Source organism: Thermoactinomyces sp. FSL K6-2592 (assembly GCF_038006465.1).
Lineage (GTDB): Bacteria > Bacillota > Bacilli > Thermoactinomycetales > Thermoactinomycetaceae > Thermoactinomyces > Thermoactinomyces vulgaris.
This window is the reverse complement of the sequence record NZ_JBBOVH010000001.1, coordinates 1,290,001-1,405,343: the sequence shown is the minus strand read 5'-3', so window position 1 is coordinate 1,405,343 and position 115,343 is coordinate 1,290,001. Positions and strand designations below refer to the sequence as shown.

The window sequence follows — 115,343 nt, the reverse complement described above, 5'->3', positions numbered from 1 at the left end:
TGGTACTGATTCTTTACGGATTTGGTTGAGGAATGTATCTTGAATATTGATTGTTTGTTTCAAAACCCGTACCTCCTATGTATTTACATTTAACGTTATTGTACTTTATTCTCTGGCCAAAGGAAACTTTCCTGCCACCAGTTCTTCAATTTCTCGAAAAGATTGGGAATTTGTCACATCAAACCAATGAATTTCTTTTAAACGCCGAAACCAGGAGAGCTGTCGTTTCGCGTATTTTCGCGATCCGCGCTTGATGAGATGAATCGCTTCATCCAAAGTGATTTCGTTTTTCAAATAACTTACAATCTCTTTATACCCGATTGCCTGCATGGAAGTCAAATGAAGCCCGTATCCTTGCTCCCACAGTTTTTTCACTTCATCCACCAGGCCTTTTTGGATCATCTCGTCCACCCGCCGATTGATCCGCTCGTACAATTGTTCCCGCGGCATCGTCAGCCCGATCCACAACACGTCATAAGGCGAAGTTCCTTTTCCTTTCAGCTCGGAAAACGGCTTTCCAGTAACATGATAAACTTCCAAAGCCCGAATCATACGTCTGAGATCATTGGGATGCAATTTTTTGGCCTGGACCGGGTCCACTTCTTCCAACCGCCGGTGCAACGCTTCGTTGCCTTCCCGCCGGGCAAACGCATGCAATTCTTCGCGCAGCTTTGGATCCTCTTTGACATGGGGCATCAGATAATCATGGACCACCGCTTCGATGTACAAACCGGTTCCCCCCACCAGCATGGGCAGATGCCCGCGCCGGTTGATCTCGCTGATTTTTTCCCGTGCCAGCTGTTGATATTCCTGAACCGAGAAATTTTGATCCGGCGGGAGAATGTCAATGAGATGATGGGGAACCCCCTCCATCTCCTCCGGCATGATTTTGGCTGTCCCGATGTCCATCCCCCGGTAAACCTGCATGGAATCGCCGGAAATAATTTCGCCATGAACCCGTTTGGCCAACCGTACGCTCAAACCGGTTTTTCCGACCGCCGTCGGTCCGACAATGACAACAAGCTTTTCCTTCACCGGTGACCTCCTTTCCGGATCACACCCCAGGCGTAATTGGATGAAGCTTTAACAATCGTAAAGCCCAGCCGTTCAAACTCCCCGCTTTTTGGCCGCTCTTTTAACAAAACAACCCTCCTGGCCACCCGCACGGCTTCTTCCACCGACTCCGGATCCAAGGGTTCCGGGTTGGCCAGGGGTTTTAACATTTGCATGGCTGACGACTGTTTCACCGTTTCCCGGAACATCGGGTCAAACATCACCACATCAAAGGATTGATCCTCCAATTGTTTTAAGTAGGTCTGATAGCGGGCCTGAACAATTTCAACCCTCCGCATCGCTTCATTCAACGCTTTGCGCCCGGTCCGGTATGTTTGAAGGCCGTGTCCGGCGATCGCCGCGATGACCGGCTCACTCTCCAGCGCCACAACCCGGCCTTTTTCCCCGACCACATAACTGGCCACGATGGAATCCGCCCCCATCCCCAAGGTACAATCCAGGACAAAATCCCCTTCTTTCAATCCGGCCACCGAAACCATGCTGTCCGGCTGCCCGGAAGCCAAATGTTTGATGCGAAGGGCCGACATGTTGGGATGAAAAAAGAAGGAATGGCCTTTTTTGTCTTCATAGCGCCATCCCTCTTTGCTGACAATGACCACCTGATCCGATGCCGTCTGCTCGAAAAGCGCTTGAAGAGACCGGCGCCCGCGCCGGACGAACGGCACCTTCCATGCACGGGCCAATTCTTTTGCTTCGTTTGTTTCCTGGTCTCCCGGGTGAAAAGATGTTGTGACAAACAAAATTACATCACCCTTTTAAACATTTTTTCCAATTCATAAGTTGAAAAATGAACAAAAATGGGCCGTCCGTGCGGACAAGTAAACGGATTTTCACAACGGCTCAACTGGTTTAACAATTCTTCCATCTCCTCTTTCAGCAAATAGCGGTTGGCTTTGATCGCCGCTTTGCATGACATCATTTTGGCAGTTGCATCCCTCAGTTGAGCAGTCTCCACTTTCCCATTTTCTTTCAGCCAGTCAATGATCTCGTGAATCAATTGCTGGGGATCTTCTTTCGGAAACCACGCGGGGTAAGCGCGGATCACAAACGTGGTTCCGCCAAAAGGCTCCATTTCCAGTCCCCACTGATTCAGATAATCCAAATGCATGTTTAATATTTCGGCTTCGGCCGGCGTGCACTCGATCGTCATGGGAATCAAAAGGGAATACTGGTGATGATTTGCTTCCCCCAACTTTTTGGAATAAATCTCGTAATAAATGCGCTCATGTGCCGCATGCTGATCCAACAAAAAAAATCCGTCTTCCGATTGCGCCACGATATAAGTGCCGTGGACCTGTGCCAACGGAGTCATGAACGGCAATCGGTCTTCCCCGTTTGCTTCCGCTTCCGGCTCTTCCGCCGCTGCTTCTTCTGAAACCGGCGGAGCGGAAAGGGTCGCCTTTTCTTCTCCCCGGGGCGTATTCTGTTCCGACCATGCGCTCAAGGCGGATTGATATTTTGAATCTTTGGGCTCCGGTTTGCTTTGGGACGGGGAAGGATCCGGAAAGACCGGTACCGGATCCGTTTCCTTCTCTTCCTCTTTCTTGACCGGCTCCTCTTTCTTGACCAGCGACATCGGGCTTTCGCGCAGTTTCCATGACGGATCGGGACGGTCGGACGGATATGGATTCACGGCAGGTCTTTTCGCTTGGTTCCACTGGAAAGTTTCCTGCTTATACTCCGGTTTTTTCACCGCTGATTCCGCTTTGGGTGTCGCAACCAACCGCTCTTTTTGCAAGGCTTGCCGCACCGTTTCTTCAACCAGCCGGCAACATTCTTTTTCCTTGCTGAGCCTTGCTTCCAACTTGGAAGGGTGAACATTGACATCCAACAATTGCGCATCCATCTCCAAATGCAAAACCCCGACCGGGAACCTTCCCGTCGGCAACAAGGTGCCGTAAGCACGCAAAATGGCTTGGGTGATCGGCAGGGAACGCACATAGCGCCCGTTTAAGATGATGGTCAAATAAGACCGGTTGGAGCGGGTGATTTCCGGTTTGGTGATCCATCCGTAAACCCGGAAGTCCATGTCGCTTCCTTCGATCGAAACCGCCTGTCCGGCCACCTGTTTCCCGTAGATGGAAAGGAGTACATGCTTCAAGTTCCCGTCTCCCGCGGTCTGAAACAACTTCCTCCGGTTATGGGTCAGGGAGAAAGAAATTTCCGGATGGGCAAAGGCCAACCTTCCCAAAACATCGGCAACATGGCTGACTTCGGTATTGACCGTTTTCAAATATTTTAAACGGGCGGGCGTGTTATAAAACAAATCCCGGACCATCACATCGGTTCCCTTGGAACGGGAAGTTTCCTCCACCGCTTCGATGTCGCCTCCGGCGATTTTCACTTTGGTCGCAAGCTGTGAAGGGTCCTTCGTGGTCACCAATTCCACTCTGGCAACCGAAGCAATGCTCGGCAAAGCTTCTCCCCGAAAGCCGAGTGTCCGGATGGAATACAGATCCCGTTCCCGCTTGATTTTGCTGGTGGCATGGCGGGAAAAGGCCAACACGGCATCTTCCCGGTCCATGCCAGAACCATTATCCGACACCTGAATAAAAGAAATCCCGCCTTCTTCTATCATGACCTGCACCCGGGTGGCGCCGGCATCGATGGAGTTTTCCACCAACTCTTTGACAACCGACGCCGGCCGTTCCACCACTTCTCCCGCGGCAATTTGGTTCGTCAAATGTTCATCCAGCACTTGAATGTTGCCCATGATCCACTCCCCTCCTTTTCCATATTGTTTAATTTAATTTTTGTTTGATCTCATGCAAAAACTGCATGCATTCAAACGGGGTCTTATTCATTAAATCCCACTTGCGGACGGCCTCCAAAACTTCTTGTTCTTCGGAGGTCAAAGACGAAGCGGCCGTCTCCCTGGTTGCCGGTTGAATTTCCAACGGATCGAACAAGGACAACTGCCCCGACGAATCCGGGGAAGCACCGGTGTTTGAAGGTGCGGGTGTGCCGTTTTCCAATTCGGTCAACAACTGTTTGGCTCTTGTGATCACTTCTTTCGGCAGCCCGGCCAGCTCGGCCACCTGAATCCCGTAACTGCGATCCGCCCCTCCCGGGACAATCCGGTGCAAAAAGACCACCTTTCCGTTCCGCTCAATGCATTGGGCATGCACATTCTTCAACCGGGACAATGATTCCTCCAGTTTTGTCAACTCATGATAATGGGTGGAAAACAGCGTCTTGGCTCCCACATGGTCATGAATGTATTCCACGATGGCATGCGCGAGAGCCATCCCGTCATAAGTGGATGTTCCTCGTCCCACTTCGTCCAGCAGGATCAAGCTCCTCCGGGTGGCCTCCTTCAGGGCATGGCAGGTTTCAGACATCTCCACCATAAACGTGCTCCGCCCGCCGGTCAAATCATCCGCCGCCCCGATCCGGGTAAACACGCGGTCCACAATGGAAATTTCCGCTTCTTCCGCCGGAACGAAACTTCCGATCTGGCTTAAAATCACAATCAAAGCCACTTGTCTCATGTACGTGCTTTTTCCGGCCATGTTCGGCCCCGTCACCAATAAGACTTGGCGGTCTTCCTGATCCAACTCCGCATCATTGGCCACAAATTCCCCCGTATTGGTAACGGCTTCGACGACCGGATGGCGGCCTGCTTTGATTTTCAGCTGACTGCCTGTATGCACTTTCGGACGGACATATTGATACTTTTGGGCAATCAGCGCAAAGGCGTGCAATACATCCAACTCGGCCACCCGTTCGGCCAGAGATTGCAATCGTTGAACCTGGTCCGCCACCTGATCCCGGACCTTTGTAAACAGTTCATATTCCAGTTCCACTGATTTTTCCGAAGCATTTAAGATGAGCTGTTCCCGTTCTTTTAATTCCGGCGTGATATACCGTTCCGAATTGGCAAGCGTTTGCTTGCGGTGGTACCGATCTTTGGGAACCAGATGCAGATTGGACTTGGTAACCTCGATATAATAGCCGAACACGCGGTTATAACGGATTTTTAGCGACTTGATTCCCGTCGTGTCTCTTTCTTTCTGCTCCAGCTCGGCAATCCAGCTTTTCCCGTCTTTCTGGATCTTCCGCAATTGGTCCAATTCTTCATGGAAGCCTTCGCGGATGATGCCGCCTTCCTTGACGGAAACCGGCGCTTCTTCCACCAACGCTTCGTCGATGAGGCTTTTTACATCCGCCAACTCATCCATTTTTTCCGCCAATTCCTTCAGCGGCCGGGAGTCGGATTGCAACAATTTCTCTTTCAGTTCGGGAATGATGGAAAGCGATCTTTTCACACTGTTTAAATCCCGCGCATTGGCCGATCCGTAAGAAATGCGCGCCGCCAGCCGCTCCAAATCATAAACTTGTTTCATCCGGTCCCGCACTTCATCCAGCAACAAAAAGTCGGAAAGCAACGCTTCCACCATATTTTGGCGCCGGGTGATCTCTTCCAGTGACAGAAGCGGCTTGTCCAGCCATTTTTTCAACAACCGGCTCCCCATTGCGGTGGCCGTTTGATCCAACAGCCACAATAGCGAACCTTTTTTCTTTCCTTCGCCAAGCGTTGCCGTCAATTCCAGGTTTCTTCTCGCCGCTTCATCCAACATCATATACTGCCTGGCGTCATACCGGTGCAACCGCTGCAAATGATGCAGAGCCCGCTTTTGCGTTTGTTTCAGATAAGAGAATAACAAGGCGACCACTTTTCGCAAAAACGGGGTATCGCACAGCTCGGGGTATTGCGGAAACTGCGCCGGCAACTCTTCGGACAGTTTCTTTTCGGAACCGGCATCCATGCCATGCGGCGTGATCAAACATTTTAAGCGGGATTGAATCTGTTCTTTTACCGCCGCTTGATCTGCCAAGGATTCATCCAACACGATTTCTTTCGGCCGATACGAAGAAATTTCATCCAAAATCGCGTCCAGCGAACCGCTCATCTCCGTAATGTGGCACTCTCCCGTGGACAAATCCACTGCCGCCAATGCCATTTGGTTTTCGCTTCCGGTCAGCGTCACCAAAAAATTATTTTCCTGGTCGACCAGCATATTTTCTTCCATGATGGTCCCGGGCGTGATCACGCGAACCACTTCCCGCTTGACCACCCCTTTGGCAGCGGAAGGATCTTCCACCTGCTCACAGATGGCCACTTTATATCCCTGATCAATCAATTTTTCCACATAAGTGTGAGCCGAATGATAAGGAACCCCGCACATGGGAATGCGTTCACTGCCACCATCCCGGCTGGTCAATGTAATCTCCAGCTCTTCGGCTGCTTTTTCGGCATCTTCGAAGTAGAGTAGGAACAAAGCGCCTTGCCGCCTTCTGACGGCAGGTTTCTCTGAACCCCTCTCCGAACCGTACGTACACCTCTCGGCGTATACGGCTCTCCGCTTGCTCAAATCCGGCCTTGGTCCGGCGGTCCGGATCCATCCACCCGGTCGACGTCGCTATGTAAGACGGGGTCTTCCTTGCGCTTAAACCCTTCGTCATGGAATGTGGCAACCGCTTTTTCCCCGTCTCCGGTTTCAACCGGCACCTGAAAGGTCCCCGCATGCATATACTTCTTCAAGAGTTGATGCACGGAACACTTGTATTTCATGGCCAATGTTTTATACATGCTGTATCTCAGCAAATAGGCATACCGTGACAAAGTGCCGACATTCTCCGCCAATTGGTAATAATGGTACATGCGCCGGATCTCCCGGTTATAAACGCGCAGGATCTTTGCATCGGGAAGAGGAACCAGTTCCTTCTTATGTACCGGCTTCAGCTTGCCGTTTTGTTCTTTCACCGCCCCGAATTGATGCAGTCTTTTGATCCGGACATCTTTTGGAAAAAGCAGTTTGCACTGTTCTTTGACGGTGATGTCGTATCCGAGAAAACGCGTATGTTTTTTGGCATGTTTTAAAATAAGTGCTTCGCGGGAAAAAGGAAGATTCAATTCCTGTTTTATAAACCGGACAACCTCATCCCCGATGGCTGAGGATTCCTTCTTGGAACCGATCACCCCCAATAAGATCTCCCCGGCATAACGCGTATACACGAGCCGTTTATAAGCCGGATCCCACGGATCTTCCCGGGGGATTTGTTTCAACCGTTCCGTCCATTGTTGTTGCAGCCGGTTCAAATTCTCTTTTTCCGCTTCGCTTTCTGCATCCCTTTTTCTTTGTTCCACCTGTTTGATACGGGCAAGAAGCTTCTCGTAAGCCGGATTCCTCCTGCGCTTCTTTCCTTTGGAAAACTCATGGATCAGCGTTTCCACATGCCGGTCCAACGCATGGAAATAAATATTGGCCAAAACCGGGCTGATCCATCCGCCCACGGGAGCCCCGCTGCAGGTGCGGTGGAATTGCCAATCCTCTAACCATCCTGCCCGCAAAAACTTGTTGATGAGCCGGATGAATTTTTCATCCTCAATCCTTTTTCTCAGAAGGGAACGCAGCACTTCAAAAGAAATGGAAGGGAAAAAAGAATGCAGGCTTCCGTGCAGCAACCATTTGACACCGGAAAAATTTTTCTTTACTTGCAACAAAGCGGTATGGCAGCTTCGGTGAGAACGATAACCATGGGACAAGTCCGAAAAAGAACCCTCATAGATCGCCTCGAGAAGCATGCGGACAATCCATGCCACCAAGCAATCCCGAAGCGGTTCCGTCTCCCCGGCGCCGGGAAAGGGTGCCGGCTGATAGGTTTCGTTTTTCAATTCCTTCATCAGGGATTCCAGCTGTCCGGGAAGGAGTTTCCGGTGTCTTACCTGAGGGAACCGGCGGATCAGTTCCTGATATGCCTTTTGATAAAACCGCGGGTTATACAAATTTCGGTAAATCCTTTGGAATAAATAGGTTGAATCGCCGGACTTCGCGGCCAGACTGTTCAATACGTACTCAGGATTTCTCATAAAGCCTCACGCTTCTTCCTTTGTCGTATGGAACCCGAGCAAGCTGCCCCCCTTCGCCGTGTGCCGGGCTTTCCCCGGCTCAGACTACTACGGGGGCTCCGTCACCATATCGGATATTCAGGCCCTTGCGGCCATAGCCCGACAGGCAGGCATTCCGACTCAGGTGATCCCCATTTAGACTTATAGAGACAGGCACGTTGTGATGTCGGATGTGACGTTCGCCCTTTTCCTCTGACAGAGGCTGCCCAGCCGCAGGACGCACCGATGACCGCCATGTCTTTCTGCGAATCATCACGGCTGCATGGCGTATACAGCTGCCTTCCGCCATGGGCTACGATCAACCGGCTCGGGCTGTCATTCAAGCAATCCAGCTTTCATCCTCATTCACAACCTTTCATCTCGCCACTCAGTCGCACGATGGCAGCTTCGTGACTCGTGACTTTACCAACATGCTACACTCCCCTTCGGGTTTCCCCTCCGGATCAGTTGGTAGATGATGGGTGTTTTCCGCGTCCCTCACCCACTGCCTTGCCAAGGGCAGATTCCCTATAAGTCCTTATGGGCGCACAAACATCTCGTAAAAATCGCCTAAACGAAAAAATAAGAAGGCATCCGGATATTGTGCCTTGATCGACAAGTATTGCTGAATCATCGGAGTATATTTTGCCAAAGTTCTCTGCCTCCGTTACAATATTTTTCACTGCAATATTTTAACATGAATCGAGGCACCGTCCCACTTTTCCATTATTTTTTCTTCTGGTAAGGCGGCAGTTTCCACACTTTTCGAATATCTTGCGATTCATTCCAAGTCGATCCCGAAGTCAGGTATTTGTAGAATTTATCCAGATATTCCTTATGCCGCCCATAATAAGGGCACTTCTTCAATTCGCTCCACAACACGGGCAACCACTTGGCCAACACCTCTTTATCCCCCTGATAATACGCTTCTTGGACGTCTTCCTCGTCCAGCGGATAATAATTGAAATACCGGTAGTGGATGGCAATCAACTTGGCCACGACAAAGACCCCTTTGGTCAGGGTGGGGGAAATCAGCCAACTGGGTAACGTCCGGTATTCAAACCCGCCGTGGTCCTGATATCGAAAATCCCCCAAAAACCCGTACTTGGGACGGCGCCCGATCCCCTGCGGATCTTCCACGATTGCCAAAAATAACGCCAAATAGTTGTCCAAAGCCCGCAACAATTTAAAGTTTGGTTGAACACCGCTAAAGTGGATATGCCCTCCCAACGGGAAAGCATGGTGCGGCAATGCGCCGGCCAGCCATTTTGCCGGGGCACGCCCTGTTTTTTTGGCTGCGTACAACAACCCTTTAAAGATGTTGATGACCAGTGCGCGCGGATCCGGAGTCGGCTCCGGCCGGATCTCCACAAGCGGCTTTAAGGAACGGTTTTGGTTCATCCAGATCGCATCGCACCCGACCCTCCCTTTCACTGGGAAATATCGGGATGCCATCAGCAATCCCCCGGACCTTCCTTCCATGATAAACTCCGGATCGGCTCCCAGCACCACCTGGTTCCAAGGAATGGCCGGAAGATTTACACACTCTTTCACATATTGCTGTACGGCTTTCACGAAGCTTTGTTTCATTTCTTTGTTTAACTTGGGATCACATACCACCTGCCGGACAAAATATTTCCGGTTGGGCCCCACGGCCAGTCGCACCAGTCCGTAATCCAATCCCAACGCATACAAAGCCCGGACGGCCCATTCTTTGATTTTCCGCACTTCCCTCGACGGATCCTGCAAAGAGACCCGCCGGAAACTGTTTTTCCAATTCCTCTTTTGCTCCGCCAGCCAAGCCCCCTGTTGACGGGAACAATAAACCGCCAACACATTGGTTTGGAAAACAGCGACCATGTACTCCCGCAAGACCAGATGATGATGGGAATGCACGGGAACCCCGTGCATCCTTAAGATCCGGTGGCAAGCCGAAGGATTTTTTGTCCTTTGGACATGTCTTTCATCATTTAAAATCAAAACCGGCTCAGACACGGCCACCGATCCGCTCTTTTCCAGATGAATGGTTGAGGCGAGTCTTCCTTGTTGTTCAATCAAAAGATTTTTGATTGATTGCTGATTGTTAAAATCCATATATGGAAGGGTGACGGCTCCCATAACCTTTCCCCTTTCTGTGCATCCCACTTTCCGTCAAGAGCATTATGATCTATATTATGTCTCGGCTTCTCAATTGGTTAAATGTTGTTTCGGATCCAAAAACAAAAAATAAACTGCTGACTGGGTGCCAGCAGTTCCCGAGGAATATCCGTTAATCAATCTTCCAGGTCATCAATGATCAGATCCGGATCCAGTTCATCAAAAGAATCTTCATCCACATGTTCTTCATAGCTTCCCGCCAAATCTTTTTCATCAGTTTCTGCATATTCTAACGGATAGACCGGTACGCAAATCTTCGTTTGCCCAACCATTTCAACCGCAAATTCTTTTTCAACCCGGACGACAATGCCATCTGCGATTCCGTCCGTGTGTGAAGCGATGGAAGCTTCCACACAGTTGGGAGCCTGCGTCACCGTGGCACTGACGGTAACGGTGGAGTCACGGGTGTTGCGGTCATAATAGCTCAGCGGGACTTGCTCGGTGTAATAAACGGTTTCTTTAATCACATCGGTTTTGGTGTTCCCTTTGGTGGAATACCAGATATTCACATCGTACTTGCCGCTGACTTCCACGGCTTCTCCTACTTTTGTGCATTCGTACTGATGATTAATCACCCATGCCCCCAAGATCGTATGGATATTTTCCGGCGGCTTCACTGTGTGCGTGGACTGTAAAAATCTGCGTCCTTTTCCGCATACAGCCTTGGTAATAATTTGTCGGTATTCCATGGCTCTATCTGGATATGACACCATACTTCCCTCCTCCAAGCATCATTCAATAACAAGTGTATGCAGGGCAACTGTCTAGGGTGCAAAAAAACCCCCGGGAAATCATCCCGGGGGAAAATTTTTTTACCGCGAACAACCACAAGGCCCGCCACTTCCACATCCCTGCCGGATTTCACCACCGGTTTCAACGGAAACTTTTTTGGAAACAGTGGTGCCAATCACTTGCTGGATGGTTTGCAAAAGATCATTCACACCCACTTGCGTCTGCTGATACTCCCGGATGATGGGGAGGTTCTCCAGTTCCTGATTCAACTGTTCCAGTTCTTTTTCCAAGATGCGGGCATATTTGGTTTTCTGATAATGCTTGGCATGGACCAATTCTTTTTGCTTTCGCTTGATGGTGTCAATATAATTTTGGACGGTCTTGCTTTTTTTCACCTGCTCTTCCGCGGCACGAAACCGTTGGATTTCTTCGCTTTTTAAAATCAAGTCCGCAAATTGCCGGGCTTGCACCAACACGGGATGGTTTTCAAACGAAGTGTACATTTTACCCTCCCACTTTCGTCAGAGGTTCCTCTTCCACCCAAACTCCTTTTAACGTCCAGGTTTGCGGTTCATCGATCCGGACATGGGCAAATTTCCCGATCAGATGCTTCGGTCCCGTGAAATTCACCAGCTTGTTGGTACGGGTCCGTCCCGATAACACATCCGGATTTTTCTTGCTTGTGCCTTCCACCAAAACTTCCACCACTTGGCCGCGGAGAGCTTCATTTTTCCGGCGGCTGATTTCGTTTTGCAGATCGTTCAAACGTTGCAGTCGTTCTTTTTTCACTTCCATTGGCACGTCATCTTTCATTTTGGCGGCCGGCGTTCCCTCACGCGGTGAGTAAATAAACGTAAACGCCGAATCAAACTCCACTTCCCGGACAAGGGACAGCGTTTCTTCAAATTGTTCTTCGGTTTCTCCGGGGAATCCCACAATAATGTCCGTGGTCAACACCACATCCGGGATGGCTTCTTTAATTTTGCGGACCAATTCAAGGTAAGACTCCCGGGTATATTTGCGCGCCATCAATTTCAAAATTTGCGAGCTTCCGGATTGAACCGGCAGATGAATGTGCTCGACCAGATTTCCGCGTTTGGCCAAAACTTCGATCAGATGGTCATCAAAATCGCGCGGGTGGCTTGTCGTAAACCGGACACGCGGAATGCCGATTTTACGGACATCATCCATCAAGTCGCCAAACCGGTAATTGATATCGGTGAAATCTTTTCCGTAAGCATTCACGTTTTGTCCGAGCAAAGTCACTTCCTGATAGCCTTTGCGCGCCAGTTCGCGAATCTCATTTAACACGTCTTCGGGACGGCGGCTGCGTTCTTTCCCCCGTGTATAAGGAACAATACAGTACGTGCAGAATTTGTCGCATCCGTACATAATGTTGACCCAGGCACGCAGTCCGTCTTCACGCTTCTTGGGCATGTTTTCAACCACATCGCCCTCTTTGGACCATACTTCCACAACCATTTCCTTGCTGAATAAGGCGTTTTGCAACAAGACCGGCAAACGGTGGATATTGTGTGTGCCAAAGATTAAATCCACATGCTGATAACTTTTTAAGATCCGGTTGACGACCACTTCTTCCTGGGACATGCAACCGCAAACCCCGAGGATTAAATCCGGGTTTTCCAACTTCAGGTGTTTGAGGCGTCCCAATTCGCCAAACACTTTATCTTCTGCATTTTCGCGAATGGCACACGTATTCAGCAAAATAATATCCGCTCGATCTTCCCGTTCTGTCCGTTCATAGCCCATTTGTTCCAGAATTCCGGCGATCGTTTCGCTGTCATGAACATTCATTTGGCATCCGTAAGTTTGAATCAAATATTTCTTTCCTGCGCCGACCCCACGCATATTTTCGGGAATCTGATCAAATTGTATCACTTCCACACCCGACTTCCCCCGCCTTTTGGCGGCTTTCAGATCGGGTGCAACAAAATATTGGCTGTAATCTTTCTCTTTTCGTTCCATTTCATCCACCCTTTCTGGTGAGATTGCTTCTATAATGAATAAATCCATGATTTCGAAGGCTGAACACGAATACTGCAATTTTCTCATTATACACGATGAGTGACATGTGTTCAATAAAGATCCTCGGATGATTCTCCCCCATTATAACATGTTGTTGCGAATTTCCCAGCCGGGGAAAATGAATTTTAGCGAATTGTTTGTGTTGCAAACTTGTTTATTTCAAAACACCAATCAATCAAGCCGGATCTCCCTCATAAAGAGAAATCCGGCTTGACCCTCAGTTTTCTTTGAAATGAACTTTTCCATCAGCCAAAGATGCAATTTCCACCAGCGATTCCACTCGAATTCCCTGCTTGCGAAGATTGGAGCCGCCGGGCTGAAAAGATTTTTCAATCACCGCCCCCAATCCGGCCAACCGGGCCCCTGCCATGCGGACCACTTGAATCAAACCTTCTGCCGCTTGTCCATTGGCCAGAAAGTCATCAATCACCAATACCCGGTCCTTTGGGGTTAAGAACTTTTTCGCCACCACCACGGAAGTCGTCTCTTGTTTGGTGTATGAAAAAACTTTGGCTTCATAATAGGAATCCTTCAATGTCAGCGATTTTTTCTTCCGGGCGAAAACCACGGGAACGTGCAATGCCAATCCGGTCATGACAGCCGGCGCAATGCCCGACGACTCAATGGTTAAAATTTTAGTGACGGATTCATCTTGGAAACGCCTGGCAAACTCTTCCCCGACTTCCCTGATCAAAAAAGGATCGATTTGATGATTCAAAAATGCATCCACCTTTAAGATGTCATCGGACAGCACCAATCCCTCTTTGACAATATACTCCTTCAGTTTCTGCAAACGCTCTCCCCTCTTTCCATCGGCTGATTCAAAACCGTGCTTGTCTCTCCATGATAATGGATGACCGGCCCAAACAAAAGCTACAAATCGACCGTCATGCCGGAATAAGCGGTTTGGCAAACACCGTCAAACACCGCCATGGCTTCCTCCTTCAGGTGATCCGGATCATACCCGGGATACAAATGGGTCAAGATCAACTGCTTGGCCTTGAGCCGGCCGGCAGCAAGCCCGGCTTGTCTGGCCGACAGATGCCCTGTTGGTTGATCCGGCAAATCTTTATGTAAAAAGCTTGCTTCACAAACAAACAGGTCAGGGCTTTTCCCCATCTTTTCCCAATCTGTCTCCGGGCCACTGTCTGCCCCGTACAAGATGGTGCGTTTACCGTCATGGATCCGCATGGCAAAACAAGGGACGGCATGATCGGTGCGGAAAAATTGCACGGTCAACCGCCCGCCCAAATGAATTTTCATCCCTTCCCGGATCCCGTTTCGGTCAATCTCTGTTTTATAACGCAACTTTTCAAACCAACCGGCCGGTTTCTCCGGTGACCAGACCGCAAGGGGGTGTTTCCTTTTCCCTTGTTTTCGGGCGGTCATGACCGCGTACTGCAAAACAAAAAAATCAACGATATGGTCATGATGCAAATGCGACAACAAAACGGCATCCAACGCTTCGATGGCGATCCGTTCGACCAGCCGGGCCAGTATGCCGCTGCCGCAATCAATCAGGATTTTTTTCCCTTCCGCCTCCAACAGATAACCGGGAGTCCCACCTCCCGGCGCCGGATAAGGGGAATGGCAACCAAGCACCGTCCATCTCATCAGGCATCCTCCTTCGCATTCCATTATCACAACAAACTCTCTCCGTCCATTCCACAAAAAAAGCTGTACAGACATTAGTCTGCACAGCTTTTTTACTTTATGCAAATTCGGCAACCAATTCTTCGAAGTCTTGTTCGGAAATTTTCAGCTCTTGTTTTGCCAACGGCTCTTCTTTAAAGCCTCTGATCACGGATTCATAGGAGGGTTGCTCTTTGTTTTGGTAGATGATTCCTGTGACCAATCCTTGATGTTCCATCAGTTTTTGCATGGCCATTTGTCGGTCGGATGAATCATAATCCGGATCATCATCCAAGCTGACCAGATTTTGTTTGAAAAAGTCATACGTGTTGATTTTGTTGTACGTTACACAAGGGCTGTAAACATTGATAAAGGAAAATCCTTTATGCTTGATCCCTTCTTCGATCACACGGGTTAATTGTTTCAGGTCACTGGAAACTGATTGAGCCACAAAACCGGCTCCTGCTGTCAGCGCCATTTCCATTGGATGAATGGGTGCTTCAATGGCACCTTGCGGCGTGCTTTTGGTTTTAAATCCTTTTTCGCTTCGTGGAGAAGTTTGGCCTTTGGTTAATCCGTATACCTGGTTATCCATGACAATATAGGTGATATCCACATTCCGGCGAATGGCATGGATGGTGTGCGACATCCCGATGGCGAATCCGTCTCCATCCCCGCCGGCTGCAACCACCGTTAAATCGCGGTTAGCCAGTTTCAACCCTTGTGCAATCGGCAGCGCTCGGCCATGGACACCGTGAAATCCATACGCATTAATATATCCGGAGATCCGTCCGGAACAACCAATCCCTGAAACAACGGCTACTTCATGCGGCTCCAAACCGGTATTGGCGAAAGCGCGCTGCATGGCGGCCAACACGGAAAAGTCACCGCAACCGGGACACCAGTTGGGTTTTACTTTATTGCGAAAATCTTTAAACGTGGCCATGGACCAACAGCTCCTTACATTGATGATAAATTTCAGAAGGTAGGAATGGGTTTCCGTCATATTTTCCAAAGTGAACCAGTTTTTCAGCCATTCCTACATACATTTTGATGACATTGGTTAATTGTCCTGTAGCGTTGTTTTCAACAACCAATACTTTTTTCGCTCTGTTCATTTGCTCCCGGATGATTTCCGTCGGGAACGGCAACAATTGGCGAATGTGTGCATGGTTGATTTTCAAGCCTTCTGCTTCTGCGCGCTCTTTCGCTTCGGAAATCGTGCCGCGGGTCGAGTTGAATCCGATAACCAAAAGATCGGCATCATCGTGCGGAGCATCCAGGTAAACCGGTGTGTCAAAATCGATGCCGTTTTTCAGTTTCATGAGCCGTTTTTCCATCATTTTTTTGCGGTTTAACGGTTTTTCCGACGGACGTCCGGTTTCGTCATGCTCCACTCCGGTCACATGGTGCAACCCGTTTTTCTGTCCTGGAAGAACCCTTCTGGAAATGCCATCCTCAGTCAGTTCATAACGCAAAAATAATTGGGAAGGCTCCAACTCCGGAAGCTCTTCATCCCAGGAAACCAGCTTTCCGCGTTTAATTTCAATCCGGTCGTATTCCAGCGGCTCAACGGTTTGTTTCCCGAGCGACATCGCCAAATCCGACAGGATAATCACCGGGCATTGATACTGTTCCGCCAGATTGAACGCCTGAATGGTATCGTAGAAGCATTCTTCGGCTGTGCTCGGAGCAATGACAATTTTCGGGATTTCACCGTGGGTGCTGAACAGCATGGACAATAAGTCACTTTGTTCCTGTTTGGTCGGAAGACCGGTACTGGGCCCGCCACGCTGCGTGTTCACGATCACCGCCGGCGTTTCGGTCATCCCGGCCAGCCCAATCGCTTCGGTCATCAGTGACAATCCAGGCCCTGCTGAAGCCGTGAGAGCACGAACACCACCATAGTTGGCCCCGATCACCATGGTGATCGCTGCAAGCTCGTCTTCTGTTTGAACTACCGAACCACCAAATTTCGGAAGTTTTTTGATCAAATACTCCATGATTTCTGAAGATGGGGTAATCGGATATGCAGCCATCAACCGGGCTCCCGCTGCAATCGCCCCCAGTGCAATGGCGTCATTTCCGATCATATATAACCGCTTTTTCCCGTCAGAAGGTTCCAAGCGAAATCTTGTTATTCCATCACCAAGTTCGCCTTCCGCATGCTCGAACCCTCTTGTAATCGCTTCCATATTCCTATCTACCACTTTTTGGCCTTTCCGTGCGAACCTTTCTTCAATCACTTCTTTAAAAGCATCCGCCGGAATGCCCAACAATGCAGCCGAGGCCCCGACAGCCACCATGTTTTTCATTTGGGACATTCCGATTTCTTCGGCAATCTTGGTAAACGGAATCGCAAGAAGGTTTGCGTTTACTCCTTCCGGAACGGTTGGATTAAACTTGGCATCGGCCAAGATGACCCCGCCCACAACCAATTCATGAGCATTCAAGTCAATGGATTCTTGGTCAAATGCAACAAGTATATCCAGCTCGTCGGAAATGGAGCGGATTGGGTTTATGCTGATACGAATCTTGGTGTTGGAGTGACCACCTTTAATTCGTGAAGAAAAATGTCTGTACCCGTATAAATAATACCCTTTTCGATTTAAAGCTGTTGACAAAATCTCTCCTGCACTGTCAATACCTTCCCCTTGTTGTCCGCCCACTTTCCACGAAAGCTGCTTAACCAATGAACTCATCTCCTTTAATACTGCCACACACTACACAATATTAAAATAACTATGAAAGATATCAACTCTTCACAAAGAAAGGAATAAAGCCAACTTTGTGCTGAGTGATAGCATTTTCATGTATCATTCTAGACCTGTATGGTATAAAAAGCAACCGTTTTAAGTTCTCTATCTTTCCAATTTTTCTTTTAATGTTGCAAAAAAAGACCTAAGTAAAAAAAAGATCATTTTTGCTAAACTTTTTTCGGCTTTATGACGGTAAATGATTTAAGTAAAAAGCACAGGCATTTTCCCATGCCCATTTCCTCACCAATGACTCAGGGTAACGGCGCAAAAGCGCTTCTTTCAACCAGTATATATCCCTGTAATTATGTAAATTTTTAATTTTCAAACGGATCCCGTCAAAATCCGATCCAAAACAAAGATTCCGTTCGCCTCCCAGGCTGCATACATGTTCGATATGTAACAAAAGATGATCGATGGTGGCTTCCTTTTCACAAGGATATGTAAACGATGGAACAAAGGTGATCCCGATCAATCCGCCTTTTCGGATCAGCGCCTGGATTTGTTCATCTTCCAGATTCCGCGGATGAGGGGCGATTTTCCGGCAATTGGAGTGAGAAGCAAGCACCGGCAAATCAGACTCCATCACTTCCCAAAACCCTCGCACCGACAAATGGGAAACATCCAAAATCATGCCCAGCCTTTCCATCTCGGTGATCACTTTTTTTCCGAAGTTCGTCAATCCTCCGTTCCGTTCCTCTTCAATGCCGTCCGCCACTTCATTGGCATGGTTCCAAGTCAACCCCAACTGGCGCACACCGAGGCGGAAAAACAGCCGCAGGAAGGCAAGTTCTCCATGCAAGGCGTCGGCCCCTTCCATCGCCAACAGTGCCCCCATCCGATCCGGGGCACATTTTTTTAACGCTTGTTTCGAACCGACAAAATGAACCGCTTCTTCTTTCCTGATAATCTGTTCATAAAACAAATCCACTTGTTTCAATGCGACTGACAACCGGTTTTCTCTGGGTACCGAATCAGGTACCCATATCGCAAAAACCTGCAAAGCCACCAAGGCTTCTTTCAGATGGTGATAAGAACTGTCCAACCGGGAGCGGGGGTCATAAAAAGAATGGTCTTTCAAATTTCGCCACATTTTGCTTAACACATCGCAATGCCCATCCATCCATTGCATCTTGTTCACCCTTCCATTTAAAAAAACCTGTCTATATAAATAAACAGGTTTTTTTGAATATATCGACCAATTTCCCTAACGAGGTTCCACAATCAGTTTGATCGCGGTCCGTTCTTCACCATCGATCATAATATCGGTAAAAGCAGGAATACAAATCAGATCAATCCCACTAGGCGCCACGAATCCTCGTGCAATCGCAACCGCTTTTACAGCTTGATTCAGCGCCCCTGCGCCAATTGCTTGCATCTCTGCTTGACCACGTTCACGCAAGACTCCGGCGAGTGCACCAGCAACAGAATTCGGATTAGATTTTGCTGAAACTTTTAATACTTCCATGTAGGTACCTCCTCGATGGTTGGAGTGAATCCACTACTATCCTATTCGACTCGCAAGTAAAAATTCCTTCCAATTTGCATAGATAGGAGTAAAAAATCATAAATAAATTTATTCTATTTCAACCGATAAGCGGATGCTCCGCATCAATACGAATCCTCGTTAATTTCGTGGCTTTTTTGGTTTGTTTGTCCAAATCGATCAATACAGCATTAAATTGTTCTCTTCCTTTTGCAACAGAAAAGCGAACAGGCATTTGTGTGATAAACCGCTTCACGACTTCCTCTTTTTTCATCCCGATCACGCTGTCATACGGGCCGACCATCCCCACATCCGTCAAATAACCCGTTCCTTTTGGCAAAATTCGTTCATCTGCCGTTTGCACATGCGTGTGCGTCCCGATCACCGCGGAAACTTTCCCATCCAGGTAACATGCCAATGCTTGTTTTTCCGACGTGGTTTCCGCATGAAAATCGACCAATATATACGGGGTTCCTGAAATCCGGCTCAAAATTTCATCCATTTTTCTGAACGGACAATCCAATGGTCCCATATACGCTCTCCCCATCAGATTGACCACAACCACTTTTACGCCTTTTACCGTCAGTAAAACATGGCCTTTCCCGGGCGTCCCCGGCGGATAATTGGCGGGACGGATTAAAAACGGCTCCTCATCGATAAAATCAAACACCTCGGACTGCGCCCAAGCATGATTTCCCAATGTGACACAATGGATTCCCAGATCCATCAGTTCCCTCAGGATGTCCCGTTGAATTCCCCGTCCGTTGCCCGCGGCATTTTCCCCGTTTGCCACAATCACATCGGGCGAGTACATTTGGTTTAATTTAGGCAAATAATTGGCGACCGCTTGTCGCCCCACTTGTCCAACAATATCACCGATCATTAAAATTCTCATCAGTACAAATAGCCTCCAACTCCGCTAAGATGCTTGAAAAAATAAAGCGGCCGCAAGGCCACTTTATTTCGCATATTCGACCGATCTTGTCTCTCGAATCACCGTCACCTTAATATGGCCGGGGTAATCCAATTGACTTTCGATCTGTTTGGTAATTTCTCGGGATAAACGGACGGCTTCCGCATCATCGACTTCATCCGGCTTCACGATGATCCGACATTCACGCCCTGCTTGAATTGCATATGATTTTTCCACGCCGTCGAAGGAATCGCAAATCTCTTCCAATTTCTCCAAGCGCTTGATATATGCCTCCAATGTTTCCCGCCGGGCTCCGGGTCTGGCCGCCGAAAGCGCATCCGCCGCTCTGACCAAGACAGCAATCACACTCGTCGCTTCACAGTCTCCGTGATGAGAAGCAATGCTGTTGATCACCACGGGATGTTCTTTATATTTTTTCGCCAATTCGACGCCAATATCCACATGGGAACCCTCGATTTCGTGGTCAATGGCTTTTCCGATGTCATGAAGCAAGCCGGCCCGTTTCGCCAGATGAATGTCTTCACCCAATTCCGCGGCCAACAAACCAGCCAGATGCGCAACCTCCATGGAGTGCTTCAAAACGTTTTGCCCATAACTGGTACGGAATTTTAACCTGCCGATGATCTTAATCAGATCCGGATGCAATCCGTGCACGCCGGTTTCAAAGGTGGCCTGCTCTCCATATTCACGAATCCGTTCGTCCACATCCCGGCGGGATTTTTCCACCATCTCTTCAATCCGGGCCGGGTGAATCCTTCCGTCAGCCACCAGTTTTTCCAACGCCACCCGCGCCACTTCACGGCGAATGGGGTCAAATCCGGACAAAATCACGGCTTCCGGCGTATCATCAATGATCAGGTCAATTCCCGTCAACGTTTCCAACGTCCGGATATTCCGGCCTTCACGCCCGATAATGCGGCCTTTCATCTCATCATTGGGTAAATTCACTACGGATACGGTCGTTTCCGCAACATGATCCGCCGCGCAACGTTGAATGGCTAAAGACAAGATTTTCCGTGCACGCCGGTCTCCTTCATCAATCGCCTGTTGTTCCATCTCTTTCATGATTTGAGCCGTTTCGTGTTTCATCTCATTCTCGACTTTAGCCAGAATCAACTGACGCGCTTCTTCCGTGGTAAGTCCGGAAATCCGTTCCATCTCTTTGAGCTGTTCCTGGTATAGCCGGTCAATCTCCCGCTGACGTTCATCAATATATTTCTCGCGTTTGGCCAGTTCTTCCTCACGCGATTCCAAATTTAATTGTTTTCGTTCCAGTGTTTCTTCTTTTTGGTCAAGACGACGCTCAATCCGCTGTAATTCATTCCTCTGCTCACGAATCTCTTTTTCCGCTTCGGTGCGCAATTGATGGATTTCATCCCTGGCTTCAAAGATTTTTTCTTTTTTGTTGGCTTCGGCTTCTTTGTTCGCCTTTTCCAGAATCTCGGCAGCTTCCTTCTCCGCACTGCCGATCCGGGCTTCCGCCGTCATTTTGCGTATCCAATAACCCGCACCGATTCCGACACCGAGAGAGGCAAACATCAGAACGATGTCCAATCCGTTAAACACCATTGGATTCACCGCTCACCTCCTCTGTTTCTGTTTACAAAATAAGACCGATGAACTCGGTCTTCTCACGCTCGTCCTCACTCATTTTTTGCTATACCAGGTCAAGGCTGGAAAACCAGCAAACATTTTCAAATTCCTTCAGGTTTCTATTCCAAACTTACTTCGTCAGAAGGTATCTTCCACCGTTAAAAAAGGCAAAGATACAACTAAATTGTATTATTTATACAGTATTGTTGTCAAGATTCCGGCTGCGCTCCACTTCCGACTTACCGGATGACAACCGCACGTAATAGGCCGAATCGGCCGATTCCGTCAGATGCGTATTGTGCGTGACAAGAATGATTTGCCGGCCGAACGTTTCCCCGACCGATTTTAAAAACTCAATCATGGGGACGATATAATCTTCACTCACATGTTTTCCGGGTTCATCCAAAATAATCGGCCCTTGGACACGGGGCTTGATCGTTTCCATGAGCGCAATCCTGAGCGCCAATGAGACAATGTCGACGACACCGCCGCCGCGGGCATCCTGTGGACGGTTTTTCACTTCCTGTTCATCCCACTTCGAAACCACATAAAATTCCGCCGTCGGATTTCCGCCATGATCCGAGAGCTCAATTTGAAAACGAAACGTCGAACCGAAGACATACTTCAAGGCATTGGTCACCAGCGTTTCCAATTGTTGCTTTGCCTGTTGGCGGGCATAGTCTGATGACAGTTGGAACAAAAGACGCACCCGGTCCAACAGATCACGGTGCTCCACGCTTTCTTTCAACCGGGTTTCCGTCTCATTCAACTGACGCAAATGCAGCTCTTTTTCCGCTTTTCGGCGCAACAGTTCATCTCTTGCTTCTTTCAAAGCCTGTTGCAATTCCTCAAGTGATGTGTCTTTCATCTCATTCTCTCAACTCCTTGGGCAAATAGCTCCATGCCTTTTCAATGCCTTCCTCAATCTCTTTTTCCAGCCGCTCAATCTCCCCGGGCAAATCTTCCGGTTCCACTCCCAGCTCCCTGGCTTCTTTGACAATCTCCTCTTCCTGCTTTTCCAAATCTTCCAGACGGGCTTTGGCAACCGTCAATTTGCTTTTGGCATCTTCCAGTTGCGCTTTGAGTTGTTTAATCTTCTCTTCCAGCTGCTGCACGAGAAATTCCTCCTTGATACTCTTCCATGATATGTTGCAAAACAGAGTGGCCGATGGGCGTTCCGCAGGTCGGACACTTTCCGATCTTTTTTAACAGCCGGATCCATTCCCGGGTGCAACGCAAAATTTCCTGTTCTTTTTCCTGGATGTATTTTTTTCCGGTGGCAATCCGTTTTTGGCAATCCAGCCGGCTTCGGTGCAAATCGTCCAGTTTCTTCATCAGCGCTTCTTTCTCTTCTATGTTCGGCACCACTTTTTCCAACACCTCTAAGGCTTCTTGGTTTTGCTTTTGCACCTGCCGCCAGTACTTAAGTTCCCTTGCATTCTTTTCTTTCCGTCGTTTTAAAGGCTGGAGCACTTTGAAACGCTCGTGCTTTTCGGCCAGTTTCTCTAACTCCCGCATGCCTTGCGGCACGTTTTTAAGCCTGAGCACAAAGGTTTCAAGCCCGGCTTTTTTCTCTTTGATCTGATTCCGCTTGTTTTGGAGCCGGAGCAGTTGCTCAAACCTTTTTTGGCTCCTAGACAAACCGGCAAGCCGCCTTTCCGCTTCCGGAATGTGTTCACCCTGCTTGACCGTTTCCAGCGTGCGCTCTTTTTCCTGTTGAAGCCGGATCCACTTTTCGTTTAAACGAATCAACCGGGAAAGCATCGCTTTTTGATACTCCAAGTGAAGCAGCTGCTGTTCGGCATCCGGCAACCGTTTTAATGCCGCAACTTTTTCCTGCCACACTTCTTTTCCCCGCCGTATCTCGATCAAGCTTTCCAGTTTTGCTTCCAAAGACGCTTGCAGACGCTTTTTTTCTTGCACGTCAAGAAAAGCCCGTTCCGCCACTTGAAAATCGGCTTCCAACTGCTGCAGGTTCTCATACGGCTTTAATTTTTCATCCAACCGCTCTTTTTCCTGTTCCAGCTGGCGGATCGTTCCACTTAAAGCCAGCCGGTCGGTGCTCGTTTTTTTCAAGGCTTTGTCGATTAAATGGGCACCGCTGATCCGGCCGATGGTTTTCGCTTTGTTTTGATTCGATTCAAAAAGCAAAAAAGGGCTCTCCAATTGTGTGCCGAAATTCAACAGCAACTCTTTTTGGTCCAGCTCAACCGGAACGATCCGGTGCACGTCGGAGATTTCCTCCGGCACGGAGTTTCCAAATCCTTCAAAGATTTGTTCCTTTCCGTCCGGTGTATTGAGCACATACCGGTTGACCGAACGGCTGCGGATTCTCTCGATCGCCGTCCCGTCCGTCAACACCAGACGAACGCGGCACTCTTTGGCCCCGGTCCGGATAAAATCCGTTCCCCGCGGAGTGTTAAACAACACCCACTTCAATGCGCGCAAAATCGCGCTTTTCCCGCTGTCAGACGGTCCCACAAACACATTGAGCCCGTCGGTGAAATCAATTTCGGTATACTGATGGGACTGGAAATTTTCAATCACGAGCTTTTTAAAACCATTCAATGGTTGCTCTCCCTTTCTGCTTCTTGTTCAATCGCAATCCTCCGCTGGGCTTCCAAAGTGACAACATCCCCGATGTCATGCAACTTGGACATTTCAAAGAGGATATCCATGATGTTGATGGATTGAAAATCGGTCACCGATTTGACTTCACGGATGAATTCGCCCAGCTGTTTTTCGCGGAATTCTTCTTTTTCAATGTAGGACCGGTCCAAAATTTCTTCCCCCCGCTTGGCGCATTGAAGCGGAACCAGCCGGACATCGATGCCCTCTTTGTTCAATTCCAGAAGGGCGACTTGGGGCATCCGTTTGATTTCCGACCGGTGGTTGTTGATACGGGCCAACGCGCCGGGATTGACAATATATTTTCCATTCCGGTGCTGTACGGGAAAGCCTGCATGATAATGCCCAGTCAACAGAACATCGACGGAATCGCTCCAGACTTCGTGAACCGCCGTGTGCGGGATGCTGTCCGGAAGAGCCCTGTCCACCAACATACCGTGAACCATATGCACGCAATATTCGGCTCCGCATTCATTTGGCACTGTATAATCGAGATGCCGCTTTCGTTTGTCCAAATCATAATGGAAAGGTTGGGCGCTGATCTGAACGGTGATGCCGTCTTTCTCCCATTTGATCCGTTCCCCTTCGTTCACCAACCGGATGGCACCGAAGGCATCGAGCAACCCCAGCATCGTCCGCTCCACCGTTGCGGGATTATGTCCGTAAATATCATGATTCCCCGCAACCGCGAAAATGGGGGCCGGAAAACGGCGAAACAGCCCGGCGAATTCCCGGACAATGGCGGGGGAAAGATTGGGGCGGTCAAACAAATCCCCGCCGTGCAAGACCAGATCGACCCGCTCTCTTTCGGCAATGTCAATCACTTCTTCAATCTTTTCGCGAATCGCCTGCTGGAAATCGTCGGTACGGCTTCGTGGTGATGTCCCACGGATATGTGTATCGGTCATATACAATATTTTCATGGACCATTCCCCTTCTCTTCTTCGTGACGGGCCCGGAAAAGATTCAACACCTCATACACCACGCCCATGGAAAATCCCTGCCTGACGAGGTAATTGCCCAGGCGGCGTTCGATCCGGGGCCAAGACTCGTGGCATAAACGCAAATAGCGCCTTTCAGCAATGGATATTGCCAACTGGCGCTCATCTTCCTCCCCGATATGAATCAATGCCTCATCAACGACCGCCGGGTCCATTCCTTTGTTCAACAGCTCCTGTTTCAAACGCCTTTTTCCGTATCCTTTATGATGTTGCCGCTCATTCACCCAGGCTTTGGCAAATTCCAAGTCATTTAAAAATCCGCTTTTTTCCAACTCCAAAATGACTTGTTCGACGGTTTCGCGTTCAAAACCTTTGCGGCCCAAATACATTTTGACTTCATGCGTTGTACGGGGCTTGTAAGATAAATAATGCAAAGCCTTTTGCTTCACCTTGTTGTATTCTTCCGCCTCAAGCCACTCATGAATTTCGCTTTCATCCAGCTCCATGCCTTTGTGAAGCCGGTACTTCACCAAAATATCTTCATGGATGGAGAGGAGAAACTCTCCATCCACATAGATATGATATCGCGGCTTGTTAAGATACGGCTTTTCAATCCGGGTGATTTTTTTTCTCTCTCCCACTTGCCTCATCCATTCTTCAGAACCGGTTTTCAAGCAAGTTCTTCCGTTTTGTCCGCTTTACTTTTCTTCTTTTTTGTGTCTTTTGCCTCTTCCGGTTCACTTGCCTGAATGACGGGCAAGTTGTAATGGGACCGGATCCGGTTTTCGATATTGAGGCAGACATCCGCATGCTCTTTCAAAAATTGTTTGGCATTTTCGCGTCCTTGCCCCAAGCGGTCTCCTTCGAAGGAATACCATGCCCCGCTCTTATTGACAATGTCCAGTTCCGAAGCGATGTCCAAGACACTTCCTTCTTTGGAGATGCCCTCTCCGAACATGATGTCGACATCCGCCTGTTTAAAAGGAGGTGCCACTTTGTTTTTCACCACTTTGATTCTCGTGCGGTTTCCGACCATGTCGCTTCCTTGCTTGATGGTTTCAGCGCGGCGGACTTCCAGGCGTACACTGGAGTAGAATTTCAGTGCGCGTCCGCCCGGTGTCGTTTCCGGGTTTCCAAACATGACGCCCACTTTTTCACGGATTTGGTTAATAAAGATGGCAATGGTTTTGGATTTATTGATCGCTCCGGAAAGCTTGCGCAGTGCCTGAGACATCAACCGGGCTTGCAACCCGACGTGAGAGTCTCCCATTTCCCCTTCAATTTCCGCTTTGGGCACCAGTGCCGCCACCGAGTCAACCACAATGATATCGACGGCACCGCTGCGAACGAGGGCTTCGGCAATTTCCAACGCTTGCTCCCCGGTATCCGGCTGTGACAACAACAACTCCGAAATGTTCACTCCCAGTTTTTCGGCATATACGGGGTCAAGTGCATGCTCTGCATCAATAAACGCGGCTTGTCCGCCTTTTTTTTGCACCTCTGCAATGGCGTGCAAAGCCACCGTGGTTTTCCCGGAAGATTCCGGCCCGTAAATTTCAATGATCCTTCCGCGGGGATATCCGCCCACTCCCAAAGCAATGTCAAGGGCCAGCGCGCCGCTTGAAATGGTCTCCACCTGGCGGGTGGCCTGGTCTCCCATTTTCATGATCGAGCCTTTGCCAAACTGCTTTTCTATCTGTCTCAATGCCATTTCCAACGCTTGTCGTCGATCGGACATGTATCGTTCCTCCTCTTTTTCCCCATTAAATCATATGAACATCATATCGTGTTTTTCTTCATCTGCCAAGATCATTTACGAACATTTATTCGACTCTTTTTTTGGAAATCCTCGTGTAATGCAAAAAAAAGTGTGTTACGTTATAGGTAGAAGCAAAAAAGGAGTGAGGCGCATTGCAAAAGGAACAGATGAAAGAACAAATCATGGAACAACTGGAACAAGTCAATGACCCGGAGTTAAATATTGACATTGTCAATCTGGGTCTGGTCTATGACATAGATATCGATGATGAAGGAAATGTCAAGGTCACCATGACGTTGACAGCCATGGGTTGCCCTTTGGCCGGCATCATCCAGCAGGAAGTGGAACAAGCGTTGAAAAATGTGGAAGGCGTCAATAAAGTGGACGTGGAAATCGTTTGGAACCCCCCGTGGGACAAAAGCCGGATGTCCCGATATGCCAAAATCGCTTTGGGCATTCCCGACTGAAAAAAGAGCTCTTACTTTGTGGTTGATCCACAAAGTAAGAGCTCTTTTGGGTTTTTTGCCCTTTATGAACGGTTGCGGGGACGGGCCGGCTCCATATTGACCCGGGAACCGTTGATTTTGGATTGCCGGAACGCCTCATAAACAAAAGGCGCAACATCCTCTGGAACCTCCACAAAAGAAAAGCGGTCGTAGATGTTGATTTTCCCCACTTGCCTCAAGCTGATCCCCGCATTCTCCGAAATCGCTTTGGCCAACTCCTGCGGATGCAGGTTGGCATTTCGCCCCACATTGATAAAAAAGCGGACCATTCCTGGCGATGCCCCCGTTTCCCCGAAATGGTAAGTGTTGTCAATGCTCTTGACAAACCGGTCGGAAAAAGCGAGATACAACGAAGCCGCCACCACTTTTTCCATGGAAAATTTCTTCGACAATTCCCCGGTCATTTCCTCAAACAATGTCATGTCCACATCGGAACGGATGGTATTTTCAATCTGCGCTATCCAGCTTTCTTGCTGCTTCGCCGCGACCTCCTCCAACGTGGGCAGTTCCCGGGCCTTCAATTTGGTGCCCGTTTCCTGTTCAATCGTGCGAAGCTGTTTCATTTCCCTGGGGGTGACCAGCGTGAGAGCCACCCCTTTGCGTCCGGCTCTGCCCGTTCTTCCAATCCGGTGCACGTAACTTTCCACGTCTTGAGGGATGTCGTAATTGATCACATGGGAAACACTCCCCACATCAATGCCGCGGGCGGCCACATCGGTTGCCACCAAAAGTTCAATTTCCCCGCTGCGGAAGGATTGCATCACGCGATCCCGCTGTTGCTGGGCCAGATCCCCGTGCAGTCCGCCGGCCAGATAGCCTCGTCCCTGCAAGGAATCCGTCAATTCATCCACGCCTTTTTTCGTACGGCAAAAAATAATCGCCAAATCCACTTCTTCACTGTCAAGAATCCGGCACAGGGCATCCACCTTGTAACTGTCCAACACGCGATAATAAATCTGGCGGATCACCGGCACCGTCACTTCGCCCCGGTTGACGGTGATATACTTCGGCTTGCGCATGTACTTTTTCGCCAATTGGCGAATGGCCGAAGGCATGGTGGCCGAAAAAAGCAACAATTGATGATGTTTCGGCATGAAGCGGAACACTTGCTCAATGTCATCAATAAATCCCATGTCCAGCATTTCATCCGCTTCATCCAACACCACGGTTTCAACATGGGAAGGATCGATCGTGCCGCGTCTCAAATGGTCCAACAGCCGGCCGGGAGTCCCGATCACCACATGAACCCCTTGTTGCAGCGCCTTGATTTGGCGCCCGATCGATTGCCCGCCATACACCGGCAATGTTTTCACCCGTTTTTTGCGCCCGATTTTCCGCAATTCTTCCGACACTTGAATCGCCAACTCACGGGTCGGGGCCAAAATGATGCTTTGGACATGCGGCTGTTTCGGATTCACCCGCTCCAAAATGGGAATGCCGAACGCCGCGGTTTTTCCGGTTCCGGTCTGCGCCTGCCCGATCACATCTTCCCCCCGGAGCACGGCCGGAATACACTCCGCTTGTATCGGAGAAGGTTCTTCAAATCCGATATCGTGTATTCCGTTTAATATTTCATTGCTTAATTGAAACTGATCAAAACGATTCATCTTGTTGTTTCACCTTTCTTTAAACATTGCTCAAGAACAAATAAGGCATAATTCGCCGCCAACAGTTGTATACGCCTGCGCGATCCTTTCAAAGCGAACTGATAAACCCGCACCGGCTGTCCTTTTTCGGCCAATCCGATAAATACCGTTCCCACCGGTTTTGCTTCCGCCGGATCCGGCCCGGCGACCCCTGTGACCCCGAGTGCGAAATCCGAATCAAAACGCTCCAACGTGTTTTGGGCCATGATTTCTGCCGTTTGTGCACTGATTGCACCATATTGATTCAAACATTCCGCCGGCACCGAGGCGATTTTTTCTTTGACTTCATTGGTATAGGTCACCCATCCGCCTTTAAACGCCCGGCTGCTTCCCGACACGGAAGTCAAAAGATGAGCCAGTTTTCCGCCGGTGCAACTTTCCGCCACCGCCACTGTTTTCTGATGGCGAATCAACCCGGCCACCACCACTTCTTCCAGCGTCTCACCCTGTTCGCTGTAACAATATTCCCCGATCCGGGTTAAAACTTTCGCTTTTTGCCGGTCAATCAGCTGACGTGCCTCCGCTTCGCCCGGCGCCCAAGCCGTGATTCTCAAAACAACCCCCGATTCTTTGGCATAGGTGGCCAAAACGGGATTATCCTGTTGCCGGATCAAATCGGCAATCTTCTCCTCCAAAAGCGATTCGCCCAATCCAAAAAAAGAAAGGGATTCCGCAAGAATCACCTGCCCCTCCTGAATCACTTCGCGCATGAGGAAAGGACGCACCTGCTCTTCAAACATCGGCACCAATTCCCCCGGAGGACCCGGCAACAGAACATAAGTGATCCCGTCCACCTGCAGAGCCAAACCGGGAGCCGTTCCATGATGGTTTTGGAAAACAACACCGCCGGAAAAAACATAAGTCTGCTTGTAATTATTTGCGGGGACCACCTTCATCCGTCCTTCAAAATACTTCTCCAGACGGCGTTTCACCTCCGGATCCTCAACCAACGGAACCCCCGTCACTTCCGAAACGGTTTCTTTGGTCAAGTCATCCATGGTGGGCCCCAGCCCGCCACAGAGGAAAATCAACTGCGATCGCGTGCGTGCGAGTGAAATCACGTCATGCAGCTTTTGTGCATCATCCCCGACCGATGTGTGAAATTGAACATCAATCCCCAATGAATGGAGTTCCCGGGACAAATAAGAAGAATGCAAATCCACCGTTTCTCCCGCCAACAACTCAGAACCAACCGTAATGATTTCTGATTGCATTTTATCTTTCCTTTCTCTTTAGCCAAATCCCGGACGACACTACTGTGTATTGGTCAATGAAACGATCTTGCGGTTTTTGTAAAAGTAATCCACTCCGGAAATGACCGTGATGATCACGGCCAGCCAGGTGGCGATCATGGAAAACGGAAATGAAATGGTTGAGAACGGAACATTGTTGAGCATCAATGAAACAATCGCCACAATTTGTATGATGGTCTTCAGTTTTCCCAATGGACTGGCTGCAATCACATGGCCTTCGGTGACCGCAATCATCCGGAGGCCGGTCACGGCAAATTCCCGGCTGATGATCACAATGGCCATCCACGCCTCCAGTCGTTGCAACTCCACCAATGAGATCAAGGCTGTTGTCACCAACAGTTTATCAGCCAACGGATCAAGAAATTTCCCCAAATTGGTCACCATTTTTTTCCGTCTTGCTATGTATCCGTCCACCCCGTCCGTAACGGCAGCCAAAATAAAAATAAACGTGGCGATCAATTCGCCCGCGGTCAACTTCGCCGCTCCCACATGGATTTCTCCGATGTCAAAGCGAAACAACAAAAAGATCATCACAATGGGGACTAAAAAAATACGAGCCAATGTAATCTTGTTGGCCAGGTTCATCCTATCCAACCTCCCTGGCAATAACCATTTTGATGTAAAAATTTCATCCGCATTCACACAATCATCATGAATTTAGGAAGAGGATTTTCAAAGCCCCGCACGCACGGGAGCAGCGGAAACACCGCACCATTCATTTCCGGCGTTTCGCATTTTCCAAGAAGGGAATGCCGTCGCTTTTGAAGATGCCCTGGTTGGCACCATCTTGTAAAGCCGTTTTTCGTCTTTTGTCAATCAACTTTATTTTTCTAGTATAAACGCATCCATCCTTTAATATTAAACCCATACCTTCCTCGTTTAATTCTTTCGTAAGTATAAACCAAGCATCTGACGCGTGTCAAAAAAAGCAGAGAGGAAGAGGGATCCTCTCTGCTGAACCGCTTTTATTCATCATCCGTGCTTTCTTTCTTTTTGAATTGGTACAATGAAACTTGCTGCTGTGAAGAGGTGTCAATATAAACCCCGTTGACATAGAGTTTAACATAATGGGGATGATCGACCCGCAAAGAAATCCACTCCGGGTCGGAAAATTCTTCCGCCTGGTTCGGGGACAATGCTTTGGAAGCAATCACTTTCCCCGTGGGTCCCCCCGAACGGATCTGGATTTCAGTTGATTTGTCCGCCACCACTTTCACCGTCACTTTTTCGGCTTTTGAAACACCGTACACATCGCCTTGTTCTCCTTTTTCAGCCGGTTGAATCAATTCCACCTGCGGACGTTCTTTGGGTTCCGGTTTGGCCTCCGGATCCGCCGTTTCCGTTTGCGGTTCCTCCAGCTGAACCGTTTCTGCGTCGGATGAGTCTTGATCCAGAACCAGCCATGTAACCACACCGGCTGCGATCAATAAAACGGCGATGGAAGAAACCAAGAGAGCGTTCGGCCACTTGGCAATCCATTTCTTTTTCGGTTCGGATGATTCTTGTGTCCGGCTGCTTCGGGACGGAAGCGTGGTGACCGGCCGGGACTCTTCGGGACGCTCTTCTTGTTCCCACTTTTTATATGCATCCAACATCGGCTTTGCATCGATTCCCAACAGTTTCGAATACCTGCGGATAAAACCCCTCACATAAAGAGGATCCGGAAGCCCGGAAAATTCAGCATTTTCCAAAGCTGCAAGATATTTTTCATCAATCCGGGTTTTTTCCGCTGCTTCTTCCAAACTCAGCTGCTTCTGTTCCCTGGCCTTTTTTAATTCTTCAAAAGGCTTGGACATCTGCCGTGTCCCTCCCGTTGATTGTTCTGTTCAATTCTAACTTTTACAGTATAGCCCAGAAGAATATGAACGTCAAAAAAGCAAGTGCCGTGCAAGCACTTGCTTCCAAAAAAAAAATCAATCGACTCTGCGGACGTGAATATACCGTGCCGATTTCACAACTTGTCCGTTGACGTAAACAATCGCATCTTCCGGAGCGCTCAATCCGACATAAAAGTCCCGATTGCCTTCATATGTATATTTGTAGCTCCATTTTTCGTCCTTGGGCAACGTCACATCTTTAATCAAATGATCACTTCCGCCCTCGGAAGGAAGATCGGTTCTGAGCTCAACCCGCGATTTTCCACCGGCAGCATGAACCATCACCACGATTTGATCGGTATCCTGGAGACGATAGTGCACCACATTCACATCCTGCTGCGCCAATTGCAGTTTTCCTTTTTTCTCAGGCGGAATCTCAAGCGTTTGGTCATTGGCGGTTTGTGAAGCCGGGTTGGAATCCGGTTGGGAATCATCCCCTGTAAACGACAAAATCGCCCATCCCAGGGGGACACACAAGATTAAACCGGCAACCGCCATCGCAATGGGGCTTTTAAGCTTCAAACCGGATATTTTGAAAGATTTCCGGCTTTTGGACGCACTGCGACTTAAGCGTTCAACGCGACTCAACAGTTGACGCTCCCCTTCTTTTTTCTGAGATCCGTTTTCCAAGTCGTCCGGCAAAACCGATGGAATCGGGACATTGTTTAAATCCAGCTTTTTCATCGCACCCGTAACCCGGGGCACCGGTCCGGAATTTCGGGTTGCCTGATCCGAAACCCGGTTCAACGGCCCGGACACACGCGGCACCGTCCCGGTGTTTGAAAGCAACAAACTTTGGTTCGGTCTGGTTTGTCCGTGCTGGTTTTTCCGTGAAACCGTCGGATACAATTCTTTTTTCGGATTGATTCCGCCAACGTTTCCCTGAGCCGTCTGATCTTTATCCTTATTCAGAATGCCCGCTTGCTGATAACCCATGTCCCGGCGCGCTTTCACCTGATCGCTCACCCGGTTGGGCATGGTCTTGGAAGCCGTCAGCGCCGTTTGGGCATCGATCCGTCCCTTGGTCTGGTTATTCATCGGCAACGTTCTCATGCGCATTGTGTTTTGCGTTGATGGACTTGGATTGACGGCAGGCATTTTGCCCGTTTGCTGGTATTTTTCAAGCGGCGGTAACTTTTGCGTCTGCTGATTTTGATTAAAATCATTCGGATTGACCGCTTTATGTACCCCGGTTAATCTCTCCGCTTGTTCCATCTTTCGGTATTGACGCAAAATATGATGCGGTTCGATTTTTACACAATTGGCATAAGAACGCAGATATGTCCGCACATAAAAAGGGCTCGGCAATTTATCGAATTCACCATTTTCGATCGCAATTAAAAATGATTTTTGGATCCTTGTTTTTTCTTGCAGTTCTTCGAGGGACATTCCAATCGCTTCTCGGGCTTGTCGAAGATATGAGCCAATTTCGACAGACACCCCAGCCACCTCCTGAAAGGCTGTTTGAACAATACGCTTTTGACAACAAAAGACATGCTGCTCAGCAACCCGTTAAATTATCGGTTTTTTCATGGTGTTTGCTGTTTTCCCAGCACTTTTCGATTGGTTGTAAACATTTTTATCGTTAGTTGAAACACCGTCTTCTATCATACTCTTTACCGAAATCAAAATCTATTCTTTTTCTTTGAAACAACATCCCATAAACAAAAAAGAGCCTGAGAGTTGTTGTAAATATATATAAAAAAACAATGATCTTGACGGCGCTGTATAGAAACAACAATTTGTTTCAAGCATACCATGGTCTCCGAAATGTGTCAAAAACGCCTTCTTCTACAGTCCCTCTTGTTGCCGTCCGAAATTAAAACTTTTTTTAAAAACCGTCAATTTTTCCGGTGAAAAACCCCTCGTTAAAATTCAGTATATTCTTATATTTAAAAACCGGCGTCCCCCGGCCTGTCCAAACCGGGAAACCGCCTCTCCGATCAGGCATTGCTCCATCGGAACCATAAAAAACATATGGTTGCAATCACCAATAAAATTGCACCCGATAATAAAAAATACGAGTAGATTTTACCAAAAACGGACGTTTTCTTTTTGGAAGCCTGCCGGCGGCTCCGGCGGCTGTATACACCTTCCCCGGATTCCGTCTCCATCCCCTCTCTCTCCGATCGTCGGTAAACCTGCCTTTGAGGGGGATGATCCTGCTGAGGATAATCCGGTTTCTTATGGGATTGAGAACGTCCGTATCCGTTTGACCGGCGGCGGGACCGGGACAGCTCTCTACCATTTCCCTGCCCGTCCGGAAGATTTCTTCGGACTGTTGGTTCCCTGCGCGTCGTCCTTTCTTGTGCCTGTTGCAACAAATTTAACATCGGTTGCGGATTTTCTCCCACAACCGTTGCATATGCCCGGACACAGGAACGAACAAACGCGGGATTGGGGTGAAAATGAAACCGCCCCTGTTCCATCGCCAACAAATCCCTTTTGGAAATTCTGGTCCGTCTCTCCACTTCTTCCAAAGTCAAGCCCGACGCCTCACGCGCCCTTCTCAGTCTCCTCCCGATTTCCACGGACAACGAAGCACCCTCCCCCAACTAACTTCACGGCTTACTGAACTTTCACCACATAACTTTTTTCAGCATCTTGCGCATCTGTATTAATTTGTTGATCATTCACAAGGATTTCTACATTAGATGGCGTTCCCAATCGGAACCAAACATAGTTTTTTCCGGCTGTATCCAGTGTGACTTCTTGCCCCACACGCAATGTCAATTTTTTGGGCTGATCCTTCGGAGTAGGGGCATACAAAACCGTTGATTCCCCACTTCTCCCTTTTAACACAACATTTAATTTATCGACATTTTTGATCAAATACTCTTGTCCGGCATAAGGATCCGAGGATTCTTCCCCTTCCTCCAAAGTGGGCAAATTTTGCGAAGCGGCATTGACATCCACCATTTGCCCGTTTCCGGCAGGATATTCCGCTGCATTGCGTTTTTCGGGCTGGGAAGTCTGATGACCATGGAGATAAACATACACTCCTCCGCTTAACAATAACAAAGCACCGACAACCATGGCAATCATCGTATGTTTTTTCTTTTTGACATTTTCTTTTTTCTCTTTCATTTGTTGTTTTTTCAATTCCATGGCAACCCGGCGCGGTGTTAACAGATGCTGTTGCGTGGCTTCAAGCGGAGGCAGAGACAGCGTCGTTTGAGGTACGGGTGTTTGGGTTGACGGTTCCGGGTGTTTCATTGGTTGCGGCTCAACCGGTGGTTCCGGGGATTTCGTTACTTCCGGAACCGGCGGAAGCTGATTCTGCTGGTTTGCGGGACGAAAATTCAATCCGGGATTCGGCGCGGAAGACAAAGATTTTTTGGCCGGTTCAGGCTCCGGGTTGTTTGGCTGGCGGAACGGACTCCCGCTCAACACCCCGCTTGGTCTCGGACTTTGCGCTTGTCCTTTCGGAGGAAGAAAATTCCCGCTTGATTTCGGCAACATTTTTGTCCGGGATGCCGGTTTGGGGGGCGTGACGGCTTTGGACTGTTCCTGATTGGGACGCATTTTCATCAACTTGTCAAAATGGTCCAACAATGGTTTCGTATCCACGCCGAGGCTTTTCGCGTAAGTTCTCAAAAAAGCCTTGGCATAAAAAGGGCTTGGCAGCAGATCAAAACGGTCATTTTCAAGCGCATGCAAATATTTTATGTGAATATTCGTAATTCTGTTTACTTCTTCCAGAGAATACCCCCGTTGCTGCCGCACCTGTTTCAAATAGTCTCCAATCCCCGACATTTTTGATCCCTCCCCTTGCAGCAAAGCTTTTGCCACGTTTAAAATCCATGATATTCATCCAATCGATCATACGAAATCACTTCATCCGGATGATTCCGGAGTTCAATGATATAATCAAAATCATCCAATGTATACTCTGTTTCCCTGATAAACACATCCGGATGTTCAATTACTTTGGTTGCGTCCATACGCAAAATTTCCCGAACCAGCATGTCATGGCGTTCGGTCGAGCGGAGCGTGGAAACGATCCCGTCAATAATATACACGTTTTGGCCTGAAAGTTCATCCTGGGCCAATTGGCTGCGGACCGTCTGTTTTAACAATGTGGACGAAACAAATGTCCAGCGCTTATTGGCACAAACACTGGCAGCCACCACGGACTCCGTTTTCCCGACTCTGGGCATGCCCCGGATACCGATTAACTGAGCCCCTTCTTTTTTAAAAAGATGTGCCATGAAATCCACCAAAAGCCCCAGCTCTTCCCTTGTGAATCGATACGTTCTTTCATCGGCCACACACCGTTCCAGGTAACGGCCGTGTCTGACCGCCATCCGGTCCACCAGTTGAGGAGGGCGCAAAGCCGTAATGGTGATGTTATCAACTCTTGTCAAAATTCCCCTTAACGCCTCAATCTTTTCTTTATCATCAGAACGGAGCAGTAAACCCCGCCGGTTTTTCTCCACCCCGTTAATCGTGACGATATTGATGCCAAGCATTCCCAATATGGATGCCAAATCCCCCATTAAACCAGGGCGATTTTTATGAATCTGATATTCCAGATACCATTCCTGGTGATCCATGAAAGCACCCCACCCTCTCCCGTTTCAAACGCCAAACTCAAAAGATTAATATGTTAATTAGTATAGCATAACCGCAAAGTGCCAAAAAAGTATTACATTGAGAATTGAATTTATCAAAAAAATAAAACACCCGTTTTTGGGTGTTTTAAAATAAAAACAAACATTCATCTGTTTCCATCGTTCACCATTTTGAACATTAAATTGGCGATCGTTTGTTGCTCGTTTTCATCCGCCACACTCCAAAGATCTTTTAAAACACGTTCCTGGGTGTTTTGCGGATCCACATCCTTGGCCAGATAATCCCCGAGTTGATGGGCCAATTCTTTGATATCCTGGTCACTCATCCCCAGCTGGCGGGCTTGGTCCACACGGTTATGCAAAAACTCTTTCCAGTCCTGAAAATTGTCTAAAACAGACATTTCTTTTTCCTCCTTTTATCTGATACATGGATCTACTTCTAATATGAATCGAATGATTTCATTTTATGTATACCAACCGCCATTAACAGCAAAGACTTGCCCGGTGATATAGGAAGCTTGGGGAAGACATAAAAAAGCGGCCAGCGATGCCACTTCCTCCGGACTTCCCAAACGGCCGGCCGGAATGTCCTCCGCCAACGAATGCTTCTCTTCCCCGGTCAATTGCCGATCCAACAAAGGAGTGTCAATGGCTCCGGGCGCAATAGCATTCACCGTAATGCCGCTTGGCGCCACTTCTTTCGCCAGGGCCTTGGCCATGCTGATTTGCGCTCCCTTGGCGGCGGAATACAACACTTCCCCCGCACCGCCGGTCTGCCCCCATATGGAAGAGACCAAAATAATCCGTCCATCTTTTTTGCGGATCATGCGGGGAAGCGCGATTTGTGCCAGATAAAAAGCACCCCGCACATGAACATCCATCAGCAATTCATAGTCATGATCCGAAAAATCCTGAATCAATCCCCATTTGGACGTACCCGCCGCATGAATCACGATATCCGGCGGAGACAAATACATGCAAATTTGCCGGTAAGCCTCATCGACAGAAGAACGGGTCCTTAAATCCACCGGAAAGGCAAAAGCCGGAACCCCTTTTTCTTTGCATTCCATGACAACTTTTTGCACTTCCTCCCGCCGGGAATGATAACCGGCGGCAATGTTTGCACCCAATCCGGCCAGTTCGATGCAAATGTCCCGCCCGATTCCCCCGCTGCCTCCAATGATCCAGGCGGTTTTTCCTTTTAACGCTTGCATGTTTTCCATCCTTTCAAACAAAAGCGCCCTTTTGAAAAAGGACGCTTTCACGGTTATGATTTGTAACTTTAATCTTGGGACGGCCGCACGATGGAAACGGCAAACCGGTCCCACTGCATGTGTTCCTGCATGCGGCGGTTCACCTCTTCTAACGTCAAAGCCTCCAAACACGGAACCAGATTAAATAAATCGGCATCATGAAACCGGTAACCGGTAAATTGGTTGGCAATCCATTCCGGAGAATTCAAATAGCGCAAATTCGCACCGATCTTCTTTTTGCGAATCCGTTCAAAAGTTTCCTGGTCCAATCCCTTTTCAATCAAGGGTGGCAATTCCTTTTTGATCCGCTCAAGCAACTGATCGGGATCCGGCGTATCCCCTCCGATGATGGACAACCCGAATCCCCTGTCCAGGGTATAATCCGTCCCGAACCCGTCATCAATCAATCCGTCGTCATACAGGGATTGATACAAGTTGGAAGCCGGGCCGAGCAATGCTTCCAAAGCGATCTGGGTGGCCATTTCTTGTTTGAGAAACTCGTTTCCCTTTACGTTCACCTTGTCCGCTTTTTCTTTAAATCCAAACATGCATTTGGAAATCCCGACACTCAACTCGATTTCCTTGAAGGCTTCGGCCACCTCCTCTGGCTCATCCGGGAAAAAGCGTTCAATCTCCGGCTGATCCGGGAAAGACTTGTTCTTTTGGTTTTCTTTCACCAATTGGATGATGGCTTCCGGATCCACCGGCCCGACAATGAACAGGACCATGTTGTTCGGATGGTAAAAAGTTTCATAGCAAGTGTACAACAAGTCTTTGGTAATCTTCGATATGGACTCCACGGTTCCGGCGATGTCAATCTTAACGGGGTGATGGTGATACATGGCTTCAAACAAGCCAAAATAAGCACGCCAGTCCGGGTTGTCATCGTACATCCGGATTTCCTGTCCGATGATCCCTTTTTCTTTCTCCACATTTTGCTCCGTGAAATACGGCGATTGCACAAAATCAAGCAAGGTTGTCAGGTTTTTTTCCACCTGGCCCGTGCTGGAAAACAAATAGGCCGTCCGGGTAAAGCTGGTAAACGCATTGGCCGAAGCCCCCTGCCGCGAAAACTCCTGGAACACGTCTTCCCCCGATGCCTGCTCAAACATTTTGTGTTCCAAGAAATGCGCAATTCCGTCGGGAACCTCATGCTTTTCTTTCCCCTTTACCCGGAAGGTGTTGTCAATGGATCCGTATTTGGTTGTAAACGTGGCATACGTTTTAAAGAAATTCTTTTTCGGCAGGACATAAACACTCAAGCCGTTGGGAAGCTCTTCAAAGAACAGAGATTCTTGAATTTGATCAAACTCCACTTTTTGCATGTTCATTCCCTCCCCGGTCCCGTAAGAAATAAATCACATCCAACCGGATTTTCTCCGCTATTTTTTGCACGTCTTCCTTTTGCACCGCATTCACTTGCTCCAATAATTTTTCCAGCGGCAAATCTTTTCCGTTCAAAACGGATTGGTAATGGAAATGGATCATCTCATAAGACCGGTCCATTTGAGAACGCAGCTGGTTGGACAACGTCGCCTTGGACTGCTTCAGTTCCTGATCGCTGATGTTTCCTTGCCGGATTTCCTCCAACTGCTCTTTGATGATTTGAACCGCTTGCTCATAGTTGGCGATTTCAATTCCGGATTGAATGAGCAACAGGCCTTTATGACTTTCCAAGCGGGAAGAACAATAGTAAGCGAGGCTCGCTTTTTCGCGCACATTCCTGAACAGCTTGGAATGCGGGAAGCCGCCCAGGATGCCGTTATACATCATGAGCGCCGGATAATCCGGATCTTTTATTGTGGTTTGGGTCCGGCAACCGATGTTCAATTTCCCTTGTTTGACATTCATCCGTTCGGTCACGATCCGTTCTTCCTTCACCGGAAGGGAAGCCGTTTTTGTCTGTACCGTTTTCCGCGTTTTGTCCGCAATGGACGAAAATTCTTTTTCAAGCAATTTCAGCACTTCGTCCACCGATACATTGCCCACGCAATAAAAATCCACCGGGCAATCGGACAAGACCTCTTGATAATATGTATACAACGATGGCGGGTCAATGTTTGGCAAGTCTTCGAGACGTCCATGGTTAAACAACGCATACGGCTCTCCCTGACACATGGCCTCAATCAGGCGATGGGAAGCATAGCGGATTTTATCGTCTTTTAAGCTTTCAATTTTCTGTTTTAAATTTTTCTTTTCCGCTTCCACATAGGACGGCTTGAATGCTTGATTTTCCAGCGCCGGTTTTAATAACACCTCGCTGAAAAACCGGATTCCTTCCGCAAGCAGGGAAGGGGATTCCTTGAGATATTGTTCATTGGCCAGTTCCATGCCAAATTGCATGATATGCCGTTCTCCCCGCTTGAATACATCCCCGAACAAAATGGCCCCATACAACTCATCCAATTTCTGACGGAAGGAAAGGGTGGTCGGATGGGACTGTGTCCCCCTCTGCAACACTTGAGGGAGCAATGCGGTTTTGGTTACGGTTTCCGGGGACAACTCCTGTTGAATAAATGCCATCAGCGTCGTGGTTTTAAACTTTTCGCTGTTACAAACATGGACACGGATATTCCCGATCGAGCCTGTTTCAAACTGAACAAAACCCAAAGTATTCACCTCTTTTTTCATCAAGTCAATTACCCCTATTATAGACGAATACGGCACCGGTTAGAAATGTTCACCATTTATTATGATCGTCTGCCCGGCAAAAAAATTCTTTTCTTTGAAAACTCGGCGGCTTCCCTCTTCGCGACTACTTCACAGCTTCTTTTTTTCTCTCCCCGGTTTCATTGTCAAAGGATGAAACCAACACTTCGCGGGGCTTGCTCCCTTCATAAGGGCCGACAATCCCTTTGGCCTCCAGCATGTCAATCAGGCGGGCCGCCCTGGTGTAACCGATCCGCAACCGGCGCTGCAACAAAGACACAGAGGCTGTTTGCGCTTCAATGACCAGTTTTTTCGCTTGCGGAAACAATTCGTCGTCGACGGATGATTTATTTTTGTCAGGGGATTGGGGAATCATTTCTTCCTGGTAATCCGGTTCTTGTTGTTCCTTGACAAATTTCACCACCCGCTCCACTTCTTCATCCGAAAGGAAAGCCCCTTGGATCCGGGTCGGTTTGGATGCTCCCGTCGGCAGATACAACATATCCCCGCGTCCGAGCAATTTCTCGGCTCCCCCCATGTCCAGGATGGTGCGGGAATCGGCCTGAGATGAAACGGCAAAAGCAATCCGGGTCGGGATATTGGACTTGATCACGCCGGTAATCACATCGACCGATGGACGCTGAGTGGCGATGATCAAATGAATCCCGGCAGCCCTGGCCATCTGCGCCAGCCGGCAAATCGCATCTTCCACATCGGCCGGGGCGACCATCATCAAATCCGCCAACTCATCCACAATGACAACAATGTAAGGGAGAGGGTCTGTATCTTCCAATCCCTTTTCTTTCACCAATTGATTGAAGCGTTCGATGTCGCGGGCCCCGTGCTTGGCAAACAATTCATAGCGCTTTTCCATTTCCGCCACCACTTTTTTCAATGCCATGGCCGCTTTGCGCGGCTCCGTGACAACCGGAATCAATAAATGGGGAATTCCGTTGTATACATTCAATTCAACCATTTTGGGATCAATCATCATCAATTTCACTTCGTCCGGACGCGCTTTGTACAGCAGGCTGACAATGATCCCGTTGATGCAAACGCTTTTTCCCGATCCGGTTGCACCCGCCACCAGCAGATGCGGCATCTTGGCCAGATTATCCACAATGGGTTTGCCGTACACATCACGCCCCAGGGCAATGCTCAACTTGGATTGCGATCCCAAATATTCCGCACTCTCCAATACATCTCTTAACCCCACCAGCGCGACTTTGGAATTGGGGATTTCGATCCCGACCGCCGATTTTCCCGGGATCGGGGCTTCAATCCGGATATCCTTGGCCGCCAGCGCCAGGGCAATGTCATCCGCCAGGTTGACAATCCGGCTCACTTTCACCCCTTTTTCCGGACGGATTTCATAACGGGTGACAGCCGGTCCCCGGTGGATTTCCCCCACCGTTGCTTTGACTCCGAAGCTTTCCAGTTTGTCCTGCAGCGTTTTTGCTTTTTCATGGACGTTTTCCTGCTCCCGGCCCTGCCTTTTCTTTGTCGGATTCAACAAGGTGGCCGGTGGCAATACATAGTGATCCATCTTTTGTTGCGATTGAAAATGGACTTCAATCGGCTCGTCGGAACCTTCTTCCTGTTCGGGTTGTTTCGGTCGTTTCCTATCCGGCTCCGACGGCTGCAATTTCAATTTCATTTGTTCATGGACCGGCTTTTCCCCGTCCTCCGGTTGCTCCCGGCTGTCTTGGTAAGCCACATCTTCAAAGTCATAAACCACCGGATCGATGGGCTCTTTGCTCACTTCCACATCAGGGACGGTTTTTTTCTGCACACGTCTTTGCTTCGATGGCCGCTTCCGGCGGCGGTCATATTGCCTGATCCAATCGATCAGGCAATCTTTTCCCTTCTGTTTTGCTTTTTTGTAAACGGCCTTAGAGATCAGCGCAGCTTTGGTAAATGAAAAGTCGGCGATCAGCAAAAAACCGCAACACACGACGGCAGCCAGCACAATCAAAGCGCCAGTGTCATCGAATAAAAAATGGAGCAAAGCATAGGAAAAAGCCCCCAGCATCCCGCTGCCGACATCCAGTGGAACCGCTGAATTTCTTTCCTCCAACAACATGTACCATGTCTGATCAATGATTCCCTTGTCCGTTTGAATGGTGTGAAAGGTCAAGTAATGATTAAAAGTGATCAGCGCCATGAACACCAAAGCGACTCCCGTCCACCTCGACGACCAATGATCCGGCCACCGGTGATGCGCCATCACATACACGGACAATCCCATTCCCAAAAGCGGAATGATAAAATCCCATGTCCCCACCACAAAACGGGCCAGATACGTCAAATTTCTGCCAATGGCTCCATAACTGGCAATCGTCACCAAAGACAACGCCAATAAGACAATGCCGTAAATCTCAAACAAAATTTCTTTTTTTGTTCCAATCGACTGTTTTTTCTTATTTCTCTTTTTTGTCATTGAAACCACCTTTTCAACCCATCCGTTCCGAAAGTAAATAATGGAAATGATAACCAGTCGGTATTATCTTATCGATATTTATTTCCCAAAACAACATAAAGTCTCCTACCGGATTTTAAAGATTTTTTCTTTTTGTTCTTCTTCCGGCTCCAAAAAAACTGCCGGCAATGGCCGGCAGTTTACTCTGTCACGGTCGGAACGTTTTTGATGGTGTTTCCCGGCTGAAAACGAGGATCCAAAAAATGACCGGGATCTCCGCTCAGCACTTGGACAATGGTCGCTTCTCCTTCCTCTCCTTCATGGACAATCATCTTCACGCCATCCACTTGAATTTGTTTCAGCTTCAACTCATCCGGGCGGTAAAAAGCCATTTCGATCGGGATCGTGGAATAGTAAATCATTGCAAAATCTCCTTTTGCTTGTTGGCCTCCACCATTTTGTTCAATTCGGCAAGCGCTTCGGAAATGCCGCCCACTTCATCAATCAATCCGTATTTCACCGCATCTTTTCCAATCACATTGGTTCCAATGTCCCGGGCCAGATCCCCGGTCTGGAACATGAGCTCACGGATCTTTTCTTCCGTGATGTTCGAATGGGTGGAAATGAAATGAATCACCCGATCTTGCATTTTTTCCATATATTCAAAGGTTTGGGGCACGCCGATGACCAATCCGCTCAGACGGACCGGATGAATCGTCATGGTGGCTGTTTCGGCTATGAAGGATTTATCCGCCGCAACCGCAATGGGAACCCCGATGCTGTGGCCTCCCCCGAGAACAATCGAAACCGTCGGCTTTCGCATCGTCGCAATCATTTCCGCAATGGCCAAACCGGCTTCCACATCACCGCCCACGGTATTTAAAACAATCACCATTCCTTCAATCTTCGGGTTTTGTTCCACCGCGACGATCTGCGGAATCACATGTTCATATTTCGTCGTTTTATTTTGGGGAGGCATCACCAGATGGCCTTCGATTTGCCCGATGATGCTCAAACAAAAAATATTGCTTTCCAGTTGAGGCACATTGGTTTGCCCCAACTGCTGGATCATCTGGGCGGCAGCATTCTTCTTTTTTTCATTCGATTCTGTATCGGGTCGGACATTTCGATCCTCTTTCACCGGGTTCACTCCTTTTGTATGGACTACGAGTTAGTATGCGCATCTCTCTTTTTTTATTGTGAGGAACCCGGGAGAATTTTATGTTCCTATTTGCGCCAATTTCTTGCTTTTTGCGCCGATGCCGCCACTTTATCCAAATCGCTTCGGACCGAAGCTTCCACGGCGGCGGCATAGGCACCTTCCACCAACGGCGCGTCCGCCACGCGTATCTTCTTTTCGTCCCCCAACATCTCGATGGCCATTTCGACGGACATAGCCGCACTTCCGATATCAAATAAAACCAAAACGCCGCAATCTGAATAAACGCGTTCGATGGCTTCTTTGATCTTAAACGGGCTGGTTCCCAGCTCTCCATCATCCGTTCCGCCGGCAATGGCGACCGGTACGCCTTTTTGTATTTGCGAGAGAAATTCCGCCAATCCTTCAACAAGCTTTTCACTGTGCGAGACCAGCACCAATCCGACACAGCTCATTGTCCGTCCCCCTTCCAAGGTTGTTCTGCCCATGTCCAAAAGAAGTAATAAGAAGACACCGCCCCCGGATCCAAGTGACCTCTCGAGCGTTCCCCAAGGTAAGAAGCACGCCCTTTCTTTGCCACCATCGCCCGGGTGTCGATCATGGATTGTTCGGCAATGTCTTTGACCATTTGCCAGGAGATTTGCTCTTTCGCCTGTTCCATGTACCGGACAACGGGTTCCCAGACATCCAACATGGTCTTGTCGCCGGGCTCCGCTTTTCCTCTCATTTTTAATCCCTGACGAGCCTCGGAAAAAGCCGTTACCCATTCTTCATGCGTCAACACGCTTTTTCCTTTGCAAACCGAAGCCATTTTCAGAAAAACAGTGCCGTACAACGGGCCGGATGCCCCGCCCACTTTGCTTAACAGAATCCGGGAAACCGTTTGGAACCACCACCCGATATCGTGAGGATCATGTTCTTGCGCCAGGACCTTCTCCACTTCCTTAAAGCCGCGAGCCATATTCACACCGTGATCCCCGTCTCCAATCGCCTGATCATACCGGGAAAGCTCTTCCTTTTTTTCTTGCATGATCCGGCTTAAATCCGATAACCAATGCTTCACCTGCAAAACCGTCCATTCCATCTTATCTTCCTCCTTCGGCTTGAACCCATGATACGGTGTCGGATGGTTCTTTCAATCCTTTTTTTAATTCATCATCCAGTTTCAAGAGGGTGAGTGAACAACCGGCCATCTCCAACGAAGTCATGTATTCGCCGACACTGGTGGAGAACACACGGATCCCCTTATCTTGTAAATATTCCGATACTTTCCTGTTCAAAATATACAACTCCATCAGCGGCGTGGCCCCCAAACCATTCAACATGACCGCAACCTCGTCCCCTTTTTGGAGTGGCAAATCCTTAAAAATGGCATCCAACAACACACCAGCAGTTTCATCTGCGGACAAGTGATCCGTTCTTTGGATGCCGGGTTCCCCATGAATCCCCATTCCGATTTCCATTTCATCCTCTTGGATCTCAAAGCCTGGCTTTCCGACGGCTGGCACCGTGCAGGCGGTTAAAGCCACTCCCATGCTCCGCATATTTCGCACGGTTTTTTCCGCAATCCGGTGAACCTCCTCCAAACCCGCCCCCGCTTCGGCCCAAGCTCCGGCAATTTTATGGACGAAAACCGTTCCGGCAATTCCCCTTCTCCGGGACGGATCATCAACGGCCACATCATCGTTGACCACCACGCATTTCACGGGGATTCCTCCCATTATCGCCATATCTGCCGCCATCTCAAAATTCATGACGTCCCCGGCATAATTTTTGATGATCAACAAGACACCCTTGCCTCCGTCGGCTGCCTGGATCGCTCTTAAGATCTGATCGGGCGCGGGGGAGGTAAACACCTCGCCAAGCACGGCGGCATCCAGCATGCCTTTTCCCACATACCCGGCATGAGCCGGTTCATGCCCGGAACCGCCGCCGCTGACCAACCCCACTTTTCCTTGAACAGGCGCTTCATTGCGGACGATGACGGAATAATCCGGAATCCTGGACAATCTCTTTGGATACGCGGCCACCATGCCCTCCAACATTTCATCCACTACCTCATCAGGATGATTGATCAATTTTTTCAACTTTCTCTCATCTCCCTTTTGCAAAAATCGCCACTTTTTCAAGCCGGATCATTCAGATAATCCATCGGGTAAAGAATGGTTTTTCACACTTCATTATATCTAAAAAAATAAAACACTTAAAAAACGGAATAAGTCACCCAAATAAAGTTTTTTCTCCCTTTTATTTCCTTAACAAAAACTCACAAATTGCTTTATAATAATAAATGAGATAGCCACTCTGGCTTACGCAAGCTATCTCAATCAAGTGGTTTTATCATTTTGTTCCCCGGATCTATGAGACCGTTTACACGGTCTCTTTTTTTATCTTTTTGAAACGGATTTCCCCTTCTCCACACCAAATCATTTTTTTCTGCTATGATGAGTGGGGAAAAAGGGGGGGCATATGATCATGCATCAAAAAACGATTCGATTTTTTTCCGTCTTTCTGTTTCTGTTTGGCTTGTCATTTACAGCCGGTTGCCAGCCGGATCCGCATCAGGAGGCCGGTCCCGGTGAATCCTCCCATGTAACGGGAGATGTCCGTGAGACCACCGCGCCCCATGAATTACCCTCTTTTTTGCGGGATCATCCCGCGGAGGTGGCTCAAACTTATCAAGAAGTCTCCAAACACCGTGATTTGCTGGCCCGGATCCCGTGTTTCTGCGGATGCGGACAAAGTGTGGGGCATCGCAATAATCTTGATTGCTTTATCCACCAACAATCCAAAGACCAAATCACATGGGATTCCCATGCCACCACTTGCGGGGTTTGTCTGGAGATTGCCAAAGAATCCATACAAATGAAAAAATCCGGAACGTCTGATCAAAAAATCCGCGAATTTATCGACCAAAAATATGGCAACGATTTTGCCGAACCGACGCCAACTCCGGCTCTGTAAATGACAATACATCCTGCCTGGACACCCAGACAGGATGTATTTTCTTTATTTCACCAAGACTTCTTCCCGGCAAAAGTCCACAATTCTTTTCAGATGATGGAGATAGAGGTTTTTCAGTTGTTCAATCGTCTCCCGATGATACAGCGTTTGGTGGTAGCGAATCAGCGTGACCAGTTCCCCGTTTTCAACAAACAAACTGAAATCCAGTTTATACGGCCACTGAGCCAGGGGATGAACCCCTTCTCCCACCGGCAGGGACACGATTTGGATGTCCTCCTTCTCCACATCCCGGACAAACTCCCCTTGATAGTTGAAGTTGATCTCAGGTTTGAGCCGGAACGAAAGATCTTGTTTGTTTTCGGGACGGGTTAAATATTTGAGAATCCCGTATCCGATTCCTTTATTGGGAACCCGCCGCAAGACTTCTTTCACATACGGAATGACTTCGGCCGGATTTTTGGAATCTTGTTCAAACACGACCGGATACATAGATGTAAACCATCCGACGGTCCTGGTCAAATCCACCCCGTCAATCACTTCCTCCCGGCCGTGCCCTTCCAATTGGACCGCCACCTTGCCATGGGTCCAACTGTTCAAGGTCATCACCAAGCCCGACAACAACAAATCATTCATCTCCGTCTGGTAAGCGCGATGCGCCCCGGACAACAAGTCACCGGTTTCCTCTTTCGGGAGGCGTCCCCAAACGATGCCGATATGCTGATTGGCATAATCCGACGTTTCTTTTTTATCGACCGGAAGTTTTGGAACCTGGAGGCGGTCGGTCGCTTTCCAATACGGAATTTCAGCAAGCAACGCCGGACTGTTCGCAAACTCTTGCAATTGATGGCTCCATGATTGAAACGAAGTCGTTTTTTGCGGCAAAGCCAAGGGTTCCCCGTCCAATTGTCGCCGGTACGCAGTATGGAGATCTTCGGACAGCACCCTCCAGGAAACGGCATCCATCACCAAATGGTGGATAATGATCAGCAAGTAATCCCCTTCGCCGGTATGGAAAATCCCCAGGCGGATCAACGGCCCGCCATGGATGCGAAGCGATTGATGCAAACGGTTGGCTTCTCTTTTCATCACTTCCGAAAGGTCTTCGCTGTTGACATCAAACTCGTGGATGGAGAAAAATTCCCCTTCCACATCCCGGTTCCATGCCTTCACCTGGTGATCTTCCCGCTTAAACGACATCCTCAAGGCGTCGTGATGGGTCACCAATGCATGGAAAACCGGTTTTAACACGTCGGCATCCCATCCTTGTTTCCGGTACAGGACAATGGCCATGTTCCATTGATCCGGATAATCCGTCTGCTCAAACATCCAACGCTGAATCGGGGTCAGCGCAACTTCCCCCGTCACCACTTCATCTTCCCGGTCTTCATCGATGGGGAAAACATGCGGTGCCAATTCTTCAATGGTCGGATGTTGGAACAAATCTTTCAATCTCATTTTCAGCCGGTACGGTTTCAAGCGGGAAGCAATTTGCATCGCTTTGATGGAATCGCCACCAAGCTCAAAAAACTGATCATGGATCCCCACCCGGTCCAGATGCAAAATTTCCTGCCACAGCTCCGCCAGGATGCGTTCCTTTTCATTGCGGGGCGCCGCATATTCCACGCCGGTTTGCATCTGTTTGGGTTTGGGAAGCATGTTTTTGTCCACTTTACCGTTGGCATTCAACGGCAGTTGCTCCATCTGCATGAAGTAAGCCGGAATCATGTAATCAGGCAATTCTTTCCCCAGGTACTGCCGCAATGCAGGAATGGAACAGGACTCCGATGCCGTGAAATATGCACACAAATGCAACTGATTTTGTTCGTCGGTTTGCGCCACCACCACGGCTTCTTTCACGGTCGGGTAACTTAACAACTTGTCGGCCACTTCCCCGGGCTCAATGCGGTAACCGCGGATTTTCACCTGTTCATCCATCCGCCCCAGAAACTCCAAGCGCCCGTCCGGCAGCCACCGCACCAGGTCTCCGGTCCGGTACATCTTTTGCCCCGGCACGTAAGGGTTGGGCACAAACTTCTCCGCCGTCAGCTCCGGCCGGTTCAAATATCCCCGGGCCAGACTTTCCCCGCTGACGCACAGCTCGCCCGGCACGCCGATTGGCTGCAATTGCTGATGTTCATTCAACACATACACTTGGTTATTGGCCACCGGTTTTCCAATCGTGACGGGTTCATCCGGACGCACCGGGGTGCTCGTCGTCACCACCGTGTTCTCCGTCGGACCGTAATTGTTGACCACCGTGTAGTTCTGCGGCAACACCCGGCCCAACCGGTCCCCTCCGGTCAGCAACACTCTCAGGCTGCGGTTTTCCAGCTGCATAAATTGCTCCGCCACCGGCGTCGGCAGAAAAGCAACCGTGATCCCTTGTTCCTCCATGTACCGGTTCAGTGCCTCCAGATCATAACGCATGGCCTCTTCAATGATGTGAAGCGACGCTCCCGCCATCCAAGTCGGGAAAATCTCCCATACCGAGGCATCAAATCCGACCCCTGCGTATTTGATGCTCTTATCTTCCGGTGTCACCTGAAATTCACGGATATGCCACTCGCACAAATTGATCAGGGAGGCGTGTTCCACCATCACGCCTTTGGGTTTTCCGGTGGAACCGGACGTATAGATCACGTAGGCCAAATCCCGTTCTTTGTTCACCGGTGCGGGGTTGTCATCGGATTCGCCCCGGAAATCTTTGGTTTTCATATCCCAAACTTCCACGCCGGAACTGCCGGGAACGGCCGGACGATCCGTAAGAAGCAGGGAAGCCCCGCTGTCTTTCAACATATATTGGATCCGGTCCGCCGGATATTGCGGATCAATCGGAACGTACGCCGCCCCTGCTTTCAAGACACCGAGAACCGCCGCCATCATCTCTTTGGACGGGGACATCAGGATGCCGACCAGTTGCTCGCGGCCGATCCCTTTCTTCCTCAGCGCATGGGCCAGGCGGTTGGCCTGCCGGTTCAACTCTTCATAAGTCCATCGTTCTTCGCCGCAAACCACCGCCACCCGGTCCGGTTGCTTTTCCACCCGTTCTTCAAACCAGGACGGAATCGTTCTTCCCCGCGGATACTCCAGACGGGTTTGGTTAAAGGTTTGCAATATCTCCCATTTCTCTTCCAACGTGGGAAGCTCAATCTCGCACAGCCGAATTCCGGGATCATCCACAATCTGTTCGAGAATATGAACAAAGTGGCCAATCATACGCCGGATGGTCCCGGGCTTGAACAGGCAAGTGCTGTATTCGACAACCCCTTTGAATGTTTCCTCATCTTCCGCCATCATCCAGCTCAAATCAAATTTCGATTTTTTCCATTCAATCTCCCCTTGGCGAATTTTCAATCCTTGCAGTTTAAAAACCGGCATGTCGATATTCTGCATGGCAAACATGGTGTCAAAAAGGGGATTGCGGCTCAAATCGCGCTGGGTATCCAACTTTTCCACCAATTCCTCAAACGGATAATCCTGATGCTCATACATTTGCAGGACGCGTTCCTTCACCTGTTCCAAAAAGACTGTGAACGGAAGTTGCAAATCAATCCGGTTGCGAACCACAAGCGTATTGGCAAACATCCCCACCATGGACTCCAAACCGGCATACGATCTTCCGGCAATCGGCGAGCCGACAATGATGTCGTTTTTGCCGGTGTATTTCGCCAACAGCAAATTGTACGCGGCCAAGAGTGCCATATACGGAGTCGCTTTTTTCTCATCCACAAGCCGTTTCAATTTCCGGGTTAATCGGTGCTCGATTTCGAAAGTCATATGGTCCCCGTCAAACCGTTGTACGGAAGGTCGCGGGTAATCCGTGGGCAAATCCAGAAACGGAAGTTCGCCGGAAAGTTCATTCATCCAATACTGCTCGTGTTTTTTCCATGTATCCTTTTGTTTTTCCTTTTGTTGCCAGACGGCATAATCCTTGTATTGCAGGGACACCGGCGGCAACGTTTCTCCCTGCAGGCATTTCATCAAATCCTGAAACAGGATGTTCATCGAGACACCGTCGGAAATGATGTGATGCATGTCGATGACCAAGATCTGTTCTTCTTCCTTGGCATGTTCGATCATTCCGACCCGGATCAACGGAGCTTTCTCCAAATCAAACGGACGGATGAACTGTTGAATTTTTTGTTTCACATCCGGACGGTCTTGGGCTTGATAACACTCCACCCGGACCTCCACATCGGTGTGAATTTTTTGCATCAATTCGCCATCAATGAGATGAAACGAAGTACGCAAGGATTCGTGCCGTTCCACCAGTGCCCGGAATGCTTCTTCGAGACGGGAAACCGGCAAATTTCCTCGGATGGAAAAGGCATGGGGCATGTTGTAACCGGTGCCCATTCCTTCCAGTTGCCCGACCACATACAACCGTTTCTGTGCGGATGAAACCGGATAATAAGCTTGTTTGGGTGCCGGAGCGATGGTGACATGTTCAGCCGTTTTTTGATTTTCGATGTATGCGGCCATCTCCTTGACCACGGGACGGGCAAAAATCTCCCGCAAAGGCAGTTCCGTATGCATCCTCTTGTGGACTTGCGCCGACAACATCATCCCTTTGAGGGAGTTGCCGCCTTTTTCAAAGAAGCTGTCATGGACTCCGATTTGTTCGGTATGGAGAATCTCCTTCAAGATTTCGATCAACTGCTCCTCGGCGGGAGTGGCCGGTGCGTCATCCTTGCTTCGGGTTGTGTCGGCTTCCGGCAACGGCAATGCTTTTTTGTCCACTTTGCCGTTTCGGGTCAAGGGGAGTTTCTCCATTTCGATAAAGTGAACCGGAACCATATAGTCAGGCAATTTCAAACTTAAATGCTCCCGTAATTCTTCCGCGGAACAAGGAGACGACGCTGCGAAATATGCGCATAACTCCGGTTCTTGAGAAGGATTCAGCTGCACGGTGACAAAGGCCTCCCGGACGGAAGCATGCTCCAACAAACGGTTGGCGATTTCCCCGGGCTCAATGCGGTAACCGCGGATTTTCACCTGTTCATCCATCCGCCCCAGAAACTCCAAGCGCCCGTCCGGCAGCCACCGCACCAGGTCTCCGGTCCGGTACATCTTTTGCCCCGGCACGTAAGGGTTGGGCACAAACTTCTCCGCCGTCAGCTCCGGCCGGTTCAAATATCCCCGGGCCAGACTTTCCCCGCTGACGCACAGCTCGCCCGGCACGCCGATTGGCTGCAATTGCTGATGTTCATTCAACACATACACTTGGTTATTGGCCACCGGTTTTCCAATCGTGACGGGTTCATCCGGACGCACCGGGGTGCTCGTCGTCACCACCGTGTTCTCCGTCGGACCGTAATTGTTGACCACCGTGTAGTTCTGCGGCAACACCCGGCCCAACCGGTCCCCTCCGGTCAGCAACACTCTCAGGCTGCGGTTTTCCAGCTGCATAAATTGCTCCGCCACCGGCGTCGGCAGAAAAGCAACCGTGATCCCTTGTTCCTCCATGTACCGGTTCAGTGCCTCCAGATCATAACGCATGGCCTCTTCAATGATGTGAAGCGACGCTCCCGCCATCCAAGTCGGGAAAATCTCCCATACCGAGGCATCAAATCCGACCCCTGCGTATTTGATGCTCTTATCTTCCGGTGTCACCTGAAATTCACGGATATGCCACTCGCACAAATTGATCAGGGAGGCGTGTTCCACCATCACGCCTTTGGGTTTTCCGGTGGAACCGGACGTATAGATCACGTAGGCCAAATCCCGTTCTTTGTTCACCGGTGCGGGGTTGTCATCGGATTCGCCCCGGAAATCTTTGGTTTTCATATCCCAAACTTCCACGCCGGAACTGCCGGGAACGGCCGGACGATCCGTAAGAAGCAGGGAAGCCCCGCTGTCTTTCAACATATATTGGATCCGGTCCGCCGGATATTGCGGGTCGATCGGAACGTACGCCGCCCCTGCTTTCAAGACACCGAGAACCGCCGCCATCATCTCTTTGGACGGGGACATCAGGATGCCGACCAGTTGCTCGCGGCCGATCCCTTTCTTCCTCAATGCATGGGCCAGGCGGTTGGCCTGCCGGTTTAACTCTTCATAAGTCCACCGTTCTTCGCCGCAAACCACCGCCACCCGGTCCGGTTGCTTTTCCACCCGTTCTTCAAACCAGGACGGAATCGTTCTTCCCCGCGGATACTCCAGACGATACGCATTGAAATTGTTTAACACCTGATGCTCTTCATCCGGCGTGATCAATTTGATGTCAGACAGGCGAAGGTCCGGATTCTCCGTGATTTGCTTCAAAATATGAAGATAATGGCGAACCATTCTTTTTACCGTTTCCGGCTTGAACAGATGCGTGGCAAATTCCACGATCCCTTTGATTTTCTCATCTTCAATCAGGATCCAGCTCATATCAAACTTGGATTTTTTCCAATCCCATTCAACCAGTTCCAGCGAAAAATCCCGGAACTGAAGGGCCGGCAATTCATTCTTTTGCAAAGAAAACATGGTGTCAAAAAGAGGATTCCGGCTTAAATCCCGTTCTGCCCCCAATTTTTCCACCAGTTCTTCAAAGGGATAATCCTGATGCTCTGCCATCTCCAGGATTTGTTCTTTCAATTGCGCGAGAAACCGGGCAAACGATACATCCGGTGTCGGCCGGGTTCGGACCGCCAGCGTGTTGGCAAACATGCCCACCATGGTCTCCAGGTCCGCATGCGGCCTTCCGGCGATGGGGGACCCGACAATCAAATCCTCTTGCCCCGCGTACTTGGAGAGCAGGACATGATAAGCGGCAAACAACACCATATACATCGTTGCATTCTGCTCATCGGCCAGCTGCCTTAATTGATCCGACAATCCCGCATCCATTTCAAAAGGAAGCTGATCCCCGTCAAAACGCTGAACTTTCGGGCGCGGAAAGTCGGTCGGCAATTGCAAAACGGGCAACTCGCCGGAAAGTTCATTCAACCAGTACTCCTCATGTTTTTTCCAACGGTCTTTTTGTTTCTCATGTTGTTGCCAATAAGCATAATCCTTGTATTGCAATGGAAGCGAAGGCAACTCTTCGCCTTGCATCCGCCGCGAAAAATCGGAAAACCATTGCCGGATCGAAACACCATCAGCCACGATATGATGAAAATCCAATAACAGATACTTCTCGCGGGTGTCCGTACGTTCCAACACCCCGGCACGCATCAACGGCGCCTTTTGCAAATCAAACGGGCGGATAAATTCTTGAATGACACGTTTTTCTTGCCGTTTCCCGCCGGCTTGGTACTGCTCGACGACCAATCGGGCATCGGGATGAATTTTCTGCCTTAATTCCCCGTTAATCATGTGGAAAGACGTTCTCAACGATTCATGCCGGTCCACCAAAGATTGCAAGACGCTCTTTAAACCGGGAACGGACAAATCGCCGTGAATCCGGAATACATAAGGCATATTGTAACTGGTGCCGCTTCCTTCCAGTTGGCTGACCATATATAAGCGCTTCTGCGCGGAAGTCACCGGATAATCCTTCATCTCCGGTGCCGGGGCAATCCCGGTGTATTCTTTTTTGCCCTTATTCTGCAAAAAGGCCGCTTGTTGCTGCACCGTCGGCCGGGCAAAAATCTCTCTTAGCGGCAAGTCTGCATTCAATTCCTTGCTCACCCGCGAAGAAAGCATCATCGCTTTCAGGGAGTGTCCCCCCAGGTCAAAGAAGTTGTCATGAATCCCGACTTGGTCCGCATCCAAAACTTCCTGCCAGACTTTTACCAGCTTTTCTTCCACGGGGTTCGTGGGGGCAACATAATCCCTTTTGTTCTCCAACGCTTCGGCCGGTTTGGGAAGCGCCCGCAAGTCCACTTTTCCATTGGGCGTAAACGGAAGTTGATCCAATTTTACAAAGTAATCGGGGATCATGTATTCCGGCAACGCTTTGGTCATGTGCTCACGCAATGCAGAAGGTGAAACATCCTTTTTCAACACAACATAAGCACACAAATAGGAATGCCCGTTCTGATCTTTATCGGCCAAAACCACCGCATTCAGCACATCGGGATGGGCAAACAACCTCTTTTCCACTTCACCGGTCTCAATGCGGTGTCCCCGGATTTTCACCTGATTATCCATCCGCTCCAAATATTCCAAATGGCCATCCGGCAACAGGCGAACCAAATCCCCGGTGCGGTACATGCGTTGACCGGGATGGAACGGATCCGGAACAAAGCGGGTTTCATTTAATTCGGGACGGTTTAAATACGCTTTGGCCACTCCGTCGCCACTGACGCAAAGTTCACCGGGAATGCCGGGCGGTTGAAGATTTCCCCATGGGTCCAACACATACAGCTTGGTGTTGTTCAGCGGCTTTCCAATCGGTACACGATGGGTGGCCAACACTGACGGATCAATGGAATAAGTCGCGGCAAAAACCGTGGTTTCCGTCGGTCCGTACCCGTTGATCAGTCGGTTTCCGCCCAGTGCTTGCACTGCCTTTTGAACATGTTTGACCGAAGCCTTTTCCCCGCCAAAGACAATTTTGCGCAAGCTCTTTAAACAATCAAGATCCAAATCCACAACCGTGTTAAACAGGGAAGTGGTCATAAAGGTGACGGTAATCTCTTCCTCTCGGATCAATTTGGTCAGCTCCGCAAAGTCTTTGGAAGCCTCTTTGGGCACCAAAACCAGCGTCGCTCCGTTCAACAAGGCATTGTAGATATCAAACGTGGATCCGTCAAAACAATAGTTTGACAACTGCAACAGCCGGTCCCCGGCATGCACCTGTATGTACCCGTTGTTGATGACCGTCCGCATCACATTGTAATGCATGGTCAAAATGCCTTTGGGCTTGCCGGTCGATCCGGAAGTATACATGACGTAAAGAAGATCATCCGGCTGATTGACATTCTCCGGGTTGCTTTTTTCCTCCCCCGCCCATTCGCCGGGAGCCAGTTCAACCACTCGCCCTTTATAACCGGCAGGCACTTTCAGTCCCGGCTGCACCATGAGAACCGGAGCACCGGCATCTTCCAGCATAAATTCCTTCCGTCCAGCGGGATATTCCGGATCAATCGGCATATAAGCCCCACCGGCTTTGACGGCCGCCAGCATGCCGATCATCATTTCAAAGGAGCGTTCCGTCATCAATCCGACAATGTCCCCGCGCCGGACGCCTTGTTTCCTCAACACTCTCGCCAGCTGATTGGCTTGTTCATTCAACTCTTTGTAAGTCATCGTATTTCCCCGGAATTTCAAGGCGATTTGCTGCGGGGATTTTTCCGCCTGTTCTTCAAAAATCTCCTGAACGGTTTTATCGCGCGGATAATCCGCATCCGTTTGATTCCATGCAAACCACTGCTGCTTTTCCGAAGGGGAAACCAGTTCAATGTCTTTCAAGCGGCAATCCGGATTTCCAATGACTTGGCGGACAATCCGTTCAAAGTGGCGGAAACAGGATTCCACGTCTTCTCTTTGGTAAACATGTCCGTTGTATTGAAACAAAATGGTGAATTTCTCACAGGGCACCACAATCACATTAAAGTCATAGTTGGTTTTTTCAAACGTGCTCTTGGCATCCGTCACGACAAACCCCAATTGATGCCGGTATTTATGGAAAATATTCGAATCAAACACATAATTTTCAAACACAACAATATGGTCAACCAATGAATCGCCGCATTGCGCCGCTTTCTGAATATCGGTCAACGAAGCATAATCATACGGCTCCGAGGCCAGCGCCGCTTGTTGAACTTGTTTGGCCAGGTCTGTAAAACGGTCATCGCCACTTGCTTTGACCCGCACGGGAATGGTGTTGATGAACAAACCGACGATCTCCTGGATCCGGGGAATGTCTTTGTTCCTTCCGGAGACCACGGAACCGAACACCACATCGTCCGTGTGATTGTACCGTTGCAACATCAATCCCCAGATTGTTTGGAATACATTGTTCAGGGTGAGATGATGTTCACGGGCAAATTGATTGAATTGCCTGGTCAACGTTTCATCCAGTGAACAACGGACTTCCTCCAACTTGTAATCATCGCCGCGGGCGGTCTTCGCTCCCGGAATTTTGGCATGTCCTTCATACCCGGCCAAATACTGTTTCCAATATTGTTCTGTTTCTTTGGGATCCTGCTTTTCCAGCCAACGGATCAATTCACGATATTGCGTCACTTTTTTGTGGGGAACGGGCTCGTGATTTTTCAGCTTCCCATAAATTTCGAACAAATCTTCAAACACGATCCCCATGCACCATCCGTCCAAAAGGATGTGGTGGCTGCTGAACACGATTTGATACTGTTGGGACCCTGTTTTCAACACGGAAACACGCAATAACAAATCTTTGGACAAATCAAACGGTTTGGTTTGATCTTTTCGGATCCATGCTTCAACCTTTTGATTCCGCTCATCTTCCGGAAGATGGGAAAAATCCTGATACTGAATCTTTGCTTCGCGCTCTTGCAAAACCACCTGACGTGGTTTTTTCAGCTTTTTATAAATAAACACAGTCCGGAAAATGTCATATCGTTCAATCAAAACATTTAAACTCTTTTCAAACAGTCCGGGATCAAAATCCCCCTCCACCTGGATCAACAATTGTTTGAAATAAGAATTCCCCTGGTCATATAACGAGTGAAACAGCATGGCCTCTTGCATGGGAGACAAAGAATAGATGTCCACCTGTTTTTTATCCATAACCGATCTCCTCCAATAGTCAGACAAGGATGTTAAGCCAAGAGCCCTTCGTGCAAGGACTCTTGGCATGGCGTTTACAAATCGGAAAGCAAGTCGGAAATATCCTCCAGCTCCTCAAACGTCAAATCTTTGGAACTAAAGTCACTGGGGGTCCATTCTTCTTCTTCTTTGGATACGCAATGCCCGATGAGCCGGCGCAACTGACGAACAAACTCTTCCGCCAAACGGGCCACGGTTTCGAAACGGTAAACATGCTGATGATACTGGAAGTTCATCTCCAATCGTTGATCCATCACTCTACCGTAAATATTCAGCAGATAAGGGCTGGTCGACAACGGACTGAACTCATCGCCCGTCGGCATCGGGGAAATTTGGAACCCTTGGTCTTCATTTTCCTGATCGAACTGCCCCAAATAGTTGAAACTGATCTCCGGTTTCAGGTTCCAGGTCATCCCTTCTTTTTTTACGGGGGAAGTCAGGTATTTCAAAATCCCGTAACCAATTCCTTTATTGGGAATCTTCCGCAATTGCTCTTTCACCTGCTTGATGGCATCCCCTTCATGGTCTGTATCCAGATCAAAAACAACCGGAAACGCCGTCGTAAACCAACCGATGGTGCGGCTTAAATCCACATCTTGCACAATCTCTTCCCGGCCGTGCCCTTCCAGATTGACGGCCACCCGTTCCTGCCCCGTCCACTTGCGGACAGCCAAGACCAGTGCGGTCAACAACAGGTCATTGATTTCGGTATGGTATGCATGGTGCACTTCGGTAAGCAATTGTTTCGTTTCTTCTTCGGTCAGTTCCACTTTGATGGTGGCGTGATCCATGAGGCGCCGCTCTGTCGGCAGGGTGAAATCCCTCGGCAGGGCCGGAACATCCGTATTTTCCACCTGCTTCCAATAATTCAGTTCGGACAAGGCTTGTGGTGAATCGGCATAGTCGGTTAACTTTTTGCTCCATTTTTTAAAAGATGTGGTTTTCTTGGGCAAAACAACCTCCTGGTTTGCGGAAACCTGTTGATAGGCGGTTGCAAAATCCTCCAGCAGAATACGCCACGACACACCGTCCACCAGCAAATGGTGAAGAATGATCAACAAATGATCCCCTTGGCAGGTTTTAAACAATCCCAATTGGATCAATTTGCCCTGGTTGAAATCATGGTTCCGCTGCAATTCATTGGCCATGGACTTAATGTGCGATTCCGGATCGTTGACATGCCGCAAATCAAATTCATAAAGGTTGAAAGACTCCCCTTCTGCCAAACCCCGGTTGATCTGCACCCATTTTTCGCCATCCTGCTCAAAGCGCATTCTCAGCGCGTCATGATGTTCCACCAGCTTGGAGAAAGCTTGATGCACCCGGTCTTTTTGCCAGCCATCCGGATGATAAAGCATCATCGATTGATTCCAATGATGGGCATTCATAAACTCCTGCTCGAAGAACCAATGCTGGATCGGGGTCAGCGGGACTTCCCCCTCGACGATCCCCTCATCATCCGCCGATTCGACCGTTTGTACATACGGTGCCAGTTCATAAATGGTGGGATGGTCGAACAGGTCGTTGATTTTCAGTTTGTAATCCCATTGATGCAACCGGGATACAATCTGAATGGCTTTGATCGAATCCCCGCCCAGTTCAAAGAAGTCATCATGAATCCCGATCCTTTCCAAACCGAGCACTTCTTTCCAGATTTGAACCAGCTTTTTCTCCGCTTCATTGGTGGGTGAAGTGTGTTTCTTACCGGTTTGAACCATCCCGTCCGGTTTGGGCAACGCTTTCTTGTCAATTTTTCCATTGGGGGTCAGCGGGAGTTGTTCCAGTTCCACAAAAAACGCAGGAACCATGTACTCAGGCAACTCTTCCATCATATACCGGCGCAATTCCGGAACCGACCAGGAATCCTTGGCCGTGAAGTAAGCACACAAATACGACGTCCCGTTTTCATTGGTCTGCGCCACCACCGCGGCTTTCTCCACACTCGGGTGTTTCAGCAACCGGTCTGTAATTTCGCCCAGTTCCACCCGGTGTCCGCGAATTTTCACCTGTTCATCAAACCGGCCCAGATACTCGATGTTTCCATCCGCCAGCCACCTTGCCATGTCCCCCGTCTTATACATTTTCGTCCCGGGGACAAACGGATTTTCCACAAACTTTTCCGCAGTTAACTCCGGACGGTTCCAGTAACCTCTGGCCAGCCCTTCCCCGCTGATGCAAAGTTCACCGGGAACCCCGACCGGCTGCAGTTGATGGTCTTTGTTGACAATGTACACCTGCTGATTGAAAAAAGGCTTTCCAATCGGTGTTTTATCCGAAGAATCGTCAAGCTTGGCGTAGGTCGTGCATACCGTCGCTTCCGTCGGCCCGTAGGCATTGATAAATGTGCGGCCGGCTCCCCATTTACCAGCCACCCCCGGGCTGCATGCTTCGCCTGCACTGATGATCGTTTCCAGATCCGGCAATTCTTCATGCGGGACGGACTGCAATACCGACGGCGGCAATGTCACATTGCTGATCCTTTTTTCTTTCAAATATTTCACCAGGTCATTCAAGAGCACCATTTTTTCTTCCAGATACAGGGTCGCCCCGACGGTTAAGGTGGGGAAGATTTCGGCAACCGATGCATCAAAACTGATGGATGCAAACTGTAAAACACGGCTGTGCTCACGGATCTCGTAAGGTTGGGCAATTTGCACCAGATTGCAAAGGTTGCGGTGCTCAATCATCACCCCTTTGGGTTTTCCCGTCGAGCCGGAGGTATAGATCATGTAAGCCAGATCGCCCGGCTGGTTGATGACCGGCAAATCGGAGGCGTCTCCCCTCATCAGTGACGGGCTGATCACCAAAACATTCCCCCGGTAACCGGCCGGCACTTGCAATCCCGGCTGCACCAACAACAATTTGGCCTGGCTGTCCTCCAACATATACTGAATTCGCCCGGCCGGATAATCCGGATCCACGGGGAGATATGCGCCACCGGCTTTTAATACCGCCAAAATGGAGACGATCAACTCCGGCGACCGGTTCATCATGATCCCGACAATCTGTTCGCGGCCGATTCCTTTGTTGCGGAGATTTCTCGCCAGTTGGTTGGCTTGTTCATTCAACTTTTTGTAAGTCCAGACTTCTTCTTTGTAAACCAGCGCCGGGTGATCGGGGGTTTTATTCACCTGTTGTTCGAACAACTGCTGAATCACGGCTTGTTTCGGATAGTCCGTCTTTGTGCGGTTAAAGTCCACAAGCAATTGCTGTTTCTCTTTTTCCGAGACAATTTCCAACCGGTCCAAAGGCGTTTCCGGATTCTCCATGATTTGTTCCATCAAGGTTTGCAGATGCAAAATCACATGCTGCATGTCGGACTCTGTATACACTTCCGTATCATACTTCAGCTTGATCAACCATTCGTCCCCGGGGTAAATGATCAATCCCAACCCATAGCTGTCCTGTTCAAACGCATCCAAACCGGCGATGGAAAATCCGAGATCTTTCTCTTTGCTTTTTAAAGCCTCCATGTCCAGCGGATAGTTTTCAAAGGCCATAATGTGATCGAACAGCTGATTAAACAATGGGGTGTTGGCCTGAATCTCCGCCAACGACGCATAATGGGCTTTTTCCGCCTCCAGAATTTCGCGTTGGGTCCGCACCAACAATTCGGAGAACGGTTCGTTTTCCTGCCGGCGGATCCGCACCGGGACCGTATTGATAAACAGCCCGACCATTTTTTCCACTTGCGGCAGGTCCGACGGCCTTCCGGATACCACGGTTCCGAACACAACATCATCCGTATTGTTGTATTTCTGCAACAACACTCCCCAGATCGCCTGGAAGAACGTACTCGGTGTCACATGATATTTTTGCGCCAACATCGACAACCGGTCGCTCAAATGGCGGGGAAGGCGGAAACTGACCTCTTTCTTTTCCAGTTCAAAATCGGTCTTCCTCCCGATGCCTTTGCTCAAAACGCTGGCTGTCTGTTCATAACCGTGCAAATAATCTCTCCAGAACGCTTTGGCTTCTTCATGGTCTTGTTCTTCCAGCCACCGGATATAATCCCGGTAAGGAGCCATTTTTTCCACTTTGAGCGTGGCATGCTTCATCCGCGCCCGGTACATGTCCAGCCAATCTTCCAACAACAGGCCGATGCACCAGCCGTCAAACAAGATGTGGTGAAAACTCCACACAAAGTGGTAACGTCGATCGCCCAATTTGAACAACGCAAAGCGGATCAACGGCTCATGCAAGGTGGCAAACCCTTTTTTCCGGTCCTCCCGTTTAAACCGGGTTAAGAAAGCTTCTTGTTCCTCTTTGGATTGATGGCTTAAATCCACAAACCGGAACGGAACTTCAACCTCTTTCAACACGGTCTGGAACGGTTGATTCAATTTTTGGTACAAGAAAACCGTTCGCAACACATCATGCTTTTGAACCAAATCATCCAAGCTCTTTTCAAAAGCGGCAAAGTCCACTTCTCCGTCCAAATCGATGTAAAACTGCTCAAAATATTGGATCCGTGTTTGGATCGCATGAAACAAAATCCCTTTTTGCAAAGAAGAGAGCGGATAAATATCATGAATGTTCTTCGGATCCAACACCGAACAAATCTGTTCCAGTTCACGAATCGACAGATCCCTGGCGCTGAAATCACTTGGTGTGCGAACCGGTTCAGCTTGCTTTAAACAGTGACGGACACACCGGGTCAAATGTTCCAAAAAGCGGCGTCCCACCGTCTCAATGGTTTCCCTGCGGAAGAAACGGTGATTGTATCCCACCCGGACTTTGAATTTGCCGTCTGCCACCATACTGTTAAACGTAAGCACATGCGGTTCCGGCGTCAGCGGGCTGAACCAGTCTCCAGTGGATATGGAGCCAAATCCCAATCCTTCTTTTTCAAACTGCCCGAGATAGTTAAAGCTGATCTCCGGTTCGAGCGCAAAGGACAAGTCTTGTTTGTGGTCCAAAGAGGTCAGATAACGCAGGATTCCGTAACCGATTCCCTTTTCCGGAACATGGCGCAACGTTTCCTTGACGCTTGGAATCACACGGGACAACTCCGTCTCATTCAGCTCGAAAACAACGGGATACATGGTGGTAAACCAACCCACTGTCCGGTTTAAATCCACACCGTCAAACAATTCTTCCCGGCCATGTCCTTCCAGATGAAGCGCCACTTTCGATTGTCCCGTCCATTCATGAACAGCCAACGCAAGTCCGGTCAACAACAGGTCGTTCATTTCCGTGTGATAAGCCTGATGTGCTTGGGTCAGCAGTTTCCTGGTGAGCTCTTCATCCAGCTCCAATTCGATCTCCCGCATGTCCCGATGGAGTTTTTCCCCGGTCCATTCCTCATCTTTGGGCAAAGCCGGCACGGTTTGTGAACAAACCCGCTTCCAATAACTTTTTTCTTTCAACATCTTTTTACTGTTTGCAAATTGAAAGAGTTGTTTTGCCCAAGTTTTAAAGGAACTGGTTTTTTGGGGCAACCGGATCTCCTCATGTTTGGATGCCAGATCATAAGCCGTTTGGAAATCTTCCAACAGAATGCGCCAGGAGACGCCGTCCACCACCAAATGATGAATCACCATCAGCAAGTAATCCCCTTCACGGGTGTGAAAAACCCCCAACCGGACCAGCGGGCCGTTTTTTAGATCGATCCCCTTCTGCAGCTTGTTCGCATATGCTTCGATGTTTGCCGGTTCCGATCCGGTCAAATCGAATACATCCAAGGTAAACGCCTGATGTTCCAAGGGTTGATTCGTCTGTTTAATTTCACCGTTTGTGAAATCATACGTCATCCGGAGCGCATCATGATGCCGGACCAACCCCTGGAATGCCTGACCGACCCAAGCCGGGTTCCATCCTTCACCGGAGAAGAGCATCATGGCTTGGTTAAAGTGGTGCGGCTCCTCGGATTGAAGGGAGAAGAACCATTTTTGAATCGGAGTCAACCGGACGTCGCCGGAAACCACTTCCTCTTCCTCCATCCGGGAGACACCGCGCCGGATAGAAGGAGCGAGTTCCGCGATCGTGGGATGACGGAACAACTGCTTGGTTTCCAGTTTCATTTGCTGCTGGTTCAACCGGGCCGCAATCCGGATCGCCTTGATTGAATCACCGCCCAGCTCAAAGAAATTGTCATGGATTCCGACCCGTTCGGCCCCCAAAACTTCCTTCCACACTTCGGCCAACAAGGCTTCGGTTTCCGTTGAAGGCTCCACATATCCGGCCGAAACTGCCTTGCGCAAATCCGGTTTTGGCAATGCGCGTTTGTCGACTTTCCCATTGGCATTTAACGGCAGCGAATCCATTTGGACAAAATATCCGGGCACCATGTAATCCGGCAGTTTTTTCTGCAAGTTTTGCCGCAGTTTGGAAACATCGATTTCACCTTCGGCCACGCAATAAGCGCATAAGTAAGATTGCCCTTTTTCATCCCGGTCCATCATCACAAAGGCTTCCCGGACCGCTTCTTCCTCCAGCAACTTCCGTTGGATCTCGCCCAATTCAATGCGATGTCCCCGGATTTTGACCTGATCATCCAAACGGTCCAAATACTCAATCGTGCCATCCGGCAACCAACGCACCAAATCGCCGGTTTTGTACATGCGCCCGTACGGTGCGAAAGGCTCCCGTACAAACCGCTCTTCCGTCAGTTCGGGGCGGTTCAAATATCCTTTGGCCACCCCGTCTCCGCTGATGCACAGTTCGCCGGGCACCCCGACCGGCTGCAATTGGTTCTCGGAATTCAGCACATAAAGCCGGGTGTTATGGAGAGGTTTCCCGATCGGAATAATTCCCCGCTCGATATGCTTGAACCCAACCGGACAATAGGTAGCGAACACGGTGGTTTCTGTCGGCCCGTACACATGAACAACGCGGTCCTCACCCAAAAACTCCACCGCTCTTTTCACATGGGAAAAGGAGACTTTTTCCCCGCCAAACAAAATTTTCCGGACGTTTCGCAAACATTCCAAATCCAAGTCAACCAGGGTGTTAAACAACGCCGTCGTGATAAAAGTGACCGTGATTTGTTCTTCCCGGATCAGCCGGGATAATTGATTCAAATCCAATAAAGCTTCTGTGGAGACCAAGGTGAGTTGCGCTCCGTGCAACAACGAAATGTAAATGTCAAAAGTCGATCCGTCGAAAGCATAATTGGACAATTGCAACACGCGATCCGAAGGATCCATTTCGATATATCCGTTATTAAACATGGTCCGGATCACGTTATAGTGCATGGTTTCGATGCCTTTGGGCGTACCCGTGGAACCGGAAGTGTAGATGATATACAGGACGTCTTCCGGGGCGTTGATATTCGGCAAATTTCCGGGATCCTCATCTTTCCAAACGTCCGGAGACAATCCGGCCACCGTCCCTTGATAAGAAACGGGAGCGGAAATCCCGGGTTCCACCAACAACATGGATGCCTGACTGTCTTCCAGCATAAACCGGATCCGCTCATCCGGATATTCGGGATCAATCGGCAAATAAGTTCCTCCCGCCTTTACAATCGCCAACAGGCTGACCATCATCAAGGGGGAACGGTTCACCATCAAACCGACGACACTTCCCCTGGTGACCCCTTGTTTCCGCAACCAACGGGCCATCCGGTTGGCTTCTGCATTCAACGCTTGATAAGTCAGGACTTGATCGCCCATTTTGACCGCCGGCCGATCCGGCGTTTTCAGCACTTGCTCCTCAAACAACTGCTGAATGGTCTTCGTTCCGGGATAAGGAGCATCCGTCCGATTAAATTCGGTGACAAGCTGATGGCGGTCTTCCGGCGGGAGCAATTCCACGTCTGCTAGGCACTGCCCCGGATCCTTGGCGATTTGTTCCAAAATGTATAAAAAGGATCGGATATATCGTTGAATCGTTTTCCGTTCAAAAAGACGCGTGCAATACTCCACATGAAAGCGGACGGTGTCAGCTTCTTCCTTTGCTTCCCATGTCATGTCAAACATCGATTGTTTCCAGGGCAACGGCACACTTTTCACGTCCGCTCCGGGAATCCGGACGGCGGCTTCCTCCATGTTTTGCAAAACAAACGCGGTGTCAAAGAGCGGATTGCGGCTCCGGTCCCGCTCCAATTGCAACGCCCCGATGATTTCTTCCAACGGATAATCGCCGTTTTCATAAGCTCCCAGCACCCGGGTTCTGACTTGTTGCATGTAACCGGCAAAAGAAAGTTCCTTTTTGGGCTGTGAACGAAGCGGCAAGGTATTGACAAACATTCCGAAAACCGGTTCCATCCAGGATTTTGCACGTCCGGCCACCGGGATTCCGACAATGATGTCTTCTTGTCCTGACAGTTTGGAAATCAACACCTTGTATGCCGAAAACAGCATCATAAACAAGGTGGCATTTTCTCTTTGCCCGATTTGCTTCAGGCGTTCCACCAATGCCGGTTTCACTTCAAAAGAAACTTTATCTCCGGCAAACTCCTGAACCGGGGACCTCGGATAATCGGCCGGCAATTCAAGGACCGGAATCTCTCCTTCCAGCTGCTTGAGCCAATACTCTTTGCGGCGAAGGCACTCTTCCGAACCTAGCCATTGTTGTTGCCACAAGGCATAATCCTTGTATTGTTTGGAAAGCGGCGGAAGCTCCTGTCCTTGATACAGCGCACCCAGTTCACGGTACAAGATTTCTTCCACCGAGATTCCGTCCGAAACGATGTGGTGCATATCCAACAACAGGTAACAGCTCTCTTTGGCATGAATCAGGGCAGCACGAAGCAAAGGAGCTTGTCCCAAGTCGAACGGCCTGATAAAATCTGCGGCAATCCGTTTGACTTCTTCCTCCGAATCCGCGTGGAACATCTCCCACGTTATCTCTGCTTCGGCATGAACTTTCTGCACCAGTTCTTCATCCACCCAGTGAAAAGAAGTCCGCAACGCCTCATGCCGCTGAACCAATTGTTCCACCGCCGATTTTAACCGCTTTGTGTCAACATTTCCCTTCCATTCCAACAGCACCGGTGTGTGGTAAGTGGTGCCGATGTTTTCCATCTGTTCCACTGCATACAAGCGTTTTTGGACGGAAGACACCGGATAATACTCTTTTTCCTCTGCCCCCTCCCATTCATCCGGGATTCTCCCTTCCGCTTTCCGGATTTGAACGGCCATTTCCCGTAAAACCGGATTTTCAAACAAAGCCTGAATCGAAAGCTGAATCTGAAACTCTTCCCGGATTCTTGACACCAGGCGCATTAACTTGAGGGAATCCCCTCCCAAATGGAAGAAATGGTCCCCGGTTCCGGGCTCCACGTGCAAAATCTCTCTCCAAAGCCGGATCAACGTTTGTTCAGTCTCATCGGTGGTTTTCACCATCTCCCGGGTGGCGGCGACCTCCGCTTCCGGCAACGGCAAGGCTGTTTTATCCACTTTTCCGTTGGGAGTCAGCGGAAAAGCTTCCAAATGAATCAGATGGGATGGAATCATGAAGTCGGGCAATTCCTGCGCCAAGTGTTTGCGGATGTCTTCTTCCTCCCATCCTTCCCGCGCCGTGAAATAGCCGACCAGCCGATTTTCGCCGTATTCATCCTTTTGCACCAAGACCAATGCATCTTGAATCAAAGGATATTCCATGAGGCGTTGTGTGATTTCCCCCAGCTCAATCCTGAATCCACGGATCTTCACCTGATCATCCAACCGCCCCAAAAACTCGAGCCTCCCGTCCGGAAGCCAACGGACCAAATCGCCGGTTTTGTACATGATTTCACCAGGTTCATGGGGATTGGGGACAAACTTTTCCCATGTCAGGTCGTCCCGGTTCAAATAACCGCGTGCCAAACCGGCCCCGCTGATGCATAACTCCCCGGGGACGCCAATCGGTTGCAACTCGTGATTTTGATCCAAGACATAAACACGGTGATTGGCAATGGGTTTTCCAATCATGACCGGTTCGCCGTGACGGACGGTCCCGCTGGTGGTGACAACGGTGTTTTCCGTCGGCCCGTAGTTATTCACGATTTGATACGTTTGCGGAACCACTTTTTGCAGCCGGTCTCCACCGACCAGCAGGGTTTTTAAGCAATGGTTTTTGAGCTCCATAAATTGCTCTGCCACCTGCGTCGGCAGAAAACTTACCGTTACGCCTTTTTCCTGCATAAAATCATTGAGCTGCCGGATGTCGTAACGCAATTCCTCTTCAATGACATATAACGTCGCCCCGGCCACCAACGGCGGGAAAATCTCCCACACGGAAGCATCAAATCCAAAACCGGCATATTTGGTGCACCGGTCTTTTTCGGTGATGTGAAATTGTTGATTATGCCAATAAACCAAGTTAACCAAGGAAGAATGTTCGATCATCACACCTTTGGGTTTTCCAGTGGAACCCGATGTATAAATCACATAAGCCAAATCATCGGGCCGGACCGTCGATGGCAAGGGGCGCACTTCCCTGGTTACACTCCAATCCATTCCCGCCAAATCAAATACCGGGACATCCGCCGCCAAATCGCCGGACGCCGTTTTCAAAGACAGTAACATTTTGGCATGGCTGTCGCTTAACATATACGAAACCCGCTCCGGGGGATAATTGGGGTCCACCGGCAAATAAGCGGCTCCGGTTTTCAAAATCCCCAAAACCCCCACGATCATTTCCAAAGAAGGCGGGACCATGATGGCCACAATATCCCCTTTTTCAATCCCGTGATCCCTTAATGCCATCGCCAACAGATCCGCACGCCTGTTCAACTCCTGATAAGTCAGGCTGACCCCTTTGAATTCAACGGCGGTCCGGTTCGGCGACTTCATGACCCTCTGCTCAATCAGCCAGTGTACCGTTTGGCCGTCCGGAAACGCCCGGGTTGTTTCATTAAACTTTTTCAACAATTTCTTTTCTTGTGCCGTTACAATTTGCAGCTTGGAAATTTCCAAACGGGGCTGGCTGGTGACACTTTCAATGATTTGTTTCAGATGATGACCGGTCGCTTGGACCAACCCGCCATCATACCGGTTCGGATCATATGATATCCGGATGGTCAGGTATTTGGCAGGAATAAAGGTGACAATCAATCCAAGCCAGGGCGAATGCTTTTTGATTTCATAAACGTGGCTTTTATATTTTTTGATCCATTTTTGGTATTCAAAATCGTGCTTGGAATAGGAACGGTCAGCGACCACCACCAGATGGTCCAAGGCTTTTTCTTCCATCCCCGTCGCTTCATGAAACTTGGAAAGCGGAAATAAATAAAAATCAGAATGGACATTCGTTTCAGATAAATGTTGAAAGAGCTGGTGAAAGGTTTGAAAATCATCTTTGACACGGAGCAATCGGATTTCCGGATCGCAAGCAGAAACCTTCTTTCCGGAATGGTCGGCAAATGCAAACAAAACTTCTTTCTCTCCGCTGTATCTCAACAACAAACTGCCCCATACCCCTTGAAGCAACGAAGACAAAGCCCCTTGATACCTTCTGGATAACGCATAAAAACTTTCCGTGACGGACCGGCTCAGTCTGATTTCATAATGCTCCGTTGCTTCGGTCTTGTCCCTCATGTTTTCTTTGCCGGCCCATGTTTTCCTGGCGGGAATGAACACGCCCCCGTCATAGCCGCTTAACCATTCATCATAATACTTCCTGTGCTCACTCCATCGTTCCTTAACATTTGCCTTTGTCATGATTAACCTCCAATTTATATAAAACTTATAATCTATTTCAATTATTTTAAAAAGGCAAAACTCATTTTATCCAAACATCCACCTCTTGTCAATGAGACAATCATGAAATTACAAAATATAATATAAAATTATATTAATAAAAAATGTTTTTTTAGGATAAGATGCAGGTATTTCACTTATAATACCGAGGTATGTATCCTTTAAAAAAATGGTATACTTATATTTTTAAATATACAGCATTTGGGAATTATGAAATATCATACTAATTCTTTTCCATCACTTTGAATTCTCCTTCCTGATTCATACAAATTTCTCATTGCACTCCGGATATCGAAAGAGATTGCTTTTGATTTGAAAATTGTTATACTAATTGAGTATGAATCCAGACATTCCGTTTTGACGGGAGGAGGAGATTCCATGGCATGGGCTTATTTGATCATCGCCGGAATCTTTGAAGTGGTATGGGCCATCGGACTTAAATACACTCAAGGATTCACCCGGTGGTTTCCATCCCTTGTCACCATTGCGGGAATGATCTTCAGTTTTTATTTTTTGTCCCTCGCCCTCAAAGCTCTGCCCATCGGCACCGCCTATGCGGTCTGGACAGGGATCGGCGCTTTGGGCACGGCAGTGATGGGGATCTTTTTGTTTGATGAACCCCATGACTGGATGCGTTTATTTTTTTTGTTCCTGATTCTGACCGGAATCGTCGGCTTGAAAGTGACATCCGCCGGTTCATAGCAAAAAGCCGTTTTTTCTTAGCCGCGCAAAATAAAAAAACCGTTATCCTTGAACAGGATACGGTTTTTTATTCACTCCGTTAATCAGCTTTCTTTTTTGTCATACACTTCTTCTTCATTGCTTTCCTTGTCTTCACCGGCCGGAACACGCGGCTCAGCCGGTTTTTGATCCTTTCTTACCAGCGGTGCCAGGTATCGTTTTACAAAGAAACCGGCAAACAGTGTCACCACCAATGCCTTGATAATGAAAATCAACAATTCAACAGCCACTGGTATGACGAGTGAGTTCATCAAATCTGGTTCTTGCAGCAATTTTTACCCTCCCAATCGAACATCAATCACAAGAATTGATGGATATTATATCAAATCTCATCCCTTTTACATAATCCGTTTGAATAAGTTCACCAATTTTTAATGATTAAAGATCGCATCGGCCGGCACTTCCAAACAAAATTCCCCATATTCCGGCGCCGAACGAATATAAAAATATATAGAATTTTCTCTATTTTTGGTATAATTAAATGTGGAATATGAAAAAAGGGGGGTTCAACCGCCACATCCAAAACCGTTTTTCAACCGGAACCCGGGGGACTTTGATCATCATCTTTAAGGGGTGGATGGCATGTCTGATCAATTTGGCAGTGTCACCGGGATTGATGTTTCCCATCATCAATCGGTCATTGATTGGCAGAAAGTCAAAGAAGATCCTCAAAACATTCAATTCGCTTTCATCAAAGCCTCCGAGGGAGAAACATTCACCGATTCACAATTCTCCAATAATGTAAAAGGGGCGCAGGCCGCAGGAATCCAAGCGGGTGCTTATCATTACGCCAAGTTGTTAAGAGGAAAAGCAGAGAAAGAAGCGCAGAACTTTGTTGATAAACTGAAACAACACCAACTGGATCTCATGCCTGTTCTCGACCTGGAAGAAAAAAACACCGATATGACAGCGGACGAAATCGCCGATTGGGTGCTTGCCTTCGCTGAGCATGTCAAAAAAGAAACGGGCGAACAAGTTCTGTTATATACTTTCCCCGATTATATCAACCGGTTTAACGGCTTTAACAACCGTTTGAAGGACATGCCGTTATGGTTGGCGCATTGGAGAGTGGACAATCCAAAGTTGCCCTCAACAGGCGGCTGGGAAGAAATCACCTGCTGGCAGTATACGGACAAAGGGAGTGTTTCGGGAATCATGGGGGACGTGGATATGGATAGAGCCAAATCGCTCAAAGCACTGAAAAGCAAAAAAGGATCGGACAACCCCCCGCCGGAAGAACCGCCCAACCCGCCACAATCCCCGGAAGACGACAAAGACTGGCACGTTGAACTGATCGCCTCCGGTTCAGGATCTGTCAATATCAGCTTCCAATTCAAAAAAGGAAATTCAGACAAAGAACCCGCACCTTCCCCGGAACCGGAACCCGATCCCGACACGGAACCGGAACCCAAGCACGAAATGATCGATGATTACCCTTTTAAGAACAACAATCCCGGCGATGTGGACCCATGGGGTTTTTATTACAGGGAATGCGTCTCCTTTGTCGCTTGGCGCATCAATAACAATCTCGGGATTCCGTTCACCAATGACATGACCGGTCCCAACGGGAAAAAAGGACATTGGGGAGACGGCAGGCATTGGGATGAAAACGCAAGACAGATCGGTTACAAAGTGACCCGTACTCCAAAAGTCGGAGCCGTTGCCCAATGGAACAAAGGAAACCTCAACCATGTGGCCTTTGTCGCCGAAGTGAGCAGCGACCAGAAAACGGTAACGGTCGAAGAGTATAACTGGGACATCCGTCACGGCTACGGAACACGCCAAGTTCCGGTCGACCGGATTGACAATTTTATCCATATCAAAGAATAATCGGCTAATAACCGGCTTCAGCATCCCGGTTTTTGCATAAGAAAACCGGGATGCTTTTTGGGATCATCTCCCGATAAAAATATACTTTGAAAAGAAAGCTGCATCATGCTCATAACCGAAACTTGTCTTTAATCATTTTGGCGACTTTTTCAGCTTCCAAATTTGGATTGTTTATTCTAATGTAGTTTTTCTTTCTGATCTCTCCTTTCAGAGAGTTCAGACGATGTTTTTCAGCAGTCTGTTTTAAATCAAGTTCCGATTGGGTTATATTTTTTTTCGACGGTTTCTGTTCAAGTCTGTGGGGCGTTTTCTTCCGTTCAAGCCTTACTAAGATCCGCTTCCAGTTCCACAAAATAAACAATCCCGCCCTTGGATTCGAAAATGGAACAAATGTGATCAACATAATCCCAGTCTCTTTGTTGATCAAACGCCCAGACATACGTGAAAATGATTCCGTATAAATCACTTTCCAACGCCGCTTCAAAGATCTCTTGGCGAAACCGGTCCGATAATCTCCATGTTTCAGGACCAAAGCCAAAAAACGGATAAAGCAACTCCAGTGTCATATGATTATGAAAAAGCTTCAGTTTTGTGATTTTTTCCAGCTCTTGACCGACTGTCATTTTGCCGACGGCCTGCGGCCCGAATATCAAAACAAATTTCATTCGTCCCCTTCTTTCAACCCGTTTATTTTTCAAAAAGGCTTGCCGCCCCATCCACAATAAATGAACTTCGACCAGACGGTTTCTCTTTCACATGATAAAAAAACCGCAGCCTTGAAAATTCAAAAGCTGCGGTTTTCTGTGCGGTTTAGCTCCGGTTAAACTTCCATGATAATTGGCAAAATCATCGGACGACGACGGGTCCGCTCAAACAGAAATTTGCTTAATGCATCCCGGATGCTCGTTTTGAGCGAAGCCCATTCGCTGACATGTTCTCTCATGCATTTTTCCATGGTCAATGCCACAATCCGGTTCGCTTCATCCAATAACTGTTCGGATTCCCGAACATAAACAAAGCCTCGCGAAATGATATCCGGCCCTGATACGATGGTGCCGTTTTCTTTGCTTAAGGTCAGCACCACGACCAAAATTCCGTCCTGAGATAGTAATTTGCGGTCTCTTAATACAATATTGCCAACATCACCAACGCCCAAACCGTCAACCAATACTTTCCCGGTCTGAACCTTGGGCCCGTATCGGGCACGACCACCTGAAATTTCAACCATATCTCCGTTGTCACAGATAAAAATGTTTTCCGGGCTTACTCCTACAGATTCGGCAAGTTGGGCGTGAGCACGCAACATACGATACTCACCATGAATCGGAATAAAGTATTTGGGTTTCATCAAATTCAGCATGAGCTTCAGGTCTTCCTGAGACCCATGCCCCGAGACGTGTACATGCGAAGTCGTGCTATACACAACATCCGCCCCAATCCGGAATAATTGATCGACGGTGCGGCCGATCAATTTTTCGTTGCCCGGAATGGGTGTGGCGGCAATGATCACGGTATCACCGGGTAAAATTTCCACTTTGCGATGAGATGCGTTCGCCATGCGTGTCAGCGCTGACATCGATTCCCCCTGACTTCCTGTGGAAATCACCGCCACCCGATTGGCAGGCAAACGATTGATCTCATCCAGGTCAATGATCAAATCAGAGGGCACATGCAAATACCCCAACTCCGATGCAATATTGACCACATTGACCATGCTGCGTCCCACCACAGCCAGCTTTCGACCGTACATATGGCATGCGTTCACCACTTGCTGGATGCGGTGAATATTGGACGCAAAAGTAGCTACAATCACCCGTTGCTTTGCTTTACGGAAAACTTCGTTAATCCCTTCACCGACCGAACTTTCCGATCCGGTAAATCCGCTGCGCTCCGCATTGGTGCTGTCAGATAATAAACACAATACCCCTTTTCTTCCAATCTCAGCCATTTTATGGATATCCGCAGCGTGTCCATTCACCGGGGTCATGTCAAATTTAAAATCTCCCGTGTGAACAACGGCTCCTTCCGGTGTATGAATGCAAATACCGACGGAATCAGGAATACTGTGATTTGTATAAAAAAAGGTCGCTTTCAGTGTAGAACCCAGTTTGATTTCCGATTTACCGTTGATGATGTACCGTCTCGTGTCATTTAACAGATGAGCCTCGCGCAATTTATGCTCAACCAGTCCCATCGTCAATTTCGTGGCGTAGACGGGAACATTGAGCTGACGCAAAATATACGGCAACCCGCCGATATGGTCCTCATGACCATGCGTCAAAAGAATCCCGCGTACTTTATCCTTATTCTCAACCAAGTATGTGATGTCAGGTATCACGATATCGATTCCCAGCATTTCCTCTTCCGGGAACATCAAGCCCGCATCAATCACAACAATGTCGTTCTCATACTGCACCACATACATGTTTTTTCCGATTTCATCCAACCCACCGAGTGCAAAAATGGATAATTTGCCTCGCTGGTTTTTTGTCAAACTGTTTACCTCCTATATTCTGTTGTCTTTAACTGAAACCGCACAATTACCACTTGTCCCTTATTATATACGATGAAAAAATGGATATGCAACCGGATCTTTTGTTGAAAAAAGTCAATGACAAACAAAAAACCTGCCTGTTTTTTCACAGGCAGGTCCGTTCCCGTCACAGTTCTTTCAACCATTCATCCGTTTTCCTTTTTTCTTCTTCCGACAATTCCACAATCGGAAGGCGCACGTAAGGTTTCGACCAGCCTTTTTGCGACATCGCATATTTCAATGGTGCCGGGCTCGTCGTCAAAAACACGCCGTGGAAGACAGGAAGCAGACGAATGTGCAAGCTTTGCGCTTTCTTCACATCCCCCGAGAAGAAAGCTTCCATCATTTCTTTCATTTCCCGGCTGACCAGGTGGCTGGCCACACTGACAACCCCGGCTCCGCCAATTGACAAAATCGGCAAAGTGAGCCCGTCATCTCCGCTGTATACCGCCACATCGCCGGGAACCGCCGAAATCAGCCGCCCGATTTGATTGAGATCCCCGCTTGCCTCTTTGATAGCGACCACATTATCCAATTGAGCGAGCCGGGCCATGGTTTCAGCCGTCATATTGACACTGGTGCGTCCGGGGACATTGTACAGCATCACCGGCAGTGAAGTCGATTCGGCAATCGTTTTGAAATGCTGATACAACCCTTCCTGCGACGGTTTGTTGTAATAGGGGGCGACCAGCATCACCCCGTCGACGCCGATTTCCTCCGCTTTCTTGGTCAATTCCAGGCTTTGCAGGGTGTTATTGCTTCCGGTCCCTGCGATCACTTTGATCCGGCCGTTTGCTTTTTCTTTGGCAAAACGATATAATTCCAGCTTTTCGGAGAGGGTCAGGGTGGGAGACTCTCCGGTCGTTCCGGAAACAACAATTGAATCATTCCCGTCCTCGATCAAACGCTCGATATTGGCTTCCAAACAGGGCCAATCAATCTCGTTTTTTTCGGTAAACGGCGTAAACAGCGCCGTGATTAATCGGCCAAACAACATCCTCACTTCCCTCCTTTATGAACAGTAGAGTTTATTCAGATGAAATTTTTTATGCAAAGCACGCACAGCTTTCTCCATGTCTTTTCCATGGACCAGCACCCAAATGGTCGTATGGGAATCCGCTGATTGCAACACTTGAATATCCTCTTCCGTCAGTGCTTCCGAAATTTTGGCCATCACGCCCGGAACGCCGGCGATGCCTGCACCGACAACGGATACCTTGCTGCAACCTCTGGATAATTCCGGTTCCAGTCCCAGATCATATAATATTTGTTCCGCCTGATCCGCCAGATCATCATAAACCGTATAGGCAATTTCGCTCGGGTTGACGCTGATAAAATCGACACTGATCCCATGATCCGCCATCGCTTTGAAAACTTTCAACTGTGTATGGTATTGCCCTTGTCTCAGCCGGATTTTCACCTGAGTCACATTGGGCATCTGGGTCACCCCGATGATGGTGTTTTCCCGCACTTCCCGAACCAACCGGTCAATTTCGCTCCGGTGTGTCACCAACGTTCCCGGATGATCTGACATGGTCGAACGGATCCGAATCGGGGTGCTGTTTTGCATGGCAATCTCCACGGCCCGGGGATGAATCACCTTGGCTCCTTGAAAAGCGAGATTGCACATTTCAACATAGGTGACCTGCTCCAATTGGGCGGCATCCTCGACAATTCTTGGATCAGCCGTCATAATCCCTTCTACATCTGTAAAAATATCTACATATTCGGCATCAAGAGCCGCTCCCAACGCCGTTGCGGTGGTATCGCTGCCGCCGCGTCCCAATGTGGTGATTTCCCCATCGGTTGTTTGCCCTTGGAAACCGGCCACGACAACGACCCGGTTGTTTTCCAGTTCATGCAAAATGCGTTTGGGATTGACGGTGATAATCTGGGCATTGGTATGCTGATCGTTCGTAATGATCCCCGCTTGTCCACCGGTCAATACACAGCTCCGGATCCCTGCCTGGGTCAGCATGCTGGACAGGGTAGCTGCAGAGATGATCTCTCCACAGCTTAACAACAAATCTTTTTCACGGGGAAGGATCTGCTGATCATATTGATCAATCAAACCGAGCAATGTATCGGTTGCGTATGGTTCCCCTTTTCTTCCCATCGCTGAAACAACGACAACCAGTTTGTTTCCTTTCTCCAGCTCGTTGGAAATATGACGAAGGACACGTTGACGCCGTTCAGCGGTTGCCACGGAGGTTCCTCCGAACTTCTGTACAATAATGCTCATGCCTATCCCTTCTCTTTATGATCATTCTCTTTCAATCAAAGTTTCTGCAATTTGAACCGTGTTGGTTGCGGCTCCTTTCAAAAGATTATCCGAAACCACCCACATATTGAGCGCGCGCGGATGGGTCAAATCGCGACGGAGACGTCCGACAAACACTTCCGTCCGGCCGGATGCATCCAACGGCATGGGATAAATCTGCTCCTCAATCGCATCCTGCACCACCACACCCGGTGCATCATTTAAGAGGGTTCGGACTTCATCAAGATCATAATCCGATTTTAATTCCACATAAACCGATTCACTGTGCCCCCGTACAACCGGGACCCGTACACAAGTGGCGGTCACGCCGATGGAATCATCCGCGAAGATTTTTTTCGTTTCGCGCACCATTTTCATTTCTTCAAGTGTAAATCCGTTTTCTTCCGCCACATCCACTTGCGGAATCACATTGAACGCTTGCTGATAATGTTTGTCAAGTTTGCCCACGGGAAGAACATTTTTTTGGACTTCTTCACCGGCCATCGCGGCTTTCGTCTGTTCTTCCAATTCGTTGATCGCTTTCCATCCCGCACCGGAGACGGCTTGGTATGTCGAGACAATGATTCTTTCAATTCCGTACCGATCCGCCAACGGTTTTAATGCAACAACCATTTGAATGGTGGAACAGTTGGGATTAGCAATAATTCCTTTATGCTGATCCAACGCTTCCGGATTCACTTCCGGAACCACCAACGGGACTTCCGGATCCATTCGAAAGGCGTTGGTATTATCCACAACAACCGCCCCGCGTTTCACCGCTTCTTTTGCCAATGCCTTGCTCACACTGCCGCCGGCGCTGAATAAAGCGAAATCGACGCCTTCAAATGCTTCCGGCACTGCTTCCTGAACCGTGATTTCCCGACCGCGGAATGTGATTTTTTTGCCTGCGGAACGTTTGGAAGAAAGCAAGCGCAATTCTTCGACAGGAAAATTTCTTGCATCGAGGGTGTTCAATATTTCTTGCCCGACAGCTCCGGTTGCTCCTACCACTGCGACATGATATTTCTTTGCACTCATGAAGTCCCCTCCCATATGAAGTGAGCCCCCTGTATCTCATCAACGGGGGACGAATGAATCATCTATCCGAGCTCTTTTCTATTATGAAGTCAAGTCGCGGTATTTTTCAACTATTAATGGTTGCAACTGTTTCCCTTCGATGGCGGCAAGACAGGTTTCCGGGATCAATTCCATTCGTGCGACCATGGACTTGGGTTTTTTTTCGGGAGCATCTTGGCCAAACGGAACAAAATAAATGTCTTTGGCTGCCAGCAATTTTGCCAGGTTGACGGCATTTAAGCCGAGTGCGTCGTTCGTGGAAATGGCCACCACCACCGGCCGGTGATTGCGCATTTGCGCTTTTGCCGCCATCAAAACCGGGCTGTCTGTCAATGCATTGGCAAGTTTCGCCAGGGAATTGCCGGTGCAGGGAGCAATCACATAACAATCCAAACTTTTTTCAGGACCGAACGGTTCCACTTCCGGTATGGTCATCAACGGGGTCCGACCGGTGATTTCTTTAATTTTTTTCTTCCAATCTTCCGCGGTGCCGAACCGGCTGTCCACCGTCGCCACCGTATGGGAAATCACCGGAATCACGTTTGCCCCCAGTTCCACCAATCTTTTCATTTGCGGGAGCACTTCATCATGCGTACAGTGGGATGCCGTCATGCCGAAGCCGATCGTCAAGTTTTGAAAATTCACTGAACGGTTCCCTCCCTGAATAACTCATTTTTCATGATCCGGGTGATGGTCTCCGCCAAAATTTGTCCGGCTGTTTTCGGAGCCACGATTCCCGGCAGACTGGGTGCCAAGATGGCTTTGATTCCTCTTTTTTCAGCGAACGGATAATCCACGCCTCCCGGTTTGGATGCCAGATCAATGATGACCACATCATGAGGCACGTTGGCTAAAACGGTTGAATCAATGATCAAGGACGGAACGGTGTTAAAAATCAAATCCGCATTTTTCACATGGTCTTTTAATTCGGATGTATCAAACGCCTGAATCCCCATTTCAAATGCGCGGGCTTTATGCTCGGAACTTCTCACCCCGACTTTCACCCGGGCTCCAATCGCATGAAGCACACGGGCCAGCGACAATCCGCATCTTCCCATGCCCAGCACAATGCTTTCGGAACCGTGAATGGTGATGTCGGTGTGTTGGATGGCCATCATCAGCGCACCTTCCACTGTCGGGATGGAGTTGTAAATCGCCACATCGTCCCGGTTTAAGAGTTCAATAAGTTGAAGCCCGAAATCCCGGCACAACTTTCGCAAATACTCCTTGGCCATCCCGGCAAAAACGAGGCAATGTTTTGGAAGAGATTGAAACAACTCCGGGGTCAGAAACAATTTTTTGGACGTAAAAACACTGCTGATTTGCCCTTTTTCATCGGTCCCAATGATCGGGAGCACCAAAACATCCGCCGTCTCTAACAAATCAGACGAAAGCTCCTTTAACGAAGCCCCGCTGACCGGACTTTGCAAATTGTCAAATCCGACCAATGAAACCCGGGCTCCCATCTCTGTACAGCTTTTAATCACCTCTAATTGCCGTGCATCTCCACCGAGGAAGACAACATGTTTGCCTGTCAGCATTTTCTTCACTCCTTTCCCCGGAAGAATCCTTACCATGATCAACATCTGTTTGCATCATATGAAAAAAAATGAAATTCGGTTCCCTTCTGTCAAAATTGTTTTTTGGAAGATTTCCGGTCCAACGAATCCACGATCAACATTTCCGGCCCGACTTTCCGGATCATGCTCCACGTCAATTCCATAAACCTGTGCTTCTTTTTAAACCAGGAAGATTCCGTCGGTAACAAGATGGCATGGATTTTTCCGGTTTGCGGATCAAACGACATGTCTGCATGCAACAAATCCCCCAACCGTTCTCCTCCCACCAAATCGATGCATTCCTTTTCTGCCAGTTCACTCCAGCGCAACATCCTTCCCCCCCGACGTTCCATTTTTTCTCTCCCTTTATCCATATGATTCAGTCAACACTTTTATAAAAAACAAAAAGCCCGGCAGGCTTTGCCGGACTTTCGGATTTGGCGTTCATCCTCTTTATTTAACGATGTTCCAATCGGATCCTTTGCATTTCCAAAATCAGTACATCCAATTGCTCGGATAAAGGCAAAACACGGGCATCCATCAATCGTTCGGGTTCACCGTTCACCAATTGGTACAATTCCTTGCGGAGATGTTCCATTTCCTCCTGTAACCTTCTGATCCGATGCCGCTCGGACATGAAGATCACCTCTCCTATTTACCCGTATGACCAAAGCCTCCAGACCCACGTTCCGTTTCATCCAACGAATCCGTAACTTTGAGGGAAACCGCAGGGACTTGCATAAACACCAACTGTGCAATACGGTCTCCCCGCTCAACCCGAAAAGGCCGTTCCCCCAGGTTCAGCAAAATCACCCCGATTTCTCCACGGTAATCTGCATCGATTGTCCCTGGTGTGTTGAGCACGGTGATTCCGTGTTTTAAAGCAAGACCGCTTCTCGGACGCACTTGGGCCTCCAGCCCTGCCGGCATCGACAAGGCAATTCCGGAAGGAATCAACTTCCACCGGCCCGGTTTGATTTCCACTGGATCCATCACTGCGGCATGGAGGTCAAAACCACTGGAACCCGTCGACATTTTCACTGGAAGAGGCAGATCTTCGTTTCCTGGCATGTGAAAAACTTTGACATTATGCAATGGAGTTCCTCCTAAAACTGGAAGGGATTTTTCCGTCTGGCGAAATCAGCGCCAACGACATGGGTGATGAAAAAATTTTCCGCGCCAGACGATTCACGCCATCCAAAGTGATTCTATCCACCTTTTCGATGATTTCATCCAAAGTGAACTGACGATTTAACAACAATTCATTGCGCCCCAACCGGCTCATGCGGTTGTTGGTGCTTTCCAGTCCAAGCATTAAGCTCCCTTTCAATTGTTCTTTGGCTTTGTGCAATTCGTCCGTCGTCAATCCTTTGGTTTTGAGATCATCCAAAATTTGATAAATGTATTCAACCACTTCATTCTCCTGCCCGTGTTTCGTTCCGGCATAGATGGCAAAAAGGCCGGTGTCACGATGGGCGGAATGATAAGAAAACACCGAATAGGCAAGCCCGCGCTCTTCGCGGATTTCCTGGAACAAACGGGAGCTCATGTTGCCGCCAAGCACATTATTCAACAAAACCAATGTGTAAAAATCTTCATCACCGACGGCCAGTCCCGGCAATCCGAAACATAAATGGGTTTGTTCGGTTTCTTTTTGTTTCACTTTGACATCCGGCGTAAAAACCGGAACCTCCCTGCTTCGTACCGGCATCTCGCCCTGATGGCCGGAAAAAGCTTCCTCGACCCTTTCCTTGTAATCATCCGGCAAATTGCCGGCAATGGCAATCACGACATTGGAAGGGACATAAAATTGATTTTTATAGCGGAACAAATCCTCACGGCGGAAACCGGTCACGGTTTCGGCATTGCCCAATACAGGGTATCCCAAGGGGTGGCCGCCTGACGACACTTCGGAAAGCATGTCATGAACCAGGTCATCCGGCGTGTCTTCCACCATGTAAATTTCCTCCAAGACCACTTTTTTCTCTTTTTCGATCTCGCCTTCATCAAACACCGATTCAAAAAACATATCCGATAATACATCCAGTGCCGTTAAAAAATGTTCGTCCAGCACTTTGGCATAATAACAAGTGATTTCTTTGGAGGTGAAGGCATTCACGTGTCCGCCGATTGCGTCAAAGGATTCCGCAACCTGTTTCGCGGTGCGCGTTTTGGTTCCTTTAAACATCATGTGTTCGATAAAATGGGAAATCCCGTTATTGGCAAGCGATTCATTTTCAGAACCGGTTCCCACCCAAATCCCCAAAGCGACTGAACGGACGTGGGGGATTTTTTCAGCAACCAACCGAACACCATTCTCCAGCGTATGTTTAACGATCAAATAAGATCCTCCTTAATTCTCTGATAAACTACAAAAAAGCAACACTACTATATCAAATCATAAATCATTGCTCAATGGAATCCACTCGTTTTGAAGAGAGCATTTCGCTGACCGTCATCCACTTCAAGCCCTTGTTTTTCCCTGCACGGATCATCCCCGGCAACGCTTTGACCGTCCGGTCCGTCGGATGAGTCAACAACAAGGTGCCGGGTGCAATCCCTTTTTCCACCTTGTTCACCATCATCTCCGGCGAAACGGACTTTTTCCAATCGACGGTATCCAATGTCCATAATATGGTTTTCATTTGAAATTGTTCGGCTATTTTTAATACGCGGTTGTCAAAATCGCCGGCCGGCGGGGCAAACCACCTGCTTTTGACCTGTAAGGTTTCTTGGATTAAAGACTCCGTCTTTCCGATCTCGGCTTCGATTTGCCCGGTGCCGATCCGGCTCATCAAAGGATGGGAATAAGCATGATTTCCCACTTCATGCCCTTCTTTCACCAACTGCCTGGCCATTTCGGGATTCTTTTTCAGCCAGGAACCATCCAAAAAAAAGGTCGCTTTCACCTTTTCCTGTTTGAAAATCTTGAGCATTTCCGGTATGTATTCCGTTCCCCAAGCCACATTCACCATCAGCGCGGCCGCCGGTTTTTTTTCGTTCCCCCGGTAAACCGGTGCCTGTCCCAGATCTTCCAGTTGTATTTTCGGGGGAATTTCCTGATACACCCAATGAATCCGGTGCTTGTCTTTTTGCTTGAGTGTGCTTTCGATCGTTGCTTCCAGGTCGACTTTTCGCCCGTTCAGCCCCGGAATGGCTTTCCAAACCGGATCCAGCCGTGCATCGATGGGGGCAATCTGATGTTTGGGCGCCTCTTTTTTGATCTTTTCGACAATCGGGGAGTCTGTCTTGAAGCCGGAAGAGATCACCGACACCTCCGCTCCGCTCTTCACGGCCGTCACATAAGCTTCAATGGTGGGAAGTTGGACCAGCAAAACAATAAAACAAACCGATAAGAACAGTGTCGCCATACGAACGGGAAACAAAGTTTGCCGCCTCCTTTCCTTCCTACCATATGCTCCCGGACAACTCCCTATGACCGTCGTATAAATATAAAAAAGAGGCAGATTCGCTCTGACTCTTTTCCTTTGCCTCTTCCTTTAAATTTTTTCTTTTTTCTTCGCTGCTTCATCTTTTAACACAGCTTTGCGGGACAAATTAATCCGTCCTTGGTCATCAATCTCCGTCACTTTTACCATGATCGAGTCTCCGACTTTCACCACGTCGCTGACTTTTCCGACCCGGTTTAAATCCAGTTGAGAGATATGAACAAGTCCTTCTTTGCCCGGAATGATTTCCACAAATGCTCCGTATTTTTCAATCCGTTTGACCGTTCCGAGATACGTTTCGCCAACCACCACTTCACGAACCAAATCTTCGATGATTTTTTTCGCCCGTTCGTTTTGTTCCGTTTCCGGAGAAGCGATGAAAATGCGGCCATCTTGTTCGATATCGATTTTGACTCCGGTTTCTTCGATGATTTTATTGATGACTCGTCCGCTCGGTCCGATCACATCACGGATTTTATCCGGATGAATCCGTAAGGTGGTAATCTTCGGAGCATATGGGGACAATTGTTTTCGCGGTTCCTTGATGGTGGCTTCCATGTTGTCCAGGATCACCATTCTGGCTTTCCGCGCTTGTTCCAATGCTCTTTGGAGAATGTTCCGGTCAATGTCTTCGATTTTGATATCCATTTGAAGGGCGGTAACTCCTTTTCGTGTACCGGCCACTTTAAAATCCATATCTCCAAGATGGTCTTCCATGCCTTGGATATCGGTTAACACGACAACATTATCCTCTTCTTTGACCAGTCCCATCGCGATGCCTGCAACGGGTGCTTTGATCGGAACCCCCGCATTCATCAAGGCAAGCGTCGACGCGCAAATACTTGCTTGCGAAGTGGAACCGTTGGACTCAAGCACTTCGGAGACCAACCGGATGGTGTACGGGAAAACATCTTCGGAAGGAATCACCGGTTCGAGTGCTCTTTCCCCCAAAGCCCCGTGTCCGATTTCCCGGCGTCCCGGTGACCGGATCGGTCTTGCTTCACCGACGCTGAACGGAGGGAAATTATAGTGGTGCATAAAGCGTTTGGATTCCTCCAAATCCAAACCATCCAGGATTTGCACATCGCCGAGTGCCCCCAACGTACAAACGCTTAACACCTGGGTTTGTCCGCGTCGGAACAATCCGGAACCGTGTGTCCGCGGCAGGACATCAATTTCGCTGGAAAGCGGGCGGATTTCATCGACAGCCCGTCCATCCGGACGTTTGCCCTCTTCCAATATCAACCGGCGCACTTCTTCTTTCACGATTTGATCCAAGACGGTATTCATGTCTTTTTCTTGCTCGACCCATTCTTCTTCCGTCAGTTCCCCGGCCATCTGTGCCAAGACTTCTTCCTTCACCTGATCGATCGCATCCTGGCGCTCTTGTTTGTCAATGACCTGAACGGCTTGGATCAAAGAATCGGTAGCAAGTTCCCGCACGCGTTTTTCCAGTCCGGGATCGACCTGATGCAATTCGGGCTCCATTTTGGGCAGTCCCACTTTTTCCACGATCTGTTCCTGAAAAGCCACCAGCTCCTTGATCACTTCGTGGCCAAACAAAATCGCTTCCAGCATCGTTTCTTCCGGCACTTCATCCGAACCCGCTTCCACCATGTTCACCCCGTGTTTCGTACCAGCCACCACCAGATGCAGATCGGATTTTTCCATTTGTTCCACCGTCGGATTAATGACCAATTGACCATCAACCCGGCCAACCACCACGCCTCCGATGGGTCCTTTGAAAGGAATGTCCGAAATGGAAAGTGCCACGGATGCGCCGATCATGGCGGCAATTTCCGAAGAGCAATCCTGATCCACCGACATGACAGTGGTCACCACTTGCACTTCATTGCGAAACCCTTCATCAAACAGCGGGCGAATGGGGCGGTCAATGAGCCTGGAAGCCAAAATGGCTTTGTCGCTCGGGCGGCCTTCACGCTTGATAAAGCCTCCCGGGATTTTCCCAACCGCATACAAACGTTCTTCATAATTTACCGTCAACGGAAAAAAGTCCGTGTCTTTCGGCTCCTTGGATGCAACCGCGGTAGCCAGCACCGAAGTGTCTCCATATCTCACCATCACCGCACCATTGGCTTGATTGGCATATTTTCCGATTTCCAGCTTTAATTTTCGTCCAGCCAGATCTGTCTCAAATGTTTGAGGTTCCATCTTCAATCATTTCCTCCTCTCAAAAACACAAATATAGCATACTTCTCCACATTTACAGTATGTTCCTTCCACTTCTCTTTTAAAAGATGAGATGATAAAAAAGCGGGGCATGCCGCCCCGCTTTTCTTATCGACGCAATCCGAGTTTTTTGATCAGTTCACGATAACGAACAATGTCTTTCTTCTTCAAGTAGTTCAACAAGTTCCGGCGTTGACCAACCATTTTCAAAAGACCACGGCGAGAATGATGATCTTTTTTATGATCTTTTAAGTGCTCGTTTAACTCATTGATCCGATGAGTCAAAATCGCGATTTGCACTTCGGGGGAACCCGTGTCATTATCGTGTGTTTTAAATTCATTGATGATTTCTCTTTTGCGTTCATTGGTTAATGCCATCGAAAAATCCTCCTTTTGCTCAATCGCCCATAACCCAGAACACCGTCGAGGCATCGGTGATCCGAGCCAGGGTTGTTACCGAATCAGTATACCATAAGAAAAAGATGAGTACAACAAGCCTTATTGTGCAAATAACTTCAACCAACGCTCTGCTTCTTGCCGGTCTTTTTCAATCTGCTGAATTAACGCCTCCACGCTCGGAAACTTTTTCTCTTCGCGCAAGAAATGATAAAACTCCACTTTGCATTTCTTGCCGTAATAGTTGCCGGATTGCCCGAGCAGGTGCACTTCCAACCTTTCACTCGGTTGATCGCTTTTAAAAGTGGGACGCACTCCGATATTCATGATGCCATAGGAAGAAACCTCATCAATGGTTGCTTTGACCACATAGACGCCTCGGGCGGGAACAAAATACGGAGCCTTCAGGTCCAGATTGGCTGTGGGAAACCCCATCAACCGCCCCCGCTGATCTCCCCGGACCACCTCTCCTTGCAGCGAATACGGGCGCCCCAGGATGTCCCGGGCGGTTTTGACATCCCCTTCGGCCAACGCCCGCCGCAACCTGGTGCTGCTGATCACTCCCTGATCCTGTTGGATCAAAGAGACGATTTCGGTGACGAAATGCCCTTTTCCCAATTCGGTCAGGTCTTCTGCTTTCCCCTCCGCTTTGTGTCCAAACGTAAAATTGTACCCTGTCACCACGCCTTTGACACCAAGCGGCAATAATATGTCGGTGACAAATTCTTCTTTTGACAAAGAAGCGAAATTCCGGTCAAACCGGACAACATAAACTTTCCTGACCCCCAAACGGGCAAACTGCTCCAACTTGTCGGGATACGGGGTCAGATAACGGTGAATCGCCTCTTGCCCCAACACTTCCCGTGGATGCGGATCAAAAGTCATGACCGCCGGAACCGCCTTCAGTTCCCAGGCCAAATCCATCGCCTTTCGGATCACGGCTTGATGCCCCAAATGGACACCGTCAAAAAAACCAATCGCCAGTGCAATCGGTTCCTGATCGGTTGGTTGATCGATCATCGGATAGGTTAAATGTATCGTTTCCATCTACTCCACATCCCGAAATACTTTTTCTGGTTTCGCCAAGCCCTTTTCAATCACCCGGTATACAGCGCAAAAAACACCGGTGTCCGTATACACACGAACCAGTTGATTCTCATTGAACAATTGATCATCAACAGGAATCTCTATTTTCCAACCATCATAAACTTTTTGAAGATCTTCATGATTCACCATCATGCCGGGCATGAACGAAATCCCCTCATCCAACCGGGTGACATGATTTTCCCAAGCATCTTGCTCCCCGATTTGCTTCAACTCATCCAACGTGTAACAATCTTCCAGGTGAAACGGGCCACTTTGCACCCGCACCAGAGAAGCCATATGCGCCGGATACCCCAAAGCTTTTCCGATGTCCACACACAAGGTGCGGATATAAGTCCCTTTGGAACAAAGAACTTCAAAATGAATTTCCGGATATTCCCCCGGCGTCATCCCCGTCCATTTTAATTCATAAATGTGGACCTTCCTTTTCGGCCGGTCGATCTCCTTTCCTTCGCGGGCCCACTCATATAAACGGCGTCCGTTCACTTTCACGGCCGAATACATGGGTGGAACCTGCGTAATCTCCCCGACAAACCGGGAGAAAACCTCCTCCACTTGTGCCGGCTCCACCGGTTCCACCCGTTCGGCCTCTGCAATGACGGCGCCGGTCTGATCTTCCGTTTCGGTGGCAATCCCCAATTTCAAGGTTCCTTGATAACGCTTGGGGCGGTCCTGCAAATATTCCACCAACCGGGTGGCTTGTCCCAGACAAACAGGCAGCACGCCTTCCACTTCCGGATCCAGCGTGCCTGTATGACCAGCCTTTTTTTGCTTTGTCAAGCGGCGGACGATGGCGACAATATCATGGGATGTATAGTTTTTTGGTTTAAAAACGGGCAAAATCCCATGGCACCCCATTTAAACTTCACACCCCTGCTTCAACCTGGACTGAACTGCTTTGAAAACGCGCTCGTGAACTTCGCGGAGTGTCCCGGGCATGCTGCATCCCGCCGCACGGGCATGGCCGCCTCCGCCAAATTCCTTGGCCACCCGGCCCACATCAACCTGTTCTCTGGAACGGAAACTGACTTTGATGGTTCCGTCATCCTCTTCCCGGTACAAAATGCCGACATCCACCCCGTAAATATTTCGCGCATAATTGACGATGCCATCCAAAGCTTCGTACGAATTCGCCGCTTTTTCCATTTCCTCTTTGCTTAAAAACATCCATGCAATGAGTCCGTCGTCTGATTTCTGCAAGGTGGACAAAGCCCCTTGCAGCAATTTTAACTGCTCCATGGTTACGGTTTCCAAAGCCCGGTCGGCAATCTTATGCGCTTCGATGCCGGTCTCCACCAACTTGGCGGCTTGTCTCAACACTTTCGGGGAAGTATTGGAATAGCGGAATCCCCCCGTGTCGGTCAACAAACCGGTGTAAAGGCATGCCGCCAGTGGTTCGCAAATGGGGAAGTTGTTTTCTTCCGCCCAATCAAAAATAATTTCCACGGTTGCCGCCGCTTCCGGAACCACAATGTTGATATCCCCAAACCGGTCATTGGTCGCATGATGGTCCAGGTTGACGATCACCGCATCATCCCGGATCAGGAAACGGCAGGCGCCCATCCGCTCTTTGTCGGCGCAATCCAAAGCAATCACATATTGGAAGGAGCCGGAAACCTGTTCCGCCGGCTGAATCTCTTCCACTCCGGGCAGAAAAGAAAATTTCCGGGGAACCGGGTCTTCGTTGACCATCGTCACTTGCTTGCCGGATTGTTTTAACATATATCCCATCGCCAAAGTGGAACTGATCGCATCCCCATCCGGGTGAAGATGAGATACCACCAAAATCCGGTCGGCCTTTTCCAAAAAAGCAAGCAGCTCATCAAAACGGCTCATTGTTTCTCATTCTCCCGTGCATGAACATCCCGCAGCAGACGTTCAATGTTTTCACTGTAATCAAGGGATTGATCAATCGAAAAAATGAGTTCGGGAACATGACGCAACGAAACACGATGCCCGATTTCAGAACGAAGGTAACCTTTGGCTTTTTCCAGTCCGGTCAAAGTTTCTTGTTTTTGCTCCTTGCTTCCCATCACGCTGATGTAAACTTTGGCAATTTGCAGATCTCCGCTCATTTCGACACCAGTCACCGTCACAAATCCGATACGGGGATCTTTTAACTCTTGCTGGATAAGTTGGCTTAATTCCTTTTTGATCTGTTCACCCACACGACTGTTACGTATCCGTGCCACGGATCAAACCTCCTCGTCAACCTAAAATGTGATATCTGCCGCAATGATCTCCAAACCATCCGTTTGTTCAAGCAGCCGAAGGGCTTGTTCCAGTTCTTTTTCCACCACCATCCGGTTGCTTCCGACCCCCACGACTGCAAGCGAAACAAACTGACGATCGTCTTGATCCGCCACTTCTGCAATGGAAAGGTTAAACCGGTTCCTGATTTTTGCCTGGACGCTTTGAATCACCCTGCGTTTGTCTTTGAGGGAGAAAGAGGCGATCACCCGCCCCTTAAACTCCAGTACACCGATGTGCACGTTACTTCCGCTCCACTTCCTGGATGGTGTAAACTTCGATTTGGTCTCCTTCTTTGATGTCATTATAGTTTTGCAAGGTAATCCCGCATTCATACCCTTGTGCCACTTCTTTGGCATCATCTTTGTAACGTTTCAGCGTGTCAATTTCACCTTCATGGATCACGACACCGTCACGAATCACCCGGGCTTTTCCGTCACGAACCACTTTCCCTTCGATGACATAACAACCGGCAATGGTTCCGATCCGGGAGACTTTAAAGATTTGGCGAACTTCTGCAATGCCTGCCATGACCTCTTCATATTCGGGATCCAAAAGACCTTTCATGGCCGCTTCGATTTCCTCAATCGCTTTATAAATGACCCGGTGTAAGCGGATGTCCACTTTCTCCTGTTTGGCCATCTCCCGGGCATTGGGTTCGGGACGGACATTAAACCCGATCACAATGGCATTTGAGGCAGAAGCCAAAATGATGTCCGATTCCGTGATGGCTCCGACAGCCGCATGGATGATTTTTACGCGTGCGCCTTCGACATCAATTTTTTCAAGCGAGTGTTTCATGGCTTCTGCAGAACCATGGACGTCTGCTTTAATAATAACATTTAATTCTTTGACTTCGCCTTCTTTAATTTGTTTGAACAAATCATCCAGCGATACACGGGAATGGGCTCCGCGTTCTTGTTCTTTTTGTTTCGTCTGGCGTTTCTCGGCGATGGAACGCGCTTTTTTCTCATCCTCAAACACCATGAACGCATCGCCGGCATTCGGCACATCAGAAAGCCCCAGAATTTCGACCGGTGTCGATGGCGGTGCCGTTTTGACACGACGCCCTTGATCGTTGATCATGGCACGAATTTTACCAAAGTAATTTCCGGCCACCACCGGATCTCCGACATGCAGCGTACCGTTTTGCACCAGCACGGTGGCAACAGCTCCGCGGCCTTTGTCCAGTTCCGCCTCAATGACCACCCCGCGGGCGCGTTTATCCGGATTGGCTTTCAGTTCCTGAACTTCGGCCACCAACAGAATCATTTCCAGCAATTCGTCAATGCCGTCTCCTGTCAAGGCCGATACCGGGACAAAAATGGTGTCCCCGCCCCATTCTTCCGGAACCAATCCGTATTCGGTCAATTGTTGTTTCACCCGGTCCGGATTTGCCTCGGGTTTATCCATCTTGTTGACGGCAACAATAATCGGGACATCGGCTGCTTTGGCATGGTTGATGGCTTCGACCGTTTGCGGCATGACGCCGTCATCGGCGGCGACCACCAAAATCGTGATATCCGTCACTTGGGCTCCCCGCGCACGCATGGTGGTGAATGCAGCATGCCCCGGCGTATCCAAAAAGGTGATTTTTTTGTCATTGGCTTCGATCTGATAAGCACCGATGTGTTGTGTGATTCCTCCGGCTTCTTCTTCCGTGATTTTACTTTGGCGGATTTTGTCAAGCAGCGTGGTTTTTCCATGGTCCACGTGTCCCATGATCGTAACCACCGGCGGGCGTTCAACCAAATCCTCCGGTGCGTCCGTTTCTTCGATCTCTTCAAAGTTGCTTTCATCCACTTCTTCTTTGACATGGATGGTAACGTCAAATTCTTCTGCCAAGATGGTCATCGTTTCCACATCAATTTCCTGATTGATGGTGGCCATGATTCCAAGCGTGATCAGCTTTTTAATGACAGCGGAAGATTCCCTGCGCAACAGCTTGGCAAAATCCCCAACGGTCATGGGACCGGAAACGGTGATTTCCTTTGGCAGTACCGGAGCTTGTTTTTCTTTGGCCTCTTTCTTTTTCTCGCCTTTTTGACGGCCTTTTCCTTTCCGGTTCACATTGTCCCGGCGGGCGCCGTCTTTTCCTTTCTGGAAGGCCTTTCCTTTCTTTCCTTTGCGTTGGCGCTTATCCTGCTGGCTTGTCTCATGGTTTGCTTTCCGCTCTTCCTGCCCGCGGGCGCCCCTGTTGCGGTTTGATCCGGAAGAGGCACGCTTTTTGTTGTGAGCGGAAGATTCTTGTTTATTCCGATGATTTCCGTTGGACGTCGCTTTCTTGTTTTCTTCGCTTTTCGGACGATCTTGTATTTTTGCAGATTTTTCTTGTTGATTTAAACGTTGATCCAATTTTTGTATCATTCCTTCATCCAACACACTCATATGGTTATTCACTTGAATGCCTAAGTCTTTCAGACTGTGCAATATTTCTTTACTACTCTTATTCACTTTTTTCGCGTATTCATATACACGCATTTTCGCCAAATCCATTCACCCCCGTTACTTACTGCCGAGCTTCATGAATGACCGGGCAAACCCCCGGTCCGTGATTGCAATGACCACGCGTGTCTCTTTTCCAATCGCATTTCCCAACTCTTTTCGGGCACCGTATCGCAACAAAGGAACGTTGTAAGAATCACATTTGTCACTGACCTTTTTTTCCGTGTTTTTTTTTGCATCTTCGGCCAGAATCACCAACTGCGCTTTTCCCGAGCGAATTTCCCGGATCACCAATTCTTCTCCGGAAACGACTTTTCCGGCCCTCATCGCAAGCCCCAGCAGTTGCAAAAACTTATTCATTCCCCTGATGCTCTCTTACATAATCACGAAGTTGATCATACAATTCGGTTGGAACTTGCACTTTGAGGGCGCGATCCAATGCTTTCTTTTTTTGTGCCAAATCAATGTATTCCATCTTTGCGCACAAATACGCTCCGCGCCCGGATTTCTTTCCGGTCGGGTCGATGACCAGTTCGTTTTCCGGCGTTCTCACGATCCGGATCAGTTCCTTTTTCGGAAACATTTCTTGTGATGCCACACATTTTCGCATCGGTACCTTTCGCCGTTTCATCTTATGCCAAAAACCCTCCCCTTGGAAGAAATTATTCGGTCCCTTCACTGCCATCGGTATTGAATAAAGCATCTTCATCCGGAATTTCGACTTCATCCAAAATTTCATCTTCAGCTTCTTCTTCCAATTCTTCGGCTTCCGATTCGCTTTTGATGTCAATCTTCCAATTGGTGAGCTTTGCAGCCAGCCGTGCGTTTTGTCCTTCTTTTCCGATCGCCAGAGACAATTGGTGATCGGGAACAATCACCCGGGCCATTTTTTCTTCTTCATAAATGGTGACGGAAATCACTTTGGACGGGCTGAGCGCATTGGCAATCAATTCATCCATGCGGTCAGACCAACGGACGATATCGATTTTTTCACCGCGCAGTTCATTGACCACCGTTTGCACGCGGGATCCGCGGTGACCCACACAGGCTCCGACCGGATCCACATCCGGATTGTGCGAAGCCACGGCAATTTTGGAACGTTGACCCGCTTCACGGGCAATCGATTTAATTTCCACAACGCCATCATAAATTTCGGGAACTTCCAACTCAAACAACCTTTTCAACAGTCCGGGATGGGTGCGGGACAAGAAAATCTGCGGACCTTTCGTCGATTTTTCCACCCGGGTAATGTAAACCTTCACGCGATCCCCGTGGCTGAACCGCTCTCCGGCGATGACTTCATTGTGGGGCAGCAAGGCTTCCACCCGGCCAAGGTCCACGTAATAGTAACGGTTGTCGGCTCTTTGCACAATTCCGGTGACAATGTCTTCTTCCCGGTCAACAAAATCTTCGTAAATGGCTGACCGTTCCGCTTCCCGGATCCGTTGCGTCACCACCTGCTTCGCTGTTTGAGCCGCAATCCGGCCAAAGTCTGCCGGCGTGACTTCGATCTCCACAATATCGTCCAATTGATAATTGGGGTCGATTTCCCGGGCCGCATCCAATGAAATTTCCAAGCGGGAGTCGACGACTTCATCCACGACGGTTTTGCGGGCAAACACACGCACCTGTCCGGTCTGTCTGTTCACATCTACCCGTACGTTTTGTGCAGAATGAAAGTTGCGCTTATATCCAGATATCAATGCAGCTTCAATCGCTTCAATCAAAATATCTTTACTGATCCCTTTTTCTTTTTCTAATTGATCAAGGGCCTCGATGAACTCGGCATTCATCGGCCTAATCCTCCCTTCGCGTTAAAAAACGACGCTTAATCGTGCTTTGGCCACCTTCTCGAGTGGAATCTCAAATGTCTTCTTCTTCTCATGGACCGTAAGGGTGGTACCGTCAAATTGGTGCAAAACCCCTTCAAACACTTTTTGGCCTTCAATGGGTTCGTACGTGGTAATATATACATTTTTACCGACAGCTTTTTGGAAATCCTTCTCCTTGGTCAGCGGCCTTTCCGCACCCGGTGATGACACTTCCAGAATATACGCCCCTGGCACCGGGTCTTCTTCGTCCAGCTTTTCCCCCACTATCTCACTGATCCGGGTGCAATCATCCAAATCAACTCCCCCGTCTTCCCGGTCGATGAAAATGCGCAAAAACCAATTTGGCCCTTCTTTTTTATACTCGATATCGACCAGTTCCAAACCTTCTTTTTCCACAATCGGCCGGGCAAGTTGTTGTACGGCTTCTGTAATTTGTCGGCTCAAAACCAACCCTCCTTATTTGGCTAATTCAAACACCTGCAACAAAACGCAAAGAGTGGGCTTCCACCCACTCTTTGCACTCGCAAGATGTATCTACAATAAGTATAGCCAAAGTGATTATAACACAATCACCAAAAAAGAAGCAATTGCCTTTGCCGGCTCCTTTTTCCTTAACGAACCGCTTTTGTCCCTCTTCCCGGGGACCGGGGCAGAAAAAGCCGGTATCCCCGGGATGCATTTTTTATCTCTCAATGGCTGACAAACGGCCCGGTTTCAAACTCCCGGTCCCGTGGAACGGAAAACAAGGGGTTGGTTTCTTCAAAAAAGCGGGATTGGTCTTCGGGGGCAACATAGCCCAACTCAATGCCCGTTGCTTTGGCAATAAAAGGATCCATGGTACATAAATCCGATTTGGTCAAATCGGCAACAGCCGTTTTTCCAAGCGATATCAAAACGAGCTCCATTTCCCGCACGCAAGCATTCAAATAACGGACCAGACTCATGGCCGCCTGGTCCACATCCAATTGGTCGGTCATTTTCCCCGAATAAACCAACAAGCTGGTGGGAGGTTCAAAGGGTACGGATTTGACCATTTGTTCGCTGGCCAAGGCCATCAAGGCCGCCGTTCCGATATACACACAATCGGCTCCCAAGGCGATGGCTTTCAGCATTCGTCCGGGAGTGACCAATCCTCCTGTGGCAATCAGTTGAATATCCTGTTTCACCTTTTTTCGGGCAAGAAATTCGGATGCTCTTGTAATGGCAAAGAGGGTGGGCAATCCGACATCATCCTGCAAAGTGGGTGCACCCCCGTGCGTTCCGCCTTCGGCTCCGTCAACGGTGACAAAATCCACTCCGGCTTCCACGGCGATTTGCAACTCTTTTTCAAGATGATGCGTCGCAGCAATTTTCAGTCCCACCGGCACCCCGGTTTCCTCTTTCAGTCTGCGGACCAGTTGGACAAACTCTTCCTTGCCATTGACCCCGGGCAGCCGAGAATGGATCACCGCATCTTCCCCGGGTTGCAACTCATAAACTTCCCTGAAGTCCTCGCCGATGTTATGGGCGGCCGTCCGCTGCGAAGCGGATCCTTGGGCCCCCTGCCCCAGTTGAATCTCGATCGCATCCAAGGCTTTGTACTTTTTCGGATCGTTCATCCATCCGCCCCGGTTATACTGTCCGATAAACAAACCGGCCGCTTCCCTTTCCTCTTTCATGAGCCCCGCTTCCCCCGAATTGGTCGCAGTCCCCACCTTGGTGGCAGCTTTGGCGAGGGCAATTTTGGTTTTTTTGCTTAATGCACCGCCGAAGGACATGCCTGCAATCATGATCGGAATGGAAATCGTCAATGGTTTTTTGGCCCGCTGTCCAATCGTGACCGAAGTGTTGATTCCGACGTTTTCCGGAGTGGGAAAGCGGAACAGGTGAACCGGATTGAACAAGATTTTTTCCCACGGGGACATAGGAACAGGGGTTCCCAAGGGTCGGGAGATGGGTGTGCCCTGATTGGCCCTCATGGTGATTTCCATGAGGTTGGTCACCCCCACCTTTTTCGAGGCCGGCACCATTTCAAACAAATTCTCGGTATATTGGTCCCGGATCATCCTGGTCAACGCTTGATCGACAGACCGGTCAATGGCGGACCGGATCATCCTTTCAATGAACTTCAGCACGATGGACACGCTCCTTGGCTTCACCCTGCCCCAACGAATTTTGAAGTTCTTCAATTTTTTGCGCCATCGACAAGCACATTTGCTTGACCGTTCCCAACTGACGGGCGGCATTCTGTTCTTCGACCGCAATATCCACCAATTTGCGATGATCGAAATTCGTCAGCTTCCGGTAATGGTCCTGTTCAATTGTGGCCAATGTACCCGCCATCGTTTCAATGCGGTTCAGCTCGGAATGAATGTAGGAAAGAACGTTTTCCATGTTTTCAACATTTTGCATAATCCTTACACCTTCCTGAAATTGAAATGGATTTGGTGATAGTATGCGATCATCCTTCTCTGATTACTCACATCTCCATCCGGGAAAAATTAGGAGGAACCCGGTGCCGGCTTCTTTCCAAAAAAAAGGGCCGTGTCCCATACGGCCCCGTTGGTTTTTTTCATTTTTCCCGCACGATCATGAAGAAGGTTTCCGGTTGATTTTAATTCTCTTCGGTTCTTTTTCCGGATCCTTCGGAATCGTGATTATGAGAAGCCCGTTTTCATAATCGGCTGTGATATGATCCAAGTTGGCATCCTGCGGAAGGGTGACGGTCCGGTAAAACGAACCATAACTCCTCTCTTCAATATACATGTGCTCTCCTTCTTTTTTCGATTCTTGTTTCCGTTCCCCTTTGATCGTTAATTGTCCGCCGTGCACCTCTATTTCAACATCTTCATCCCTGAGGCCGGGCATTTCCGCCTCGATGACATACTGGTTCCCTTCCTCTTTCATGTTGATGGCGGGCATTTTTGGCATCGACTCATTCCAGATCGGATTTTCAAAAAAACGTTCAAATGTGCGGTTGATTTCCGAATGGATTTGTGACAAAGGATGTACCGGGTTATGAAGATTTCTCCGGCTTCTGAAACGCTCCAGATTGCTCACTTCTTGTACCCCCCTTTCATGATGATCACCCCAATATTATGCAAATTAATAAAAAAATTATACATAACCCAATAAAAGGAATGGTTTCTGATTTCCCCGGCCGAGTAGTATAATGGAGAATACAGAACTGATTAAGGAGGTATAATCATGACCCAATCCTCATCCAAACTTCCTCTTCGCTCAGAAATTCCGGATGAATATAAATGGCGTCTTGAAGATATTTTTGAAAACGATGAGAAATGGGAAGAAGAATATCAAAACATCAAACAAATGATCCCTGAGATCAGCCGGTTCAAAGGGAAGCTCGGACGGTCTGCTGAGGATTTGTTAAAAGCGCTGAAATTCCAGGATCAATTGCTCTACAAACTTGACAAACTTTATACATATGCGCATATGCGGTTTGATCAGGACACCACCCAATCCTTTTATCAAGCCCTCAATGACCGCGCAAAAAGTTTGTATACGGAAGTTTCCGGAGCCTTGTCCTTCATCACTCCGGAGATCCTTTCCATCCCCGAAGAGAAAATCACGCGTTTTTTGGAAGAAAACGAAGAATTGCAGGTATACAAACACGCTCTGGAAGAGTTGAACAAAAAGCGTCCCTATGTTTTATCGGAAAAAGAAGAAAAACTCCTAGCCCAAGCCGGTGAAGTCCTGGGGGCCTCCGCCAACACCTTCGGCATGCTGAACAATGCAGACATGGAGTTTCCCTCGATCCGGGATGAAAACGGGGAAGAAGTCAAAGTGACACACGGCCGGTACACGAAATTGATGGAAAGCCCGGACCGCCGCGTCAGAAAAGACGCGTTTCATGCCGTATACTCCACATACGACAAATATAAAAACACTTTTGCCAGCACCTTAAGCGGGGCCATCAAGAAAAATAATTTTTATGCAGAAGTCCGCGGCTATGATTCGGCACGGCATGCCGCTTTAAGCCGGAACAGCATACCTGAAACCGTCTATGATCAATTGGTGGATACCGTCAACCAAAATTTGCCCTTGCTGCACCGGTATATGCGCATCCGCAAAAAAGCACTGGGCTTGGAAGAAATGCACATGTACGACATTTACACCCCGTTGGTGGAAGAATCTTCTTTTAAAATTTCCTACCCGGATGCACAAAAAATTGTGCTCGATGCGTTAAGTGTCATGGGCAAGGAATATGTATCCATCCTGAAAGAGGCTTTTGACAATCGGTGGATCGATGTTTATGAGAACAAAGGAAAACGAAGCGGCGCCTATTCTTCAGGAGCTTACGGAACGGCCCCCTACATCCTGATGAACTGGCAGGACAGCATTGACAGCTTGTTCACACTGGTACATGAACTGGGGCACTCCCTCCACAGTTATTACACCAACAGAAACCAACCGTTTGTCTATGGCAACTATTCCATTTTTGTTGCGGAAGTGGCATCGACTTGCAATGAAGCCTTGCTCAATGATTATTTGCTCAAACAAACCGACGACAAACAAAAGCGTCTGTATCTCTTGAACCATTATCTCGACGGGTTCCGGGCAACGGTTTTCCGCCAAACCATGTTTGCCGAATTTGAACATCTCATTCATCAAAAAGCACAGGCAAAAGAAGCGCTGACACCGGAACTGCTCACCTCGTTGTACTATGATTTGAACAAAAAGTATCACGGCAACGACATGATAAGCGATCCGGAAATCGGTTTGGAATGGGCACGCATCCCCCACTTCTATTACAACTATTATGTTTACCAATATGCGACAGGATTCAGTGCCGCGGCGGCATTGTCCGGACAAATTCTGCGCGAAGGAAAACCGGCCGTCTCCCGTTATCTTTCCTTCTTGAAAGCCGGAAGTTCCGACTATCCCATTGAAGTATTGAAAAAAGCCGGCGTCGACATGACTTCACCGGAACCGATTCAGCAAGCCCTGAACGTTTTTGAGGAGAAACTGGATGAATTGGAAAAACTTCTGGCCCAATCTTAATGCCTGCCATAAAAAAAGCGTTTGCCGACCCGGCAAACGCTTTTCTCTTTGTCATGAATCCTTTTTATCAAACAGGGACAGATATTCCCCATAACCTTCTTTTTCCAAATCTTTTTTCGGGATAAACCTTAAAGCCGCCGAGTTGATGCAATAGCGGAGCCCTGTCGGCAGCGGCCCGTCATTAAACACATGCCCCAAATGAGAGTCTCCTTCCCGGCTCCTCACTTCGGTACGGATCATGTTGTGGCTGTAATCTTCCTTTTCCACAATCTGATCTTCGTGAATCGGCTTGGTAAAACTGGGCCAACCGCATCCGGCATCAAATTTGTCCAATGAACTGAAAAGCGGTTCACCCGAAACCACATCCACATAGATTCCTTCTTCTTCATGATCCCAGTATTCATTTTGAAAAGGAGGTTCGGTTCCATTTTCCTGAGTGACGTGATATTGACGCGGGGATAACTTTTTTTTCTGTTCTTCTTGTTCTTTTCTTTCTCTTCTTGCCCTCCTGACCATTTGAAACACCTCATCTTCCAATCATTTTCCCGGCATCTTTTCATTTTAGCATACCCCGTTTCAGGGGGTATCTTCCCTTTTTTGTTTCAAAATGCAACCGTCGCAAACAAAAATCCCCGCAGACCGTGGTCTGCGGGGATTTTTCCAGTATTCCCTGAAAACTAAAGAGTGTGAGACATGACTCTTTGAAACATTTTTGCTCGAAATGAGCTCCTTAGAAAGGAGGTGATCCATCCCCACCTTCCGGTAGGGATACCTTGTTACGACTTCACCCCAATCATCTGCCCCACCTTCGGCGGCTGGCTCCTAAAAGGTTGCCTCACCGACTTCGGGTGTTGCAAACTCTCGTGGTGTGACGGGCGGTGTGTACAAGGCCCGGGAACGTATTCACCGCGGCATGCTGATCCGCGATTACTAGCGATTCCGGCTTCACGCAGGCGAGTTGCAGCCTGCGATCCGAACTGAGACTGGCTTTTTGGGATTGGCTCCCCCTCGCGGGTTCGCTGCCCTTTGTACCAGCCATTGTAGCACGTGTGTAGCCCAGGACATAAGGGGCATGATGATTTGACGTCATCCCCACCTTCCTCCGGCTTTCACCGGCTGTCTCGTTAGAGTGCCCATCCGAAATGCTGGCAACTAACGACAAGGGTTGCGCTCGTTGCGGGACTGAACCCAACATCTCACGACACGAGCTGACGACAACCATGCACCACCTGTCACCGCTGTCCCGAAGGAAACCTCCATCTCTGGAGGGGTCAGCGGGATGTCAAGCCCTGGTAAGGTTCTTCGCGTTGCTTCGAATTAAACCACATGCTCCACCGCTTGTGCGGGCCCCCGTCAATTCCTTTGAGTTTCAGCCTTGCGGCCGTACTCCCCAGGCGGAGTGCTTAATGGGTTACCTTCGGCACTGAGGGGCGTAGCCCCCCAACACCTAGCACTCATCGTTTACGGCGTGGACTACCAGGGTATCTAATCCTGTTTGCTCCCCACGCTTTCGCGCCTCAGCGTCAGTTACAGGCCAGAGAGCCGCCTTCGCCACTGGTGTTCCTCCCGATCTCTACGCATTCCACCGCTACACCGGGAATTCCGCTCCCCTCTCCTGCACTCAAGCTGACCAGTTTCAGGTGCCGCTCTGCGGTTGAGCCGCAGCCTTTCACACCTGACTTAATCAGCCGCCTGCGCGCGCTTTACGCCCAATAATTCCGGATAACGCTCGCCCCCTACGTATTACCGCGGCTGCTGGCACGTAGTTAGCCGGGGCTTTCTCCTTGAGTACCGTCAACCTTCCAGGCTGTTCGCCTGGAAGGAATTCTTCCTCAAGAACAGAGTTTTACAACCCGAAGGCCGTCCTCACTCACGCGGCGTTGCTCCGTCAGGCTTTCGCCCATTGCGGAAAATTCCCTACTGCTGCCTCCCGTAGGAGTCTGGGCCGTGTCTCAGTCCCAGTGTGGCCGATCACCCTCTCAGGTCGGCTACGCATCGTCGCCTTGGTGAGCCGTTACCTCACCAACCAGCTAATGCGCCGCGGGCCCATCCGCAAGTGACAGCCGAAGCCGCCTTTCCCCTTTTCCCCATGCGGGGAAAAGGACTATCCGGTATTAGCCCCGGTTTCCCGGAGTTATCCCGGTCTTGCGGGCAGGTTGCCCACGTGTTACTCACCCGTTCGCCGCTGGATCCTCATCCCGAAGGATGATTCTCCCGCTCGACTTGCATGTATTAGGCACGCCGCCAGCGTTCATCCTGAGCCAGGATCAAACTCTCCAAAAAAGTTTGATGTGAACTCTCAAGAATTAACGAGTCATGTCTTCACTCTTCAGTTTTCAAGGAACACTTCATTTCACTTTGTTTGTGCCGCTCTCTTGCGGCGACAGATACTATCCTAACACCTTGATGGGGTTTTGTCAACAAAAAAATAAAAAAGTTTCCGTTCTAAATAAAACTATTCGAACCCATTGAAATCACGGGCGAAGCAATCTCCTGCTTCGCCCGAAAAGGAAAAAGAAATCCGGAAGCCTCGCCCTTATTCCCTTTCAACCGCTGTGGTGGCCGCCTCCAATTCTTTTTGCAATTGATCGTGATATTTCTTCACTTCATCCTCCGTCCAGCCAAACTCATCTTTCATCATTTGAAGCACGGATTCTTTCCATTGATGCACCCAGTCAATTTGGAACAACAAACTGCCGGTCCTGCGAATGAAAAAATCGGCAGGAGTCGCCACAGACTCTTCCAAAATCCCGTATTTGAGCATCCCGTAAACTTCCGGAGCCAATTGGTATCGGGAAGCCGCCTCTTTTCCTTCCTCCACATAACAATAAACCTGATCCACGTTGCTGCCATAACGTTGAACAAGTTCTTCTGCCGCCTGAGCAGATAAACCGATCGCTTCCCCGGCCTTTTTCTTCGATTCCAAAAAGCCTTGCCATTGATCGGAACCACCGACATCCCCTCCGGAAATGCGGATGCGGTCGGTATGGCAGGGTTTCAACTGATAACCCGCTTCTTCCGTCAATTCCTTCGCCACCAAATCAACGGTTCTTTCCGCCATTTTCCGGTAACCAGTCAACTTCCCGCCCGCAATGGTAATCAATCCGGACGGGGAACGAAAAATCTCATCCTTTCGCGAAATCTCAGAAGGAGACTTTCCTTCTTCATGAATCAGCGGACGGATCCCCGCCCAACTGGATTCGACATCATCTTTTGTCAGACGGATGTCGGGAAACATAAAGTTGGCTGCATTCAACAGATAATCCCTGTCTTCTTCCGTCACCCGCGGGTGAGCCAAATCGCCGGAATAATTCGTGTCCGTCGTGCCAATGTATGTTTTCCCGTCCCGTGGAATGGCAAAAACCATTCTCCCGTCCGGGGTGTCAAAGTAAACGGCTTGCCGCAACGGGAACCGTCCCTGATTCACCACCAAGTGAACACCTTTGGTCCAATGCAAGGTTTTCCCTTTTTTGGACCCGTCTTTTTCACGAATTTCATCGCACCACGGCCCGGTTGCATTGACAATTTTTTTAGCGTAAATTTGATAAATTTCCCCATTCAACAAATCCCGCACTTGAACGCCAACCAACTTTCCGTCTTGATACAGCAATTTCTCGGCTTTCATGTAATTGAAAGCATCCACCCCGTATTCGACGGCTTTTTTCAAAACTTCCAATGTCAGGCGCGCATCATCAGTCCGGTACTCCACATAATAAGCGCTTCCCTTTAATCCTTCTTTTCGCAACAAGGGTTCTTTTTCAAGCGTTTCTTCCCGGTTCAACATCTGCCGGCGCTCACTCTTTTTCACCCCTGCCAGATAATCGTAGAGCCAAATCCCAATGGAACTGGCCAATTTTCCGTACGTCCCGCCTTTGATGACCGGCAACAACATCCATTCGGGCCGGGTCACATGCGGGCCATTCTCATAAACAATCGCCCGCTCTCTCCCCACTTCCTTCACCAAACGGACTTCCAATTGTTTTAAATACCGCAATCCTCCGTGCACCAATTTGGTGGAACGGCTCGACGTCCCTGCCGCAAAATCCTGCATCTCGATCAAGACAGTGTTTAAACCGCGAGTCTTTGCATCCAACGCAATGCCCGCGCCGGTAATCCCCCCGCCAATCACCAAAAGGTCTATTTCCCGGGAAAGGACATCCTTGATTTTTTGTTCCCGGTTCAACACAGAAAAAGCTCCGCTCACGGTTATTTCCTCCTTTTAAAAAAATAACAGCCGTAAAAACCCCTGTGCCCGATACGGCAAAGGAGTTTCAAGGCTGTTCTCCAGATCTCATCCGTCTATTAACTTATATCCAAATTAATCCGCTGTTTTAAATGCACGGGTTGCTTCAACCGCTTTTCTCCAATTATTATACCACCGGGTCCGGGTTTTGTCATCCATATTGGATTGGAACGCACGATCGATCACCCAATTTTCAGCAATTTCCTTTTTGCTTTTCCAAAAGCCGACAGAAAGGCCCGCCAGGTAAGCCGCTCCCAAGGCCGTGGTTTCAAGGACAAGCGGTCTTTCGACAGGAACATCCAACAAATCGCTTTGGAACTGCATCAAAAAGTTATTAACGGAAGCCCCGCCGTCCACACGAAGTTTTTTCAGCCGGATTTGCGAATCTTCCTCCATGACATTGAGCACATCTTTGGTTTGGTAAGCCAACGACTCCAGCGTGGCCCTGACAAAATGCGCCCGGGTGGTTCCCCTTGTCAGTCCGAAGACAGCCCCCCGGGCATCGGAATCCCAGTAAGGCGTTCCCAACCCCACAAATGCCGGAACCACATAAACGCCTCCGGTCGAATCCACTTCATTGGCCATGGCTTCACTTTCTCCGGCTTCATCGATCAGCTTTAATCCGTCCCGCAACCATTGGATGGCGGATCCGGAAACAAAAATACTTCCCTCCAGCGCATACTCCACTTTGCCGTCCAAACCCCAGGCAATCGTGGTCAGCAGCCCGTGCTTGGAGGGCACAGCATTTTCCCCCGTGTGCATCAACATGAAGCAACCGGTTCCATAAGTGTTTTTGGCCATTCCCGGTTCAAAACACGCCTGTCCGAAAAGGGCGGCCTGTTGATCCCCGGCAATACCGGATACAGGCACTTCCTCTCCAAAGAACAAGGATTTTTCCGTCACCGTATACACTTCCGAAGAGGAACGCACTTCCGGCAGCATCTTCCCCGGAATGTCCAAAATGGAGAGCAAATCCGGATCCCATTTTAAATCATAAATATTATACATCAATGTCCGGGAAGCATTGGAATAGTCCGTCACATGCGCCCGTCCGCCTGACAACTTCCAGACCAGCCACGTGTCAATGGTGCCAAACAGCAAGTCTCCTCTTTCCGCTTTTTCCCGCGCCCCTTTGACATGATCCAAAATCCACTTGACCTTGGTCCCGGAAAAATAAGGATCAATGAGAAGACCGGTTTTCTTCCGGAATAAGTCGGTATATCCTTTTTGATTCAATTCTTCGCAGATGGAGGCCGTTTGCCTCGATTGCCAAACGATCGCCGGATAGACCGGGTTTCCTGTTTTTTTGTCCCAGACCACCGTCGTTTCCCGCTGATTGGTGATGCCAATGGCAGCAATATCAGAAGCGGACACGGATGATTTCGCCAACAGTTCGGCAATCACACTTTGGACCGAACTCCAAATCTCCATGGCGTCATGTTCCACCCACCCGGGATGAGGAAAATATTGTTGGAATTCTTTTTGGGCCATGTGAACCATTTTGCCCTGCCGGTCAAACAAAATTGCCCGGGAACTGGTTGTTCCCTGATCGATCGCCAATACATATTTTTTCGTCACTTTCCAATCACCTCATTTAATCTCTAAAAGAGAATCTGATAAGCCCATGCGGCAACGATTCCGCCAATCACCGGTCCGACTACCGGCACCCACGCATATCCCCAATTGGAATCCCCTTTTCCGGGAATCGGCAAAAGAAAATGGGCCAGACGGGGGCCAAAATCACGAGCCGGGTTAATCGCATAACCCGTGGCCCCTCCGAGTGAGATTCCGATCGCCACAATCAAAAAGCCGACAATCAGGTTTTTTAACCCGTCAGCAAACGCCATTCCTTCTGCGCCCATGACCAGCAAAATAAAAACCAAGAAAAATGTCCCAATCATCTCACTAATCAAATTAAAAAAGAAATTCGGAACGGCCGGGGCAGTGGAAAAAACAGACAACTTTGCGGCGGGGTCCTCCGTTTGTTCCCAATGCGGATAATAGAAAAGCCAGACAATCACCGCTCCCAAAAAGGCACCGATCATCTGAGCAGCGATATAGGACAGTACCTGGCTCCAAAGGAACTTGCCGGCCACTGCCAGACCGATGGTCAATGCCGGATTCAAATGGGCACCGCTGATGTCCCCTGCCACATAGGCACCCAACATCACCGCAAAACCCCATCCAAACACAATGACAATCCAACCGGAGTCATGGGAAAATGTCTTCTTCAAATTGACTCCGGCGCACACACCGCCTCCAAAAACAATCAGGATCATGGTTCCAATGAGTTCAGCCGTAAACGGTGTCATCCAATCCATACGCTCCTTTCCCCGAGATGCCCAAAAAAAACAAAAAGAATCACTAAGAACCTTTTTCCACAACCGTTAGAAAAAAGGACGTCGTGATTCTCCCTGTCTCATCACTGGTATGCCTGATTAACTTTTTATTCGCGAAAACGATTTCATACTTATTATAAATTAATGTTTTTTATAAATCAATTTCTTTTTAATTAATTTTATTCCATATCTTCTGTTCAGAGGTCGTGATCGCAACGGCTCCGGCCTGTAATGCTTCCCGGGCTTCCTCCACGGTCCGGATCAAGCCCCCGGCCAGAATCGGTACGTTGGTATTGTCGGAAATTTCCCGGATGATATGGGGGATGATTCCGGGCAAGACTTCAATGTAATCCGGCTGGAACGATTGAATCAGCCGGTAGCTGGTGTTTAAAGCATGCGAATCCAACAGAAAAATGCGTTGAATCGCAATCAACGATCTTTTTTTGGCCATTTGGATCACCGGCGTCCGCGTGGAGATCAATCCGGCCGGTTTGACTTTTTGGCACAGATATTCCGCACCGTATTCATCACTTCTCAACCCCTGAACCAGATCAACATGCAACAGCACTTTCTTTTGATGGCGCCGTGCCAATTTCATTAAAGCTGTCAGCTGAGCAATGTGGCTGTTTAACAGAATGACATATTCAAAGTCTGTTTCCATCAGCTTTTCAAATTCCTTGATATTATTGGCTGCTGGCAATATTTTCTGATTGTTGAAATGCTCCATGCTTGACACCTTCTTGTTTCGAATTATTCCTCAGGAACGCTCAAACCGAAACGGGCTCCAAGGTTTCAAATAATCCAGCAAAAACAATTCTTGTTCTTCAATCCGGCCCACCACATTGGTCCGGCCGTCATTTTTCATCGGTTTTAAGGCAATTTGCAGTTCTCCTTTGTATTGGCCGTAATGATCGTTGTCAATCAAAACATCCCCCCGGCGGATTTCCTGGGTGTTATGCGGGGGAAAAGAAGCTTGTTTATATTTTACGCGACTCCCAGTGGAACGGATCATGAATTCGGAAACATCGCCCCGGTATACATGGGATTCCTCAAACACAATTTTTTTCTCCAAAGGCGTGGCATCTTCAGACATGTTCACCGTAAACGCCGGAATTTCCGGAGTAATTTGGCTGAGCTTTTTCAACTCTTCTTCCGACGCATAGGCATTGCCGATGATCACGTCATCAATCCACCCGGTCATAAAGAAGTGTTTGGCCTGAATTTCGATTGGCAGTTCCCGGTGCATTTCCAAGGTACACAATCCTTCCGCGATCTCTCTCGGCCCCAGGGTGGCACTTTGTGAACTGACAAAGGCAGCCGTTTGAATCCCCAAGGCTTTAAAAGCGGAACTGGTCCGGGCGAAATGATCATAGGACAACCCGGTATACCGGTGAGGATAAAAGTTGTGGCAACCGGTCAGTTGCTCTTTGTTGGGTTGGTAACTGAGAATCTGGTCGATGGAACGGGTTCCCTGGCTCATGTTGATCTCGATCTTGATGCCGTAAGGATTGTAAGTCATCATGGCCTCTTCTTGCCCAGAAAAGCCCAGATCCAGCCGGATTCCGGCAACCCCCCAGTCATGAAATAAAGACAAATCATCCGCCCGGACCCCGAGGTTGGAAAAAACGCGCGGATTGACATCGATATAAACTTCCATTCCCAGCTGTTTTGCATACGCAATCGTTTGTTTCAATTGTTCCCGCTTGGCACCGTCTTGCTCATTCAGTGAAATGAAACACGTAAACACCCGGGAAAATCCGTATTTTGCTGCTGTTTCCAAATAAGCCCGGTCCTTCTCAAACGTGGTGCGCCCGGGATATAAAGAGATCCCCAATCGTTTCAATGATTTCCCCACCTTTTCATGCTTTCAGCTTTTTGATGATCCGGATCATCCGTTCAATCAATTTTTGCTCACTCATCGCCGTCATCAAATGATCCTGTGCATGAATCAATAATAACGTTTTTTCCTTCAGGGTTCCATTCAGTTCCGCCTGGATCAGCTTTGTTTGCAATTGATGCGCAACCGCCAACTCATTATCCGCTTCTTGAATCAACTGCTCCGCTCTTTCAAAATCAAAATCTTCTGCCGCTTCCAACGACTCAAAAGCAAGTCCGCGCGCGTTTCCGGCGTGCAATATGATTTCAAAAATTTCTTGTTCCAATTTACGATAACTCCTTTTTTATCATTTCGATCACACTCGGGGCTCCCATCGGCGTATATCCCGTGGAAGGGATGAGTTGCACCTTTTTATTGAGCTTTTTTCCGATATCAGAAAGGGAAACAAACCGGTGGCGGATTTGCGGGGCAACCAGTGCCATGTCATAATCGGGCAATTCATTTTCCAGTTCATGGGCACCGATCGCTTTCAAGGTGAGTGGCAGCCCTTGTTTTTCAGCTTCCAACTGAATTGCTTTCAAAACAATCGCGCTGGACATGCCTCCTGCACACACAATCAACACTTTCATCCCGAATCCTCTCCTTTTTAACAACACAAAATAACCTCTTTTTTCCAGTTCATCGCTTTATTTACCTTTAATCTACTAGAATTGATAAAAAAAGTCTATTCATATATTTTACAAATTATTTCATATCATCTTGTCTGCCAAGGCCGCCAACCCGGACCCCGCCGCTCATATCAATGAAAGCAACCACCTCCTTTTCCGAAAAGACAAGCCACGACAGTTTTAAAAACAAAAAAGAAAAAATATTCTGATATATATATGTTATAATATTTATAACCATTTGGATATCATCCTTTTTCAAAAGGAGGACGGCCATGGAGCGGTTTTTAAACTGGATTGAAACAAAATGGATGCCTCCTTTCGCCAAACTCTCGGAATTGCGTCATTTAAGGGCCATTCGCGACGGAATTATCGCAACGCTTCCTCTCATCATCATCGGTTCCCTCTTTTTAATCATTGCCTCACCTCCCGTTCCTTCGCTCGAAGCCATGGTCAAACCTTACGCGGAAGACATTTTGATTCCTTACCGGCTGACTTTGGGGTTGATGGCGTTGTATGCCTCGTTCAGCATGGGGTACAGCCTGGCCCGTTCTTACGATCTGGATGGAATCACCGGCGGATTGCTCAGTGCCGCCACGTTTATCATGGCGACCCTTCCCGTTAACCTGGATCATCTCCTTCCGGAAAACGAAGCACTGGGATGGTTGCTTCCCGTCAGCAAAATGGGCGGCTCCGGATTGTTCATGTCGATCATCGCCATGTTCATCGCCGTGGAAACCATGCACTGGTTGAAAAAATCAGGTTTCTCCATCAAGATGCACGAATCCGTTCCTTCCTCCGTGTCCCGGTCATTTGAAGCATTGATTCCGGCGGCATGCATTATTTTGCTAATGTGGATCATTCGCGTCTGGCTGGAAATCGACTTGCACAATGTGTTGCTCAAACTCTTTTCGCCCTTGGTTTATTTTGCAGGGAACACGTTCTTGGGCGCCGTGATTCCGGTTGTTTTCATCATGCTGCTGTGGTGTGCCGGGATCCACGGGGTGGCGGTGGTGGGAACCGTTTTGCAACCCATCTGGTTTGCGCTGTTGGATGAAAATGCGGCCGCGGCGGCATCCGGACAGCCGTTGCCCAACATGATCGTGGAACCGTTTTATCAATGGTTTGTCTGGATCGGTGGTTCGGGAACCACGCTCTCACTCTGTTTGTTGCTCTTATTTTCCAAATCTTCTTACCTGAGGCAAGTCGGCCGTTTTTCCATTGTCCCCAGCTTGTTTAACATCAACGAACCGGTCATTTTCGGCGTACCCATCGTCATGAATCCCCTCCTTGTGATTCCGGCCATTCTCGCACCGGTTGCCTGTACCGTCACCACTTATCTCGCTTTCTCCTTGGACTGGATCCAACGCATTTCCATATTGGCTCCGTGGACCCTTCCCGCCCCGTTTGGCGCTTATGTGGCCACCGGGGGAGATTGGCGGGCCATTCTCCTGGTTTTTGTCAATATTTTGCTGTCCGGATTCATTTACTATCCGTTCTTCAAAGCATATGAAAAGAAAATGCGCGCTGAAGAAAATGCAACACCTTAAAAAAAAGTGAGAGAAGAGTTTTCTTCTCTCACTTTGTGCCTCATTCTCCCTGTGTCCACTCTTTGACTTTGTCCGGATGATTTTCGACCCATTTTTCTGCTGCTTTGTCAGGGCTCATGCCATTGTGGATATCGGACATCACTTCTTCCATATCTTCTTTCGTCCAATGGAAACGATCGAGGATCCGGTACACCTCCGGCTTGTCTTCTTTCAAGCCTTTCCGGACGATCGTGTGGATGGCTTCTTCCCCGCCAAACATTTTTTTCGGGTCTTCCAAAAACTTCAGGTCGAAATCGGCAAATTTCCAGTGAGGCTGCCATCCGGTCACCACAATCCATTCCTTTTTCTGAATGGCTTTGGACAATTCAGCGGACATGGTGGCATCCGAACCATTGATCAATTGAAAATCCAATCCGTATTCATCAATCACTTTTTCCGTTGTTTGCATCATGGAAGCCCCGGGGTCGATTCCGACAATCCTTCCTTTGAATTGATCTTTATATTGATTCAGCTCTGTAATTGAATTGGCTTTGACATACGAAGGAACCACCAGTCCGACCCGCGCTCCTTCCAAATTGGGGCCCAGATCCACATATTGCCCTTTGAATTGGTCAGCAATCACTTTGGATGTCACCGGGAACCAACCCGCCACATGAGCATCCACATCTCCCTGGGCCACGCCCTGCCACATCGGGGTTGCCTGGGTTTCCACCAGATCAACTTCAAATCCTTGTTTCTCCAGGACTTTTTTCACGACATTGGTGCTGGCGATTTCCGATTCCCAACTGACGTATGCCAATGTCACTTTCTCTTTGCCGCCTCCGAAATCAGCATATGCGGCAATCACCATGCCCAAAAACACTAGGATCGCCACAACAGACATCCATTTGCGGACCGGGAATTTTTTCTTCCCGTTTCCACCGGAAGGAGCTGTTTTTGTTTTTCCCAGATTTTGCGTCATCCGGTCCAACACAATCGCGATGATGACAATCGCCAGCCCGGCTTCAAATCCCAAACCGACTTGCAACCGGGAGATCGATTCAAGCACGATCTCACCAAGCCCTCCGGCTCCAATCATGGAACTGATGACCACCATGGATAAGGAAAGCATGATGGTTTGGTTGATTCCGGCCAGGATAGTCGGTTTCGCGAGCGGAATCTCCACTTTGACCAAGCGTTGCCAAGAAGTGGAGCCAAAAGCATTGGCCGCTTCTTTCAACTCTTTGGACACCTGGCGCAATCCCAGACTGGTCATGCGGATGGTCGGCGGCATGGCAAACACCACCGAAGCAATCACCGCAGGCACAGCCCCCAAGGCAAAGAAAAAGACCGCAGGAATCAAATAAACAAATGCCGGCATCGTCTGCATGAAATCGAGCACCGGGGTGACAATTTGTTTGACCCGGTCACTTCGCCCGGCCCATAATCCGAGCGGGATTCCGATGATGATCGAAATCAGCGTCGATGTCAAGACCAGAGCGAGGGTTTCCACGCTGGTTTCCCATAATCCCAGATCATAGATCAGCAAAAAGCCCACCAGTGCAAAGACGGCAATCCTCAGCCGGCTTAACAACCACACCAGTAAGGTCAGCAACAAGATGGTCACCAATGGTGGCGTGACCGATAGAACCCGTTCAAAGAAATCGGTGATCGGTGTAATAATGCCTTGAATAAAATGAAATAAGGGCGCAAAATATTCTTGCATCCATTTAATCAACGCATCGACCCAGTCGGCAAGAGGGAGTTTCGGCAAATTCATTCGCTATCCCCTCCTTGCCCGGTAAGTGCCGCCCAGACGGCACCACGCCCCACAATCCCCAGCACACGATCCTCGTCATCAACAACAACGGCTGGGATGGTGGAATCCGCTTGTTGTCCCATTTCGGATACAATCGATTGCAAAGGAGTGTCTTTTTTTACTTTCACAACATCTTTCACCAAAATATCTTCTACTTTCTTTTCTTTTTTGAAGGCTTCTTTTACCTGATCGGCGGTGACCATCCCTTTTAAATAACGCTTGCGGTCAACCACCACCAACGTGGGAATGCCTTTGTCCCGCATTTTCTTTCCTGCCACACGGATTCCATCTTTTCCGAGAACGATGGTTTCCGCCTTGCGCATCACCGTTTCGGCGGTCAGGACTTTCCCCAGGTTGACATCTTCCACAAACCGTTCCACATAGGCATCGGCAGGATTGGTCAAGATCTCTTCAGGCGTCCCGATTTGCACAATTTCCCCATGGCGCATCAACACGATCCGGTCTCCGATGCGCAACGCTTCATCCAAATCATGTGTGATAAATATGACGGTTTTATTCATCGACCGTTGCAGATCGACAAGCTCTTCCTGCATCTCTTTGCGAATCAAGGGATCCAGTGCACTGAAAGCTTCGTCCATCAGCAAAATCTCCGGATCGTTCGCCAGCGCCCTGGCCAACCCGACCCGTTGTTGCATTCCGCCGCTCAATTGGTTGGGATAACTGTCAGCCCAGCTTTCCAAACCGACCAACTTCAGGCTTTCCATGGCTTTCGCTCTTCGTTCGGCGGCAGAAATCCCTTGAATCTCCAACCCGAACTCAACATTTTCAATCACTGTGCGATGGGGAAACAAAGCGAATTTCTGAAAGACCATGCTGATTTTTTTCCGCCGCAGTTCCCGCAATTGCTCCGCATTCATTTCGACAATGTTTTCATTGTCGATAAAAACCTGCCCCGAGGTCGGTTCAACCAGACGGTTCAACATCCGGAGAAGCGTCGATTTTCCGCTTCCGGACAATCCCATGATCACGAAAATTTCTCCGCTTTCCACGGCGAAGTTTGCTTGGTTCACACCCACCGTGGCTCCGGTCGCCTTGAAAATTTCTTCTTTTCCTTTTCCTTCCTTCAGCATTTTCAAAGCTTTCTTCGTTGATTTGCCAAAGATCTTCGTGAGATTTTTCACTTCAATTTGGTAGTTCAAAACTTCCCCTCCAATCTTGCTTCGTTATTTATTTCCCTAAAATCGATCTTTTAAACAGGTTTTTAATGATAAATTAAAAAATTTACGGTTATATTAGTATAATTTTAAAAACATAACCACGATTTTGTTTTTAACCAAAAATAGCAGGATGTTCGTTCACAGAGTATTTCCTGAGAAAACACAAATCCTGCATGATGGTTTACTCTATCAACTTCATCCGGGGGATCGTAAAATTTTTTCATATTCCCACCACTTTATTTATATTTTAAACCCTCCGGATCTTCACCGAGCGCAGGCAATCATCTTCCAGTGGAATTTTTGTTTTTAAAATGCTTTGCACCCACCGGATGATTCACCGCTTTTTCCTCTTTATCGTTCTCCCATTGTCTGTTTTCCTTTCAGCTGACGGAACCAGACGGATCCATTTGTATTTTTGCCGGTAAAAAAAAACGGGAAAACAAGATGGATTTATACCAAAAAAGGAACGATGGAGTTTTGGATAACAGATATTTAATGGAAGAAATGAAAAAAGCCTGAGAAAGGCACCTGATTTGGCATCTTTTTCAGGCTTTATGAGAGCTAGATGGGCCTTTTGAATATAAAGATAATGAAATACATAACAAAGGATGTTACACACAAGGAAAACAAATTTATAAAAATATTTGTTCTGTGTTTGAGAAGCTTGAATATCAGCTGATAAATTCCAATACCGATGACACCCCCGAGCGTATTGGCCAAGATATCCGTCAAATCACTTCTTCCAATCGCCAAAACAAATTGAATGATTTCAAATGACAAAGTAAAACCAACGATGGCTGACACTTTTTTCGAAAAAGCCCACTCACTTTTCAACATGCAAATATAAATACCCAAGGGTATAAAAATTCTTATATTGCTATATACCTCAGAAAAAAGAGACTGATGAAACGGAATCAAATTAATGACCCGCACTCTTTCTATATAATCAAGAGAAAACTGTAATTTAAAAAGAACCAACCACACAAGCACAAATACATAAACAGTGAATAATCCGAATGTAAACTTTTTACTTCCCAATGTTTCTCCTCCTGATTCGTATTTTTCTTTTGTTTTCCTCAGAACGATCAAAAATGCTGTGATTTTCAACCGATAAAACCATTTTTTGATTCAAAAAAAATCTCGTACCCTCAGTATGAAGTCTACCTGAAGGAACGAGTCGTTTTTTTAATGTTTCGTTGATCATTTCTTAAGAAAACACGGGAATTTCCTTAATGTTTTCTTAAGTCTGCCTTGGCATGGCGGGGAGCTCCACCGTAAATGAAGTATGTGTTTTATCACTGTCTGCATAAAGGCGCCCGCCGTGTAAAGTCACGATTTCTTTTGCAATCGCCAATCCAAGTCCCGCTCCCCCTTTGCCGGAGGAGCGGGCGTCATCAATCCGATAGAATTTGTCAAATATGGCATCCAGTTTACTTTTAGGAATACTCCCGGCATTTTTAAACTCGATCGAAACCATATCCCCGCATCGACCCGCGGTAATGTCAATGACGCTGTTGTCCTCACTGTATGCCACGGCGTTTTTCAAAATGTTGTTAAAGACCCTGGCAAGTTTATCGGGATCGGCGTATACCGTCAAATCGTCCGGAGCATGAATAACAACCTGTTTTCCATTCACGGCCAGCTGGGGGTAAAATTCATCGGTTATTTGCACCAGCATGTAGTACAGGTCAATGTGCTTTTTTTCAAGTTTAATCGTTTGGAGATTATATCGCGTGATCTCAAAAAACTCGTCGATTAACCGTTCGAGGTGAATGGCTTTGTCCAATGTAATACGAATATACTTTTCCTGTTGCTCTGCCGGCATGTCTGACGCCTCATCAAGCAGGCTCAAATAACCGATAATGGATGTCAGGGGAGTTTTAATATCATGTGCCAAGTACATGACAAAGTCATTTTTCCTTTGTTCGGCAAGCTTCGCCTCCTGCTCCCGCTTTTCCAGTGTCAGTTTTAATGTGTTCAGTTTCTGTTCCAAAAACTCCATTTCCGGAGAAAGTTCAATTTGTTTATCCTCTTTTTGGATAAGTATATCAATGCCGTTATTTATCTCGTTGAAGTATTTCGCGAATTTCGACAGCATGATACGGCACAGAATCAGAACCGTAACAGCAATCGTCACATACATAATGATGGTAATATTGTTCCGTATGGTATATTGATATATTAACATCGCGTCCTGACGCTCTAAGTAAAAACTGTTTTCCAAAAAACGTACGATCCACTCCCCGGTTCTCCACCGCATGAGTTCACGCAAATAAAAAACAAATACAATTGCAGCGATCACAATTACAAGGATATACAGGAATAGTTTGCGTTTTAATTTGTAATAATCGTTATTTTTCTCACTCAAATTTTATAACCAACTCCCCATACGGTTTTGATATATTTCGGATTATCAATGGAGTCATTCATTTTTTTGCGCAAATGCCGGATATGCACGGTGATGGTATTGCTGCTCTTGCTGAAGTATTCGTCTCCCCATATCTCATGAAACAACTGCTCAGAACTAACCACCTTTCCTTTGTTTTCACAAAGAATGCGCTGGATTGAAAACTCAGTAGGGGTGAGGGATAACGGTTTCTCGTTCAAAAAGCACTCATGCGTGTCTATATTCATGACAATGCCGGCATGAACTATAACATTTTCTTTTTGCTCTGTTACTCCATTGTATTTTTTGTATCGGCGCAACTGCGCTTTGACGCGTGCAATTAACTCAAGCGGGCGAAAGGGCTTTGTGATATAATCGTCTGCACCGATCGTAAGACCCGTCACCTTGTCCACTTCCGCATCTTTTGCGGTCAGCAGGATAATGGGGTAATTGTGATTGTCCCTGATTTTTTGGCAGATTTCAAGGCCGCTTGTGCCAGGAAGCATGATGTCCAATATGGCAAGATCCAGGTCAGTCTCATCGATACATTTCAATTTGGCAGTGTAGCATTTGAAAACGGTATAATTCTCATTTTTCAGGTATAACTCAACCAAATCAGCAATTTCACGTTCATCATCCACAACAAGTATTTTATCACTCACAGTTACCAACCCATTCTCCTCTCAACACATATAAACAGTTTGATTTTCCTGTTTACTGAAACCCCGGCTGATGACTATGTTGAAATTCATTTATCTGTTATTGTCCCACTATATTTTAATTCATATACGATTAGACGTATATCTTAAAGTAAGACAATGGATATAAAATCAGAAATCCATTGTTTGCAAAAACACATCAAGGATGTAAAAAACCCTTGCGCAACCGGAATTTCATTGATGAACCCCAATTTAGTCCTCTTTTTGATGGTTCCCGACAATGGGGAAATCAAAATACGTATCAGGGTAAGGTTCGTTTCTTAATACGTAGTGCCACCATTCATATTCGTAAGCTTCAAATCCGCTGTTTTCCATGATTGAACGTAACAACCGGCGGTTTTTCGCTTCATTGCTTGAAATTTTTTTTGAGGTGTGATGTGAGCGTTCATCCATAAAATCGAAACTGCTTCCCATGGGGACAAGTTCACCGGTATCCAACCGATAAAGCGTAAGATCAATTGCACTTCCACGGCTGTGGCTTGATAATGGCGCAACATATCCCTTTGTGATTAATTCGGATCGCTCGATATTCGGATAATATCTTTCTTTGGTAAGATTGTCTTCCGGTAGTTCGGACCAACGTAAAAAGCATTCCACCGCCCTTTGGGGCCGATAGCCGTCCCACAACAGCAAACCATACCCGAGAGCTTCTGCTTGTTTTTGTGCCTTTCGCAACGCAAGGGCTAAGTCATAAGTTCCCACGATGCGATTAACTTCATATCCG

The 115,343-nt window shown here is 48.6% G+C and carries 90 protein-coding genes, 1 rRNA gene and 3 pseudogenes (2 of these 94 only partly in view); 6 read left to right on the top strand and 88 right to left on the bottom strand.

Annotated features, from left to right (window positions below):
- The 25 genes and pseudogenes from hfq to recA form a co-directional block, all read right to left on the bottom strand.
- A protein-coding gene (gene hfq / locus NYE37_RS07310; protein WP_037996856.1) for an RNA chaperone Hfq crosses the window boundary here: on the bottom strand, window positions 1–63 show its 5' end (the start). The gene continues 180 nt to the left of window position 1, outside the view; only the first 63 of its 243 coding nucleotides appear in the window; the start codon lies at window positions 61–63; the stop codon falls past the left edge of the window.
- A 42-nt stretch (window positions 64–105) separates the two neighbouring features.
- On the bottom strand, window positions 106–1,035 hold the full coding sequence (gene miaA / locus NYE37_RS07305) for a tRNA (adenosine(37)-N6)-dimethylallyltransferase MiaA (RefSeq protein WP_037996858.1): 930 nt from the start codon (window positions 1,033–1,035) through the stop codon (window positions 106–108).
- The gene (locus tag NYE37_RS07300; protein ID WP_131470926.1) at window positions 1,032–1,814 is read right to left on the bottom strand and encodes a class I SAM-dependent methyltransferase; all 783 of its coding nucleotides are present in this window, start codon (window positions 1,812–1,814) and stop codon (window positions 1,032–1,034) included. The genes miaA and NYE37_RS07300 overlap by 4 nt, the downstream gene beginning before the upstream one ends.
- A 2-nt stretch (window positions 1,815–1,816) precedes the next feature.
- Window positions 1,817–3,787 (bottom strand): DNA mismatch repair endonuclease MutL, encoded by a 1,971-nt coding sequence (gene mutL, locus NYE37_RS07295; RefSeq protein WP_049720186.1) that lies wholly within the window; start codon window positions 3,785–3,787, stop codon window positions 1,817–1,819.
- A gap of 28 nt (window positions 3,788–3,815) precedes the next feature.
- Window positions 3,816–6,356, bottom strand: a complete 2,541-nt coding sequence (gene mutS / locus NYE37_RS07290; RefSeq protein ID WP_340711887.1) for a DNA mismatch repair protein MutS — start codon at window positions 6,354–6,356, stop codon at window positions 3,816–3,818.
- Between the two features lie 89 nt (window positions 6,357–6,445).
- Window positions 6,446–7,948, bottom strand: coding sequence for a reverse transcriptase/maturase family protein (locus tag NYE37_RS07285; protein ID WP_340711886.1), 1,503 nt, complete (start codon window positions 7,946–7,948; stop codon window positions 6,446–6,448).
- A 568-nt stretch (window positions 7,949–8,516) separates the two neighbouring features.
- Window positions 8,517–8,618: pseudogene (locus NYE37_RS13995) on the bottom strand (hypothetical protein); the annotation flags it as partial.
- Window positions 8,619–8,692: 74 nt separating this feature from the next.
- Complete coding sequence (locus NYE37_RS07280) at window positions 8,693–10,084, bottom strand: putative amidoligase domain-containing protein (protein WP_049720189.1); 1,392 nt, start codon at window positions 10,082–10,084, stop codon at window positions 8,693–8,695.
- 155 nt (window positions 10,085–10,239) lie between these two features.
- Window positions 10,240–10,836, bottom strand: coding sequence for an outer spore coat protein CotE (cotE, locus tag NYE37_RS07275; protein WP_037996865.1), 597 nt, complete (start codon window positions 10,834–10,836; stop codon window positions 10,240–10,242).
- A gap of 99 nt (window positions 10,837–10,935) precedes the next feature.
- Window positions 10,936–11,358, bottom strand: coding sequence for a RicAFT regulatory complex protein RicA family protein (locus tag NYE37_RS07270; RefSeq protein ID WP_049720190.1), 423 nt, complete (start codon window positions 11,356–11,358; stop codon window positions 10,936–10,938).
- A 1-nt stretch (window position 11,359) separates the two neighbouring features.
- A complete protein-coding gene (gene miaB / locus NYE37_RS07265; protein WP_037996866.1) occupies window positions 11,360–12,841 on the bottom strand; it encodes a tRNA (N6-isopentenyl adenosine(37)-C2)-methylthiotransferase MiaB in 1,482 nt (493 codons plus the stop codon).
- A gap of 277 nt (window positions 12,842–13,118) precedes the next feature.
- Window positions 13,119–13,694, bottom strand: a complete 576-nt coding sequence (locus tag NYE37_RS07260; protein ID WP_049720192.1) for a xanthine phosphoribosyltransferase — start codon at window positions 13,692–13,694, stop codon at window positions 13,119–13,121.
- An 80-nt stretch (window positions 13,695–13,774) separates the two neighbouring features.
- Window positions 13,775–14,515 (bottom strand): MBL fold metallo-hydrolase, encoded by a 741-nt coding sequence (locus tag NYE37_RS07255; RefSeq protein WP_037996871.1) that lies wholly within the window; start codon window positions 14,513–14,515, stop codon window positions 13,775–13,777.
- A 97-nt stretch (window positions 14,516–14,612) separates the two neighbouring features.
- Window positions 14,613–15,479 (bottom strand): 2-oxoacid:ferredoxin oxidoreductase subunit beta, encoded by an 867-nt coding sequence (locus tag NYE37_RS07250; RefSeq protein ID WP_037996873.1) that lies wholly within the window; start codon window positions 15,477–15,479, stop codon window positions 14,613–14,615.
- Window positions 15,466–17,226, bottom strand: coding sequence for a 2-oxoacid:acceptor oxidoreductase subunit alpha (locus NYE37_RS07245; protein ID WP_037996875.1), 1,761 nt, complete (start codon window positions 17,224–17,226; stop codon window positions 15,466–15,468). Before NYE37_RS07245 ends, NYE37_RS07250 begins: the two co-directional genes overlap by 14 nt.
- 250 nt (window positions 17,227–17,476) lie before the next feature.
- The gene (locus NYE37_RS07240) at window positions 17,477–18,421 is read right to left on the bottom strand and encodes a dipeptidase (protein ID WP_037996878.1); all 945 of its coding nucleotides are present in this window, start codon (window positions 18,419–18,421) and stop codon (window positions 17,477–17,479) included.
- A gap of 75 nt (window positions 18,422–18,496) precedes the next feature.
- Window positions 18,497–18,757 (bottom strand): stage V sporulation protein S, encoded by a 261-nt coding sequence (locus tag NYE37_RS07235; RefSeq protein ID WP_037996879.1) that lies wholly within the window; start codon window positions 18,755–18,757, stop codon window positions 18,497–18,499.
- Between the two features lie 118 nt (window positions 18,758–18,875).
- Complete coding sequence (locus NYE37_RS07230; protein ID WP_037996880.1) at window positions 18,876–19,670, bottom strand: TIGR00282 family metallophosphoesterase; 795 nt, start codon at window positions 19,668–19,670, stop codon at window positions 18,876–18,878.
- Between the two features lie 63 nt (window positions 19,671–19,733).
- Entirely contained in the window at window positions 19,734–21,278 is a 1,545-nt protein-coding gene (rny, locus tag NYE37_RS07225; protein ID WP_037996936.1) for a ribonuclease Y, read from the bottom strand.
- Window positions 21,279–21,495: 217 nt separating this feature from the next.
- On the bottom strand, window positions 21,496–22,170 hold the full coding sequence (locus NYE37_RS07220) for an ATPase (RefSeq protein WP_037996881.1): 675 nt from the start codon (window positions 22,168–22,170) through the stop codon (window positions 21,496–21,498).
- 1 nt (window position 22,171) lies between these two features.
- Complete coding sequence (locus NYE37_RS07215) at window positions 22,172–22,417, bottom strand: hypothetical protein (RefSeq protein ID WP_037996885.1); 246 nt, start codon at window positions 22,415–22,417, stop codon at window positions 22,172–22,174.
- The gene (locus NYE37_RS07210) at window positions 22,392–23,870 is read right to left on the bottom strand and encodes an AAA family ATPase (protein ID WP_049720195.1); all 1,479 of its coding nucleotides are present in this window, start codon (window positions 23,868–23,870) and stop codon (window positions 22,392–22,394) included. Before NYE37_RS07210 ends, NYE37_RS07215 begins: the two co-directional genes overlap by 26 nt.
- On the bottom strand, window positions 23,867–24,853 hold the full coding sequence (locus tag NYE37_RS07205; RefSeq protein WP_340711885.1) for a metallophosphoesterase family protein: 987 nt from the start codon (window positions 24,851–24,853) through the stop codon (window positions 23,867–23,869). Before NYE37_RS07205 ends, NYE37_RS07210 begins: the two co-directional genes overlap by 4 nt.
- The gene (locus NYE37_RS07200; RefSeq protein WP_037996890.1) at window positions 24,850–25,545 is read right to left on the bottom strand and encodes a RecX family transcriptional regulator; all 696 of its coding nucleotides are present in this window, start codon (window positions 25,543–25,545) and stop codon (window positions 24,850–24,852) included. Before NYE37_RS07200 ends, NYE37_RS07205 begins: the two co-directional genes overlap by 4 nt.
- Entirely contained in the window at window positions 25,542–26,609 is a 1,068-nt protein-coding gene (gene recA, locus NYE37_RS07195; RefSeq protein ID WP_037996892.1) for a recombinase RecA, read from the bottom strand. The genes NYE37_RS07200 and recA overlap by 4 nt, the downstream gene beginning before the upstream one ends.
- Window positions 26,610–26,797: 188 nt before the next feature.
- On the opposite strand from recA, the gene NYE37_RS07190 reads away from it, so the two are divergent.
- Window positions 26,798–27,097, top strand: coding sequence for a metal-sulfur cluster assembly factor (locus NYE37_RS07190; protein WP_037996939.1), 300 nt, complete (start codon window positions 26,798–26,800; stop codon window positions 27,095–27,097).
- A gap of 62 nt (window positions 27,098–27,159) precedes the next feature.
- Here NYE37_RS07190 and NYE37_RS07185 read toward each other — a convergent pair whose 3' ends face one another.
- From NYE37_RS07185 to dhaK, 18 genes are all read right to left on the bottom strand, one after another.
- On the bottom strand, window positions 27,160–28,743 hold the full coding sequence (locus NYE37_RS07185; RefSeq protein WP_037996894.1) for a DEAD/DEAH box helicase: 1,584 nt from the start codon (window positions 28,741–28,743) through the stop codon (window positions 27,160–27,162).
- The gene (locus NYE37_RS07180; RefSeq protein WP_037996896.1) at window positions 28,740–29,996 is read right to left on the bottom strand and encodes a competence/damage-inducible protein A; all 1,257 of its coding nucleotides are present in this window, start codon (window positions 29,994–29,996) and stop codon (window positions 28,740–28,742) included. Before NYE37_RS07180 ends, NYE37_RS07185 begins: the two co-directional genes overlap by 4 nt.
- Window positions 29,997–30,035: 39 nt before the next feature.
- Window positions 30,036–30,620 carry a CDP-diacylglycerol--glycerol-3-phosphate 3-phosphatidyltransferase gene (gene pgsA / locus NYE37_RS07175; protein WP_037996897.1) on the bottom strand — a complete coding sequence of 195 codons (585 nt, stop codon included), beginning with the start codon at window positions 30,618–30,620 and terminating at the stop codon, window positions 30,036–30,038.
- 380 nt (window positions 30,621–31,000) lie between these two features.
- Window positions 31,001–31,831 carry a helix-turn-helix domain-containing protein gene (locus NYE37_RS07170; RefSeq protein WP_037996899.1) on the bottom strand — a complete coding sequence of 277 codons (831 nt, stop codon included), beginning with the start codon at window positions 31,829–31,831 and terminating at the stop codon, window positions 31,001–31,003.
- Between the two features lie 117 nt (window positions 31,832–31,948).
- The gene (locus NYE37_RS07165; protein ID WP_198050710.1) at window positions 31,949–33,352 is read right to left on the bottom strand and encodes a helix-turn-helix domain-containing protein; all 1,404 of its coding nucleotides are present in this window, start codon (window positions 33,350–33,352) and stop codon (window positions 31,949–31,951) included.
- A 503-nt stretch (window positions 33,353–33,855) separates the two neighbouring features.
- Window positions 33,856–34,443: a helix-turn-helix domain-containing protein gene (locus tag NYE37_RS07160; protein WP_231855202.1), complete on the bottom strand. Its 588-nt coding sequence runs from the start codon at window positions 34,441–34,443 to the stop codon at window positions 33,856–33,858.
- Between the two features lie 37 nt (window positions 34,444–34,480).
- The gene (locus NYE37_RS07155) at window positions 34,481–35,668 is read right to left on the bottom strand and encodes a helix-turn-helix domain-containing protein (protein ID WP_121874396.1); all 1,188 of its coding nucleotides are present in this window, start codon (window positions 35,666–35,668) and stop codon (window positions 34,481–34,483) included.
- Between the two features lie 38 nt (window positions 35,669–35,706).
- Entirely contained in the window at window positions 35,707–36,468 is a 762-nt protein-coding gene (locus NYE37_RS07150; protein WP_049720198.1) for a DUF3388 domain-containing protein, read from the bottom strand.
- Window positions 36,469–36,632: 164 nt separating this feature from the next.
- On the bottom strand, window positions 36,633–36,887 hold the full coding sequence (locus NYE37_RS07145) for a DUF3243 domain-containing protein (RefSeq protein WP_037996476.1): 255 nt from the start codon (window positions 36,885–36,887) through the stop codon (window positions 36,633–36,635).
- 63 nt (window positions 36,888–36,950) lie between these two features.
- Entirely contained in the window at window positions 36,951–37,700 is a 750-nt protein-coding gene (ymfI, locus tag NYE37_RS07140; protein ID WP_062843320.1) for an elongation factor P 5-aminopentanone reductase, read from the bottom strand.
- Between the two features lie 68 nt (window positions 37,701–37,768).
- Entirely contained in the window at window positions 37,769–39,064 is a 1,296-nt protein-coding gene (yfmH, locus tag NYE37_RS07135; protein WP_037996473.1) for an EF-P 5-aminopentanol modification-associated protein YfmH, read from the bottom strand.
- On the bottom strand, window positions 39,045–40,370 hold the full coding sequence (gene yfmF, locus NYE37_RS07130; RefSeq protein WP_340711884.1) for an EF-P 5-aminopentanol modification-associated protein YfmF: 1,326 nt from the start codon (window positions 40,368–40,370) through the stop codon (window positions 39,045–39,047). The genes yfmH and yfmF overlap by 20 nt, the downstream gene beginning before the upstream one ends.
- Before the next feature lie 124 nt (window positions 40,371–40,494).
- Complete coding sequence (locus NYE37_RS07125) at window positions 40,495–42,828, bottom strand: FtsK/SpoIIIE family DNA translocase (RefSeq protein WP_037996468.1); 2,334 nt, start codon at window positions 42,826–42,828, stop codon at window positions 40,495–40,497.
- Between the two features lie 179 nt (window positions 42,829–43,007).
- Window positions 43,008–43,229 (bottom strand): YlzJ-like family protein, encoded by a 222-nt coding sequence (locus NYE37_RS07120; RefSeq protein ID WP_037996465.1) that lies wholly within the window; start codon window positions 43,227–43,229, stop codon window positions 43,008–43,010.
- Window positions 43,226–43,948, bottom strand: coding sequence for a ClpP family protease (locus NYE37_RS07115; protein WP_037996464.1), 723 nt, complete (start codon window positions 43,946–43,948; stop codon window positions 43,226–43,228). The genes NYE37_RS07120 and NYE37_RS07115 overlap by 4 nt, the downstream gene beginning before the upstream one ends.
- 86 nt (window positions 43,949–44,034) lie before the next feature.
- Complete coding sequence (dhaM, locus tag NYE37_RS07110) at window positions 44,035–44,421, bottom strand: dihydroxyacetone kinase phosphoryl donor subunit DhaM (protein WP_037996461.1); 387 nt, start codon at window positions 44,419–44,421, stop codon at window positions 44,035–44,037.
- Window positions 44,418–45,050 carry a dihydroxyacetone kinase subunit DhaL gene (dhaL, locus tag NYE37_RS07105; RefSeq protein WP_037996459.1) on the bottom strand — a complete coding sequence of 211 codons (633 nt, stop codon included), beginning with the start codon at window positions 45,048–45,050 and terminating at the stop codon, window positions 44,418–44,420. Before dhaL ends, dhaM begins: the two co-directional genes overlap by 4 nt.
- A 1-nt stretch (window position 45,051) precedes the next feature.
- Window positions 45,052–46,053 (bottom strand): dihydroxyacetone kinase subunit DhaK, encoded by a 1,002-nt coding sequence (dhaK, locus tag NYE37_RS07100; protein WP_037996514.1) that lies wholly within the window; start codon window positions 46,051–46,053, stop codon window positions 45,052–45,054.
- A gap of 388 nt (window positions 46,054–46,441) precedes the next feature.
- Here dhaK and NYE37_RS07095 point away from each other — a divergent pair, with 388 nt between their 5' ends.
- Entirely contained in the window at window positions 46,442–46,930 is a 489-nt protein-coding gene (locus tag NYE37_RS07095; protein ID WP_049720207.1) for a PCYCGC motif-containing (lipo)protein, read from the top strand.
- Window positions 46,931–46,975: 45 nt separating this feature from the next.
- Here the strand turns inward: NYE37_RS07095 and NYE37_RS07090 are convergent, their stop codons facing one another.
- Together NYE37_RS07090 and NYE37_RS07085 are read right to left on the bottom strand one after the other, a co-directional pair.
- On the bottom strand, window positions 46,976–57,571 hold the full coding sequence (locus NYE37_RS07090) for a non-ribosomal peptide synthetase (protein ID WP_340711883.1): 10,596 nt from the start codon (window positions 57,569–57,571) through the stop codon (window positions 46,976–46,978).
- A gap of 74 nt (window positions 57,572–57,645) precedes the next feature.
- On the bottom strand, window positions 57,646–69,234 hold the full coding sequence (locus tag NYE37_RS07085; RefSeq protein WP_340712047.1) for an amino acid adenylation domain-containing protein: 11,589 nt from the start codon (window positions 69,232–69,234) through the stop codon (window positions 57,646–57,648).
- 381 nt (window positions 69,235–69,615) lie between these two features.
- Here NYE37_RS07085 and sugE point away from each other — a divergent pair, with 381 nt between their 5' ends.
- The gene (gene sugE, locus NYE37_RS07080) at window positions 69,616–69,939 is read left to right on the top strand and encodes a quaternary ammonium compound efflux SMR transporter SugE (RefSeq protein ID WP_037996453.1); all 324 of its coding nucleotides are present in this window, start codon (window positions 69,616–69,618) and stop codon (window positions 69,937–69,939) included.
- Window positions 69,940–70,022: 83 nt separating this feature from the next.
- Here sugE and NYE37_RS07075 read toward each other — a convergent pair whose 3' ends face one another.
- Window positions 70,023–70,250: a hypothetical protein gene (locus NYE37_RS07075; RefSeq protein ID WP_037996451.1), complete on the bottom strand. Its 228-nt coding sequence runs from the start codon at window positions 70,248–70,250 to the stop codon at window positions 70,023–70,025.
- Window positions 70,251–70,560: 310 nt separating this feature from the next.
- Between NYE37_RS07075 and NYE37_RS07070 the strand changes: the two genes are divergently transcribed.
- On the top strand, window positions 70,561–71,808 hold the full coding sequence (locus tag NYE37_RS07070; RefSeq protein WP_052186787.1) for a GH25 family lysozyme: 1,248 nt from the start codon (window positions 70,561–70,563) through the stop codon (window positions 71,806–71,808).
- Between the two features lie 109 nt (window positions 71,809–71,917).
- Here the strand turns inward: NYE37_RS07070 and NYE37_RS07065 are convergent.
- The 27 genes and pseudogenes from NYE37_RS07065 to NYE37_RS06935 form a co-directional block, all read right to left on the bottom strand.
- Window positions 71,918–72,473: pseudogene (locus tag NYE37_RS07065) on the bottom strand (AAA family ATPase).
- Between the two features lie 155 nt (window positions 72,474–72,628).
- The gene (locus tag NYE37_RS07060) at window positions 72,629–74,302 is read right to left on the bottom strand and encodes a ribonuclease J (RefSeq protein WP_268983075.1); all 1,674 of its coding nucleotides are present in this window, start codon (window positions 74,300–74,302) and stop codon (window positions 72,629–72,631) included.
- Between the two features lie 166 nt (window positions 74,303–74,468).
- Entirely contained in the window at window positions 74,469–75,338 is an 870-nt protein-coding gene (gene dapA, locus NYE37_RS07055) for a 4-hydroxy-tetrahydrodipicolinate synthase (protein ID WP_049720212.1), read from the bottom strand.
- A gap of 15 nt (window positions 75,339–75,353) precedes the next feature.
- Window positions 75,354–76,583 carry an aspartate kinase gene (gene dapG / locus NYE37_RS07050; protein ID WP_037996446.1) on the bottom strand — a complete coding sequence of 410 codons (1,230 nt, stop codon included), beginning with the start codon at window positions 76,581–76,583 and terminating at the stop codon, window positions 75,354–75,356.
- Window positions 76,584–76,604: 21 nt separating this feature from the next.
- Window positions 76,605–77,639, bottom strand: a complete 1,035-nt coding sequence (locus tag NYE37_RS07045; protein ID WP_037996505.1) for an aspartate-semialdehyde dehydrogenase — start codon at window positions 77,637–77,639, stop codon at window positions 76,605–76,607.
- 81 nt (window positions 77,640–77,720) lie between these two features.
- Complete coding sequence (locus NYE37_RS07040) at window positions 77,721–78,323, bottom strand: dipicolinate synthase subunit B (RefSeq protein WP_037996444.1); 603 nt, start codon at window positions 78,321–78,323, stop codon at window positions 77,721–77,723.
- The gene (gene dpsA, locus NYE37_RS07035) at window positions 78,320–79,219 is read right to left on the bottom strand and encodes a dipicolinate synthase subunit DpsA (protein WP_121874434.1); all 900 of its coding nucleotides are present in this window, start codon (window positions 79,217–79,219) and stop codon (window positions 78,320–78,322) included. The genes NYE37_RS07040 and dpsA overlap by 4 nt, the downstream gene beginning before the upstream one ends.
- Window positions 79,220–79,308: 89 nt before the next feature.
- Window positions 79,309–79,569, bottom strand: coding sequence for a YlmC/YmxH family sporulation protein (locus NYE37_RS07030; RefSeq protein WP_231564622.1), 261 nt, complete (start codon window positions 79,567–79,569; stop codon window positions 79,309–79,311).
- A 125-nt stretch (window positions 79,570–79,694) separates the two neighbouring features.
- Window positions 79,695–79,874, bottom strand: a complete 180-nt coding sequence (locus NYE37_RS07025) for an aspartyl-phosphate phosphatase Spo0E family protein (protein WP_037996443.1) — start codon at window positions 79,872–79,874, stop codon at window positions 79,695–79,697.
- Between the two features lie 14 nt (window positions 79,875–79,888).
- Window positions 79,889–80,332 carry a dUTP diphosphatase gene (gene dut / locus NYE37_RS07020; protein WP_037996441.1) on the bottom strand — a complete coding sequence of 148 codons (444 nt, stop codon included), beginning with the start codon at window positions 80,330–80,332 and terminating at the stop codon, window positions 79,889–79,891.
- Window positions 80,325–81,578, bottom strand: coding sequence for a M16 family metallopeptidase (locus NYE37_RS07015; protein WP_037996440.1), 1,254 nt, complete (start codon window positions 81,576–81,578; stop codon window positions 80,325–80,327). Before NYE37_RS07015 ends, dut begins: the two co-directional genes overlap by 8 nt.
- Window positions 81,579–81,642: 64 nt before the next feature.
- On the bottom strand, window positions 81,643–82,623 hold the full coding sequence (locus NYE37_RS07010; protein WP_231564621.1) for a polysaccharide deacetylase family protein: 981 nt from the start codon (window positions 82,621–82,623) through the stop codon (window positions 81,643–81,645).
- A 114-nt stretch (window positions 82,624–82,737) separates the two neighbouring features.
- Window positions 82,738–84,858, bottom strand: coding sequence for a polyribonucleotide nucleotidyltransferase (gene pnp, locus NYE37_RS07005; RefSeq protein ID WP_084712909.1), 2,121 nt, complete (start codon window positions 84,856–84,858; stop codon window positions 82,738–82,740).
- Window positions 84,859–84,984: 126 nt separating this feature from the next.
- Window positions 84,985–85,254: a 30S ribosomal protein S15 gene (gene rpsO / locus NYE37_RS07000; protein ID WP_037996435.1), complete on the bottom strand. Its 270-nt coding sequence runs from the start codon at window positions 85,252–85,254 to the stop codon at window positions 84,985–84,987.
- 120 nt (window positions 85,255–85,374) lie between these two features.
- A complete protein-coding gene (locus NYE37_RS06995; protein ID WP_236533595.1) occupies window positions 85,375–86,319 on the bottom strand; it encodes a bifunctional riboflavin kinase/FAD synthetase in 945 nt (314 codons plus the stop codon).
- The gene (gene truB, locus NYE37_RS06990) at window positions 86,320–87,234 is read right to left on the bottom strand and encodes a tRNA pseudouridine(55) synthase TruB (RefSeq protein ID WP_037996431.1); all 915 of its coding nucleotides are present in this window, start codon (window positions 87,232–87,234) and stop codon (window positions 86,320–86,322) included. It lies immediately after the preceding gene.
- Window positions 87,235–88,212: a DHH family phosphoesterase gene (locus NYE37_RS06985; RefSeq protein WP_037996429.1), complete on the bottom strand. Its 978-nt coding sequence runs from the start codon at window positions 88,210–88,212 to the stop codon at window positions 87,235–87,237.
- Window positions 88,209–88,568: a 30S ribosome-binding factor RbfA gene (rbfA, locus tag NYE37_RS06980; RefSeq protein ID WP_037996427.1), complete on the bottom strand. Its 360-nt coding sequence runs from the start codon at window positions 88,566–88,568 to the stop codon at window positions 88,209–88,211. Before rbfA ends, NYE37_RS06985 begins: the two co-directional genes overlap by 4 nt.
- A 21-nt stretch (window positions 88,569–88,589) precedes the next feature.
- Window positions 88,590–88,868, bottom strand: coding sequence for a DUF503 domain-containing protein (locus NYE37_RS06975; RefSeq protein ID WP_049720217.1), 279 nt, complete (start codon window positions 88,866–88,868; stop codon window positions 88,590–88,592).
- A gap of 1 nt (window position 88,869) precedes the next feature.
- Window positions 88,870–91,116 (bottom strand): translation initiation factor IF-2, encoded by a 2,247-nt coding sequence (gene infB, locus NYE37_RS06970; protein ID WP_121874433.1) that lies wholly within the window; start codon window positions 91,114–91,116, stop codon window positions 88,870–88,872.
- 15 nt (window positions 91,117–91,131) lie between these two features.
- Window positions 91,132–91,431 (bottom strand): YlxQ family RNA-binding protein, encoded by a 300-nt coding sequence (locus NYE37_RS06965; protein WP_037996425.1) that lies wholly within the window; start codon window positions 91,429–91,431, stop codon window positions 91,132–91,134.
- Entirely contained in the window at window positions 91,424–91,702 is a 279-nt protein-coding gene (gene rnpM / locus NYE37_RS06960) for an RNase P modulator RnpM (protein ID WP_037996423.1), read from the bottom strand. The genes NYE37_RS06965 and rnpM overlap by 8 nt, the downstream gene beginning before the upstream one ends.
- A gap of 31 nt (window positions 91,703–91,733) precedes the next feature.
- Window positions 91,734–92,864 (bottom strand): transcription termination factor NusA, encoded by a 1,131-nt coding sequence (gene nusA / locus NYE37_RS06955; protein ID WP_121874390.1) that lies wholly within the window; start codon window positions 92,862–92,864, stop codon window positions 91,734–91,736.
- A gap of 21 nt (window positions 92,865–92,885) precedes the next feature.
- Window positions 92,886–93,347, bottom strand: coding sequence for a ribosome maturation factor RimP (gene rimP / locus NYE37_RS06950; RefSeq protein ID WP_049720218.1), 462 nt, complete (start codon window positions 93,345–93,347; stop codon window positions 92,886–92,888).
- 245 nt (window positions 93,348–93,592) lie between these two features.
- Window positions 93,593–95,017 (bottom strand): FMN-binding glutamate synthase family protein, encoded by a 1,425-nt coding sequence (locus NYE37_RS06945; RefSeq protein ID WP_049720219.1) that lies wholly within the window; start codon window positions 95,015–95,017, stop codon window positions 93,593–93,595.
- Window positions 95,001–95,294: a hypothetical protein gene (locus tag NYE37_RS06940; protein ID WP_037996415.1), complete on the bottom strand. Its 294-nt coding sequence runs from the start codon at window positions 95,292–95,294 to the stop codon at window positions 95,001–95,003. The genes NYE37_RS06945 and NYE37_RS06940 overlap by 17 nt, the downstream gene beginning before the upstream one ends.
- Before the next feature lie 177 nt (window positions 95,295–95,471).
- Complete coding sequence (locus NYE37_RS06935) at window positions 95,472–95,942, bottom strand: Hsp20/alpha crystallin family protein (RefSeq protein ID WP_049720220.1); 471 nt, start codon at window positions 95,940–95,942, stop codon at window positions 95,472–95,474.
- A 144-nt stretch (window positions 95,943–96,086) separates the two neighbouring features.
- Between NYE37_RS06935 and pepF the strand changes: the two genes are divergently transcribed.
- Window positions 96,087–97,904, top strand: a complete 1,818-nt coding sequence (gene pepF / locus NYE37_RS06930; RefSeq protein ID WP_175413224.1) for an oligoendopeptidase F — start codon at window positions 96,087–96,089, stop codon at window positions 97,902–97,904.
- A 51-nt stretch (window positions 97,905–97,955) separates the two neighbouring features.
- Here pepF and msrB read toward each other — a convergent pair whose 3' ends face one another.
- The 9 genes and pseudogenes from msrB to NYE37_RS06885 all read right to left on the bottom strand — a co-directional run bounded on the left by msrB (window position 97,956) and on the right by NYE37_RS06885 (window position 106,952).
- Complete coding sequence (gene msrB, locus NYE37_RS06925) at window positions 97,956–98,420, bottom strand: peptide-methionine (R)-S-oxide reductase MsrB (RefSeq protein ID WP_138614943.1); 465 nt, start codon at window positions 98,418–98,420, stop codon at window positions 97,956–97,958.
- A 218-nt stretch (window positions 98,421–98,638) separates the two neighbouring features.
- Window positions 98,639–100,187 (bottom strand): 16S ribosomal RNA (locus tag NYE37_RS06920).
- A 253-nt stretch (window positions 100,188–100,440) separates the two neighbouring features.
- Window positions 100,441–102,108 carry a glycerol-3-phosphate dehydrogenase/oxidase gene (locus NYE37_RS06915; protein WP_049720226.1) on the bottom strand — a complete coding sequence of 556 codons (1,668 nt, stop codon included), beginning with the start codon at window positions 102,106–102,108 and terminating at the stop codon, window positions 100,441–100,443.
- A 114-nt stretch (window positions 102,109–102,222) separates the two neighbouring features.
- Window positions 102,223–103,725 carry a glycerol kinase GlpK gene (glpK, locus tag NYE37_RS06910; RefSeq protein WP_037997089.1) on the bottom strand — a complete coding sequence of 501 codons (1,503 nt, stop codon included), beginning with the start codon at window positions 103,723–103,725 and terminating at the stop codon, window positions 102,223–102,225.
- 26 nt (window positions 103,726–103,751) lie between these two features.
- Window positions 103,752–104,459: pseudogene (locus NYE37_RS06905) on the bottom strand (MIP/aquaporin family protein); the annotation flags it as partial.
- Window positions 104,460–104,655: 196 nt separating this feature from the next.
- Window positions 104,656–105,213 carry a glycerol-3-phosphate responsive antiterminator gene (locus NYE37_RS06900; RefSeq protein WP_037997090.1) on the bottom strand — a complete coding sequence of 186 codons (558 nt, stop codon included), beginning with the start codon at window positions 105,211–105,213 and terminating at the stop codon, window positions 104,656–104,658.
- A 30-nt stretch (window positions 105,214–105,243) separates the two neighbouring features.
- Complete coding sequence (locus tag NYE37_RS06895) at window positions 105,244–106,329, bottom strand: DUF871 domain-containing protein (RefSeq protein WP_049720230.1); 1,086 nt, start codon at window positions 106,327–106,329, stop codon at window positions 105,244–105,246.
- 16 nt (window positions 106,330–106,345) lie between these two features.
- Window positions 106,346–106,648, bottom strand: a complete 303-nt coding sequence (locus NYE37_RS06890) for a PTS lactose/cellobiose transporter subunit IIA (RefSeq protein WP_037997095.1) — start codon at window positions 106,646–106,648, stop codon at window positions 106,346–106,348.
- A gap of 1 nt (window position 106,649) precedes the next feature.
- Window positions 106,650–106,952, bottom strand: coding sequence for a PTS sugar transporter subunit IIB (locus tag NYE37_RS06885; RefSeq protein WP_037997097.1), 303 nt, complete (start codon window positions 106,950–106,952; stop codon window positions 106,650–106,652).
- A 311-nt stretch (window positions 106,953–107,263) separates the two neighbouring features.
- Between NYE37_RS06885 and NYE37_RS06880 the strand changes: the two genes are divergently transcribed.
- Window positions 107,264–108,538, top strand: coding sequence for a PTS sugar transporter subunit IIC (locus NYE37_RS06880; protein WP_037997099.1), 1,275 nt, complete (start codon window positions 107,264–107,266; stop codon window positions 108,536–108,538).
- Window positions 108,539–108,578: 40 nt separating this feature from the next.
- Here NYE37_RS06880 and NYE37_RS06875 read toward each other — a convergent pair whose 3' ends face one another.
- From NYE37_RS06875 to vanX, 6 genes are all read right to left on the bottom strand, one after another.
- A complete protein-coding gene (locus NYE37_RS06875) occupies window positions 108,579–110,297 on the bottom strand; it encodes an ABC transporter permease/substrate binding protein (RefSeq protein WP_037997100.1) in 1,719 nt (572 codons plus the stop codon).
- Complete coding sequence (locus tag NYE37_RS06870; protein ID WP_037997101.1) at window positions 110,294–111,496, bottom strand: quaternary amine ABC transporter ATP-binding protein; 1,203 nt, start codon at window positions 111,494–111,496, stop codon at window positions 110,294–110,296. The genes NYE37_RS06875 and NYE37_RS06870 overlap by 4 nt, the downstream gene beginning before the upstream one ends.
- A 579-nt stretch (window positions 111,497–112,075) precedes the next feature.
- A complete protein-coding gene (locus tag NYE37_RS06865) occupies window positions 112,076–112,552 on the bottom strand; it encodes a VanZ family protein (protein ID WP_037997103.1) in 477 nt (158 codons plus the stop codon).
- A 202-nt stretch (window positions 112,553–112,754) separates the two neighbouring features.
- Window positions 112,755–113,882 (bottom strand): vancomycin resistance histidine kinase VanS, encoded by a 1,128-nt coding sequence (gene vanS, locus NYE37_RS06860; protein WP_037997104.1) that lies wholly within the window; start codon window positions 113,880–113,882, stop codon window positions 112,755–112,757.
- Window positions 113,879–114,562 carry a VanR-ABDEGLN family response regulator transcription factor gene (gene vanR / locus NYE37_RS06855; protein ID WP_236533825.1) on the bottom strand — a complete coding sequence of 228 codons (684 nt, stop codon included), beginning with the start codon at window positions 114,560–114,562 and terminating at the stop codon, window positions 113,879–113,881. The genes vanS and vanR overlap by 4 nt, the downstream gene beginning before the upstream one ends.
- Window positions 114,563–114,811: 249 nt before the next feature.
- Window positions 114,812–115,343, bottom strand: partial view of a D-Ala-D-Ala dipeptidase VanX gene (vanX, locus tag NYE37_RS06850; RefSeq protein ID WP_340711882.1) — the 3' portion only. It continues 98 nt past the right edge of the window; 532 of the gene's 630 nt are visible here — the last part of the coding sequence; the start codon falls outside the window, past its right edge — the gene reads right to left on this strand; its stop codon occupies window positions 114,812–114,814.

Bases quoted from the DNA above. Each gene is read 5' to 3' on its own strand.
- mutL (WP_049720186.1), bottom strand. From the start codon at position 3,787: ATGGGCAACATTCAAGTGCTGGATGAACATTTGACGAACCAAATTGCC.
- NYE37_RS07285 (WP_340711886.1), bottom strand. From the start codon at position 7,948: ATGAGAAATCCTGAGTACGTATTGAACAGTCTGGCCGCGAAGTCCGGC.
- NYE37_RS07280 (WP_049720189.1), bottom strand. From the start codon at position 10,084: ATGGGAGCCGTCACCCTTCCATATATGGATTTTAACAATCAGCAATCA.
- cotE (WP_037996865.1), bottom strand. From the start codon at position 10,836: ATGGTGTCATATCCAGATAGAGCCATGGAATACCGACAAATTATTACC.
- NYE37_RS07270 (WP_049720190.1), bottom strand. From the start codon at position 11,358: ATGTACACTTCGTTTGAAAACCATCCCGTGTTGGTGCAAGCCCGGCAA.
- miaB (WP_037996866.1), bottom strand. From the start codon at position 12,841: ATGGAACGAAAAGAGAAAGATTACAGCCAATATTTTGTTGCACCCGAT.
- NYE37_RS07255 (WP_037996871.1), bottom strand. From the start codon at position 14,515: ATGAGATGGACGGTGCTTGGTTGCCATTCCCCTTATCCGGCGCCGGGA.
- NYE37_RS07250 (WP_037996873.1), bottom strand. From the start codon at position 15,479: ATGGCCACGTTTAAAGATTTTCGCAATAAAGTAAAACCCAACTGGTGT.
- NYE37_RS07240 (WP_037996878.1), bottom strand. From the start codon at position 18,421: ATGCAATGGATGGATGGGCATTGCGATGTGTTAAGCAAAATGTGGCGA.
- NYE37_RS07235 (WP_037996879.1), bottom strand. From the start codon at position 18,757: ATGGAAGTATTAAAAGTTTCAGCAAAATCTAATCCGAATTCTGTTGCT.
- NYE37_RS07230 (WP_037996880.1), bottom strand. From the start codon at position 19,670: ATGAGAATTTTAATGATCGGTGATATTGTTGGACAAGTGGGGCGACAA.
- rny (WP_037996936.1), bottom strand. From the start codon at position 21,278: ATGGTGTTTAACGGATTGGACATCGTTCTGATGTTTGCCTCTCTCGGT.
- NYE37_RS07220 (WP_037996881.1), bottom strand. From the start codon at position 22,170: ATGAAAGACACATCACTTGAGGAATTGCAACAGGCTTTGAAAGAAGCA.
- NYE37_RS07205 (WP_340711885.1), bottom strand. From the start codon at position 24,853: ATGAAAATATTGTATATGACCGATACACATATCCGTGGGACATCACCA.
- recA (WP_037996892.1), bottom strand. From the start codon at position 26,609: ATGTCCGATCGACGACAAGCGTTGGAAATGGCATTGAGACAGATAGAA.
- NYE37_RS07190 (WP_037996939.1), top strand. From the start codon at position 26,798: ATGAAAGAACAAATCATGGAACAACTGGAACAAGTCAATGACCCGGAG.
- NYE37_RS07185 (WP_037996894.1), bottom strand. From the start codon at position 28,743: ATGAATCGTTTTGATCAGTTTCAATTAAGCAATGAAATATTAAACGGA.
- NYE37_RS07180 (WP_037996896.1), bottom strand. From the start codon at position 29,996: ATGCAATCAGAAATCATTACGGTTGGTTCTGAGTTGTTGGCGGGAGAA.
- pgsA (WP_037996897.1), bottom strand. From the start codon at position 30,620: ATGAACCTGGCCAACAAGATTACATTGGCTCGTATTTTTTTAGTCCCC.
- NYE37_RS07170 (WP_037996899.1), bottom strand. From the start codon at position 31,831: ATGTCCAAGCCTTTTGAAGAATTAAAAAAGGCCAGGGAACAGAAGCAG.
- NYE37_RS07155 (WP_121874396.1), bottom strand. From the start codon at position 35,668: ATGTCGGGGATTGGAGACTATTTGAAACAGGTGCGGCAGCAACGGGGG.
- NYE37_RS07150 (WP_049720198.1), bottom strand. From the start codon at position 36,468: ATGGATCACCAGGAATGGTATCTGGAATATCAGATTCATAAAAATCGC.
- NYE37_RS07145 (WP_037996476.1), bottom strand. From the start codon at position 36,887: ATGTCTGTTTTAGACAATTTTCAGGACTGGAAAGAGTTTTTGCATAAC.
- ymfI (WP_062843320.1), bottom strand. From the start codon at position 37,700: ATGCAAGCGTTAAAAGGAAAAACCGCCTGGATCATTGGAGGCAGCGGG.
- yfmH (WP_037996473.1), bottom strand. From the start codon at position 39,064: ATGCAAAAAGTGGAGTTTGATCAAATTCAAGAATCTCTGTTCTTTGAA.
- yfmF (WP_340711884.1), bottom strand. From the start codon at position 40,370: ATGAAAAAAGAGGTGAATACTTTGGGTTTTGTTCAGTTTGAAACAGGC.
- NYE37_RS07125 (WP_037996468.1), bottom strand. From the start codon at position 42,828: ATGACAAAAAAGAGAAATAAGAAAAAACAGTCGATTGGAACAAAAAAA.
- NYE37_RS07120 (WP_037996465.1), bottom strand. From the start codon at position 43,229: ATGATTTACTATTCCACGATCCCGATCGAAATGGCTTTTTACCGCCCG.
- dhaM (WP_037996461.1), bottom strand. From the start codon at position 44,421: ATGAGCTGTGTCGGATTGGTGCTGGTCTCGCACAGTGAAAAGCTTGTT.
- dhaL (WP_037996459.1), bottom strand. From the start codon at position 45,050: ATGGAATGGACGGTTTTGCAGGTGAAGCATTGGTTATCGGATTTAAGC.
- NYE37_RS07095 (WP_049720207.1), top strand. From the start codon at position 46,442: ATGCATCAAAAAACGATTCGATTTTTTTCCGTCTTTCTGTTTCTGTTT.
- NYE37_RS07090 (WP_340711883.1), bottom strand. From the start codon at position 57,571: ATGGATAAAAAACAGGTGGACATCTATTCTTTGTCTCCCATGCAAGAG.
- sugE (WP_037996453.1), top strand. From the start codon at position 69,616: ATGGCATGGGCTTATTTGATCATCGCCGGAATCTTTGAAGTGGTATGG.
- NYE37_RS07070 (WP_052186787.1), top strand. From the start codon at position 70,561: ATGTCTGATCAATTTGGCAGTGTCACCGGGATTGATGTTTCCCATCAT.
- dapA (WP_049720212.1), bottom strand. From the start codon at position 75,338: ATGTTGTTTGGCCGATTAATCACGGCGCTGTTTACGCCGTTTACCGAA.
- dapG (WP_037996446.1), bottom strand. From the start codon at position 76,583: ATGAGCATTATTGTACAGAAGTTCGGAGGAACCTCCGTGGCAACCGCT.
- NYE37_RS07045 (WP_037996505.1), bottom strand. From the start codon at position 77,639: ATGAGTGCAAAGAAATATCATGTCGCAGTGGTAGGAGCAACCGGAGCT.
- dpsA (WP_121874434.1), bottom strand. From the start codon at position 79,219: ATGCTGACAGGCAAACATGTTGTCTTCCTCGGTGGAGATGCACGGCAA.
- NYE37_RS07030 (WP_231564622.1), bottom strand. From the start codon at position 79,569: ATGTTGCGCTGGAGTGAACTGGCAGAAAAGGAATGCATCGATTTGGTG.
- NYE37_RS07025 (WP_037996443.1), bottom strand. From the start codon at position 79,874: ATGTCCGAGCGGCATCGGATCAGAAGGTTACAGGAGGAAATGGAACAT.
- pnp (WP_084712909.1), bottom strand. From the start codon at position 84,858: ATGGAACCTCAAACATTTGAGACAGATCTGGCTGGACGAAAATTAAAG.
- rpsO (WP_037996435.1), bottom strand. From the start codon at position 85,254: ATGGCATTAACCAATGAACGCAAAAGAGAAATCATCAATGAATTTAAA.
- NYE37_RS06995 (WP_236533595.1), bottom strand. From the start codon at position 86,319: ATGGAAACGATACATTTAACCTATCCGATGATCGATCAACCAACCGAT.
- truB (WP_037996431.1), bottom strand. From the start codon at position 87,234: ATGGGGTGCCATGGGATTTTGCCCGTTTTTAAACCAAAAAACTATACA.
- NYE37_RS06985 (WP_037996429.1), bottom strand. From the start codon at position 88,212: ATGAGCCGTTTTGATGAGCTGCTTGCTTTTTTGGAAAAGGCCGACCGG.
- NYE37_RS06965 (WP_037996425.1), bottom strand. From the start codon at position 91,431: ATGAATAAGTTTTTGCAACTGCTGGGGCTTGCGATGAGGGCCGGAAAA.
- rnpM (WP_037996423.1), bottom strand. From the start codon at position 91,702: ATGAAACGGCGAAAGGTACCGATGCGAAAATGTGTGGCATCACAAGAA.
- nusA (WP_121874390.1), bottom strand. From the start codon at position 92,864: ATGAATGCCGAGTTCATCGAGGCCCTTGATCAATTAGAAAAAGAAAAA.
- NYE37_RS06940 (WP_037996415.1), bottom strand. From the start codon at position 95,294: ATGCAAAATGTTGAAAACATGGAAAACGTTCTTTCCTACATTCATTCC.
- msrB (WP_138614943.1), bottom strand. From the start codon at position 98,420: ATGGTCAGGAGGGCAAGAAGAGAAAGAAAAGAACAAGAAGAACAGAAA.
- NYE37_RS06900 (WP_037997090.1), bottom strand. From the start codon at position 105,213: ATGGAGCATTTCAACAATCAGAAAATATTGCCAGCAGCCAATAATATC.
- NYE37_RS06885 (WP_037997097.1), bottom strand. From the start codon at position 106,952: ATGAAAGTGTTGATTGTGTGTGCAGGAGGCATGTCCAGCGCGATTGTT.
- NYE37_RS06880 (WP_037997099.1), top strand. From the start codon at position 107,264: ATGGAGCGGTTTTTAAACTGGATTGAAACAAAATGGATGCCTCCTTTC.
- NYE37_RS06875 (WP_037997100.1), bottom strand. From the start codon at position 110,297: ATGAATTTGCCGAAACTCCCTCTTGCCGACTGGGTCGATGCGTTGATT.